Source organism: Ruminococcus flavefaciens AE3010, from assembly GCF_000526795.1.
Lineage (GTDB): Bacteria > Bacillota > Clostridia > Oscillospirales > Ruminococcaceae > Ruminococcus > Ruminococcus flavefaciens_D.
Genome location: NZ_JAGT01000001.1, coordinates 741,030 through 856,372, shown reverse-complemented (window position 1 = coordinate 856,372; position 115,343 = coordinate 741,030). Strand labels below are relative to the sequence as shown.

Here is a 115,343-nt window from a genome sequence, read left to right as displayed (position 1 = left end):
CGGAGAGATACACGACTATCCCTCGTATAACGGCTCATACGCAAGAAGCCGCGATACTATCACGCCTATACTGGAGAAGTATCCAAGCATCAAGGTCGTACTTGATATACACAGGGACGCCATAGGCGCTGACGGGACGGCTTATCAGCCTTTTATTGATGTGGACGGCAGGGAAGCGGCTCAGATAATGATAATATCGGGCTGTGACGACGGTACTCTCGGTATGCCAAATTATATGGAGAACTTTCACTTTGCCTGCGCTCTGCAAAGCAAGCTGGAGTCCGACCATGAGGGGCTGACGCGTCCCATACTCTTTGACTACAGGCACTATAATCAGGATCTGACCAATGGAAGTCTGCTCATAGAGATAGGCTCTCACGGAAGTACTCTCGGACAGGTACAGTTCTCGGGACAGCTTTTTGGCAGGTCACTGGGTCAGCTTCTGAATTCCATGAAAAGGAGATAAATATGCTGAGGAAAAATAAAAAAAACCGCCCTCAAAGCAGTTTTTTTGTATCTGCTTCTGAGCGGCGGCTCATGGATGTTTATAAATTCTTATGCCAATTCCTATAACAGACTCAGCAGTGATGATATTCGTCCTGCGGGAGTTGTAATAAGCGGCGGACGAGCTTCTGTGGAGCTCCTCGACCATAGCGCTCAGTTCAGCATATCGGGTATAGCTCCCGAAAGCAAGGCTTACTGCGGAGCGTATCTTTTCTCGCCTGATGAGCTGAGAGCGGCGGCATATATTATATATTATGTATATAGCTGAGACTGCCTTGTGTAGTAGAAGGTATTGAGCTCACCAGTATAGATGAGATCTGCACCAGGGAAGCTTCTGAAATCATCGGGCTTGTAGAGACTGAAAGCCTTTTCCAGAGGTATGCCTATTTTATCCATAGTATAAGCTACGAACTGAGAACAGACGAAGCTTCGTTCACGTTTCCATTCGATGTTGAAATAAACTGCAAGGAGCCCCAGCAGATTATATGAGTATACCTTGCGGTATTCGGAAAAATGGCGGATCAGCTTGTCATATGCTTCCTTTTGTTCATCTGTGACGCTGATGCGATATATTTCGCACGGTATATTGTGGTACTGTCCCAGTGTGCCCTGTCCGACTATTTCCTTGTTGAAGGTAGCGGGAAGGGGGAAAGGTCGGTAAGTACGGCAGAAGCTGTACATTTCGGAAAGGTCTATATCGCCTGAAAGAGAAACGTGATTATAAGGCTTTTTAGTGAAAAACTTGAAGAACCTTGCCGGTCTGGTACCGGTTTGCGCAACTATCAAATAAATATAGTTCCCCAAAACGTTCCCTCCTAATATATTTTTTTATAATTATATCACAAACGCTTGCAAATTTCAAGAGTTTTTGATATAATAATATAGTATTATTCTATTTGCGCCTGTAGCTCAGTGGATAGAGCATCGGCCTCCGACGCCGTGTGCGCTGGTTCGACTCCAGTCAGGCGTATACCGCAAATGGCTGTATACAGCCGAAAAGTTAAAAGAGCGATCACCCGATATGTACTTGTACTTATGGGATGATCGCTCTTTTTTTATATTTATTTTTTATATTTATTTTTGCAGTGTTTTAGCAGCATTATTCCTTTTATATACTCAAATCAAACAATGATTTTGTGACAGTTCAATGCAACAAATTTTAAAATTTTTCCCTTCACCATTATGGTCTAAAATAACAAAATAATAAAAAAATATTGACAGCGCAGATTTTTTGTGGTAAAATTAATACCATAGAGCGACGATATCACATAGATGCAGTAACGTTAAACTAAGTTTCAGAAATATGAAAAGCTGTTCCGGAAAGCTTGTTTCTGATCCATTCACAAAAGGACCCAATGTGTATATCAGTTGCTTATTGTACTATTAGTCACTCTATTATTTTCACTTTAAAAGATATAACAGGAGATTTTTACTATGAAAAGAACAATTAAAGCAATCATTGCAGCTACAGGCGCAGCAATCATGTGTGCAGCACCTGTATTGACATCCGTATCTTCAACACCCATCGTTAACAACATCACAGCTTCAGCTTCTTATGTTGTAAATGCTTTTGACAGCTTTGACAACAACTGGGTTCCAAGCATCACAGGTGTGAGCAATGGTGTGACTAAAGTTAATCTTGGTCACGTAGATTATGAGTTTGACAGAAATGCAAAAACTGCTAAGATCGTAGGAATGGACAAGGCAGATTCCCGTATCAAATTCCCTAAGGGCATCAATGTAAACGGTACTTTCTATGCAACAACAGCTATTGCTAACAGCGCATTCCAGGGTAAGGACGGTCAGAAGTTAGCTAACGGTGCAGCTGCACCCAAGGGCGCTGCTCTCACAATGGTTGACCTCAATGCGGCGGTAAATCTTAAAACTATCGGCAATGATGCATTTAACGGCTGCACTAAGCTTACAGGATCTATCAGACTGCCTGAGTCTTTAACTTCTATCGGTGATCGCGCATTCCGTAATACTGCTGTAACAGAGATCGCTTATACTGTAAAAGATCGTAAGCCTGTCAGCAAACTCAACACAGTCGGTGATGAGGCTTTCTACAACTGCACGAGCCTTACCAAGATATATTTACCTGCAACAATGATGACTGTCGGAAACAGAGCTTTCGCTTATTCAGGTATCACACTTGCAAATTTTGCAGGTCCTAACTCAAAGGGTATCACTATCAAGAGTGAAGCTTTCGCTAACTGCTCAAAGCTTACTTCTATCGGCACAGACCGTACAGTGAATAGTTCAAGCTCCAAGGATGCTTTCAGAAACATTCCTAAGGCTAACGTACACAGATACTCATCAAGCACATCTGACGAACTCGTTGGAAGATTCAAGATCTATTTTGGTCTTTGATAAGGCTGCTCTATGCTGAAAGCATAAAATAATATCAAAAAAAACACGCTCTCCATAGATATGTGGGGAGCGTGTTTTATATGGTTATGAACTGTATTATATCATCGACGTCACTGTGTGAGAGTCCTTCAATGAGCAGAAGCTCATATTCGTTTCTGAATCCGCCTGTGCTTTCTCTGAACTCGATCATCCTGTCTGCGGTATCTTCGTCCACATGAGGAAGCATAAGGAGAATGTCCCTGTCTGCTGTATTGATATTTATTGGAGCCAGTTCTTCAAGAGTCGGTGTGTGTTCTTCCTCGTTGGGCTCCTCTTCCGCAGGTTCTTTGCTGACGGGAGTTTCGTCGCGGGTGTCGTAAACGGGATCAGCTACATATATGTGATCGCGTATATCAGCAAAAATACTCTCACCGATACCCTTAACGTTCATTATCTCTTCGATATTCCTGAAGCCGCCGCTGCTTTCGCGGTAGCTTATTATCTCCTGTGCAAGCACGTCGCCAATGCCCTTCAGCTTTTTAAGCTCGTCAGCGGAAGCGGTATTGATATCAAGGCTGACGATCCCGCAGGCAGTTGTGGCAGCTGCTGAGACAGATGTATGGATTGTTGTTTTTGAGGCGGTAGTTCTTGAACTTGCTGATGTTTTTACAGATGATACATTGGTATATTCTGTCGGAGTATCATCATAAGGTGTTATTGTAATGCTTGTTGGTTTTTGAGTGTTTTCTGTGATGTGAAAGAAGAATATGGCAGCGCAGATCACTGCGATGATAAAAAGCACAAAGAGCAGATATTTTATGAAAGCTCTTCCGCCTTTCAAATATATCACTCCTTTAAAATACAAAGCTCGATGATATGCGACAAAAATCGACAAATCATAGTCAAGGATACAGGCTGACTTTCCGTGGAAGGTCAGCCTGATCTGTCACATATCGTATCGTTTAATGTATTTCTTTTCACCTATTCTGAACCTGAGAGAAAGGATGTCATTGTCAAGGTCTGCCGAAATAATCTTTGCGTCTCTTATTTTCAGTATTTTTGCCAGCTCTTTTGTCTCGGCTTCGGTATAGTCATAGAAGTTATCTGAGGTAAAGAGAACGCTTCCCATAAGTGCGTTTACCTCTGCAAGGCATTTTTTCTGCTCGGGGGAGAGTGAATTGTTGCAGGGCCTCAGCAGAAAAACGTCGGGGTCATTGAGAAAAGCACGTCCGTTGAGCTGTCTGCGGAACACTGTGTTGAGGATAGTATTCTTAGTGCTGATGCGCTCTCGGTGCATAAGTCTCATGTGGAGCTTGTCATTCCAGTCCAGACTTACATCGCAGCCGATACGGCAGTATTCCACCTTTCCGAATGCGGAAGCAAGGGGGACTCCGCAGGCAAGTATCATTGCATTGCCTGCACATTCACGGAGGAAGTCCATAGCCTCTGCCATTATCTGACCGCGTGTCTTGTCGCGGCGGGGAACTATGCATGCGGCATAGAGAAAGTCCAGCTTCAGAAGCTTATAGCCCCATTCGTTTACAATGGTTTCAATTACGAATTTTATGTATTCCCGAACCTCGGGATTGTAGATATCCAGCGCATAGAATCCGCTCCAGTTTGAGCCGCCCCTTACGTATTCCAGACTGTCATCAAGGAGGAGCCATTCCTTATTGTAGCGGAATATGGCGGAGTTTTCCTCACACACGAATGGCGCCAGCCATATGCCTGGAATGAGGCCTGCGTCTTTTATATCATTGGCTGTCTTTTTCATGCCATCGGGGAATTTTACGATATCAACTGCCAGCCAGTCGCCCACAGCGGTCTGCCAGCCGTCGTCGATCTGAAAGACGTCTGCTTTTACGGTGAGGGCGTTCAGACCGTTAAGGTCATCTTTTATGGTATTCCGGTCGATATCCTGATAGTGATTGTACCAGCTTGTGTAGCCGAATATAGGCTCTGCTGCACGCGGCTTCACTCCAAGCTCTGAGAAATACCTGTCAAATACCTCGTTCTCTCCGCCCTCTGTGAGCAGCGCCTTCAATGCGCACCACTCGCCGCTGACAGCAATACCTTCGCAGTCTTTTTTGAGGCTGATCAGTCCCTTGTCCACCTGTGTGATAAGCTGTGTGAAGCCTGTATCTTCTGCAAGGGAGCCGATAAATATGTATTTATCATCATTGCGGATATAGCCGTATGACCAGCCGTGCATATTATCGCCGTAATCGGCAAAATTATAATCGCCGTACTGCGAAAAGGCGTACTTTTCACGGATAGCACAGGGAATATGGCTGATGCCCCGCATTTTGCCGTCAACAGTATGCTCAACGGAGTCCGTCCACGACTGATAGCCGTTTAGGAGTATTTTGTCATTGTCCTTGAATTCGTACTCAAATTCGGCGCACAGCTTCTGAATGGTTATCTCGGAATTAGCGGTCAGCTTTACTGAAAACACATCGCCCTCGGTATTTACCTCAAGCTTCATGCGCTCGTTGCACACAGAGCTGGAAGTAATAGCCATGAAGTCGTTTTCGCCGTCGTTGTAAAGAAATTGCAGGGATTTGAATTTAAGCATTTTTCTGCCCCTCCTCGATACGTGTGATGACCTTTTTCTCGTTGTATTTCAGGAAAACTATTCCGCCAAGCAGACAGAGAGCTGCTGCTAAAAGAGCTGTAAGTCTGTAGCCGAGACCGTAGCCCGACTGACCCTTTTCAATATCTGAGCCTATAAGGGCTATGCTTGTGAACATGAGCATTGCAAGGGACTGTCCCAGCTTGAATGCAAATGTACGTGCAGCGTAGAACATACCCTGTCTGCTCTCGCCGGTATCAAGCTTGTCAGCCTCGGATATATCCGCAACTACAGCCTGTGGGAGTATGCCAAGTATAGCCATTGGCACAGCTGCCAGAACAGCTATGATGATACCGTATGCTATAGCAGGTATGCCGATAAGGCCTGCCCCTGCGGTAACGAGAAAGGCAAAGGAGAAGAACAGGAACGCGAATGCGATGAGCTTCTTTTTGCCAAGCTTCTTTGAGAAGATATTGACAGCAGGATAAAATGCCAGCGATGCAGCTGTCATTATTGCGAACAGTGGGAAGGTCATTTTTGAATCCAGTCCCAGAAGAACTGTTATATAGAATGAAAGACCTGTCTGGAAAAGTGTAAGACCTACCCAGTAGAGTATATCCGAGCATACGAATATGCGGAAGTCTTTGTTCTTGAATGTAGCAAGGAGAGAGCTGAAAGCGGAGCTCTTGCTGGGAGTAGTGTCCGCGTACTGATTTTCGTCGATAAGAAAAGCAGGAACGAGCATACATATTACAGCAACAGCCGCAAGTATTGCTATAGTTATGCGGTAGCTACCAGCATAGCCCATGCTTTCAAGGAACATGCCTGCAATATTTGGTACGAGGTATGCCACGGCAGTACCGAAGAAATAGGTCACAGATATGAATGTGGAAAGATTTATGCGTGCGTTCTGAGTACTGCCAAGCTCGGGTATAAGAGCGTTATAGGGCGTGCAGTAGCAGGTCATGCAGAAGTAGAACATCATTGCGAAGATGAACAGCGTTACTGCGTTTCCGAAGCTTCCTGCTTCAAATGGAGAGATGAACATGAGAACTGTGACTGCGCCAAAGGGGATAGCCGCAAAGCGCATGAATGGGATACGTCTGCCCCATTTGTGCTTTAGAGAGTCGGACTTTCCTGCAACGAGGGGGTCTGTCACAGCGTCGAAGATACGTCCGAAAGCTGTGATGATACCGATAGCGGTGAGACCTATGAAGGTGCCCTTTGGTATGAACTGTAGCTGTCCCTTGGCGAGCTCCTCCTGACTGGGCTGATAGAAGAATACCAGCCAGTTTGAGATTATGCCCGACAGCAGCGACCAGCCCAGCTGACCGATTGCAAATATCCATAGTATCTTATTTGTCGCAACTTTTTTGTTCTCCATGGAGTTCACTCCTTTCTAAGGAAGAAAACGGCTGCCTCTATGATAGTGCTGAGCTCGTCCACGGCATGAGAAAAATCGTCACCCGGGAGAAGCTCACCCTGAATGAGCTTTTTGCTGAGCTCCATAAGCGTATGTGCGTAGGAAAGATAAAAAAGACGAACATTGGGTATCTCGCGGACAGTGCCGTCAGCGACTCCTGTCATATAGGATTTTTCAAAGACAGGGTAGAAGTTTATTATTGATTTCTCGTAGTTTTTCAGCTCATGCTTGGGGATATTTTCGGATATGAGCATGAGGTCGAATTCCGAGAGAAGCTTCATGAACCCCGGGTGTGCCTCGTAGAGAACGGTGAACATTCTCATCAGGTCGCTGACCTGCTTTATGCCGCTCTGAGCAAGAAATACATCGGACTCAAAAATGCCGCTGAACATCTTGTTGAGCTCATTCCACATATAGGTCATAGCAGCGATGGTTATGCCGTTTTTTGTGCCGAAATAGCGATAAAGAGTAGCTACGCCGATGCCGCTTTCTTCAGCGATATCAGTCATTTTTACAGACTCGATGCCGTTTTTGAGGAAGAGCTGAGCGCTGACTTCAACGGCCTTGTCGAATCGTTGATTTTTCAAATTATCCTGCGAAAATGCGTTTTCCACTTGACAAACCTCCTTTTTTGTGATAGACTATATATCAGATGATAGACTGTCTATCATTGTTAAAATAATTGTATCATATTTTACGCGTTTTGTCAAGACCTTGGAGGTATTTTTATGGACAGATCTAAATTTATCTTTGGCAATGAAATATCCCGAAAAGCCTATAAAAAGGCAGTTAAGACAAAAGCAAAATTCATTGATAAATACGGCGACGATTCCGACGCTGTATACCACCTTGCCGACGTTGAAGCACCTGCGGTGGGAAAGTCCCTCGGAGTACGTCAGATCGTAATAGGTAAGGAAAGCACCTGCAAATTTGATGACAAGAGCCTTGTCATAGGCAATATACGTATGGGCTTCGGACATTACAGGATATCCATGGCAATAGCCTCGGCAGCTCATGCCATGGGCTATACGCCCTATTGGTTCGACCTGCACTCCTTCAAGGAAGCTACCTGCGGCAAGGTCATTGCAGAGCAGAATGAGCTGTATTCACTGGGCTCCAGACTATCACAGCGCTTTGCGCTTTTCAACAAGCTTGTGTGGGAGCCTCTTAACAGCGAGGGCTTCCGCAAGCTTACCTATAACAGCTCCGACCAGAAGACTGCGGAACTTATGACGGCAGTATTCAGTGAACTGCCAAAGGATATACCCTATGTGGCAACTCATGTATGGCCCTCACAGGCTGCGGTACACGCAGGACTTACCCATGTGGTGAACGCGATCCCCGACAACTGGCCAATGGGACTTCATCTGTCCGAGGGAGCTGTCCATACAGTACAGACTCCGTCCTCATATCTCGGCTACAGAGCTCTTCGCGGCATGGACAGGAAGCGTCAGCTGAAGCCTATGCCCAAGGACGTCATTGTCTATACAGGACATTACATCGACCATGAGCTTGTAAGCAATATCGAAGCAGACTGTCAGAAGCGCATAGACAGAGTCAATGACAAAAAGCCTGTTCGCTGGCTCATGTCCGTAGGCGGAGCAGGTGCCCAGAAGGAGATATTCATCGCTGTTATACGCAAGCTTATGCCTGCTATCAGGGCGAAAAAGGCTGTGCTTTTCATAAATGTGGGAGACCATGCAAAGGTGTGGCATGAGCTTGTAAAAGCAGTGCCACAGATAAAGCCTTTGATGCATGAGCATTTCGACGATTTTGATGAGACAACAAGCTTCTGCGAAAAAGCCTGCGGCGGCGAGGTCAGCGGCATACACGCATTCTGCCATTCGGATATTTTTGCAGCAGTTTACTCCACGAATCTGCTTATGAGGTGCAGCGACGTGCTCATAACAAAGCCCAGCGAACTGGCGTTTTACCCCATACCCAAGCTTATGATAAAACGTGTGGGCGGCCATGAAGCGTGGGGCGCTATCCGCTCTGCGGAGGTAGGCGACGGTACCTATGAGTGCTCGACAGCTGCCGAGACCGCTGCCATGATAGATATGATACAGCACGGCAGGGATATCATCGTGAAGATGTGCGGACACATCGTCACAGCCAAGAAAGCAGGCGTTTATGACGGCGCATACCGTGCTGTTGAGCTTGCTGTGGGCAAGAAATAAAAGATTGCAAAACGCGCTCCTGTACTTTTTAGTATGGGGCGCGGTTTTTATTTTGATATCATTGTATTATGTGCACAAAATGGTATGATCAACAATGTTTAAAACGCTGAATTTTACTCTTGACCTGCGGAATGTCCACCTGATATGTAAATAGTAGGTTGTCTTATTACATTGGGTAAAGTATAATATGATTGGGAAAATTTGAAATTTTCAAAGGAGTGATACTAATGAAACATTCAAATGTTTTCGGGAAAGTGCTTTCTGCTGTTACAGCGTCAGCAATGCTGTTAGTAGGCAATACAGCATTCCCCGAAATAGGCATGTTATCGGCTAAGGCAGCCGATGCACAGGACAGAGGCAACATAGGCGGCTACGATTATGAGATGTGGAACCAGAACGGTCAGGGACAGGTCTCTATGAAACCAAGCGCAGGTTCCTTTACCTGTTCATGGAGCAACATCGAGAATTTCCTTGCGCGCATGGGTAAGAACTACGACAGCAAGAAGCTCAACTACAAGGACATAGGCAGCAACATCGTCCTTACCTACGATGTTGAGTATTCGCCGAGAGGAAATTCCTATATGTGCGTTTACGGTTGGACAAGAAAGCCTCTCATGGAGTACTACATCGTTGAGGGCTGGGGCAGCTGGCGTCCCGGCGCTGACGGCGAGAAAAAGGGCACGGTCACTCTCGACGGCAATACCTATGATATTGCCAAGACAATGCGCTACAATCAGCCTTCACTTGACGGTACGCAGACATTCCCTCAGTACTGGAGCGTCCGTCAGACAAGCGGTTCAAGGGACAATGTTCAGAACAACATGAAGGGTACTATACATGTTGGCAAGCACTTCGACGCATGGTCAAAGGCTGGTCTTGACATGTCGGGTACTCTCTATGAGGTATCCCTTAATATTGAGGGCTACAGGTCAAACGGCTCTGCAAATGTCAAGAGCGTAAGAGTTTACGAAAACTACGAGGACGACGGAACAAATCCCGATCCCGGTACAGATCAGCCAAATACGGTCACAGAGCCCGACGAGAACGGCTACTACTTCAATGATACCTTTGACAGTACTGTGGGCGACTGGACAGGCAGAGGCGCTGCTTCTGTTGACGTTTCAACATCTGAGAAGTTTGCAGGCGCAGGCTCACTGAGCGTTTCTGGCAGAACTGCCAACTGGAACGGCGCTGTAAAGACACTTAGCACATCTACATTCAAGCCGGGCGAGACCTACAGCTTTGCTGTAAACGCTATGTACAAGAGCGGTGGTTCTGAGGAGAAGTTCAAGCTGACTCTCCAGTATAACGACGGTTCGGGCGCACAGTACGACGAGATAGCTTCTGCAACCACAACAGCAGGCGACTGGGTACAGCTCGCTAATCCAAGCTATACTATCCCCGCAGGCGCAACCGATCTCCAGATGTACGTTGAGACAGTTGACACCGACATCGACTTCTATATCGATGAGGCTATCGGAGCTAAGTCGGGTACAGAGATCAAGGGCGCAGACGGTCCCAAGACAGTTATTCTCGGCGATGCAAACTTCGACGGCGCTATCGATTCATTCGACCTTGTAACAGTCAGAAATGAGCTCATTGCAGGCACCGCAGCAGGCTCAGACTTAAAGGCTGCCGATGTTGATCAGAACGGCAAGCTTGAAACAGCAGATCTGGTTCTTATCCAGTCATTTGTTATCGGCAAGATAAGTGAATGGCCCGAGCCGCCAGAGCCCGAGAAGCCCGATTACGACACCTCCAAGTGGGATAACTACAAGGAGACAGCTTCGGCTCAGTACATCGACTTCTACAAGAGCTCCATAAAGCATATGGGCAACACTTACAGACTCACACAGAAGCTGGCAGCAGCTGAAAGCGGTCAGCCTCTCACAATAGCATACCTCGGCGGTTCTATCACCGAGGGCAAGAACTATACAACACCTTTCTCCAACTACCTCAAGACCACATTTGCAAAGGGCAGCTTCAAGGAAGTTAACGCAGGTCTTTCGGGTACATCTTCCGTTGTGGGACTTGTCCGCAGCGAAAAGGACATCGTATCCCAGAATCCTGACATCATATTCCTCGAATTCTCCGTAAACGACCATGAGGATATCATGTACAAGAAGTGCTTCGAGAGCTGTATCAAGAAGTTCCTTGATATGCCTAACGAGCCTGCCGTTGGTATCGTTATCACACGTTCAAAGGGCGGCTTCTCAAGTCAGGCACAGATGTATCCTATCGGTAAGAACTTCGATATCCCTGTAATCAGCATGGACGACGCTCTTACAAAGGCGTTCAACAGCAAATTCCTCCAGGCAAGCGACTACTACACAGACGAGTACCACCCACATCAGAAGGGCGGACAGCTTGTAGCAGACTGTATGGCTTACTATGTTCGTCAGGCATTAAAGAGCGAGAACCAGTCCGCAGGCTACACACAGCCTACAAAGTACGTTTACGGGGCAGAGTACGCTTCATGCGTAAATGTTGATCCGAAGACACTCACAAACTTCAATGCGGGTTCATGGAAGGCAGGAACAGGCTATAACTCACTGCCTTACTCATACACTCTCAACGGCGGCAGCCCGATGAAGTTCAAGACAGAGGGTAAGGGTCTTATCATTGTATTCAAGGCTAACAGCTCAGGCATGGGCAGCATCAATGTTACTGTAAACGGCAAGACCACAAAGGTAAACGGTAACAAGCAGTACACATGGGGCGGTCCCGATGCAGAGCTGGGCTACTATCAGGAGACCTCGGGCGAGCTTGATGTTTCCATAAGCGGAAGCGGAAGCTTCACTATCTGGGGCATCGGTCTCGTAAAGTAAAACTTAGCATTAAAAGCTCCGTCGTTATGGCGGAGCTTTTTTGTGCCATAAGATATGAAAAAGCACAAAAAAACTATTGATTTTTAGGAGAAAATAGTATAAAATTAGAGTGATTAGAAGGGACTGGCGTCCTCGACAGCCCGTCTTTTGATATGATATTATAAAAGGAGTACCGCAAATGGCTTCATCAAAGGATTATCTTGAATTTGTACTGGAACAGCTCTCGGCGCTCAGCGACATAACCTACAGAGCAATGATGGGAGAGTACATCATCTACTATCAGGGCAGAGTAATAGGCGGAATTTATGATGACAGGTTCCTTGTAAAAAATACAGCGAATGCAAGGAAGCTCATGCCCGATGTATCGTTTGAAATACCATATGAAGGCGCAAAGGAGATGCTCCTTGTTGAGGACATCGAGAACAAGGAGTTTTTACGGGAATTATTTGAGGCTATGGTGGTTGAACTGCCATTGCCTAAGAAAAAGCATAAATAGAGGAGGTTTTGGGAATGAAGGTACTGAAAAGGCTGCTTGCCGCCGCAGGAGCGGCTGCACTGGCTATGACGGCTTGTCCCGTTACTGCGCAGGCGGCAGTGACGGCTGACTTCGCCGACGAGTACGGCGAGGTCATAAGCGGAGCTGATTATACTATCATGGTTCGTCTCAGCGGCAAGTACATAACCGCAGCAAGTGACGGAAACGTCCACCAGTGGGAAAAGCTTGGGGACAGCTCGCAGGTATGGCGTATCGAGAGTGCAGGGGAAGGAAAATGCTGTATACTTTCGGGCAAAGACAGAAGCCTTGCTCTGACTGTTGAGAACGGCGACTCCACCGACGGCAATAATATCTATCTCTCGGAATACAAGGACACGGCGGCTCAGCATTTCATACTTCACCGTACTGACGACGCATATTATATCACGGCTGAGTGCTCGGGCAATGCGGCTCTTGACGTGTACGACATAAGCTACGAAAACGGCGCCAATATCGACCAGTGGGACTACTGGAAGGGCGAGGGTCAGAAGTTCTATATCCGCCCCGTAGACGGCGACTTCAAATTCGTCCGCGGCGACCTTAACTTTGACGGTACCGTTGACAGCTTCGACCGAATCATCATGCAGCGCGGAGTTATCAGCAGCTTTGACGATACCATGGCTTCGATCGCTGATATGAACGGCGACGGAGCTGTAAATACTGCGGACTTGGTTCTGCTCACAAGCTATATCCTCGGCAGAGATGCTGATATACAGACCTACAGCACTATTTCCACCGAGAAGCCTGATGTGGCTTATCTCTTCGCATACTTCCTCGGCAATTCGCCTGAGCAGGAGCGACTTTCCTATGCAGTCAGCACCGACGGCTACAACTTCAAAGCGCTCAACGGCGGCGGAGCTGTGTGGAAGTCAAGTGTGGGAACTGAGTGCCTCCGCGACCCCTATATCTTCAAGGGCGAGGACGGATTCTACTATATGCTTGCTACGGATATGAAGTCTTCACTGGGCTGGAACAGCAACCGCAATCTCCTCAGCGCAAAGTCCACCGACCTTGTGCACTGGTTCGACGAGACAAGTATTGAGATAGCCAACAAGTACCCCCTCATGCAGGGAGCTGACCGTGCGTGGGCTCCTCAGGCTATATACGATCCCGAAAAGGCTTCCTACATGATATACTTTGCGGCGAGAGTTCCCGGGCGTGACGACAGGACTATCATGTATTACGCCTACAGCAAGGACATGAAGAAACTGGATACCCAGCCTCAGCTTCTTTTTGCCCCCAAGAACGGTGACGACGCTATCGACTCCGATATAATCAACGTGGGCGGCAAGTACTATATGTACTACAAGAACGAGACCAACAAGCGTATCTACCTTGCAATAGCTGACCACGCAAGCGGTCCTTATACCGAGATAAAGCAGGTCTCCGAGGGTGATATCGGTGTTGAGGGACCCAATATCTACAATCTTATCGGAACTGACAAGTGGCTGATGATGTCTGACGCATACGGCAACGGCTACTACGTAATGCAGGAGACCACAGACCTGACCAACTTCAAGACTGTCAGCAGAAACAGCTACAGCTTCAACTTCACTCCACGTCACGGATATGTTATCCCTATCAACGGCGACCAGTACAACGCTCTCATAAGCGCATATCCTTCGGCAGGGCTTACTCCAATAAATACACGAGTGAAAGCTCCCGTTGTGAATGTGGCTTTAGGCGGCACCGCTGATATGCCGAGGACGGTCACTGCCGAGTATACAGGCGGCGGAGTATGCGAAATGAGCGTTGACTGGAGCAGCTCCGACCTTGCGAAAATAGATACCTCCAAGGCAGGCATTTACACTGTCAGCGGTACAGTAAAGTCCAGTGCGGAGCTTTATGCCGACCCTTTTATAAAAGAAAGAGCCGACCCCTATGTGGTGGACGGCGGTGACGGATATTACTATTTTACAGCGTCTTATCCTGCCTACGGCAGCGTGGACAAGGGCTATGACCGCATAATCCTGCGCAGGAGCAATACCGTAGGCGGACTTGCTTCCGCTGAGGAAAAGACCATATGGAAGGCTCATACAAGCGGCATACTTGCAAAGCATATCTGGGCTCCCGAAATGCATTATATAGGCGGTTCGTGGTATATTTTCTTTGCTGCGGGAGCAAGCAGCGATATCTGGGCGATACGTCCCTACGTTCTGAAATGCGACGGCGACCCGTATACGGGAAACTGGACGGAGTGCGGACAGATGCAGGCAAGTGCAGGGGACAGCTCGTCATTTGCAAACTTTTCCCTTGATATGACCTATTTCGAGAACAACGGCAAGCACTATGTCATATGGGCGGAGATAAAGGGCGATTCCTCACTGTTCATGGCGGAGATAAACCCGTCGCAGCCGTGGAAGCTGACCTCAAAGCCCATACTTCTTACCAAGCCCGAATACAAGTGGGAGCTTGTGAACAACCGCGTCAACGAGGGTGCGGCAGTTCTCAAGACCGGCAAAAAGGTCTATGTATTTTTCTCGGCTTCGGGAACAGGCTCGGAGTATTGTGTGGGCAGACTTGAAGCTGATATAAACTCTGACCTTATGGATACAAAGAGCTGGAAAAAGCTGACAGAGCCTGTGCTTTCAACAGCTGATGTAAAGGGTAAATCAGGACCCGGACATAACAGCTTTGTTAGGGACGAAATGGGAAATCTTCTAATAGTGTATCATGCCCGTCCCGACAGCCATGCGTCACAGGAATGCGGCACATATAACAAAGACCCGCTTTACGACCCGTGCAGACATGCCCGTATAAAGCGAGTAGTATTTGACGGAAACGGTGATCCTGTCATCAATCTCAGTGACGAAGCAGAGCTTTCTGCGGCAAATAAACAAGTAACAGCTACAGTTGTGGTGAACTGAATCGCTGTAGGGGCGGATATTATCCGCTCGAAATATAGGGGACGTCGTCCACGACGTCCCGCAAATAACCTAAAAACAAAAAGCCCTTTCGATATTTTATCGAAAGGGCGAAATTTTTTTATTCAGCCAGAAGCTTTTCAGCAGCTGCTATCTTTACGCAGATAACGAAGAGGTCCATAGCCTTGCTGAGATCCTCGATCGGAGGATATGTAGGAGCAAGTCTGATGTTCTTGTCCTCGGGGTCAACGCCGTAAGGGAATGTAGCACCTGCGCCCGTGAGAGTTACGCCTGCCTCGCTGCAAAGTGAAACTATTCTCTTTGCACAGCCCTGCGGAGCGTTGAACGAGATAAAGTAGCCGCCCTGAGGATCAGTCCACTGACCGATACCGAGAGGAGCAAGCTCCTTTGCAAGCTTATCACATACAAGTCTGAACTTCGGAGCGATAATAGCCTTGTGCTTTTTCATGTGCTCCAGCATATTCTCAAAAGTGCCGAAGAACTTTACGTGGCGGAGCTGGTTCATCTTATCGTAGCTGATAATGCTTATGCCCAGGTACTTCTTGAGCTCGTCGATGTTTGCTTTGCTTGCACCCATAACGGCAATGCCTGCACCCGGGAATGTTACCTTGGAAGTAGAACCGAATATGTAAACGATGTCCTCGTTGCCGACTTTCTTGGCTTCGTCGAGGATATTGAGAATGCATTTTGGTGAGTCGGTGAGATGATGTATGCAGTATGCGTTGTCCCAGAAAATACGGAAGTCCTTTGCGGCAGGCTTTAAAGCTGCGAAGCGCTTTACAGTCTCATCGCTGTAAACGATACCGTCGGGGTTGGAGTACTGTGGAACGCACCATATACCCTTGATGGACTCGTCGTTCTTTACCAGCTCCTCTATCATATCCATATCAGGACCTGTAGGAGTCATGGGGATATTTATCATTTCAACACCGAAGAATTCAGTTACCTTGAAGTGTCTGTCGTAGCCGGGGACAGGGCAGAGGAACTTGATCCTGCCGCATTCCGACCATGGCTTGCTTCCGAGAATGCCCTTGTTGAAAGCGCACTGAACAGAGAAGAACATAGCGTTGAGGCTTGAATTACCGAAGATGATGATCTCGTCGGTGTTTACACCGATCATATCGGAAAAGAGTTTTTTTGCTTCCGGGATACCATCGGGCACTCCGTAATTGCGGACATCATTTCCGCATTCGCTCATAAAGTTACCATCGTCGAAAGCCTTGAGCATATCAAGACTGAGTTCGAGCTGTTCGCTGCAGGGGTTTCCTCTTGCCATATTGAGGCAGAGTCCCTGACCCTTGAAGTCGTTGTACAGCTTTTCATTTTCGCTTTTGAACGAAGCAAGCTCTTCTTTAGTCATCTGGGATAAAATCATTATCGGTATCTCACCTTTCAAATATTAATATGCGCAGTAAAATGCACAAAATCTCCACATAACAGTATATCACAGCGTCCCTGCATTTGCAAGTGTCAATATAACAAATTATACTGAGAGAAAGCTGTTTTTTTTTGGCACTTTCGGCATTATTCGCCTATATATAGCGGTATTCTCTTTTGGAATAGCATTTTGCACTAAAAATGTGATGTGAATTTTAAATGAAAATATAATGAAAACTATTGACTTTTATAGGCAGTTTATATATAATATAAGTATACAGATAATTAACAGGGGATGGGCATTAATTGTTTCAATAGGAGGTATCTGTATGAAAAGATTAATCTCATCGACAATTTCATTTCTGACAGCTATAGCATTGACCATGTGTGCAGGAACAGCAGGTGTGGTATATGCCGTTGATGATTCGGGCGACAGTCTTGGCATGGAGATCACTTTAGGAGACGTGGATTTCGGTTCTCTTGATCTCCCTGCTTCTCCAAAGGCTCAGTCCAACTTCGGCAGCGGCTCTTATAACTACGGCGACCAGCTTGACGCCAATAATCTGGCAGTATATAACGAGTTCATAAAGCTTGCTTCACCTTCTGTCACGCCAATAACCATAAAGCTTCCCGAGACTGTTACCATTAAGGTATCCGCGCTTCCAACATCTCCGAAGTTCACTGACGATGATCAGGAGACGTATCAGCTTGCTATATTCGGTGCCTGCAAGCCCGGAATCGACGCAGCCCTTTTTGACTGTCCCGAGATATACTGGATAGAACCGTCAGGCATAAATATCGCCCTTGGCGATGATACGGGAGTGACCTCCAATATCTTTGCGGGAGGCTATACTCTGAAAATAAGATCGCTGATAATTACTCCTGCTTATCTTGAGGGCTTCAGTTCGCTTAATGAGGCGAAAAGCTACGGTGAGCTGCTGGAGGAGGGACTGGATAAGGTCTCCACCAAGGGCAGCAGCAGGTACGAGCAGTTAAAGAGCATACATGATTATATAGCTAAATTTACATATTACGACCTTGATGCAAGGTTCAGCAGCTCGGCACTTGGAGCAGTTGTAGAGCCGGGAGTAGTCTGTGAGGGCTATGCCGAGGCGTTCAAGCTCATGTGCGACAGACTTGATATCCCATGCGTATGTGTTTTCGGAAATCTTATCGAGGAAGAAAATACAGGTCATATGTGGAACTACGTTCAGATGGAGGACGGCATATGGTACGCAATGGACGTAACATGGGACGACCTTGACGGCAGCAGCGGCAAGGAGGTAAAGTACCAGTATTTCCTGAAAGGCTCAGACAGCTTCTCGGAAAATCATACTCCCGTGGAAGATTATAATATCACACATTTTGATTACCCCGAGATATCAAAGAGCGATTATGTCCTGACTACAGGACCGAAGCAGACGACCACCACAACTACCACTACCACGACTACGACAACTACAACTAAGAAACCAACAACAACAACAACAACTACTACCACAACAACAACTACCACCACCAAAAAGCCTGCTACTACAACGACTACCAAGATGACCACAACTACCAATAAGCCGACTACAACTACGACCAAAGCAATTACTACTGTTACCACTACGACTTCTAAACCTAAAACAACAACAACAACAACGACTAAGCCTGTTACCACAACTACAACGTCCGTAACAACTACGACCAAGCCTGTTACGACAACAACGGCAACAACGACGACCACAGCACCGCCAAAGCCTCTTGTGGGCGACCTTAACCATGACGGTGAGGTGAATATTGCGGATCTTGTTTACTGTCAGGCAACAGTCCTCGGAAAGATACGTCCCGAGTATTCATGCGACGCAAACGGCGACGGTCATACCGATGCCTTTGACATCGTATTTATGCGAAAACTACTGGTATAGCGCAGTAAAGCATTATATCGTTCATCTCCTTTCAGTTCAAATCGGAAAAAGGCTCTATAGATCATTATCAGAGCCTTTTTCCCTGTGTATACTAAAGGGCTTTACAGAAACGGAGCAAGGCTATTATGAAAAATGATTTCCGGAAACCAAAGGATAATCTTATAATACTGAGAGCCCTTGCGGCTTGGTGGATGCTGAGTTTTTCCATTATTTTCTCTGCCACAACGGTGATCGATCTCATATCATCATCATGGAAGGGTACAGGCATCGGAAAGGCAATGATGTTCCGCGCGATATTCTCGGCGCTGTCAGCAGTACCGCTGGCGTTTATCCTGTACTTCCTTGTGATACCCCGCGTCAATAAGCAGTTCCGAATATTCAGGAGAATAGTGTCGAAAATATCCGACGAGGGCTACTCAGATGCGGTCATAAAGGAAATGGAAGCCCAGCTGCAGTTCTGTATGACTATGCCTGCGAGCTACGCCACATACAGGAATCAGTACGCTATGTTTCTTACCGAGGCTTATATGTCTCTCCACGATTATGATATGGCTGAGGAAAAGCTTGGCTGTGTGGATTATGAGTTCATGAAGAGCGAGCTCCGCGGCACAAATACCATATCTCTGCAAAGGAATATCCTGCTTATCCATGTGCTGAGAGTTCAGCTTGCCGCCGAAAGAGGCGATATAAAGCTGACCGAGGAGCGTGTAGCCAGCGGCGAAAAGGTGTTCGCACTGTACCGTGATAAGAGCGAGATGATGAATTATCTTATAGATACGGCTTATTTTGAGTCACTTCTCGTCCACGAGCAGTACGAAAACGCTGATAAGCTCCTTGAAAAATACAAGGATAACGAGGAGATAAGATTCGGCTATCTGCTGGACAAAGGACGCTGCCTTATGAGAATGGGCAGAACGGAGCAGGCTGAGGAATACTTCAACGAAGCCTATTCAATGGCTACAAATGACTGGCGCAGACGCACCATCGACCTTGAAAGAAACAATCCCATATCTTCAAAATCAAGAAAAAGCACTCACCGATAATGAGAGGAGTTCTCATATCAGTGGGTGCTTTTTGAAATCACGGCTGGTCTCGAATGAATCGTACTCAGCCTTTGATATTTCTGTACATTCTGCCGCAAGCCTGTCTGCTTCGGCAGATTTTTTATATATTACGGGAAATTTCGCCACTTCGCCCGACTGGAAATTCAGTGTGGGATTGAGCTGTCCGAAGATATAGGCGAACACCTTTGAGTTGAGCAGTGCGCATATGAAGTGCTTTTTATCTCCCAGATCGAATATGCAGCAGCCGCCGTTGTCAAAGATATAGCCGTTCCCGAACTGTCTTATGCTGAATTTGCCGCTTGTAAGTGTAGACCATGTAAGACCTGCCTTCGTGAAATATCGGTAGTTCGCCACAACAGCGGTTGGGATAGCTCTTATTTCTGCGCCGTCGTCGAACCAGTCGATGACATAGTCATTGAATCCGTACCATTTTCTGTAGCCGCCGCCTTTGTTATATGGAAACCAGCGCCTTTGTAGGGTATCCTCTCTGTCAATGCAGGTGCTGTCAAGGTTGAGCTTATTCCTGTCAACCTCAAACCAGAGCCGCAGGAATCTGTCGTTATCTGAGGTGGAATTGCCCTTTCTCGGAGCAGCTATGCTTCCAAGGGGCGGATAAGCCGAGAAGAGCTTCCGCACATTGTCACTGAGCCAGTAGGCAGCAGGTGCATTCGGCAGCTTGCTGAAATCATCTGCATCAGCCCTGAATACATAGCTGCAATCAGGAGATGCAATGGCTTCAAGGAGCTTTTCTCTCTGGACTTCCAGTCCGCCGCGGAATTCTGTAAGGCGGAAATAGACGCCCTTACTGCTTGTTTTTCGATTGAGCATGGTAAAGGCGCAGACAGGCACAGTGGCTTCTTCAAAAGCGGAGTACTCAAACTGAACAAGGCTTTCGATGGTACGCTCTGTAAACATCATTCGGCGGAGCTTTTCATAGCTCTGAATGAACATCCAGACATAAGGCGTGAGAAAGCCGAGGAAGCCATCAGGCTCAGCAAGCTCCGTGCAGCGCTGTATAAATGCTGAGAACAGGTCAGCGCGGCTGTCGGGGTAGTTCTCCTTTATGAAGCGGAGCAGCTGTGAGCTCATGTTTCCGCAGCTGAGATACGGCGGATTAGTCACTACAACGCTGTATTTTCTTGTGAGAAGCTCATAGACCTTTGCGGCTCTTGAATTTTCAGACATGGGCGGTACAGTCGGTCTTAAAAGGCTGCCGAAAAGCGCCGAGCCTGCGAATTGACGAGAGAAGTCATTATCACCGCCGAGATCTTCCGTATCATATAGATTAAGCGTGATACCACAGTTCAGTATCTCTGGAGCATAGTGAGCAGCTCTCATTATAAGCGCAAAATGGGACATTCTGCGCATACGGCTGTCGATATCGAGTCCGAATATGTTTCGTGAAAGGCAGAGCTTGACAGCTTCAAGGCGGTCATAGCCCATTGAAGTATACAGTTCCATGAACAGGTCAAGGGCTGCTGTAAGGATATTTCCGCTGCCCATGCAGGGGTCGAGAAATGTGATATCCTCGGGAGAGCAGGGACTATGCGTATACTCATGCGCTATATGATATGTGAGCTGCGACGTATCAAAACTGCAGCGTTCTGCAAAAGCATTACCAAGGGTATTTTCCGTCATATAGCGAACTATCCAGTCAGGAGTGAATATCTGGGTGGCGGCTGAGATATTTTCAGCGCCTACCTTTACGCTGCGCTTCAGACCGCTGAGAGCAGCTTCCTTTGCGTCGCTGTTGAAGTACTGATACAGCTGACCGATGAGCTGGACGTTGTTTTCCCATGCACTGTCGGGGATATCGCTGAGTATATTGCAGACCTTTTCCGCAGCAGATATTAGGGGACTATCTTTTGGGAGCCTGCTGAACGGCCCGGGGAGAGTATCGACCTCTGCGGGCAGCCTGTTGGCGGAGATATACCGCATTGCAGCTCCGCGGAAAAAGGCTTCAAATCGAAGTTCATCTGTATCTGTTCTGTTTTTGCCGCAGGATAATTCTTCCTTTACAGCTTCGATAATGCTTTTAAGCGATGATCTTTTCACGGTATCCCTCCCTTTAACAAATAACATTATAACACATAGCAGCTTTTCTTTCAAGGGAAAAGAGCAGTAATGCAGAGCAGCTGCCTTGTGAATTTGGCTATATTTTTTGTAAACCATTGACAATTTACTTGCGCTGTGTTATAATATTTTTGTATTCAATAACTCTGATTTAAAATAATTGCGTAAAAAAGACATGTTTCAAGCAAGAAATCGGTTTTTATTTATATATTTTCAGAGCAGCTTAATGATATTACTATTTCAATTTTTTCACAACAGGGGGACTATATATGAAAAAGGTAATGAAATGGTTGTCCAGCGGTCTCGGATTTGAGAAGCAAAGCAAATACGTAAATGAGTATTTTTTCAGAGCCAATATGCGTGCCAGCATATATATGTCCGTTGTTGTAATAGTCCTTGAGATATGGATGATAATCCGACTTACCAATACTATCATCACCAATCATCTTCAAGACAACTTCATGCACTATTTCGAGAAGTATTACATAAATTACATAATCCTGCTTGTTTCGGGTATCATGATGCTGGTGTTCTCCCTGCGGTATATCAGGGGAAAGACCAATAATCACGGCGTCGGGCAGTGCATAAAATGGATATTCACCTTTGTATGTATCTATTTCGGAATCAAGATATCCATGAACGACTACGCAAAGGGCGAGCAGATACTTACATTCCTGACCATGGAGCTCTTCTCAATGTGTCTCCTTACGTGGAAGCCCTTGGCTGCGTTCATAATCTCAGGCGGCTCGTACCTGTATTTCTTCATTCGCATAAACGATATGGTAGCAGTTAATACAGGAGAAGTAGGTACTACTCTTGCAACGCAGATAAACTTTTTTACCATGTGGATCTCGACCATGATGGTATGTGTTGCAAACTATAACAACACACGTCTGCAAGCCCTGAAGGACGAGAATCTTGAACAGATAAACGCATATCTTTCTAAAATCTCCGTTGAGGACGAGCTGACAGGTATCCACAACATGGTATATTTCCGCTCTGAGGCCGAAAAGGTACTGCACTATGTAATAACCGACAAGGAAAATATCCTTTTCCTGTTCTTTGATATTGAAAACTTCAAGTCCTATAACGAAAAGTACGGCTTTCAGGCGGGAAATGAGCTTCTTATCAAGATAGCCCATATGATAGAGGAAGCTTTTACGGGTTCGCTTGTATCCCGTTTTTCAGATGACCACTTCGTAGTCCTCACCAGTGTTGAGGGCGCCCAGAACAAGGTGGGACAGCTTTCGGGGGAGATAAAGAAGCTCCAGAAAGAGGTACACCTTGAACTCAAATGCGGTGCATACAAGCCTGCCGACGATAAGGCTGACATCAGTCAGGCGTGCGACAGAGCAAGATTTGCCTGCAACAGCATAAAGAAGCATTATGACCGTACTCTGCGCTATTATGACAAGTCCCTTGAAGACAAGTTCCAGCTGAAGCAGTACATCGTCAATAATATTGATACAGCTATCGAAAACGGCTATATCAAGGTATTCTACCAGCCTGTTGTAAATACTGAGGACAGCTCTATATGCGGTCTTGAAGCCCTTGCAAGGTGGCAGGATCCCAATTACGGACTGCTTCCTCCCGGAGCATTCATCGAGATACTTGAAGAGTACCGCCAGATATACAAGCTTGATCTTTGCATGGTGGAATCCGTTTGCAGAGATTATCGGGAGTCCGTTGAGAGCGGAGAGCCTTTCGTACCTGTTTCACTTAACTTCTCACGGCTGGATTTCGAGCTTTGCGATATTGTGGGAAGCCTTTGCGAGATAGTTGAGAAGTATAATGTTCCCAAGGAGTTTATCGACATTGAGATAACCGAGAGCGCTCTTACCGATCAGCAGGATTTCCTGCCCAATGCCATCAAGAGCCTCCGCAGCTTCGGCTACAAGGTGTGGCTGGACGACTTCGGAAGCGGCTATTCTTCGCTGAATGTATTGAAGGATTACCACTTTGATGTTCTCAAGATAGATATGAAGTTCCTCACAGGCTTTGACAGCAACGAGAAGACCAGACCTATCCTTGAAAACATCGTTGATCTTACAAAGCAGCTTAAAATGGTCTCACTTACAGAGGGCGTAGAGACCAAGGAGCAGTTCGATTTCCTTTCGCATATCGGCTGCAACCGTGCACAGGGCTATCTGTTCAGCAAGCCTGTGCCCATTGAAAAGCTCAGGGAGAAAATAGCAGCAGGAGAGCTGCGTGTTTCAAAGGAATATATGCATTAATATCAGCGGCGCTTTCGTTCAACGGGAGCGCCCTATCTGTAAGGGGGAATAATATGCTGAAAAGAATCATATCACCGATATTGACAGCAGCTCTGCTCGTAACGGCTGTTCCCTTTGCGGAGCCTGTACGTGCTGAGGAGGAGCTGAAAGACAGCGGTATAAACTACACAGAGGCCGTTGAGACAATTCAGAATCCCGGAGCAGGTTATACCAACACGGTATGGGCTGTCTGCAAGCCGAATGATACAAAGGTATACAGTCCCACAGGCAGCCTTGTGCTGTTTTTCATCGATATCGGAGCCTTTTCATCGGGGGCAAACGGTACAACTGATGCGGAGGGCAATTATACAGAGGGCGTCGATTACGACCTTGACGAGACTTTTTTCAACGCATGGAGACAGACTCTTGACAACTGCCGCAAAAACGGCTGTATGGTGGGACTTCGTTTCAGATATGACGCAAATGGTAAGGAGAACCCCGAGCCTGCCACATTTGACAAGGTACTGGAGCACATACAGCAGATCAAGGCCAGCAAAATAATAACCGATAACAAAGACATTATCGCATTTGTGGAAACAGGCTTCGTTGGCAAATGGGGCGAACAGCACGGCGGCAAATATACCACAGTGGACTACAAGGCGAAGCTTCTGGAAGCAATGTATCAGGCAATCCCCGAATCCATACCCATAACAGTGCGTACTCCCGATACCTTTGCCAAGTTTGTCGGCATTGACCGCTCCGAGCTTGACAAGCCCGAGTACTATTACAGGATAGTGACCTCTGAGCCGACAGAAGAGGACATCAATGAGGGACCATATCTTCCAAAGTTCAGCCGTGTCGGTCTGTACAACGACGGCTATATGGGAAGCGATTCCGACCTCGGCACATATGAGGACAGAGAGATCGAGACCAACTGGCTGAATCACTTTACGGAGAATACTTACTTCGGCGGAGAGTTCTCAGGGGACATCAAATACGCCAAGCAATTTGACACCTACCTTCCCGAGAACGCCATTCCCGAGATGTACAAGACTCGTCTCAGCTACATAAACGGCAATATCTTCCAGATGTACAAGGAATACACCTATGGCGAGGATTACGATGTCAATGGCGCAGACAATTCCGCTTACTACGGTCAGAGCGTATTTCAGTTCATTCGCGACCATATCGGCTACCGTTTTGTACTGCGAAAGGCTGAAAACAGCGAAAAGGTAAAGCAGGGCGGCCAGCTTGTTACAAGCTTTGATGTGGAGAATACGGGCTTTGCAAATCCTGTTTTCTCGCCGTGGTCATATCTTATCCTTGAAAAAGACGGCAAATTCTACGAAAAAAGCATACCAATGGACGTACATGGATGGAAGTCCTGCAAAACGTCAAAAAACAGCTTTACATGGCAGCTTCCCGACGGTATTGAGACGGGAAAGTGGAATATCTATCTGAGGATATCGGCTATTGCGGACAGGTGTGAGAATTACGATTATCAGAAAGATATAGGACTTCCTAATTACGGCATAAGACTTGCCAACGAGGGCGTCTGGGACAGTAAGCTTGGAGCAAACTATCTGGGAAGCTTCGAGGTCACAGCAAGCGAGGAACACGGCACGAATAATATGCTTTACTGCTCCAGCGTTCCGACCTTGTCAAAATTTGACACTTTTCTGATGACCCTTGATGACTTTACTTTTGTTGATGGTGAGAAGTCGTCTCCCCGTGAGTGGCAGGAAAAAGACCTTATTGCGAAGAAAGACAACTGTTCACTGTCTGTAAGGGCAGACAGCGAAGCTGCTTATTTCATGGCGGAAATGCCCGATGATGCAAAAGAGCCCGTGTACAATATCGAGGTCAGAAACGGCGACGAGCGGTACTGGCTGTATTATTCCTCGGATGGCTTTGTATACTTCAGCCACGATTCCTATGCAGGCTGTCAGTGCAAGTGGAACGGAAATGTGGTGGAGTTCAGGATACCATTTGAGATAATGGGACTTAAAGCAGGGGAAGAGGTAAGCTCGGTGCGAGTATTCCTGCAGGACAGCGCAAATGACTGGAAGCTCATGGGAGACATCACGGCAGCAAATGTGAAGATACCCGATGATTTCCCGATATATACAGCAGAGACGCCTATCTACCTGAGAAAGAACACCTCTATCATACTGCGTTCCAAGTGTGCTGTGCCTGATATCACATATCAGTGGTATCACAACGGAGAGCCCATAGACGGTGCAACTGCCATGATGTACAGGACAAACGAGGATACCAAGGGCAATTATTCCGTAAAGATAACAGCTCCCAACGGTGCAGCGAAAATGGTATCGGTGGTGAATGTGCTCGACCCGGATGAGGAAAATCAGAAGAACGGCGTCAAAGGTGACGCAAACTGCGACGGTATGGTGGATATGTCTGATGTGGTGCTGATAATGCAGTCTCTTTCAAATCCCGATAAATACGGTGAAAGCGGAACTGAAAAGAGCCGCATCACCACAAAGGGCATTGATAACGGTGATGTATCAGGGGACAATGACGGACTAACAGTGGGCGATGCTCTTGAGGTGCAAAAATACCTTCTCGGACTTATAAAAGCATTCAATTAATCAACCTACGGTGCAGATTCTTCTGCACCGTTTTTTGCACTTTAAGTGTATAAAACGCCTTTAAAAATGTCTAAATAGTAATATTGATACCAAAAATATTTAAAAATGTCAAAATACTGTTGTAAGATGCTGCATAATGTGCTATAATTAATACATAATATGGAATCTGTTCATGGGTTATTAAAATTCAGGAGGAATCATTATGAAAAAACAGATCATCAGCACGGCTCTTGCGCTTATGGTGCTTACTGCAACTGCACAGCCATTCGGTCAGAGCGAAAAAAAGGCATATGCCGCAGATACGACCATGCGCGATATCACCACTATGGAGCTTGTGCGTGATATGGGCATCGGTATCAACCTTGGCAACACTATGGAAGCCTGCGGCGACTGGATCAAGGAAGTTGACGACCAGTGGGGCGACGGAGTTCTCACTGTTGAGGAGTACGAAACAGCTTGGGGCAGTCCTGTTATCACGCAGAAGATGATACAGGGTATGGCTGACGAGGGCTTCGGAGTAGTCCGCGTTCCTGTGGCATGGTCAAACCTTATGGGCGATAATTATCAGATCAGCCCCGACCTCGACGCTCGTGTCCACGAGATAGTTGACTGGGTCATCGAAGCTGATATGTACTGTATCATCAATATTCACTGGGATAACGGCTGGGTAAATACTTTCCCTGATAATAAGGACGAGTGCATGAAGCGTTATCAGACTATGTGGGAGCAGATCTCCGACAGCTTCAAGGACTACGGCGACCACCTCATGTTCGAGTCACAGAATGAGGAGCTTGGCTGGGAGAGTGTGTGGAACCCATGGGGCAGCACAGACGGCAAGGCTGAGTCCTATGCCCTTGTAAATGAGATAAACCAGAAGTTCGTTGACGTTGTGCGTAAATCAGGCGGAAACAATCCGAAGCGTCATCTGCTGATATCGGGATATAACACGGGATTTGACCGTACCTGCGATCCTCTCTTCAAGATGCCAAACGACCCTGCGAACCGCATGGCAGTATCAGTACATTACTATACTCCCGCAGGCTTTGCCATACTTGAAGACAAGGACGAATCATGGGCTAAGGCTCGTTCCACATGGGGGACTGACGAGGATTACAAGGAGCTCAATGCCAATATGGACATGATGAAGAAGGGCTTCATCGACAAGGGGATACCTGTTATCGTAGGCGAGTACGGCTGTCCTACAAAAGGCAAGGACGCTGATTCTGTAAGACTTTTCCTCAGCTCGGTATGCAAGGCTGCTTATGAGCGTCAGCTCTGTCCTGTACTGTGGTCTACTCCCGATTCAAAGCAGGACGACGGAACTATTATCAAGGGACACTATGACCGTTCCACCTGCAAAATGGTTGATCAGGAGCTGAAAAAGCTCTTCAACGAGATATCGGGCTTCAATCCAAAGACTCCTGCGGAGACAACGACTACTACCTCAACTACAACTTCAACAGCGACCACAACTGTAACAACTACTGAAACTACAACAACTACAGCTGCACCTGCACCTACAACTACTGCAACCAATGTTTCTGAGACAACAACTTCTGTAACAACAACAGAGCATGTGACTTCAACAACTACTACAGCTCCCTCAGCAGGCAAAAAGGGTGACGCAAACGGCGACGGCACCGTTGACATGTCGGACGTCGTACTTATCATGCAGTCACTTGCAAATCCAAACAAATTCGGTGAGAACGGTACAGATGAACATCACATCACTCATGAAGGCGTTATCAACGGAGATGTAGCAGGCGGCAATGATGGTCTCACAAGCGGAGACGCTCTTGAGATACAGCTGTTCCTCCTTGGCATAAGAACTTCACTTTAAAAGTGTTGCCGTTATATATCAAAAAGCCCGAAAGCTTCATGCTTTCGGGCTTTTGCTTAATCCTTTGCGAATACCTCTTCGTCTATGACCTTTCTGTTTTCACCGAAGTCCACCTGTAAAACGTTTCCTACGTCAACATCGGCAGCAGTATATGAACCTTCTACTGGTATCTGTATCTGCTTTGTCTTATATTTCAGAGCAAAAGGCAGTCTCAGTGAGTAGAGATATGCTTTCGGTGTGGACATATTCGTGGATACATCGGGAATGACATCGGAAGCAAGATTCTTGAAGATAGATGGCTTGAACTTTTTGAGCTTGGCGATGATAAGCGACATGACTCTGCGCTGACGCTCTGTACGCTCGAAGTCGCTGTTGCCTACCTTTCGTATACGTGAATAGGACAGAGCCTGCTTGCCGTTGAGGTGGAGCTTTCCTCCGCCGCTGAGCAGGTCTGACATTCTGTCGTCGCCCATGAGTTCATTTACCTCGGATATGAGGATAACGTTTATCTCCTCGGCTTCTTCGTTGCTCACGTCGATATCTATTCCGCCTACCGCATCAACGACCGATACGAATGAAGCGAAGTCAACTGCTACATAGTCATCGATACGAACATCGAAGTTGTACTCGATAGTGTCCATGAGCAGGTCTGCGCCGCCGTAGGCATAAGCTGCATTGAGCTTGTCCCAGCTGCCTGTATTCGGCAGCTCCACATAGCAGTCGCGCATGAATGAGGTCATGATTATCTCATTGGTCTTGCTGTTGAGGGACACCAGTATCATTGAGTCGGAGCGTCCCTTGTCGTCGGCAGTTCTACCGTCAGTACCGATAACAAGAATACTGCGGACGTGACCTCTGCCGAGGGTATCCGCGTAATGGGTACGGCTCTCGGAGGGCAGATAGTCCATTTTCTTTATAAGGGCTACAGAGGTACATGAATACATACAGAAAAGTATCATGAACAGTGCAAGTACTGTCTTGAATACTCTGCCCACTATCCTGCGCAGCAGCGACTTGTGATGTCGCTTTTTCTTCTTCGGACGTTCCTCTGCCTCGGGCTGAGGAGCGGAAGTCTTTTTGCGTTTCTGAGGCTGCTTTGGCGGTGGGGGAGGAGCAGGCTCGTCCATGGGAGGCGCATAATAACCGCCGCCGCTGTATTCCTGCGGGGACTGCTGATTATAGTCGTAATACTGCGGATCATTATAGTTTGGCTGTTGTGGTGGAGCAGAGTGTGGGAACTGAGGCGGCTGCTGTGAATGAGGAAACTGCGGAGGCTGTCCCGACTGTGGAAAGTGTGGCGGCTGCTGAGAAGCTCCGCTGCTGCCCTGCTGTGAGGAAGTGCTTCTGCGATTCACTCTTCTCAGTGGGGGAAGCTCCTGCTTAGGCGGAGCATTGTAGGGGTTAACGCCGCCCGGGAGCAGCATGGTGTCTTCGTTGTCAGTGTTTGGAATGTTGTCTTCATCTCTGCCGTTATATCTGTTTGGCATAATGAGCTCCTTTCTATGCTGTAAGAACCTGTATCAGAGCTGACACAGGTTCTTTTACGTCATGTTTTTTTGAGACTTACGGCAATATATGTAAGTGCGGTCCATGCTGCGTTGTAGACTACGAGCGCAGTGGCTGACATATACACGTAATTCAGTCGGAATGCCTTTGACAATATGAGCATCATACAAAGACCGAAGCCGAGAAGTATGGAAGCTGTCTGCAAAATAAGTCCGATAATTGCCGATGCATGTACTACCTTTGTGCCGATAAGCAGCTCGGCAAGGGAAGAAAACTTTCCTGTGGTAGCCATTGATGAGCTGAGACGTACTGCCTTTTTTGTCTCCTCGTAGAAGTCCTCGTGGAGCTTCTTTGGCAGTATCCTTATCATTTCTTCGGGGATACCGAAGAGCTTGTTGAGCTTTTTCAGTGTGATGCATGGGTCAATGCTCTTTATGAACATGCAGATCTTGTTTTTGCAGATCTTCTTTGCCCATTTTTTCACATATCTGTCAGCGACTATGTCCACAACGAACATTGCAGCAAGATTTCCCGAAATTGACAGGTAAAGAGCGTCCTTGCCCTCGTCAACGAACTCAGCCTCCTGAGTTTTTGTGGGAACACCTTCGATATTATGGCTGGTCATGAGCTCGCGGTTTCCGAAGAGTACGCGCTTGTTGTTTATCCAGCCGCACATTCCCATTCCCTCCTCATAGGAGTAGTTCTCAATGGGATAGAGAGCACCGTTTCTGCCTGCTATAACATCGGTAAAGAGCTGGGACATTATGCTTCCCGAGGTAGCCGTAAGGCTTGCAGCCTCAAGAAAAGCCTCGTCCAGCTTTGTATTGGAGAAAACCTTGATACCGTCAAGTCTGACTGTACCTTCGGGGAAAAGAGTTCCTGCATCTATGAGTATGGAGTTTGTGTCGTAGAAATCGTCAACGCTCTGATAGCCAAGCATTATGCCCTTGTTGCGGATAGCGCTCTTGGAAACATTTTCAAGGGGGATATTGACTACAAAAGGCATTGCGATACAGGACGTAGCGCATATGAGCATGCTGTAGATAGAGAAGCTGAAAGCAATTGAGTCAAGGCTTGCAATGGTTCCTTTGTAGAAGATAGTCAGGAACAGAGCAACGACTATTGAAGCAAGCAGGCATAAAGGAGAAGCCTTTTTGCAGAAGTCGTCGGTCATATCCGAGGAGTAGGTATAGCGCAGGAAATCCGTAAGGAAGTCAGTTTTGCGCATTGAAGCAAGGATAGGGAAGTCTCCCAGTGTGCCGCGGGTAATGCGCTCTGCGCGGTCCTCGTCAGTGACGTAGGTAACGCCGTGACGGTCGAAGTTCTTGGATACGAACTTGAAGTTACGGGCAGCTCGCCTTATGATAAGGTGCTTGCCCAGTGCATTTATAAGAAGTGCAAGTATGCCTACAGGCATATAGATGTGTATATTTTCCGAGCTTACAAGGTCCGGGCTCATAAAAGCGGGGATAATGGCGATAAGGCACGACAGAGCAGTTATAGCCGTCATGGAGTCGCCGTCCGCCTTGAAGCTGAGCAGCTTGCGCAGTCCCTTGGTAATTACTGCCATTGAAGAAAGAATGGAGACAGCTCCGAGAATAAGGTGGACTGTCAGATACGCCTTGATATTTGACATGCTGAAAATATCAAGTGTGGGCAGGTCGAACTGATTGGCAAGTGTCATGAAAAGGCTCAGGAAAGCGGTCATTGCCAGTATTACCACACGGACCGAGATAGTGCTTTTCAGCTCGTAGATATCACGTCCCACGTCCTCAACATCGCCGTAATAGTTGAAATCGACTATACGTTTGGTTCTCTTGTTCTTGGAATGTACCGACATATATTCGTCGGCACCCTGAGTGATATGAACGTCAAGCTGATGTGCATCGATATCCACTTTTTCGCTGAGATTGATACTTGTGAGCTCAGCACGTGGAGCTGGTTCAACGGGCTTTGCAGCTTCAACTGCGGCAGGTGAGGGAACTATATCCGTTATCTGCTTTCTGCCCTCTGGACTTTCAGCCTCATTGATTATCTGTATACGGCTGCGCTTTTTCTTCTTGAACTCAGGGGGAGTATACATGTACTCGCCCTCGGGAGTTTCACGGGCGTATGTATAATCGTTGTCCTTTTTGCCGCGGCGCTTTTTCGTATTCTTTTTGCTTTCGATCTCCTTGGCACGGGTGGACTCGCTCATACGCCTTATCTTCGGCGCTTCGTCGGGAGTCATCTGCACGGGAGTGATAGTGCCCGAGGGTATCACCTTTCGCTGAGGATTGGTGCGTATCTCGCTCATGGCGTCGGAGCTTACCACAGCCACCTTATGTCTTGAAAGGTCGGCAGGCTTTACCTCGTCCGCAGGTGAATCATTACGGTGAGCATTATCGAAAAGAGCAGACTTTTCATGTGAGATAGGCGGTCTCGGCTTGGGGCTGCCTACGAATTCGGGAGCATCTATTGTAGAATTTATGATCTTATTGGCATCAACTCTGCCAACCTTAGTCTTAGGTTCAAGAGTATCGGGAGAGTACTCGTCAAGAATAGCCTCCAGCGATGGTTTCTGTTCTGACATATTTATCTCCTTATTCAGAGCCTCTGCGCTGACGCAGTACCTCGTACATAAAGATACCTGCCGCAACCGAAGCGTTGAGTGAGTTTATCTTTCCGCACATGGGAAGCTTTATCATAAAGTCGCATTTTTTCTGTATGAGCTGACTCATTCCGAAGCCTTCTGAGCCGATAACGAGGGCAACTCCGCCTGTAAAGTCGGTCTCGGAGTAGTCCGTGCCCGAAGCGTCAGTACCGTATATCCACACACCGTTGTCCTTGAGGGTATCGATGCAGGCTGCAAGGTTTGAGACTCTTGCAACGGGGACATAGCTTGCCGCACCTGCCGAGGTCTTAAAGACCGTAGCATTAAGGGAAGCGCTTCTGCGCTTGGGGATAATAACTCCGTCAGCACCCGATGTCTCGGCAGTACGGATTATAGCTCCCAGATTATGTGGGTCTTCTATCTCATCGCAGATGATGATGAATGGCTTAGTGCCTTTTTTCTGTGAAACGGCAAGGATATCCTCCACCGTAACGTACTCTCCGCAGGCGCCCTCGGCAACTACTCCCTGATGTGAAGCACCGCCCGAAAGGCGTGAGAGCTTTTTATCGTCAGCGTCCTTGACAACGACGCCTTTTTCCCTTGCAAGGCGGCGGATAACGCCGAGGCTTCCGCTGTTTCCGTCGATATAGACCGTATCGAGATTAGCGCCCGATTTTAGAGCCTCTATGACGGGATTTCGTCCGCAGATTATATTCTGGGGCATGTCTTTGATATTTTTCTCTTTTTCCATATTTTAACAGCGAGCGCGAAACGCTCATGCTCCTTTTGTTCTGTTTAGTGCTTTCACAAATGAAAACACCATATCAATTATATCATCATTGAATTGAAATTACAAGTACCTTTTCGCATAAAATTGCTATATATCCGCATTGTCAGTTGTTTATATCAATTACGGAGAGCTCTGGACGGTTGAAAATACGCGGTATGAATATCATACGCATAGGTCTTGCCAGTCCGCGGCTGATTATATGAGTAGTATCGCAGTATTGATACATACCCGTGGTGTACTTTGGGAAGATGCCCTGCTCGGGAGCATAAAGTCCCTGATCGAGTATCTTTGGAATTCTCCACTGACCGCCGTGAGCGTGACCCGAAAGGATAAGATCGAAGTCCTTGGCGTTGTCGCAGTACTTTCCGAGGTAATAGTCTATATCCTCGGGCTGATGAGCGACCAGAATATTGTAGTGCTTATCGTCCATATTATCGAAGCATTCCTCAATCTGAGTGGAATAGCTGTAGCAGACAGTGCCGTTTATAGCACCGAAAAGGCGGATATCCTGTTCCTTTACAGTGATGTCGGCGTAGTCCTTGCCCATGAGCAGGGGACATATCTTGCGGGCTTCATCGTAGAATTCGTCAATATCGCTTCTCATCTCCTCGTGATTTCCCGGGGAATAGAAGCAGGGGTACTCCTTGCTGAGTGCGGACATGAGGTCAAGAGCGTGTTCTGTTCCGCCCCACATGTCTATGACGTCACCGCCGAATACGACCATATCGGGCTCAGCCTCTTTGACTGCCTTAATGAGCTTGGAATTGTCGGTATTTCCGTAAAAGCAGTTGTGCAGGTCTGATATAAAGACTATCCTTACATTCTGGTCGAAGCCCTCTGCTTTCACATTGTAGTACACGTTCTTCATAGCGAAGCCCCATGCGCTCAGTGCGCATAGTACTGCACATATTGCAGCAAGGGTTATACGTTTTTTTGCTTTCTTTGACATTATTTACCTCTTTCGGCAATAATAGCGAGCATCTCTCCCACATTCTTCATGCCCGATACCTCGCGCATCTTAAAGCGAAGTCCGAACTCGTTTTCAACTGCGGCAATGAGATTGATGTGCTCAAGACTGTCCCAGTCCTCAATATCGGCAGATGTGGTGTTCTCATTCACATTAAGCGAAGAGTCACCGAAAACATCTCTGAATACCTCATTGAGACGGGGCAGTATTTCATTATTATTCATTCTGAATTCTCCTTATCACGAATTTTTATTACCTTGTTCTTGTTTTTATAGCCTTCGATGTCGAGATACCATACGGAATCCCCGTTATCAAGCTTTTCGGCGAGAGTGAAGCCGAATGAGCCGTAAAGCTCGGCTACCATGTTATTTTTGTGTGTCTTATAGTAGTAGCCGTTTATGCGTGTGATGCCTTTTTCTCTTGCACGGCGCACAAGCTCGTCCAGCATTGCAAGCTCCATGTCTCTTTTCAGCACTCGGCAGCTCATGAGCCACAGCTCGATATCCAGCTCCTTGTCCCTGCACCTGCCTATGACAACGGATACTATGCCGTTATCGCCGAATTTATCAAGAAGTCTGCCGCAGATGCAGATATGGTCGGGACTTGTGCTGACGTTCTGTATCTCGTCCTCGTTATAGCGGCGTGTGGTGAGATTGAACTGGTTGCTCTTGTTGGCGAGCTGAGTTATACGCTGTATATAAACGGGATCAAAGCCGCAGATAACAGCGTGCATATCAAGGCTCAGCAGATAGTCCTCATAGCTCTCGAAGCTTCTGAGCTGAGCGGCTCTCTGAGCATTTGCGGCATACATTTCCGAGCGGTGCATATCGTCGTCGGAGACAGCTGTCACCTCGAAGAAGCCGCTGCGTGTGAGCCTGTACATAGCCTCATGGACAGTGCTCAGGTTTATGGTCTGTACCATAGGGAGCTGTCCCTCTATCATAGCGCACTCCGCAGGATTGTCGTCGATGAATACAAAACTGTCCAGTCCGAGACTGAGATCAGCGGCAGTTTCTGCGATATTACGGTCCTTGGACTCCCAGTTTGCCTTTATGGAGACGAAATCCGAGGCTTTGAGCACACCGCAGGGGTGATCGAGACCAAGAAGCGCATTTTCTTCGTCGTTCTTGGAGCATACCGCAAGAAGCACGCCGTAGTCCTTGTAGCCCTTGATAAAGCTTTGGAACTCGCTGAAAGCCTGTCCCACAGCGGTCTCCTGACCGATCTCTATGCCTTCCTGACCGTCGTCGCCGATAACTCCGCCCCACAGCGTATTATCAAGATCAAGGTCAATGACCTTGTGGTTCTTGCCGTAGATAGATTTGATTATGCAGGCAAGGCTGTATGCAAGATCGGGGATAACATTAGTGCTCATGGCATACTTGTAGAGATACCAAGCCTCGGCGTCGTGCCAGTTTGCCAGACCGCAGACTGCGGAGAGATAGTTTATATCGTGGATGTAGATACCTCTGGTATTGCGGGCGTAGTCCGACAGCATAACGTTCATGCGCTGAATGAAGGCAGCCTGACCTGCGGTGCTCCAGCCGTCGTAGCTTCCTGTGCGTCTGAACAGGGGAAGCTCGAAATTGTTCTGTATAACAGGGCATGAGAAGTGCTGCTTGAGGCTGTCCCACACCTGCTTGAAGTAGGCGAACTGATCGTTAAGGCGCTGCTCCACTCTCTCGGGAGTCTCAGCAGGGCTCTCAGGGAGCATGGTAAGATTTCGTGAGGTGGTATGGACATAGATTATATCGGGATCGAAGCTGTCAAGCTCGGGATTGCCGAAAACGGCGTCCTCGTAGAACTTGTTGTACTCCGATAGATAGAATTCGGGCTCAATGCCGAAATTCAGCAGAAAAAGCTCAAGTGCGGATACAATATGATTGACCGTTGAGCCCCCCAGCACAGCGATCCTCTTCTTTACGCGGACGCAGCCGTCAGCAAGCAGCTGCTTGCGGAGCGCAAGTCGTCTGCGGATTATATCCTTGCCGTCGAATGGAAAGTTGAGTTCTCTCATAATATCACCTTATTTTGTCAGATTGTTGTATATACAGGTCCTGTTGCCGCCCACTGCGGAGAATGAACACATGGCAAAAAGGAGATCCGTTCCGCCGACTCTGTTGATGAAGTCAATGGCGTTCAGGTCGAAATAACGTATATCGCAGAGATATATGTTCTCAAAGGAGCTTGTCAGCATAGGCAGCAGGGCGTTTCCGTAGCTGTCCTTGAAGATGACAAGATTTCTTCCGTTTTTGCATTCTGTGTTTACATGGACTATCCTCTCGTCTGATCCGAAAACCATATAATAGCCTGAATTAGCCATAAATGACGGGTCAAAGAGAAGATTTGCAGCAACGGGATTTTCAAAACGTGTGTTGTACTGTGTTACTGTTACGGGTGTCTGAGGCTTGTAATAAACAAAGTCCTCTGGATTATTCATGAGCGTCGCGCTCTGTGTGTACATATAAAGGGTGCCGACATAGCCGGGCAGGGTGACTGTCTCATACTCCGAGAGCTCGGGATAGGGAACACCCGCTGTAAGAGCGAACTGCTGGACGGCGTAATAAGCGCCGAGAGGCTGCCAGTGGTGGTCGGTACGGGAGTATATAGCCTCGTCCTTATGGGCATTGAGTATACCGTAGGCATCAACTGAGATAACATTGTTGAGTGCAGCGTCTATCTTGTCGAAGTCCTCTTTTTCGCTGTATGCAAGGTTCTGATACTTTTCGGGCAGATAGAATGAGCTGGACGTGGGCAGTACCATTGAGTAAACATTTACGTTGGGCAGCTTCTCCTTGTAGAGATTTACATAGGAAGCGTACTCCTGCTCAGTGCCCCATGCACCGCCGTAAAGTGTGACTCCTCGTTTATTGACGATGAGGATATTGTTTGTGAGCTCGCCGTCGGCAGGAGCTTCCTCAGCGGGAGCTGTAGTTTCCTCCTGAACAGCAGTTGTGACTGTAGTCGATACAGAAGTTGCTGTGCTCACAGGTGTGGTGGTAGTCAGGTTAGCTTTCTTCTCAAATCCGCTGCCGAAGAGCTCGGCTTCCTCGCCGTCATTGCCGTATTTTCTGCCTTTCAGCTGGATTATATAGTCGGAGATGAACTCCTTGATATGAGCTCTGTCGTGAACGGTATCGTCAAAGTAATCGGCAACGCCCTCTGTAAATTCACCGCTTGCATAGCTCTTTGCGGAGAATTCGGGGAATTCGGTGAGATAGCGGTTCTCGTCGTCGGCTTTTGTCTCATGGGGCAGAAGCGCCACATAAATGAATCCGCCCACAAATACAGCGCTTATGGCTATCACATTTGCAAGGGAAATAATGTTGAGAGCCTTTTTGCGCTGCTGTTTTTTCAGCTTTTTAGCCTTGATAGGTACATCTATTGAAGTTCCTGCGCGGTCTGACGCCTCGATTGAGATGACAGGCTCGGGCAGCTTGTCTTTGTTTTTGTAATCGGTCATGGATTTGCCTCGTTAGAATCTGAAATAAAGGAAAGGATTTGCTGTAGAAGCTACCAGCATTATGCTCGTAACTATGAGCAGTAGAGCAGCCGCAACAGCTGCTGCGGAGGAAACGGCTGCCTTTGTAACGAAGTGCTTGTCCGCAGTCTGTTTGACGAGCTTGATGATAGGGAAGCAGCATATTACAGCCACAGTCAGCAGGTACATATTATTGATAACGGATATCTTGTCCTGAACGGCAAGGAAGCCGTTTTCGCCGAAGCCGAATGCAGTCTTGAAGAATGTGCCCAGCTTGTCAAGCTTCTCGAAATAGAATATGCCGAATCCGATGATTATGACAAGCTTGCTGTAAAAATGTCTTATCACTACAGGAACTTTTTTCATGCGCTTCTTGCCGATAAGCATTTCAATGAATACGAAAATGCCGTAGTAAAGTCCCCAGATGATGAAGTTCCAGCTTGCGCCGTGCCATATTCCCGTGCAGAGCCATACGAGGAAAAGCCCGCCGTACTTTCTTCGCTTTCCGAATATGGGGATATAGAGCACGTAATCACGGAAAAACGTGCTGAGGGAGATATGCCAGCGCTGCCAGAATTCGGTGATGTCCTTGCATATGAAAGGGTGGTCGAAGTTCTCATCGAAGTGGAAGCCGAATATGCGTCCCAGACCTATGGCTATATCGGAATATCCCGAGAAGTCAAAGTATATCTGCAAGCCGTAGGCTATAGCGCCGTACCATGCTCCGAACATTGTGGAGCTGCCTATATTTCCGAGGAAGCTGTCAGCGATGATGCTTAGCTGGTTTGCAAGGAGCACCTTTTTGCCGAGACCTAGAGCCACGCGGTTGAGTCCGTAAGAAACATCGCTGAGCACGATCTTTCGGTCGTTTATCTCTTTTTCTATAGTGCTGTAGCGGACGATTGGTCCTGCCACGAGCTGTGGGAACAGCGTCAGGTAAAGCAGGAATTTGCCGAATTTCTTCTGGGGCTCCACCTTTTCCCAGTGACAGTCGATGATATAGGAAACTGTCTGGAAGGTATAAAAGCTTATACCGATAGGCAGCCTTATATCGGGAACAGGTATTGAAGATGAAAAAAGGGCGTTGATATTTTCCACAATAAAGCCGCTGTATTTGAAAACGCCAAGCATGAGAAGGTCATAGACCACCGCTGCAGCAGTAGCAGCCGTATCCCCCTTTTGTCCCTGATATTTCCCGATGATAAGTCCCGCGGTGTAGTTCACCACAGCAGTTGTCAGCATCAGGAAGATATATACGGGCTCGCCCCAAGCGTAAAAAATAAGCGAGAAAACTATCAACACCAGATTTTTTGCTTTCGTCCCTCTTGCCAGTGCATAGCACAAAAGGCAGACTGGGAGAAAGATATATATAAAGAATAGTCTCGAGAAAACCATTGTTCTACCGCCTTGTTGTATTTGTTCTGTATCTTTATCTGTATTTTACCGCAATAAAAGCAGGCGGAGAAAATAAATAAAAAAGTAAATGACATGAAAATCTATATAAAACATTATACTACAAAACAGTACTGATTGCAAGTGGAAACGAGTTTGTTTTTGCTTTTTCGGAAGCAAATTGCAAAAATCGTATCAAAACACAAAAAAACCGCATATTTTTGCGGCTTTTTTGGAAAATATATTTTTTGTTATTGTTATCAGGGAACGCCTTCACTTGCAAGGCGTTCCCTCTTGAAAAACAGTCCACCGGACTGTTTTTCAATTCACCCATTGCAAGGCGCCTTTGTATAGTTTCGCTGTTCTCTGAAAACTGTGAACAGCGACCAGAGGTGACTCCCCATAAAATGGGGAGATGTCAGCGAAGCTGACAGAGGGGACGGGCTGGTTAAGCCTGCCTCTGGACTCCGCCAAAGGAACACAGTCCCTTTGGAATCCCTTTAATATGTTCATGAAAATGAATTGATACATGAAAAAATCCCCTTTCCATAAAGGAAAGGGGATAATGCTTGTTTACTGAGCAGGTGTATCGTCCTTTTCAACAAGTGCCTTGAGACCTGTTGCAAGACCTGCCAGACCCTGTATCTCACTTGGGATAATGATCTTTGTAGCCTTGCCGTCAGCAGCCTTTGCAAAGGACTCCAGTGACTTGAGCTGGATAACTCTCTCGTTTGGATTAGCGTTATTGAGCTTTACGATGCTCTCAGCCAGTGCTTCCTGTACCATTTCGATAGCTCTTGCTTCACCGGTAGCTTCCAGTATCTTCTGCTCTCTTACGGCGTCAGCTCTGAGGACCATAGCCTGCTTCTGAGCCTCAGCCTCGAGGATCTGAGCTTCCTTCTTAGCCTGTGCACGGAGTATCTGTGACTCCTTTTCACCTTCTGCAACGAGGATCTGAGACTTCTTGTCACCCTCTGCCTGAAGTATCTTCTCACGGCGCTCACGCTCAGCCTTCATCTGCTTCTCCATAGCGTCCTGGATCTCACGAGGCGGGAGAATGTTCTTCAGCTCAACGCGGTTAACCTTGATACCCCAGCGGTCTGTAGCCTGATCGAGGATAGAAGTGATCTTTGTATTGATAACGTCTCTTGAAGTGAGCGTAGCATCAAGCTCCATCTCGCCTATGATGTTACGAAGTGTTGTTGCTGACAGGTTCTCGATAGCTGCCAGAGGTCTTTCAACGCCGTAGATGTACTGCTTTGCGTCAGTTACCTGATAGAATACAACAGTATCTATCTGCATTGTAACGTTATCCTTAGTGATAACGGGCTGCGGCTTGAAGTCTACTACCTTTTCCTTTAATGAAACCTTGCCTGCGATCCTGTCGATGAAAGGAACGAGGATATGAAGTCCTGTTTCCCATTCAGCGTGGAATGAACCAAGGCGCTCGATAACGAATACATGTGCCTGAGGAACTATCCTGAAGCATCTGATGAAAAGGAAAAGAAGAATGATAATAACAATTAAAACAATGATTCCAAGTGTGTCCATTTTGATTTACCTCCGATATTGGTATGATATGATGTTGTAATTTTAGCTTTCGGGTGCGACTATAAGCTTAGCGCCCAATACTTTCTTAACGATAACGACAGTACCCTCGGGTATTATTTCGTTTTCGTTCTCGGGAACGGCACTCCAGTTAACCCCATTCAAAGTGACTCGCCCCGTACCTTTGTCTGCATCGATGGCTTCGATGACAGTGGCATGCTTGCCAACGTCAAGCTCGGCATTCGTTGCGACCTTGACCTGCTGTTTTCGTCTTTTGATGAACGGAAGACTTACTATCAGGAACAGGACTGACGAGATTATGAACAGTCCCAGCTGCTCCATGGTAGACAGGTCCTTGAAATAGCAGGTTATCATCGTTATAAAAGCTCCTGCCGCGAACCAGATAGATACCAGCTGCACGGTGGCGATCTCGGCTACAACGAAAGCGATAACGGCTATTGCCCAGAACAGTACATTCAAAACGAGCTCCCCCTTTCAAAAATATTTGTAGTAATCCCTACAGCAAATATTATAACATTAAAGTGTGAACTTTTCAAGTATAAACTGCTGTATTTCGACAAATATTTTTGTCCGCAGAGTATAATCATGAGAGCCTTTTCAGTTCTGTATATGCCATGATATAGGGAGCTATGCCCTTTGCGTCGTTTTCGACTATCTTTTCGCTGAGATAGTATTCCGCGGAGCCGTCACGGTTATTTTCGCCGCCGAGACCGCCCATAAGGCAGATGTTTTTAAGAACGGGGATATCACCGCTGTCATCGATGTACTTTTCGGTAACAGTCTCAAAGGTGAGCTGTCCCGCTTTTCGCATATCATCGCCGCATATCCCAAGTCGTACAGCTTTGAGAGCAGCGTATGCAAAGAGCAGAGAGCCGCTTGTTTCGGGATAGTTGTTTTTGAGCTTTGGACGTGTGGGGAGCTGGAGCAGCATACCGTCCTTCATGCAGTATTTCGACATATCATCGATAAGGTCGGAAAGCTCTGTTTTCAGCAGCTCGCTCTCGGGCAGCAATTCACAGCAGTCAGCAAGGGCGGCGCACATCCAGCCGTTTGAGCGCAGCCAGAATTCGGGAGAAAGTCCCGTTATCCTGTCAGCCCAGCACATTGTATTGGTATCGTCGTAGCCGTGATGGAACAGTCCCGTATGAGGATCGCGGAGTATCCTGCGCATATCCCAGAGCTGGCGAATGGCATCATCGACTATGCCGCGGGATTTATGGAGAGTTCCGTATTGTATGAGGAACGGCAGAGCCATGTAAGAGCCGTCCAGCCATATCTGATCGGGATATATGCCCTTATGCCAGAAGCTTCCGCAGTCAAGACGGGGGTGACGGACCAGCTGCTCTGTCCAGAAGCGCTCAAAGCCGAGCCTGTAGCGCTCCTCATCGGTAATGAGCCAAAGCTTGAAAAGGTTTTTCGCACCGTTGATATTATCCAGATTGTAGTCGGCGTAGTTAAGCGACGGAATGCTGCCGTCCTCGGCAACATAGGTGTTTATGAACTTTTTTGAATAGTCCAGGAGCTTCTGGTCGCCTGTAAGTTCATACAGCATTAAAATGGCGGTTATCATGCAGTTGTCGATGTAGTTCCATTTGGGATTTTTTTCAAACACTTCGTTCTCCTTGTTCCACATAGGGGCAAGAGGATCGGAGGGGAGTATAAGTTTATCCACATATTTTGAAACGATGCTTTCGGTTTTTGTCATCCTGTAAGTCCTCCTGCGGTGATACCGCTGACAAATTTTTTCTGAGCAAGTGCGAACACTGCTACAGAGGGTATGAGACCTATGACTGACATTGCTATGACCTTGCGCTGCTCATAGCCCTGACCCGTACTGTCCACGGAAAGCCGCAGAGCCAGTGAGAGAGGGTATTTTTCCACTGACTGTATCATTATCAGCGGTCCAAGGAAATCATTCATGGTCCATAAGAATGTAAATACCGCTATGGAAATGACGGCAGGTCTTATACACGGCATAAGAACGTAAAACAGCGTTTTCAGCGTGCCGCAGCCGTCTATCCTTGCCGCCTCGTCGAATTCACGGGGGACTCCCTTGAAGAACCTGACCAGTATGAATACGAACATTCCCTCCTCGGCAAACAGGGACGGCAGGGTAAGCGGTATATATGTATCGAGAAGTCCCAGCTTGCTCCACATGAGATACCGCGGCATTATGGTCACGATAGAGGGCATGAGCATGCCGCATATGAGCAGAGCGAAGAAGAACTTCTTCAACGGAAAGTCAAATCTTGCAAAGCCGTATGCCACAAGAACAGAAGAAGTGACGGCAAAAACGGTCTTTGGAATGATTATGGCAAAGGTATTGAGGAAATAGTGCCCCATAGTGTAGGGAGTAACGGTCTGCCAAGCATTTTTGTATGAGTCAGTGTCGAAGTTTTGGGGCATGAACCATATTGAGGAAAATATCTCCTCGTTGGACTTGAAGGAAGCTCCGACCAGCCATAGCAGTGGATAAAGCATAACAGCTCCCACAGCAGCCAGAATGAGATAGAGAAAAAGCTTTTTCAATCTTCGTCCCTCCTTACCCTGCCTGTGAGCTTATACAAAAGCGTCACAACAGCTGCAATAAGCACGAAAAGCACCCACGATACGGCGTTTGCCGTGCCCTCGCTGCCGTAGGTGAACATCTCCTCGTAAATGAGCATGCCTACAGTCCTCGTGCTGCCGAGAGGTCCGCCGCCTGTGAGCATATAGGGGGCGCTGAACTCCTGCATAGCCGCAATTGTCTGCAATATGAGGTTGACGAAAATGACATTTTTAATCTGTGGCAGAGTGACGGTGAAAAAGGCTCTGATACTGCCGCAGCCGTCCACTCTTGCAGCTTCATACAGCTCACGGGGAATGTCCCGCAGAGCCGCAAGGAATATGACCATAGTGGAGCCAAACTCCCAAAGCCTCAGCAGCACGATGATAAAAAGAGCTGCATTGGTATTTCCGTACCAGCTTACGGGAGAAAGGCCCATCGCGGAAAGGAGCTGATTCACCAGCCCGTCCGAGGTGAAAAGATACTGCCACATGATAATGACGGCAAGATTGGCGCCCAGTATAGACGGTATGTAGAACGCAGTGCGGAATATGCCGATGTGCTTCAGCTCCATATTGAGAAGCAGAGCCACCAGCAGGGACACTATGAGCTTCAGCGGAACAAGTATCAGGGCATATTTGAAAGTAACGCCTGCTGCCTGTGGGAAGTCTCTGCCGCTGAGCATATCGCGGAAATTGTCAAGTCCCACGAAGCTTCCTCTGTTGGTAAGTCCCACGGCAAATGAGCAAACGAAAGGATAGATGATGAACAGTACAGCGCCTATAATGAAAGGCGATATCAGCGCGAGACCTGTGTATTTGCTGACGCCTACGGGATTAAGGTATTTTCGGGTATTCATTTTCTTATTTTCTCCAGATGATCGGTGATTGAGTCGTACATCTGACGGGCAGCAGTATCCGTATCAGCAGTTCCGTAGGATACAGATTCTATGGCTGTGTTATAGAACTCCTTCATGCGCGGAAGCTCCATATAAGGGCTTATGGTAACTGTATCAGCAGCTGCCAGCAGATCGCTGCACTCCTTTGCAAGTCCCGACAGCTTACCGCTCTTTTCAAGGGCAGACGCAGCTTTTTCGGAAGCAGGTATGCCCCTTGTAGTGCCGAGAAGCTGAGCACATTTCTCATCATTGACGAGAAAATTTATAAACGCCGCGGCTTCGTCGGGGTATTTTGTATTTGCCGAAACAGCGTAGAGCAGGGTAGGCTTTATCATCCAGCCCCTTGTGTTGCCGCTGTCGTCTCCGAGAAGCGGGCCTGCTTCAAGAACGCCCTCAGGCAGAACAGATTCGTATTTGCCCACAGCGCTGCCCCATTCAAGAACCCCTGCCACTCTGCCGTCGATGAACTCGGAAGACTGATACAGAGCGGCATTTCCGTCCTCGTCCGTCCTTGTCCTGACAGTTCTGATGACATGGTTCTCCTCAAGGCTTTTGTAAAAATCAAGTGCGTCACTGATGTCATCGACGGTAAAGCCCAGCCTGCCGTCGTGGGTTATGAACTCTTTGCCTGTTTTCTGCTGAACGTATACCACCGCAAGATACCACGCAGTTCCTCCCGACTGTATATCAAGGTCGATAGGGTAGAGCCCCTCATCGCCGAAACTCTTCCCCAGAGCAGTGAGCTCCGCCCACGTTTTCGGGTATTTCGCACCGAGAGAGCCGAATACATCGGAATTGTAGAACAGACTCCTGCCGCTGACCGAGACCGTAAGAGCGCTGAGCCTGCCGTTCACACGTCCGAAAGACAGTATCTCATCGTCATATCCCGATGTGTCAAGGAAATTATCAAGGCTGTCCAGATCGTAGAATCTGCTGCCGTCCTCGGACACAGAAATGAGCCAGTCGTAGTTTATTTGCATGATGTCGGGCTCTGTGCCGCTTTTTATCTGTGCGGAGACCTTTTCCGTCCACCCGTCCCACCCGCCGTATTCGGGGGTTATGGAGATATCAGGGTGCTTTTGGTTCCAAAGGTCGATAGCGTCCAGAGTTGCTTTGTGTCTGTCGTCGCCGCCCCACCATGAAAAGCGCAGACTGCACTTATCCAGCTTGCCGTCGGGAGCTGTGACAGTATTATTCTTTTTGCTTGAACAGGCGGAGAGTGTGATTGCACAGCATAATGCCGCGGCTTTGAATATTTTTTTCATACTCTCAGACCTCTGATATAATGACTTTTTTGATCCTTCTCTATAAACTTACATATAATTAATTATACATCATTATCAGCTAAAAATCAATAGAAAAATGTCAAATTTTAACAAAAAGCTCTCCCGAAGGAGAGCAAGGTTCATACACTGTTTTTGATGCGTTCAATTGCACTTTTTTCAAGTCGGGACACCTGAGCCTGAGATATTCCTATCTCGCCTGCGACTTCGACCTGCGTTTTGCCGCGGAAGAAGCGAAGATACAGGATATTCCGCTCACGCTCTCCAAGACCGCTGATAGCGTCACGTATGGTCAGCTCGTCCATGCGGCTTTCAACGTCGTTCATGTCGCTTATCTGATCCATGATATAGAGGTTGTCCTCGGAGTCGGAGTAGACAGGCTCGTAAAGTGAAACAGGGTCGCTTATACTTTCAAGTGCTATTACCACTTCAGAACGCTTTACGCCTATTTCCGCGGCTATCTCGTCCATATTGGGCTCACGCTGGAGCTTTACCGTGAGCTGTTCCTTTGCCTGTATCGCCTTGTAGGCAAGGTCCCGCAGAGAGCGGCTCACCTTGACATGACTGTTGTCACGGAGATACCGCCGCAGCTCTCCGCTTATCATTGGCACGCAGTAGGTGGAGAAGCGGACTTCCTTTGACAGGTCGAAGTTGTTTATTGCCTTGATAAGACCTATGACGCCTATCTGGAAGAGGTCGTCTATGTCCTCGCCGCGACCCGTAAAGCGTTGTATCACGCTGAGAACCAGTCGCAAATTGCCGTTTATGAGCTTGTCCCGAGCAGTCTTGCTGCCTGTAGCTCTTATTTCCTTGAGCAGAGCTATCTTTTCCTCTTCCCTGAGCACTGTAAGCTCAGAGGTGTTTATTCCTGCGATAACGACTTTGTTATATGCCATGAGAGATATCCTCCGTAAGTGATTACGAGGATATTATTGCCGATTATGCTTTCGGTAATCATAGGTAATAACTGGAATAAAAAAGAGCAGCCGCAGCTGCTCCGAAAAATCATTTTTTATTCACGTAGTCTATCAGCTTCCCGAGGCACAGCTCAAAGCAGCTTCCGTACCATGTTTCTTCCATGTTTGGCACAGTCGCTTCAATGCAGTCGAGAGTGAACTTCACCGCAATATCAAGGCACTGCTGAATATTCATGCCGAGAGCGCAGGCTCCCGAGAAAACGCTGCTGAAAATATCTCCCGTACCGTGGAAGCGCATATTCACATTCTTGTCAAAGGAGAAATAGAACTTGTCATTTACTGAGTCATATGCGGCAGCGCCCTGCTTCTCGTCATCAAAGTGAACTCCCGTTATAACAGGAACCTTGCAGCCGAGAGCAGCAAGTCTGCGGAGAGCGTCCTTTATGTATGCTTCGTCGTAATCCTCAGTGTAGGGGATACCGAGCAGGAATGACACCTCTGTCATATTCGGCATGATATAATCAGCCTTTGCGCAGAGCTTTTTCATCTCAGTAACGAACTCCTGAGTAAAGCCTGCATAGAGCTTTCCTGCGTCACCGAGAACGGGGTCGACTATGATATAGTTATCCCTGCTGCCGAAGTCATCAAAGAAGTCCGACACTATCTGCACCTGCTCCATAGAGCCCAGATAGCCCGTGTACAGCGCGTCAAACTTTAAGTCCATGCTCTTCCAGTGCTTTGCAATGGCAGGGATATCACTGGTTAGGTCACGGAAGGTATAGTCCTTGAAGCCCTCACCCGTATGAGTTGACAGCACAGCCGTGGGAATTACAGCTGTTTCGATACCCATTGCCGAAATAATGGGCAGAGCCACTGTCAGGGAGCACTTTCCGAAGCAGGAGATGTCCTGTATAGAAACGATCTTTTTCATATTCATCATTCTTTCAATATGTATTCATCAATTCTTGATTATACCCCAAACAGTCGGCTTTGTCAATATGCGGAAAAGAAAAAGCTGCCGTTTTCACAGCAGCTTTTATGCTTATATCATTGATTATCCAAGAACCATGTTCCTGTTTTGGTGTTTTCCAGTTCGCCGTCGATAGAGTTGTTGAAAGTACCGTAGTATTCAGATGTATTAATGAGCAGCGAATTGTATATGAAATTCTGATCGTGAAGAGAAGCACTTATCAGCGGTCTGCCGTTGCCCAACAGCAATGTCAGATAGACCTCATTCACCTTTGATACCTTGTATTTATCGCCGTCTACAACACGATACTTGACAATATGGCTGCCATTCAGTCTGAAATCCTCATAGGTAAATCCCGCAAAGTCCGACGGGTCAAGGTCTTCGCCTTTTTCGTTATGAATGCGTATAATGTCGTCAATGCTTATTTTACCTGCTACGGGAGATATTGTAACTGCGTCCTTGTACGTCCAGCCGTTTATGTTATCGACTATATCATCATATGGTGTTGAACGGATATCCATACGGTAATTGCAGATATTGTCCCAAATGCCGCATATGACGCCGCTTCCGCCTTTATTTGCTCTTACAACAAGATACCATTTCTCGCGGTCGGAAATTATGAACGTCATGTCTGAATCATCATAATGATCGGCAGAATAGCAGTATTTCCTGAAATCGCTGTATTGCATATTCTGGCTGCTTTTCGCAAGCTTCAATACCTCATCGAGAGTTATCTCGCCTGCATATTCGTACTTGTTTGTAACAGGCGGAGTGGTTACGCGCGGCTCAGTATACAGGACCTCGGTTATCTTTCTGCCGGCTCTGTCCATAAGCTCGATGCCCTTTCCGTCGGGGCTGAGCAGAACATAATTGTCGCTGTTTCCATATACCCAGTATTCTATGAGGGTAAAGCCGCTCCCGCCCTCAACATCGGGATAAGGCTGGATCTTCTGTATCTTCCTGTATATTTCGTCAATATTGGAGCTCTCAGCTATAAACTGCTTTATCTGTTCAAGAGTTACACGGGGCGAATCAGCGCTTATCTCGCCGTTCAGTATAGCTCTTTCACGTACAAGTGTAGACGGAGCGTTCTTGCGCTCCCATTCCTCTATCTCGGCTAAGGTCATGCGCTTTTCGCCTGTTTTAACTGTGGTGACAGTTTTTGTTGTCGCCTTTGCAGTGGTAGTTTTGGAGCTGTTTTTAGTAGTTTTTGCCGTAGTTTTGCTGTTCTTTGCGGTGGTATTGGTTGTAGCAAAGCCTCCCGAAGCAGTTACAGTGGTCTTTGTTTTGTCGCTTGCAGGCTTGAATGTAGTTACAGGCTCTTTCAAAGTATCAGCGCCTTTTGTGCCGTCCTCCGAGATACTTATTGCCCTTGTTTCGGTAGTATCCGTGACTCTGTACTCGTCACCTGTGGAGCTCCCTGTAGTTCCCGTAGCAGCGATTACAGGCGAAACGTCAACTGGCTCGGGCGTTGGAGCTTTGAATTTCAGCGCCAGACCTACAGCTCCCAGTACAATGAACACGCTTGCAGCTGCTATGAGAGCAGGAGCAAATCGCGGAGCTCTGCGGACGGGCTCGACAGTGAAGAACTCGGTATGCTCTGAGTCCTTATCCATGCGGGCAAGGCACTTGTCGTATATGCGGCTTGCAGTCTCGCTATCGGCAGCCTTGCCGCGGTCTGCGATGCGTTCAACGGTACTGCTGTCCGCGCTGTGGAGTATATCCTTGATATTCCTTTTCATATTTATCCTCCTTTACAGAGTTATGTCCATATCGGTGAGAACGTCTCTGAGCTTTTTCAGCGCCCTCCGCAGGCGGCTTCGCACCGTTATGGGGTTCATGCCGAGTATACGCGCGGTCTCGGCGGAGCTTCTGTCGTAGAAGTACCTCTGTATGATTATAGTTGAGTCGGGCTCGCCCAGCTCCTCGATCCTGTTGAGAAGTATTGCCGATATGTGGGAGCTTTCGGTGGCAGATTCTATGTTTTCGTCAGAGGTCAGCAGCAGGTTTTCGTCCTCATCTATAGAGACGCTTTTGCGAGAGCTTAGTGCCCGCCGCATATCTATGGCACGGCGTTTTGCCGAGGTACCCAGGTAAGCTTTCAGAGAGCCCTCATGTTCGGTATCGTAATTCATCATCACGTCGCTGAGCACATCGGCTGTACAGTCCTCAATGTCGCTTTTGCTGCCGCAGTCACGGAGAGTATTGTAAACTATGGTATAGACATAGCTCCAGTACTCGTCAAAAAGCGCCCTGAAGCCCTTGTCAGGAGAGCTTTTCATAAGCTCCTTGATATCCTTGTCGGTCATGGTCCCACACCCCCTCTGCTGCGAAGCATTTTCGTATACGTTCTGCTTTCATTATACACATACGGAGCGTATATGTAAAGTGTTGCATAAATTAAAAAAATTTTTTCGGCGAATAGTGCAAATAGCAGTTCTTTAGTGAAAACAGGTTGCAATTTACAAAAAAGTATGTTATACTATAAAAAATACCGCTAATTTTACCTGTATTTTTTAGAGGAGTGAGATCAATGAAAGAAATACTTAACGAGCATTTTTCGGGGGAAAGAGCTCTGTTTCAGCGCAACGGACTAAAGATCAGCGGCACTGTTTTCGGCGAGGGAGAATCTCCCCTCAAGCACAATGCCTACATCGAACTGTCCGACTGCACTTTTGACGCCAAGTATCCTGTGTGGTACAGCGAAAAGGTCAAGCTGAACAACTGTATCATCCGAGAGAGTGCAAAAGAGGGCTTCTGGTATTCATCAGAGGTGACTGTTTCGGATTCGGTCATCGAATCCGAGAAGTGCTTCCGTCACTGCAATGGCATAAGCTTAAAGAACGTCAGCCTTGCAAACGGAGTAGAGACCATGTGGAAATGTGCCAATGTGCGCATGGACGGCGTAAAGGTCAACGGCGAATACTTCGCAATGGACTGCGACGGTATGGAGATCACCGGACTTGAACTCAACGGCGGATATGCTTTTGACGGCGTAAAGAACATCACGGTGCGCAAGTCTGTCATCAACGGAAACGACTGTTTCTGGAACTGTCAGAACGTAATGATCTATGATTCTGTCATTACGGGAAAGTGCTTCGGCTGGAATTCACGGAATATCACACTTGTGGACTGTACTGTGGAGAGCCTGCAGGGGATGTGCTTTGTTGCTAATCTTGTGCTCAGGAACTGCAAGCTCCCGAATACCACACTTGCGTTTGAGTATTCCGAGAATATCAGCGCCGACATCAGGGGCGGCATAGACAGTGTCAAGAACCCGGCGGGCGGCCTTATAAGAGCCGAATCCATTGGCGAGATAATCATGGAAAAGGAAAATATCGATGCTTCGCGCACAAAGATAATCTGCGGCTGATGTCAGCCTTTAGCCTATAGCCATTAGCCGTTAGTAGGGAACGTCGTCCTCGGCGTTCCGCATAAGCGTTAAAAAACAAAAACTCGATGCAGATCAATGCATCGAGTTTTTGTTGCTTTATAAAAATATTTATGTTATAATTACTTAGAAATGAGAGCAAGTGTATCTCTTGCGATAAGAAGCTCCTCATTTGTAGGAACGATCCATACCTCGATCTTTGAATCGGGAGTAGAGATCTTTGTGAGCTTGCCTCTGATAGTGCGGTTGAGAGCCTCGTCGATCTTGATTCCGAAGTAATCCATATTCTGACATACAGCTTCTCTTACTTCCCATGAGTTCTCGCCGATACCGCCTGTGAAGAGAACAGCGTCGATGCCGTTCATAGCAGCAGCGTAAGCGCCGATGTACTTCTGGATCTCGTATGTGAGCATATCAGAAACCAGCTGAGCCTTCTGGTTGCCGTTGTTAGCAGCCTCCTGAATGTCGCGGTTATCGGAACCAACGCCTGATACTCCAAGGAAGCCTGACTTCTTGTTCATGTATTCGCTCATCTGTGAAGGAGTAAAGCCGTGCTTGTCAGCAACGAATGTTACGGCAGAAGGATCAACGGAACCTGTTCTTGTACCCATAACTACACCGTCAAGAGGTGTGAAGCCCATTGATGTATCAACTGACTTTCCGCCGTCAACAGCTGTGATGGAGGAACCGTTGCCAAGGTGGCATGAAACGATCTTGAGATCCTTTACGTCTTTGCCCATAGCCTCAGCGAGAGCCTTTGATACGAAGCGGTGTGATGTGCCGTGGAAGCCGTACTTTCTTACATGGAGCTTCTCATAATCATCATAGGGAAGACCGAACATATAAGCCTTTGGAGGCATTGTCTGGTGGAAAGCTGTATCGAATACAACTACCTGAGGAACGTTTGCAGGGATAACGCTCTTGCATGCTCTGAGAGCCAGTGCATGTGCGTGGTTGTGAACAGGAGCAAGCTCGCGGAGCTCATCGATCTTGTCGATTACCTCGTCAGTTACGAGAACAGACTTGTCGAAAACGTCAGCACCCTGTACTATTCTGTGACCTACAGCGGAGATCTCCTCCATGCTGTCGATTACCTTTGCAGGACCTGTTGTGAGAGCCTCTACCAGCTTCATGAAAGCTTCTGTGTGAGTAGGGAATGCACAGTCCTGATCGAGAACTCTGCCGTCAGCAGTTTTGTGGTTGATATGTCCGTCGATACCGATACGGTCGCAGTTTCCCTTTGCGATCATGCTCTCATCGCTCATGTCGATGAGCTGATACTTGAGGGAAGAGCTTCCCGCATTAACAACTAAGATGATCATATATGTAATTCCTTTCAAAAATATATTTTGCATATATTATTATATACTATTTTTTGAAAAATGCAAGTCCTTTTTTCAAATAAAAGCTGTTAAGAGGTCAGTAATGTGAGTTTTTTGACCTTTATGGCGGTAAAAAACACGCAAATCCTTTTGCAAATCGCCCAAAACGCAGCAGTAATACTTTAATAATCTGTAGAGTAGATAAAAATTTACGAAAAATCATTGAAATTTAAGAAGAGAGGTAGTAAAATGAAAGTCAGCGGTATAATCTGCGAGTATAATCCCTTCCATAACGGACATCTTTATCACATAAGAAAGACCCGTGAAAACGGTGCGACGCATATAGCTGCTGTGATGAGCGGCAACTTCGTACAGCGGGGGGATACAGCCGTAATGGACAAGCTTGAACGTGCCCGCCTTGCGGTACGCTCGGGAGCAGACCTTGTTATCGAGCTCCCTGTGCAGTACTGTCTTTCCTCAGCGGAGAATTTTGCGGCAGGAGCGGTATATCTCCTTGACGCTCTCGGAGCTGTGGACGAGATATCCTTCGGCAGCGAGTGCGGGGATGCGGAGAAGCTTCTGAAGGCTATGGAGACCGTTGATCTTGCGGCGGTGACTCACGCCGACGAGATAAAAAGCATCATGGAAAAGGGCTACACTTATCCGAGGGCGCTGAATTCAGTGGTCAACGGATTCGACCCTGAGGCGGCTTCCATAATCTCGGAGCCCAATAATCTTCTCGCAATAGAGTATCTGAGGGCGCTGAAAAAGAGCGGCAGCGCAATGAATGCTTTCACGGTCAAGCGGAAAAATGCCGCACATGACGGCAAAGAGAGCAGTGACGGCTTTGCCAGTGCTTCTCTCATACGTGAAATGATAGACAACAAATCCGATATCGGAGAGTTTACTACTCCACAGTGGGCTGACGCAATAGCTGATGCGGCTGAAAAAGGCGAAACGGCATCGATCAGCCGTCTGGAGCGGGTAATGCTTTATAAGCTCAGAACAAGCTCTGCGGAGGAAATATCCCGGATATACGATGTAGGGCAGGGGCTTGAGCACAGGATATACGGAGCAAGAATGGCAGGCTCTCTTGACGAGCTGCTGTTCACGGTCAAGACCAAGAGATACACTATGGCGAGGATAAGGCGCATAATGCTGTCCCTACTTATAGGCATCACGAAAGAGGATATGAAGCAGCTCCCGCCGTATGGCAGGATACTGGCATTCAACGAGCGGGGCAGAGAGATACTTGCCCGTGCAAAGGAATCTGCGAAGATACCATTTGCTTCCTCTATAGCCAAGCTTTCACAGCTCAGCGACACCGCAGAGCGCTTTGCGGAGCTTGAGATAAGAGCCTCCGACATATACGGACTTGCTCTGGATACCGTTACTTCGGCACAAAAGGACTACAGAGCCAAAATAATGATAGATATGGAATAAAACTCGGGAGAACAGATGATAAAGGGAATAATTTTCGATCTTGACGGAACTTTGCTGGACTCTATGACAGTTTGGAGCAGCATAGACCGCGAATTCTTAATAGAAAACGGCATAGCCGATCCGCCTGCGGAGGTCTCGGACGTAGTAAAGAAGATGACCGTTGATGAGTCGTCGCAGTACTTCATTGACCGCTTCGGTCTGAGCTGCACCAAGGAATACGTCATAAAGCGCATCGAGGACATGGTGCGTCAGCGCTATGAGGAGCAGATACCATTGAAGCCCCATGTTTCGGAGCTTCTTGACTTCCTTGACAGCCGTGATATACCATACGGTGTAGCAACAGCTACCTACAAAGGACTTGCGGAAGCTGCCCTGAAACGCTGCGGTGTTTATGACAGAATGAGATTTCTGCTTACTGACAGGGAATATCCCACAGGCAAGAATTTTCCCGATATTTTTCTCGGCGGAGCGGAGCGTCTCGGCATTTTGCCGCAGGAAACGCTTGTCATAGAGGATTCCCTCCACTGTATCGAGACCGCAAAAGCCGCGGGCTTTCCCGTATGCGGAGTATACGACAGCGTGGCAGAAGCCGATATGCCGCGAATCATTGAGATTTCGGACTATTACGTCAGGTCGCTTGACGAGATAATAAATATACTTTAGGGCGAACTATGTTCGCCCGTGCTGTTTTCAAAAGGAGCGATAAAATGAAAAAGGTTATGGTCGGAATGAGCGGCGGCGTTGACAGCTCAGTTGCGGCAATGCTGCTGCGCGATAAGGGCTACGAGGTAATGGGAGTAACGCTGAAGCTCTTTTCCGATGAGGATATATCCGAGGCGAAAAAAGAGGGCAAGACCTGCTGTGCCCTGTCTGACGTCGAGGACGCAAGGAGCGTGGCTTACCGACTTGGCTTTGAGCATCTTGTTTTCAACTTCAAGGACAACTTCCGAGAGTACGTCATGAAGCAGTTTGCGGACAGCTATCTCTGCGGACGGACGCCCAATCCCTGTATCGAGTGCAACCGCCATGTTAAGTTCGACAAGATGCTGCGGAGAGCTCATGAGCTGGGCTACGACTACATAGCTACGGGACATTACGCTGTCAATGAGTACGACGAGGAGCGGGGACGCTATCTGCTGAAACGTCCCGCAGACCGCAGCAAGGATCAGACCTATGTGCTGTACGCACTCACTCAGGAGCAGCTCTCCCATACCCTTTTCCCTCTGGGTGAGCTTGAAAAAACACAGGTACGCGAGCTTGCGGAGAGGGCAGGACTGGTGAACTCCAACAAGCCCGACAGTCAGGACATATGCTTTGTGCCTGACGGGGACTATGCAGCCTTTATACGCAGATTTACGGGCTGTGATATGCCCTGCGGAAGCTTCATCGACATGGACGGCAAAGTCCTCGGAGAGCACAAGGGCATAATCAACTACACTATCGGACAGCGCAAAGGACTGGGTATCGCCCTCGGTCACCCTGCCTACGTAGTAAAAAAGGACATTGCCGCAAATACTGTCACCCTCGGACTGGAGTCCGACCTTTACACAAAGAGCCTTATCGCCGATGATTTTAACCTTATATCCATTGAAAAGCTGGAAGCTCCCATGCGCGTGACTGCGAAAACGCGCTACAGCCAGAAAGAGCAGCCTGCCACGGTCACATATCTCGGAAACGGCGAGTATATGGTGGAGTTCGACCAGCCCCAGAGGGCTGTGACAAGCGGTCAGGCGGTAGTTCTCTACGATGGGGATATAGTAGTGGGCGGAGGTACCATAAAATGATGAAAACGGCACTTCTTGTTATAGACGCGCAGGAGCTCATTACAAACGACAGGCTCTATGCCTTTGACTTATTTACGGAAAATGTCCGCACTTTAATAGCCGAAGCCCGTAAAAACGGCGTTGAAGTAATATATGTCCGTCATGACGACGGTGAGGGTAAGCCGCTTTCAAAGGGGAATGATGGCTTTGACATTTACAGCGGCTTTGCTCCCGAATCAGGGGAGCACATATTCGACAAGTATGTGAACAGTCCCTTTCGTGACAGCGGACTGCTTGGATACTTGCAGAAAAAAACCGTGAAAAGGCTCATAGTCACAGGCTTGCAGACGGATTACTGCATGGACGCAACGGTGAAGTGCGGCTTTGAGCATGGCTTCGAGATGATAGTTCCCGAGTACTGCAACTCCACCTTTGACAACGACTTTATGACAGGGGCGCAGACCTACCGCTACTACAACGAGTTCATGTGGAAAAAAAGGTATGCAAAATGCGTAAAAATGGCAGAAGCTCTTGAACTGATACATAGCAACAATGAAATGCCCGAATTTAGCAGAGCTAATGAGAACCATATCAGAAGAGCTTCGGAAGAAGACGCTTCGAGAATTGCGGAGATACTTGTGTTTGCAAAACGGATGAAGTATCGTTCTATATTTAATGACGACGCATACTCATTCGGAGAATTACAGGTGCTTCCTGTTGCAAAAAAGTACATTGAAAACGGCTTTCTGAACAATATGTTCCTGTATGATGACGGGATCATAAAAGGGCTTATCCGCATAGAGAAAGAAGAGATCATTGAATTATATGTTGATCATTTCTTTCAGGGGCAGGGAGTCGGCTCGGAATTGATCGAATATGCCAAAGAAAACTTTTCAGTCAATTATCTCTGGACAATAGAAAAGAACATTGATGCTGTCCGCTTCTATGAAGCGCATGGTTTTCATCTTACAGATACAAGGAAATTGGAAGAGGGAACTACAGAATACATTGTAATGATGAAAAGATAAAAAGGAAAAATATGGAATACAAATACGAAAAACTCACCGATAAAATTTACGTCTGCGCCAGCAGCGACCACCGCTTCGGTACGGACGCCTTTCTGCTTGCGGACTTCTCTCAGTACCGCGCAAAGGACAAGGCATGCGACCTGGGTACGGGCTGCGGTATAATACCGCTTATAATGCAGAAGAAAATGCCCCCTAAGGTAACCTACGCGGTGGATATACAGGAGGGCGCCATAGAGCAGCTCCGTCTTGGACTTGAAAAGAGCGAAACTACTGGCGTCGTCCCCATATGCGCCGACCTGAAAGAGCTGTGGGAGGACGCTCCTCTGGGACAGCTGGACCTTGTGACCTGCAATCCGCCATACAAGGTGAACAATGCAGGCTTTCAGAGTGTCATTACAGCTCAGAAAATAGCCCGCCATGAGATACTCTGCACCATTGATGACGTGTGTGCTGCAGCTCAGAAGCTCTTGAAATTCGGCGGCAGGCTATGCGTCTGCAACCGTCCCGAGCGCCTAAGCGACGTCATTTATGCCATGAAATGCCATGATATCGAGCCAAAAAGGCTTCGCTTCGTATCGAAAAACGCCGATGAAGCGCCGTGGCTGTTTCTTATTGAGGGCAAAAAGGGCTCCAAGCCCTTTATGAAAGTTGAACCCCAGCTCTATATACGCAGTGAGAACGGCTTCACTGATGAATTGCAGAGAATATACGACACAGGAAAGGAGCAGCCATGAGCGGTACATTTTACGTTATAGGAACTCCTATAGGCAATCTTGATGACATTACGCTGAGACAGCTGGATACCCTCGGCTCGGTGGACTTCATTTGTGCTGAGGATACCCGTGTTACATTGAAGCTTCTCAATCGTTTTGAGATAAAGAAGCCCCTTGTGAGCTTCCACGAGCACAGCTCCAAGACTGACGCGCAGCGCATAATCGACAGGCTCCTTGCAGGGGAGAGCTGCGGTATCGTCACTGACGCAGGTATGCCCTGCATTTCCGATCCCGGAGAGGTGCTCGTCAAGATGTGTGCCGAGAGTGGCATCGACATCAAGGTAGTTCCCGGACCCAGCGCTGTTGTCTCGGCAGTTGCCATTTCGGGACTCAGCACACGCCGCTTCACATTTGAGGGCTTCCTGCCCGTACCAAAGAAAGAACGTACAGAAAGACTTGAAAAGCTCCGCGGAGAGACTGCTGTCATGGTGTTCTATGAAGCTCCACACAAGCTGAAAACCACTCTTGCCGATCTTGCGGAAGCCTTTGGGGGAGAGCGCAGGATATCCCTGTGCCGCGAGCTCACAAAGATACATGAGGAAGTCCTGAGACTCACTTTGTCTGAGGCTGTGGAGTACTACAAGATAAACGAGCCCCGCGGAGAGTACGTCCTTGTACTTGAAGGAGCTCAGGAGAGCTTAGGCGGCGAGATAACCATTGAGCAGGCTATGGAGCAGGTGAACAAACTGATCGGAATGGGCGAGAAGCCTACGGACGCCTGCAAGGCTGTTGCAAAGGAGACGGGCTTCCGAAAAAGCGAGCTTTATTCCATGCTACAATAAGCTGATGCTTTACCCTGATATCACTTAAAAGTGATAGAAAGGTGAAAAATGAAATAAAATACTTGAACTTTCCGTGGATTTGTGATATAATTATAGGCGTTATTTATATTGTTACGGTAAAATTTGCGATTATGTTCTAAAAAAAGCGCCATATAAATACAATATTATTTAATTCAGCCGCGTTTTTTTTCAGCGGTGAAAGAAGGTTATGTATGATTTGCGATCTGCACTGTCACACTACACTTTCCGACGGTTCGCTTGGCATTGAAGATGTAATTGCACAGGCGAAGCGCATGAATATCGATTGGCTCTCCATTACGGACCACGATACAATGGCTTCTTTTTCAAGAGCTGATGTTCTTGGTGAACGCGCAGGAGTAAAAATGCTCCACGGCGTAGAGCTATCGGCATGGGATAAGGAAAGAAACAGCAAGGTACACATACTTTGCTATGCGCCCTCAAAGCCAAACAGACTTGAGGGACTATGCTTGAAATCCTGCGAGATCAGAAAGGAATGCTCCAAGGAAATGATCGAAAAGGTCATGGCTAAGTTCCCGATCACTCAGGAAAGCATACTCAAACGTACCACAGCTTCAAAGAGCATATTCAAGCAGCACATAATGCGAGCTCTCATAGATTATGGCTATGCGCTTGAATTCTACGGTGATCTGGACAGGGAGCTGTTCAATCCAAAGGACGGTTCATGCTACATGGAGCGTGAGTACCCCGACGTAAATTTTGTTATTGACCTGATACATACAGCAAGAGGTGTAGCAGTTATGGCTCACCCTGCACAGTACAACAATATGGAGCTTCTTGAGGAGCTTGCAAAGAACGGCAAGATAGACGGCGTTGAGGTAGGACATTTCTCCGCCGATGAGAACTGCCGCAGCGAGCTTAGAGCAATAGCCGATAAGTATGAGCTTATACAGACAGGGGGCTCCGACTTCCACGGACTGTACAACAAGGTACCTACTCACCTGGGAAGTGAGACAACTTCCAAGGAGAATCTTGACAGGATACTGAAGCTTGCTGCTGCAAGAAGCAAAGAGGCTTAAATGGACGCAAAGCTTATTCCCGCAGGGCTGTGCTTAGTACTTTTTCTGCTGTTTGCTGTTCCTGTGACGAAGGGCATAATCAATCTCGGCAACGGAGCAGGAATGGCAGTTACGGCTCTGCTTACAGCGATATTTCTACTGTGGGGCAGATTTACGGCTTTTCTCGGAAAGTCGTGGGCAAGACCTCTTGGCAGGATATTCCTTTCTGCATTGGGAGTCGTTACTGCGGTATCATTGGTGCTTGCAGTTGTTATAAGCGTGTTTATGCTCCGTGCGGTCAGCGATCCGCCCAAGGACGAGAATACTACTGTAGTAGTCCTCGGCTGCAAGGTCAAGGACGGCAGACCGAGCCTTATGCTGGGACGCAGACTTGAAGCCGCTTATACCTATCTTTCGGAGCATGAGAGCGTTTGCGCTGTAGTTTCGGGAGGACAGGGAAAAGACGAATCCATAAGTGAGGCTCAGTGCATGAGGGACTGGCTTGTGGGGCAGGGTATCGCTCCCGAGAGGATATTCATGGAGGACAAGTCCGTGAATACCGAGGAGAATCTGCGCTTTTCCAAAAAGATCATAGCAGAGAATGGTCTGCCGGAAAGAGTTACTCTCATTACCGACGGCTTTCATCAGCTCCGCGCAGATATGATAGCCGAAAAGCAGGGCATGAGTACCTATAATGTCTCGGGAAAGACCCCATGGTATCTTCTCCCCACATACTGGGTGAGAGAATGGTTCGGCGTATTACACTATAAGCTTTGCGGATAGGAGCGATAGAACTTGCAGTGGGTGATAAAGCGTCTTTCTGACGGCATGTATGCGGTCTCTCATCGCTTTTTCGTGTATGAAATTAAGTTTGCACGCCGCTTCAAAACAAAGAAGCAGGCTTATGCATATATGACATCATCGGGCTTTTCAAAAAGCAGCCATGCTGTTGAGGAGCTCGTGGGTGAGACAGAATCTGTAGCAAAAATTAGCAATTATTATGAAAAGGAATGATCAAAGTGAAAATTAGTTTTTCAACACTTGCTTGTCCTGATTGGTCATGGACAGACATCTATTCAATGGCAAAGGATTTCAAATTCGACGGAATTGAGATCAGAGGTCTCGGAAACGAGATATTCTCCGTCAAGGCACAGCCTTTTACAGAAGCACAGCTTCCTAATACAATTGCTAAGCTACAGTCACTAGGTCTCGAAATACCCTGCCTATCATCAGGTGCATGTCTTAAATTCAAGGATAAATATCAGGAAGCCGAGGACGAGATAAAGGCATATGCTCAGCTTGCAAGCAAGCTCGGCGCTTCTTATATAAGAATACTTGGCGATCTTGATCCTGCACCTGTTGGTGATGTTGATGATGACTATATCGCAGAAGCTCTGAAAAAGCTTGTACCTATCGCAGAGGAGTACAATGTAACTCTCCTCGTTGAGACGAACGGCGTATATTCCGATACTGCAAGACTTGCAAAGGTGCTCGACAGCGTAAAGAGCCGCAAGGTGGCTGCACTCTGGGATATGCACCACCCATACCGCTATAACAACGAAGCTCCCGAGACTACAGTTGCAAATCTCGGTGAGTACATCAAATACATACAGGTCAAGGACAGCGTTATGCGCGAGGACGGTACAGTTGAGTACAGGATCATGGGCACAGGAGATATTCCTGTAAAGGCTATGATAGAAGCCCTTGACACTATCAACTATAACGGCTATATCTCACTTGAATGGGTAAAGCGCTGGGCGCGTGACCTCAGCGATGCAGGTATCGTTATACCTCAGTTCGCAGAGTACATGGCTCCCTACAAGAAGGCTCACAAGCATCCTCTCCAGACAAGCATGAGAGGTGACGGTCAGTATCCGTGGCCGAAGGAACGTATCCTCAACTACACATTCCCCGATATACTCGACCGTATCTGCGAGCAGTTCCCGAATCAGTATGCATTCCGTTATACTGAGCTTGACTATACAAGAACATATCCCGAGTTCCGTGACGATGTTGACACCTTCGCACGTTCGCTCCTTGCAATGGGCGTAAAGAAGGGCGACCACGTTGCTATCTGGGCGACTAATGTTCCCCAGTGGTATATCACATTCTGGGCTACCACAAAGATAGGTGCGGTACTTGTTACAATGAATACAGAATACCGTATCCACGAGGCTGAGTATCTGCTGAGACAGTCCGATACAAATACTCTCGTTATGATAGACGGTATCAAAAATATCAACTATGTAGATATCATCAAGGAGCTCTGCCCCGAGCTTGATACCTGCGAGCCGGGCAAGCTGAATTCCGCAAAGCTTCCTTACCTCAAGAACGTCATCACAGTCGATTCAGAGAACAAGGGCTGCTTTACATGGGAGCAGGCTCTGGAGCTCTCCAAGAACGTTCCGTACAGCGAAGTTGAGCGCGTAAGAAAGACCATAGATATCCACGATGTCTGCAATATGCAGTACACTTCGGGAACAACAGGTTTCCCGAAGGGCGTTATGCTCACTCACTATAACGTAGTCAACAACGGTAAGGCTATCGGAGACTGCATGGACCTCTCAACAGCTGACCGCATGATGATACAGGTGCCTATGTTCCACTGCTTCGGCATGGTTCTGGCTATGACCGCTTCCATGACTCATGGTACAACTATGTCTCCTATTACCCGTTTCTCACCGAGAAAGGGACTGGCCTGCATAAACAAGGAGAAGATAACCTGCTTCCACGGCGTACCAACTATGTTCATTGCTATGCTCGGACATGAGGACTTTGAAAAGACTGATTTCTCACACATGAGAACAGGTATCATGGCAGGTTCACCCTGTCCTATCAAGACAATGGAGGAAGTTGTCGAGAAGATGCACATGAGCGAGATATGCATCACTTACGGACAGACCGAGGCTTCTCCCGCAACAACTATGAGCAAGACTACCGACTCACTGGAACAGCGCGTAAATACAGTCGGCGGACCTATCTTCGGCGTTGAGTGCCGTATAGTTGATCCCGAGACAAATCAGGAGGTTCCTGATGACGTTGACGGCGAGTTCGTAGCAAGAGGATATAACATCATGAAGGGCTACTATAAGATGCCCGAAGCAACTGCAGCCGCTATCGACAGCGAGGGCTGGCTCCACACAGGCGACCTTGCAAGACGCCGTTCTTCTGACGGATATTTCAAGATAACAGGCAGAATCAAGGATATGATAATCCGCGGCGGCGAGAATATCTACCCCAAGGAGATAGAGGACTTCCTCTACACCTATCCAAAGGTAAAGGACGTACAGGTAATAGGTGTTCCCGATGAGGACTACGGTGAGGAGATAATGGCTTGTATCGTTCTTCATGACGGCGAGACAGCTACCGAGCAGGAGATAAAGGACTTCTGCCTTGCAAGAATGGCAAAGCACAAGTGCCCGAGATACGTTGATTTTGTAGACGGCTTCCCCATGAATGCCGCAGGAAAGATACTCAAATACAAGATGAGAGAGCAGGCAGTTGAAAAGCTGAAGCTCCACAAGGCTGACAGTATAGTTACAGCATAGTTTTCAGAGTCCACACTCGCAGGAGTGTGGACTTTTTCTTGCTATTTTGCCCATCATGTGTTATAATAATTTAATATAAATAGGGGGTGATATAATGAAGATCAAGAGAATATGCAGAAGTTTAGGGGCTGTTCTTGCAGCTGCGGCTGTAACGTGTTTTTCCGTACCCGAGGCTGTCCGGGCAGAAACAAGGTTCATATGGGAGCAGCATAACAAAGAAGCTGTCGTGTCAGCTCACAGCGGCACATTATCCATGCCCGTGCTGCGTTCCGTCGCGTCACAGGACGGCGTGAGATTTGAGACCGCAGCGCCCTGCAAGCCCATAGGCAAAGCTGTTGTCTCGGCAGGTGATACGGCTGAATTGCCGTCAGAGTTTGATATGCGCAAGGTCTATGGCTCCACATCTGTGAAGAATCAGGGCTCTTACGGTACCTGCTGGGTACACGCTGCTGTTGCCAGTGCTGAGTCAAGTATGCTTCAGTCTGTACCCTATATCGACCTTTCAGAGCTCCATTCCGCTTATTATAACTATTACGGCTATAATCAGCTCGTTCCTCAGTCGAGCGATACTGTGGATATATTGGGTGAGGGCGGCAATGCGCGTATGATAACCAATCTGTGGTCTCAGTGGATAGGTCCCGTCAATGAGGATAAGCTTCCCTATGAGAACACAAGCTTTTTTGACAATAATACTGATAAAGACCTGATGAACTTTCAGTCGGATTATCATCTGAAAAAACGCCTATAATTTCGATTATGACAGCGAAAGAAGCAACTTTGACGAAATAAATGCCATGGTAAAGGATTTCCTTTACAGAGGGCAGGCAGTGGACGTTTCGTATATGTCAGACAAGGGAAAGAACTGGTCAGGGACTTATAACAGCTCATACTGTGAGCGCAAGCCAAGATTTGCCAACCATGCCGTTACTATAGTCGGCTGGGACGACAGCTTCCCTGCGGAGCATTTCAAAAAGAAGCCAAAGGGCGACGGTGCATGGCTTTGTCAGAACAGCTGGGGAACACATGACGGCGACGACGGCTATCTCTGGCTGTCATATTATGACGGCACACTCAGCGATTTTGCTGTATATCAGCTTGAAAACGCCGATGAGCACGATATCATATATCAGTATGACAGCTTCATACCAATACAGACCATGTCAGCTTATGATGATGCCGACGAAAACGGACCTTCCTACATGGCGGACATTTTTACATCGGTGGGAGATATTCAGCTGAGTACTGTCGGTACCTACATATATAATGCGGGGACTGAATATGAGGTGACGGTATATTCGGGACTAAAGGACAGGAACGACCCGTCCTCTGGAACTCCCTCGGCAGTCACCAAGGGCAGGATAGATGCCACGGGCTTTTTCACTATCGACCTTGAAGACCCTGTGATACTGACGGGCAATGAACAGTTCAGCGTTGTGGTAAAGCTTTACTGCGAGGATACGCCATTTGTTCTGCCTCTGGAAAGCAGCCTTTACGTTGAGGGCGATGACAACGAAATAATTGACATCAGCACCTTTGCCGATGACAGTACGATAAAAAGTCTTACAGGCAGAGGGGAGAGCTTTTTCAGCTCTGACGGTGTCACATGGAAGGACGTCTGCGACGAGAGCGTGACATACACCGAAGAGGAGAAGCAGTTTCTTCTTGAATCGTTTATCGAGCAGCTCTATGACGGCATAGACGAAAATGACACAGACCTCTGGCGAAATGCTCAGCAGGGCGAAAAAAACTATAAACAGCTGTTTGAGATCGGCGACATAAAGTCGAATTTCGGCAATATGACGCTGAAAGCCTATGCGGAGCCTGTGGGCAAGGTGAAGTTCACTCAGCCCGAGGGAGCTGTAGCTCCCGATGAAAGGGTAGAGCTTTTCTCGGACAGGGAGCATGGAGAAATATATTATTCCACAGGCGATGAGAACGAGTCGATCAGGTACGAAGCTCCTATTGCTGTAAACGACGATGTCAAGATAACCGCATATGTCATGGACAGCGGCGTTAAGGGCAATGTTATCTCGAAGAGAAGCTTTACTCCCAAATATGCCGCTTTCAACTGGATAGGATATAAGACGTCTTCCGAGAGCTACAGCCGCGACCTTAAATACGCTAAGAGGATATCCGACAATGAATATACTATCAATATCCCTGCGGAGTTTGATTCCGTCTCGCTGTATCTCGGAACTGTCAATAATGTTGAGTACAACGGGATGAGCTACGGTGCTTACGGTAAGATAGAATCCGTAAAGGCTGATTACGGAGTGACAGATATCGAGCTGAAGCTGACAGGTGAGAACTGTACCGACAACACGGTGACGCTTCATATCAACCGTTCGCTGGTAAGCTTTGATGCTCCGAATGGTGCTATCCTTGCATCGCGTGCCGACAGGATCTATGCTGCCGACGGAAAAGAGCTTTTTGCGGGCTCAAGTGTTATGGAATACGCAGGTCAGACTCTGACGGCTGTCAAGGACGGAAAAGAGATACCTGTAAGCGTTCCCGAAAGAGCTGATATCTCGGAAATGAAGATAAACTATCGCTCGGAAGCTCTCGGTCCTTTCAGCAGAGAGATCAGCGAAAGGCTTGAGATAGCGGTGGGAAGCTCAGATTACAGCAGATTTACTTCCGCAAAGGGCAGGATAATAAGCGGTGCAGATATAGCTCCCGAGGATTACGGCTTGTACTATATAAGTATCATTCCCGGGGAGACTTTCAGGCTGAGAGCAGCAGGCGGAAACGGCTTGTTCCCCAGCACTACTGTAAGATATGATATTCCCGACGCTCCGAAACAGCTGCCCGATATTGCTTCGCTGAAGCAGTACGACGCCGACAGCTGCGTATTCGAGGACGATATATATGAGATAGCCTATGAGGGCTATTTCTCAGAAATAATGATGGAGGAGCTTGCAGGCGGATACGGCTATACATATGAGGCGTTCGGCAAGCTCATGGAAAAGCGTACAGGTCTTGAAAGTGAGAAGCTCAATAAGATAATCGGCAGTGAGTATAAGCCTGGAAACAAGATAAAATATGATGTGCCGTGTTATGTAAGGTATTCTGCTACCGATCAATCCTTTGCGTCGGAAACGCTGTATGTATATAAGCGTAAGGGAGCTGCCGCAGGCGATGTTAACGGCGACGGAGCTGTAAATGCGGTGGACGCGTCAATAGTCCTTAGCCATTATGCTTCTGTTTCTGTCGGCGAAAAGGGAGAACTTACCGAAGAACAGGTGAAAACAGGTGATATGAACGGCGACGGTACGCTGAATGCAGTGGATGCTTCCATGATACTTGAGATATATGCATTCAATTCTATTGGTTGATTTCAACAAAGATGAATATATGTTCGGCAAAAACGCTCAAAAACTGCACAAGCAAAGAAGGAAAAATTTTATATGTTGGTCAATAGATATAAAAGAATAAGCTTCCCATTGTGTAATAAGCGGCAATGTGTTTTTACCGAATTGTAATCTTTAGAACAAACGTTCTCATAACAAAAGAGCTGTTGTTGTGCTTTTGCACAATCAGGGGAAGTGTGATTTGTATTCTATAACCAAAAAGGGGTTAAAGAACATTACAAAATGATTCAAAGTATTGACTTCCATCGCAAAATACGGTATATTTGTAAATGCAAAAGCAATTGTTGCATAATGTATGTGATATGCAAGGGAAAGATGTGACTTTCGGAACCGAGCATGCACAGCAGTATGATACGGAATGTATGAGAAATGCAAAGGCTCTTATGACGACAGATGTGAAGTACGTTCACAGCTGACCGCCGCTCGAGCAGGATCATTCGGGAAGTATAAAATTCGATGGCTGAGCAAAAGAAAAATATGTGGAGCAGAAATGACTTCACGGGAACAGAAGCAAAGGCTGACAGAACGGTTGCAGGACGTCAGCGGTGAGCACAATCATCGGACAGTAATAATACCGCGATGTTACCCGCAAATCATAATTAACCACGTAAATATTATACGCAAGTATAATATAGATATTTAAGGAGGAAAAATCTCATGAACACACTTAAGAGAACTTTAGCTTTAGTAGCTACACTCGCAATGTCTGCAACAGCTTTCGCAAGCTGCGGCAGCAAGGATTCATCTTCATCTGATAACGGCACAGAGGCAACAACTGCTGCTAACGATGAGGCAACAACAGCTGCTGATACAACTGCAGAGGTAGTTGACGGTGACACAGTTGACGCTTCAGTTGGACAGGGCGGCGACACATTCACAGTTGCAGCTTGGAACCACGATGACGTTCCTGCTCTTATCGCTTCTTGGAAGGGCCTCGACGCAGATACAATCGTTGATCAGCTCGCTGACAACAAGGTTGAAGGCATCAAGTTCATTGACTTCGGTGTAGGCGGCGGCCAGGCATCTGAGAACTATGACCAGCTCTTTAACGACGGTTCAGATCTCGACGTTTACTTCGTAGAGGCTGACTGGGCACTCAAGTACATCAATGATGACGCAAGAACACTTCCTCTCAGCAAGCTCGGTCTTGGTGACAAGGATTTCCCAAATATCTACAGCTACACAGACGAAATCGGTAAGGATTCCAACGGCGTTCGTAAGGGTATCTCATGGCAGGCAGCTGCTGGTGGATTCGCTTACAGAGCTGACCTCGCTAAGGAGTACCTCGGCGTTGAGTCACCTGCTGACATGCAGAAGCAGATCGGCAACTGGGATGATTTCGTAAAGGCTGCTCAGACAGTATCTGAGAAGTCAAGCAAGAGCGTTGCACTCGCTGACTCACTCGGCGGTATGTGGCAGGCATTTGCTTGCGGACGTACAACTCCTTGGGTTGTAGACAACAAGCTCCAGATCGATGATTCTTGCAAGAAGTTTGCTGATACAGCAAAGGCTCTCTGGGATTGCGGCGGTGTTACAAAGAACAGCCAGTGGACAGATGAGTGGACAGCTGCAGGCGTTTCAGGCAACGTTATGGGTTACTTTGTATCAACTTGGGGCTTCGGCGGATTCTTCCTCGATGCTGCTGGCGGATATGACAAGGAAGCAAACAAGGGCGGCGAGCAGTACGGCAAGTGGGCTGTATGTGAAGGACCTCAGGCATTCTACTGGGGCGGTACTTGGATGGTTGTAAATCCAAAGACTGATAACGGTAACGAGGCTCGTGAGTTCATCATTGCTGCTACATCAGATGAGGCTAAGATGTCTGCATACGCTAAGAGCAAGCCTGAGTATGTAAACAACTCTAAGGTTATGGACGACCTCATTTCTGCTAACACAGAATTCAACCCAATCATTTCCGGTAACTTCGTTGACAAGCAGAACTACTTCGCAGAGCTCGCTAACAACGCTAAGAACATCGACTTCAAGGGTCTTATCACACCTTTCGATTCAACAATCAAGGGCAACTTCGCTGACGCTGTTAAGGAGAACTACCTTGAGGGCGGCAAGTCTTGGGATGATACAGTAAATGCATTCAAGGACAAGGTTGCTGAGTCAGTACCTGATCTCGAGTGGGAAGACTAATTTTAGTAAAATAGTCTAACTGTACAATGTAATAAATATGCCTACGGAATACTTATGTATTCCGTAGGTGTATATTTATTTATATTATATTCTACCGAGAGGGTGTGTGTTATGGCATCAGGTGCGCAGAGACGCATAAAGTCAATTAGCTATGCTAAGTATGGCTATATCTTTATTTTGCCGTTTTTTCTTGTTTATTTCTTTTTCCAATTATGGCCGCTGATCAACACCTTTATCGTAAGTTTCCATGGCAACGGTAAGTCCGTTGAAGCATGGGTGGGACTACAGAATTATAAGGACATTCTTTTTGGCGGTACCAGAAAAGTTCGAGTTATCCACGAGAGCTTTTTCGAGTGCTTGAGAAATACAGTTATCCTTTGGGTCGGTAACTTCATTCCTCAGCTGGCACTTTCACTTTCACTTGCGGTATGGTTTACAGAAGCACAGTTAAAGATCCCTGGAAAGGGCTTCTTTAAGGTTGTTATGTACCTGCCCAATATCATCACTGCTGCTTCAGTAGCTGTTCTTTTCCTTCAGCTCTGCGGTCAGTCAGAAACTAACCCCGGTGCGGTAAACCTTATTCTGCACAAGCTTGGCATTGTTGCAAGAGATGAAGCATCAGGAATTTATAAGACTATACCTCTTGTAGAGGGTGTATGGCCTTCACGTATTGTAATCATGTTTATCCAGACATGGATGTGGTTCGGTAATACCATGATCATGCTCATGTCAGGTATCCAGGGTATCAACCCTTCACTGTTCGAGGCTGCAAGCATCGACGGCGCAAGCTCAGGACAGGTCTTCAGAAAGATCACTCTTCCTCTTCTGACTCCAATCATGGCATATACTCTTATCACTTCCATGATCGGTGGTCTCCAGATGTTCGATATTCCTTTCCTTTACACTAAGACAGGTAACGTTAAGGATCACATCAAGACACTGGCGGTAATGATCTTCCAGTACTTCCACGCTCAGGCTGATGAGAATAAGATGGGTTACGCAGGTGCTACATCTGTACTCCTCTTCTTCATCACTCTTACTCTTGGACTTATCGCGTTCTATATCACACGTGACAAGGATGAGATCGCTAAGAAGAAGCAGCGTAAAAAGATCGCTCAGCAGGCTAAGAAAGAAAGCAAGCAGTTTGGAGGGATCAGTTTATGAGTGGTAATATGAAAGACGTTTACGGAAAGGCAAAGGATAACTATACAGCTAAGATCAAGTTAAAGTCAGGTATCCTGTTTGTATGGTTCCTTCTCCTTACAATTATATGTCTGCTTCCTATCTATATCCTTGTTATTAACGCTACACGTTCACATTCGGATATAGCAAACGGACTCAGCTTCGTTCCGAGCCATTATCTGAAATCAAACTGGAACAAGGTATTTACAGACCCCGGATTCAAGCTCTGCTACAGCGCTTTCCACGGTTATAAGAACAGCTTGATCATCACAGTATGTTCAACTTTCCTTACAGTTTTCTTTTCAGCTCTTACTGCTTACGGAATCCATGTATATGATTTCAAGCTTAAGGAGATCTCATATTCAGTTATCCTCCTTGTTATGATGGTACCTATGCAGGTAACATCTGCCGGATTCATTGCATTTATGTCAGATCTTAAGCTGACAAATACTTACTGGCCTCTTATCCTTCCATCAATTGCAGCTCCTGCGGTCGTTTACTTCATGAGATCATACATGAAGTCATCATTCCCGCTGGATATCGTTGAAGCTGCTCGTATCGACGGATGCGGAGAGTTCAGAACATTCCTGTCAATTGCAATTCCTATGATGAAGCCAGCTATAGCTGTACAGGCTATCTTCGCTTTCATCGCAAGCTGGAACAACTTCTATACACCTAACATGATCCTCATCAGTGTTGATCTGAAGAAGAAGACCCTTCCTATGATGGTATCTGCTCTTCAGTCATCTGATAAGTTCAATGATTACGGTGCTATCTATCTTGCAATTGCACTTTCAATTATTCCTATCATAATCGCATATGTACTCCTTTCAAGATTCATCATCGCTGGTGTTGCTCTTGGTGGTGTAAAGGAATAATCACAAAAATCACAGCACACTTCGGTGTGCTGTTTTTTTATGGAAAGTTGACATTTCACCGCCAATGCCTTATAATAAGCATATATTATTTAATGAGGTAAGGCTATGTATGATGTAATAGTTGTCGGCGCAGGTCCGACAGGTGCGACTGCGGCAAAGATATTATCAGATAATGATATGAAAGTTCTTCTTGTTGAACGTATGAAGCTGCCGCGGTATAAATCCTGCTCGGGTGTTCTTATAAAGAAGTCGATGGATCTGGTCATGGAATATTTCGGGAAAGATGTTCCGCATTCTGCAATGTGTACTCCCACAGATAATCATGGTATGATATTTACTAACGACAAAGGGAAAGAATATGCTTTCAATCAGGAGGGGCTCAACGTCTGGCGAAGCTCATTTGATAACTGGCTTACTGAAAATGCAGTAAATGCAGGGGCGGAGCTGCGCGACATGACGTCAGTTATTGCGTGTGATAATAAAGATGACAATATTGAGGTGAAGCTCTTTTCCGACAGGCTTTACAGCGAGAAGGCAAGGTATGTAATTGACTGCGGTGGTGTTACATCGGTTATAAAGAGGAAAGAGCTGAATATCGCTCCTGAGTTTATAACAACATTTCAGACGTTCAATCAAGGAAAAATAGAGCTTGACCCACACTATTTCTACGCATATCTTCAGCCTGAGCTTTCCGAATATGACGCTTGGTTCAACGTTAAGGATGATATGCTTGTTCTGGGCGTTGCCGTTAAGGATACTAATAAGATATCAGACTATTATGACAGCTTCATTCATTACATGAAAGATAAACACGGGCTTGTTATTGACAAAACTGTAAAGGCAGAAAAATGGCTAATGCCTCATATTAGGTCTGGGTGTAAAATCGACTACGGTAAGGGACGACTCTTATTCGCAGGGGAAGCGGCGGGCTTTCTTAATCCAATGGGCGAGGGTATTTCTGCGGGCATGGAAAGCGGTAATGCAGCTGCTCATGCAATAACAGAACATTTTGACGAGCCTGTATGTGTGTTGGACGATTATCAGCAGCGTACAAAGATGCTTAAAACATATATGGAGAGACAGTGGAATTTCGTTGCAGGTTTGGCTGACACGTTCAGCGAAATGAAGTTATCATTATAATAATATAGGCACTGACTTATGTCAGTGCCTTTTTTATGGACGCTTCGGCGTCCTTTTTTGTTCTAAACATTTGTACAGCTGAATAGTATTAAGTGTAAGGAGTGATGAAAATGAAAGGCAGTACAAGCTTTGAAACGATCATGGATTATCTTCCCGAGAATATCCGCAGGCAGCTGCTTGATATCCCGAGGGATAAGCTTGATGGTGCAATGGAAGTAAGGCTTCGTGCAGGCGGACCTGTTTATCTTGTGTATTCGGACAAGATATATTTTCTTCGCAGGGACGGCGGACTGGCTTCCCTATATAATAAGGAAGCATATGAAATAAAGGCGTCTGAGATCAGAGAGACAGTCGAAAGGCTGTGTCATTATTCCGTGCACAGCTGTGGAAAACAGCTTTCTCAGGGCTTTTTCGTTATCGAAAACGGAGTTCGTGTAGGTGTTTCTGGAGCTTATTCATCGATCCAGCCTCCTCAGCTTACAGAGTTTACATCTCTTAACTTCCGTGTATCAAGGTGTGTAGAGGGCTGCGCAGATGAGATATTTGCTTCAAATTATGATAAAAACATTATGATATGCGGCGGAGTCAATTCGGGAAAGACCACTATGCTCCGAGATATGTGCCGTCTTACAGGGAATTTCAGAAAAACTGTCCTTATTGACGAGCGAAACGAGATATCCTGTCTGCACGACGGGATACCGCAGAATGACGTTGGAGCGCTGACAGATGTTATCAGTAATTGCAGCCGTGCTGACGGGATAATTTCAGCGGTGCGAACTTTGTCTCCCGAGGTCATTGTCTGTGACGAGATAGCTTCAATGTCTGACTCAGAAGCTATAATAAACGGGATCGGCTGCGGCGTGAAATTTATCGTTACGGCTCACGGCAGCAGCTTTGAGGAGCTCAGCAAGCGTAAGGAGATATTATACCTTACAGAAAGCGGACTTTTTGACAATATCATATTCCTGAAAGGCTCTGCAGCTCCCGGAAAAGTCAGTGAAGTCAAGAGGCTCAGAAATGGGAATTAGGATAATTGCGGCTTTGCTTGCCACACTTTGCGGAGCATTTTACGGAATGAACCGTTCCGAAAAGCTGAAAAAAAGAATGCTGCTTTGCACCGAAGCTGACAAGGTTTTCAGACTTTGTGAGACCATGATAAGAAGCAGCGGTACGGACATTTACAGAATAATTACGGTACTAAAACGGGAAAATTATACAGCTTTACGCTTTATATACAGGCTTTCGGAGAAATACAGCGCTGACAGCGATTTCCACAGTGAGTGGCGTGAGCTTCTGCTTGCCGAGACCTATATCCCACAGGAAGAAAGGGGGATACTTCTGGATTTCGGTGAGGTGCTGGGTACCAGTGACATTGCAGGTCAGCTGAGCAGCATAGCCTCGCAGAGATCGCTTATGCAGGAGTGCTATGAGCGCAGTGCCATGGAGTATCACGGCAAGGCTCGGTTTTACAGGAGCGTTGGAGTCCTTGCAGGTGTAATGGCAGGAATAATGGTGATCTGAGGAAGAAAATGGAAATTGATCTTATATTTAAAATCGCAGGTACAGGGATAATAGTCGCCGTTCTGAATCTGGTCCTGAAACGTGCGGAGCGAGAGGAACAGGCTATGATGACCACACTTGCAGGTCTTATAGTTGTTCTTGTGGTGATAATCGACGAGATAGGAGACCTTTTTGACAAGGTCAAAAGCGTGTTCGGACTATGGTAGACAGCTGTTTTTCTGTTGGAGCTTTCTGCCTTGCAGGAACTCTTATATCTATAATTTTAAAACAATATTGCGCTGAATATTCCACAGCAGTTACCGCAGCGGTATGTGCAGGCGTTATGGCTCTTTTTGTACTTGTGTCGGGATCAGCCATTGCCGAGATAAGGGATATTTTTGAAATGGCAGGTATTGCTGAAAGCTATATCTCCATAGTGTTCAAGACATTGGCAATATGTGTTATCACGCATATTACAGCTGAATTGTGCCGCGACAGCGGTGAGGGAGCTATAGCTTCGGCAGCTGAGCTGTGGGGCAGAGGGGCTGTTGCTGTTCTTGGACTTCCTGTATTCAGAGCATTTTTACAGCTAATAGAAAAGCTGATTTAGGAGCATTATGAAAAGGACAGGACTATCAATAATTATAATTATATTGCTGATGATGCTCAGTGTTCCTTTGAGGGCATATGCTGTTGATGAACAGGAGTCATCGAGCGTGTTCAGTGAGCAGCTGGACGACATACTTTCGGACTATGACATCGGGACAAGTTCTGACGAGATAACTGCCCTTTCATTCGGAAGCTTTTCAAAGGCTATCACAGCAAAAGTAAAGGAAAGCGAGGGCTCTCCTTTCAGACTTCTGGGGACTATTCTGCTTGTGACACTGCTTTCGGCTCTGCTGAAAAACGCAGGCAGCGCAGCGTTTAAATGCTCCGCAGACATCTATGGTATGGTGTGTGTCCTTACAGCGGTGACAGTGGTCTCACCACAGCTTTTTGCTGCTTTTTCTCAGTCCGTTGAGGCTGTGACCGTCAGCGGCGGCTTCATATCCGTGTTTATTCCTGTGTTTTCGGGAGCAACTGCCGCATCGGGACATATAACATCAGCGGCGGCTTATGACGTTGCTGTCCTTGCTGCTTCGGAGCTTATAGTTCAGCTTGTTTCGGGCTTTCTCATGCCTGTTCTCAGCGCAGCCGTTATGCTTTCCGTAACGGGAAGCGTTTTCTCACGGAATGATATGAGCGGAGTAGTTCAGCTCCTGAAAAAGCTCATAACATGGGCGATGACTATAACAATGACGGTGTTTACTGGCTTTGTTACGCTGAAATGCAGCCTTGCAGGCAAAACTGACGGTGCAGCTACAAAAGCGGCGCGTTTTGTGATATCGGGGAGCGTTCCCGTAGTCGGCGGAGCTGTATCCGACGCCTATGCCGCAGTCCGCAGCAGCTTTGACCTTATCCGCGGAACAGTAGGAACTGCAGGCTGTATCGCTGTGCTTCTGATAATTCTTCCGCCTGTGATACAGCTTATGCTTTTTCGCTTTGTAATGTGGATAGGCTCGGCGGCGGCGGAGCTCTTCGACGCAGAGCATATTAAAAAGCTTCTCAGCTCATTTGACAGCTCCCTTGCCATAGCACAGAGCGTCCTTGTTTGTTATGGCGTCATGTTCGTGCTGTGTACGGGAATACTTATTCAGACGGCAGGTGGGTAAATGGAAAACTTTGTTGCGGCGGTCAGGGTGGTCTGCTTTGTATCCGTGGGGGTATGTATAATTCAGAGCATTACTGACGGAACACGGCTTCGCGGAGCTGCCGATATTGTTCTGAAGCTGATATTTGCTGTGGCGGTAACAGCTCCCATAGTCAGCGGAGCTTTTGATATTGAGCTGCCGGATCTCAGTGCTTTTGACAGTACAGACTACAGCTATTCCACAGAGATATATGAAAACGAGCTCTGTACACAGGTATCTGAAAATATTTCTGCGGTTCTTCGTGATCAGCTCAAAGCGGCAGGGATAAATGCAGAAAAAATAGATACCGAGGTTAATATTTCACAGGACGGAAGCATAAGTATTAATAGAGTCATTATCAGCACGTCGGCCTTCGAGGCATCAGCTAAGATAATCCGCGGCAGTATCGGACAAGAAACGGAGGTCATAAATGGAAGTTATTAAAGAAGCAAAGGAGCTGCTAAAGAACAGGAAATGGGCTGTACTTATGACCGTATGCGGAATAGCAGGTCTGCTGCTGATAATGATATCTTCGCTTTTGCCCGACAAAAAGCCTGCTGCTGTATGTACTGAGCAGCAGAGCGTATATGACAGCAGCGACTACTGTAAGGACACAGAGAAAAGGCTTGCCGATCTGCTCCGCGAAATAGAGGGGGCAGGAGAGGTGAAGGTCTATCTAACTGTAGGCAGCGAGCAGCGCTACGTATATGCTACAGAGGGACGGCACAGCCGTTCGGACAATAAAACGGAGGAGGAAGAGAAATATGTGATAGTGGGCGGCGGAAGCGAAAAAAACGCACTTGTGGAAACAATTGAAGCTCCCGAGATAACGGGAGCGGTAATAGTCTGCGGCGGAGGAGGCGATGCTGCTGTACGAGAACAGATATACAAAGCGGCTTCGGCTGCTCTTGGGATACCTACAGCAAAGATATATGTTGCTAAGATCAGATAAAGGAGTATAATTATGAAAAAGCCATCAATAATAATCGGAAAGAAACAGATAATCATGACCTGCCTGACCCTTATGCTTGCAGTTGCGGTGTACATAAACTATGCTACATCACCGAAGCTTGCTCCCGACAGCAGCTCCATGTCGTTCAGGAAAGACAATGACACTGTAAAATACGGCGAGACCGAGTTTGTAAATGCTTCAGCCGAACCTGCTGCCGAGGACTATTTTGCACAGGCTCGTCTCGATAAGATGAAGGACAGGGACGAAGCTGTACAGACGCTCCAGACCATGATAGGCGGCGGAGATGTTACCGAGGACGAAATGGTAGTGAATGCCCTTGACGCAGTACAGGTGTCAAAGCTTATCGAGAGCGAGGGGACTATCGAGTCTCTGGTAAAAGCTCAGGGCTTTCAGGACTGTGTGGCGTACCTTGACGGCGAGAACGCAAAGGTTGTAGTCAAGACAGAGGGGCTCGACAAGGCTCAGGCAGCTTCCATAAAGGAGATAATCCTCGGGGAAACGGAAGTCCCCGCAGAGAATATCAGGATCTTCGAGGTAAAGTAGGCTGATTTATCCTGTGTGAATATTTATGAATATTTTTCACCGCGAATATTGCTGTTTCTGAAATATTATGTTATAAGCGCAGAGCCTGCGCCGCCTATTTCGCGACATAAATAAGAAAACGACAGTTTTTTTTCTCTGCGAATGTTGCTATTTCTGAAATATTATGTTATAATACAATGGATAGGGTGTAAGCAAGATATTGATTAAAAAATACACCTAAATAAGAGCCTACGGAGGTCCACTATGGAAGTTGAAGATATGAAGCCGGAAGTTTCAAGCAGACTTAAAATATCAGATGACGTAATTATCGCCATTGCAAGGCTTGCAGCTCTTGATGTCAAGGGAGTCGCAAGTCTTGGCGGCGAGGTTGGAAAAATGAGCAAGCTCAGAAGAAACGGACCTATCAAGGTAAGTATGATGGGCGATGTGGCTGCCATAGATATGAAGATAGTCATAAAGAGCGGAGAAAAAGCCGTGAACGTTGCTCAGGAAGTTCAGACCGTGGTAAAGGAGAACGTCCAGAACATGACTGGCGTACCTGTTGCAAGAGTAAACGTTACCGTCAGCGGAGTTGTATTTGAATGATAAGGCGATACAGACCGTCTGATCTGAAAAAATCTGCGGAGGTGTTCCGTGGAGCCTTTGCCGCCGAGCCGTGGAACGAGGAATGGTCATATGAGCTTGCCGAAACGAGGATAAACGAGCTTATGTCCTCACCGCAGTCCATAGGCTATGTGGCTGAGGCTAACGGTGTTATACAGGCTGTCCTCTGCGGCAGAAGGCTTACATATCTCTACGGCGTCGAGTATATGATAGATGAGTTCTGCGTGTCTCCGAATATGCAGCGGAGCGGTATCGGTACGGCTGTTCTGGACTATGCCCGCAAAGAGCTTACAGCTGAGGGCGTTGCTGCTATGGTGCTCCTGACAACACGGGGCTACCCAAGTGAGAGATTTTACATAAAAAACGGATTTGAAAGTAAAGATGCAATGGTTTTCATGTATCGTACCATAGGAAAAAATAAGGAGTGTACAAATGACAAGACGTGAAATAAGAGACAGCGCATTCAAGCTGGTTTTCGAGCAGCTTCTGCGTGATGACGATATAAATGAGCTATACGAGATAGCTGAGGAGATCGACGAGATCACCGTAAACGACGAGGTCAAGAAAATAGTCGAGGGTACTCTCGAGCACGCTGAGGAGCTTGACAACATAATCTCAAAGTACAGCAAGTCAAGAAGCATTGCAAGGATATCAAAGCTGAATCTTGCCATACTCCGCATTGCTATGTTTGAGTCCCTCTACGATGACAATACTCCCATGAATGCGGCTATCAGCGAGGCTATAAAGCTTTCCATGATGTATACATATCAGGAGGATACAGCCTTTATCAACGGCGTTCTCGGAGCATTCTCCCGCGATACACAGAAGTCGGAGAGCGAAAATGCCTGAGTATCTGGGAGTTGATACAAGCAACTATACCACCTCGGCTGCGGTATACGTCAGCGAGGAGAATAAGATATACCAGACTAAGAAGCTTCTTCCCGTAAAGGAGGGTGAGCTTGGACTGCGCCAGAGCGACGCGGTTTTCCACCACACAAAGCAGCTTCCCGATATGATAGAGCAGCTTTTCAGCGAGAACAGTCTCGGTATGCCGAAAACGGTTACAGCTTCCGCAAGACCGCGCAACATAGAGGGCTCATATATGCCATGCTTTCTCTGCGGAGAGGGCTTTGCCCGTTCATATGCGGCGGTTTCGGGAGCAAAGCTTTATACCACCTCTCATCAGATCGGTCATATCCTTGCGGCGCTTTATTCCGCGGACAGGCTGGACTTAGTGAATGAGCGCTTCATTGCCTTTCACGTCAGCGGCGGAACTACCGACTGCCTGCTGTGCGAGCCCGATAATGAGTGTGTTCTCAAAATAACCGAGATAGGTACTTCACTTGACCTTAAAGCGGGACAGGCTGTTGACCGAACTGGCGTTATGCTGGGACTTCATTTCCCATGCGGCGCAGAGCTTGAAAAGCTTGCAGTGAACGCCAATAAACACTTCAAGGCAAAGCCTGTGCTGAAAGACGGCAACTGCTGCCTTTCGGGCTTGGAGAACAAGTGCGGCAATATGCTTGACAGCGGCGAAAGTCCCGAGAATATCGCCAAGTATTGCCTTGATTTTATTGCCGAGACCATACTCGCCATGACCGACCATGCTATCGGCAGATACGGCGAGCTTCCGCTGGTATTTGCAGGCGGAGTCATGTCGGACGTTATTATCCGCGACAGGATAATTTCCCGATACCCGTCGGCAAGCTTCGCACAGCCCCGGTTCTCCTGCGACAATGCGGCGGGAGTGGCTATATACGGCTATTTGAAAAGCACAGGAGATAAATGATGCCTGTAATTACAGTTTCACAGATAAATAAATATATAGGCTCCATACTGAAAAACGACAGGAACCTGCAGGGCATAATGGTTCGGGGCGAGATATCGAATTACGTGAAGCATTTCCGCAGCGGACACGTCTACTTCACGCTGAAAGACAGCGAAAGCGCGGTCAAGGCTGTAATGTTTGCAAGTGCTGCCGACCGCCTTAAATTTGAGCCCGAGGACGGTATGTCCGTGATAGTATCGGGAAGTATAGGCGTATTCGAGCGTGACGGCGCATATCAGCTCTACGTCAACGATATCATACCCGAGGGCGCAGGCAAGGCAAATGTAGCACTGGAGCAGCTGAAAAAGAAGCTGCAAAAGGAGGGCATATTCGCCGAGGAGCACAAGCGTCCCATCCCCTCAATGCCCAAGAAAATAGGTGCGGTAACGTCCCTCAGCGGCGCGGCTGTACGGGATATAATAAATGTACTTTCAAGGCGTTATCCGCTGTGCGAGATATATGCGGTCAATGCGCAGGTACAGGGCGAGGGAGCTCCCGAGTCCATATGCGCAGGTATACTCAAAGCGGAGGCGGCAGGCTGCGACGTTATCATAGTCGGGCGCGGCGGCGGTTCAAGCGAGGACCTCAGCGCATTCAACACCGAAAAGGTGGCATATGCCATATATAACTGCAAGGTGCCTGTGATATCGGCTGTTGGACACGAGACCGACTTTACCATAGCCGATCTTGCCGCAGATCTGCGTGCACCTACTCCATCGGCAGCAGCGGAGCTTGCAGCTCCCGATATAGCGCTGCTTTACGAAAGGATATCCCTGTTACAGCGAAGAGCTGAGCGCTCTGCACTGGCAGTTCTGGATAAATATACGGACAGATTTATAGTGCTGAACGCGCGTCTGGCTGCACAGTCTCCCGAGAACCGTCTGAAGCTGACTGCCGAGAGGCTCAGCTCACTTGACAAGCGCCGTGATACAGCCTTTCTGCGTTATATGGACAGGCTGGAGAGACAGCTTGAAGAAAAGGCGGCAAGACTTGACAGTCTCAGTCCGCTGAAGGTCCTTTCCCGCGGCTATTCGCTGGTGTACAAGGGTGAGAAGCTGCTGAGCAGCTCGGAACCTCTTGAAAAGGGCGACAGGATAAAGATCGGCTTCGGAATCGGCGGCGCGGAAGCCGAGATAATCGATAAATGGTGATATAATGGAAAAAAAGCTTACATTTGAAGATAATATGACACGTCTCGGGAAGATAGTTTCCGAGCTTGAAAAGGGCGATATCCCCCTCGAAAAGGCTGTGGAGCTCTACGGCGAGGGAGTAAAGCTGTCGGCGGCTTGCAGAAAGCAGCTTGACGAAGCTCAGATAAAAATTACCGAGGACGGCGGAGGAACAGAAAAATGAGTAATTTCAAGGAAACAATGCAGGAATACATCAGATTTACCGAGGATAATCTCAAAAGGTACAATGCTTTTTCGGAGAGCATGGCGGCTCAGAAGAATCTTATAGATGCCATGAATTATTCTCTTGAAGCAGGCGGCAAACGTATCCGTCCCGTTCTGGTATATTCTTTCTGCAATGCTCTCGGAGCTGATTATAAGATCGCAGCAGCACCTGCTGCGGCTATTGAGATGATACACACATTCTCACTTATCCACGACGATCTCCCTGCAATGGACAATGACGATTTCCGACGCGGAAAACCCTCATGTCACAAGGCTTTCGGCGAGGCAATGGCTATACTTGCAGGTGACGCGCTGTGTATGCTGCCCTTTGAGGTCATTGCCGACGATAAGCAGCTCTCACCCGAGCAGAAGATAAGACTGGTATCATGTCTTGCAAAGGGCTCAGGCAGAGAAGGCATGGGCGGCGGACAGGTCATCGACATGGAAAATGAGGAGCGCACTGACGTTGACGAAGCTAACCTCCGCAATATGTACCACCACAAGACAGGTCAGCTCATAGCTGTATCATGCATGATGGGCTGCATATGTGCAGGAGCTGACGAGGAGAAGATACAGGCTGCTGCCGATTACGGCTTCAAGCTTGGACTGGCTTTCCAGATAATCGATGATATCCTTGATGTAACAAGCACCACTGAGGAGCTTGGCAAGCCCGTAGGCAGTGACGAGGAGGAGAACAAGACCACCTTTGTTACATTGTACGGTGTTGAAAAGGCTCAGGAGATCGCAAATAGTATAACCGAAGAGGCTCTCGGCTGCCTTGAAAAATTCGGAAACGATGCATTTCTCACAGAGCTTACGGAAATGCTTCTGAAAAGAAAGAATTAACGCAAAGGAGCTGCGGAGCTTATCCGCATTTCATGAAAAATGAAGGAAAATATAAGTAATAACGACAAGGTGACTCTTGAGGAGCTTCAGCTGCCCCAGGATCTGAAAAAGCTTACCTTAACACAGTGCAATTCACTGTGCAAGGAAATAAGAAATCTCCTTATATCTACTGTTTCAAAGACAGGCGGACACCTTGCCTCTAATCTGGGTGCTGTTGAGCTTACTATGGCTCTCCACCGCAATTTCAATTCTCCCGAGGATAAGATAGTCTGGGACGTAGGTCATCAGGCATATACCCATAAGATACTTACAGGCAGACTTGACAGCTTCTCCACCCTCAGACAGGAAAACGGCATATCAGGCTTCCCTAAGCCCTCTGAGTCCGAGCATGACACATTCATAAGCGGACACAGCAGCACTTCTGTATCCGTAGCCTGCGGCATAGCCGAGGCAATGAAGCTTCAGGGCAAGGACAATTATGCAGTAGCGGTTATCGGTGACGGCGCTATGTCGGGCGGAATGTTCTACGAGGCTATGAACAACTGCGGCAGAGACCGTCAGCGTAATCTTATCGTAGTTCTCAACGATAACAATATGTCCATTTCAAAGAGCGTAGGCGCCCTTTCCAAATATCTTACCTCACTGAGAAATACCGAAAAGTACTTACATACAAAGAGAGCCGTGGAGCGCGGTCTTGAAATGATACCTCTTGTTGGAAAAAGCGTTACCAAGGGTATCAAGAACGTAAAGGACTCAGTGAAATCCAATATTCTTGAACAGAGCACAATGTTCGAGGACATGGGCTTCATATACCTCGGACCTGTCAACGGACACAATCTTGCGGAGCTTGAAGAGGTCTTCCACATGGCTAAATCCTATCATCAGCCCGTGTTTATCCACGTAAAGACCGTAAAGGGCAAGGGCTACAGTCCTGCCGAGGCAAATCCGGGAGAATACCACGGTATCTCCAAATTTGATATAGCTACGGGAAATCCCGAGGTCGCTGCAGCTGACAGCTATTCCACCGTATTCGGAAAGGAGCTTGTAAAGCTTGCGGACAAGGACGACAAGCTCTGTGCAATAACAGCGGCTATGAAGTACGGTACGGGACTGCAGTTCTTCCACTTCAAGTACCCCGACAGATTCTTTGATGTGGGTATTGCCGAGCAGCACGCAGTCACTTTTGCAGGCGGACTTGCTTCAATGGGCATGACTCCCGTATTTGCCGTATATTCTACATTTTTACAGCGTTCCTACGACCAGCTCGTTCACGATGTAGCCATAGGCGGACTTCATGTAGTTCTCGGCGTAGACCGTGCGGGAATAGTGGGCGAGGACGGCGAAACTCATCAGGGACTTCTTGACGTGCCTATGCTTACTTCTATACCGAATACCACTATTTATTCGCCCTCATGCTACATGGAAATGAAGATGTGCATGAGAAAGGCTATATATGAAGATAAGGGCATTGCCGCAGTCCGCTATCCACGCGGCTCTGAGAAGGTGGAGTTCGACCAGTCCGACATAACAACAGAGTGGCTCTTCAAGCAGCTCAGCGGCAGCGAAACTCTTATCATAACCTACGGCAGACTTTATAACGAAGCCATAAAAGCTCAGAAGGAGCTTGAAAAGAACGGCATAAGCTGCGATATATTAAAGCTTACAAAGATATTCCCACTTGACGGAAAGCTTGGTGAGGAGATAAAGCAGTATCCGAGGATAGTATTCTTCGAGGAGTCCATGGGCGAGGGCAGTATTTCCGAAAAGATCGGAGATATTCTCTCTGAGCTTGGCTACTGCGGAGACTACAGCAGAGTTACCGCAGACGGTTTTGTAAAGCAGGCGTCTGTGCGCTCATGTCTTGACAAGCTGGGACTTACAAGATGCAGAATGGCAGAATATATCCGCAGCAGGAGCAATAATAATGGCAAGGCTTGACAGCGAGCTTGTAGCCCGCGGACTTGCCCGAAGCCGTCAGCGTGCCAAGGAAATGATACTTTCGGGAAATGTCACAGTAAACGGAAAGACCGCTAAAAAGGCTTCCGACGAGGTATCGGCTGAGGACGTTATCGAGTCCTCTGAGAGCGAGAGCTACGTTGGACGCGGCGCATTGAAGCTTGAAAAGGCAGCCGAGGAATTCGGGCTTGACTTTAACGGCAAGGTATGTCTTGACATAGGAGCTTCCACAGGCGGATTTACCGATTTTATGCTGCAAAACGGAGCTGCTAAGGTGTTCGCCGTGGATACGGGACACGGACAGCTTGCACAGCGTCTTATTGACGATGACCGCGTCGTGAATATGGAGGGTACGGATATCCGTGACGTGTCTGCCGACGATTTAGGCGGACAGGCGGATATTATATCCGTAGACGTTTCATTTATATCCCTGACTAAGATACTTGCAAAGGTATATGAGCTCCTTAAAGACGGAGCGGTTGCTGCGGTGCTCATAAAGCCCCAGTTTGAAGCAGGCAGGAGCGACATCGGCAAGAGGGGCATAGTAAAGGATAAGAAGGTCCATATCCGTGTACTGACCGAGATAGACAGCTTCGCGCAGGCAGTGGGCTTTATCACTGAGCAGTACACCTATTCACCTGTCCGCGGAGGAAGCGGCAATATAGAGTACCTTGTGAAGCTGCGGAAAGCCGCAGGCGAGCCAAAGATACATGATTTCAAGGAGCTGACAGACAGTTCATTCACTAAACTATAAGGAGAGCGTTTATGAAGGCAGCGTTGTACCCTAATTTCCAGAAGACCAATGCGCTCAGCTGCGCCCGTGAAGCCTGTGATGTGCTTGCGGACTGCGGCATAGATGTTTCGGTCAGCGAGATATTCAGAAATGATTTTTCAGACAAGCCTCATGTGATATTTGAGGATATAAATGAATCTGCAAAGACAGCGGACGTAGTCCTTGCCATCGGAGGAGACGGAACTATTCTCCGATGTGCAAAGCTGCTTATGGGAAGCGATACAAAGCTTCTGGGAATAAATACGGGAACTCTTGGTTTTATGGCAGGTCTTGAAGCCGACCAGCTGGACAAGCTGAGCCTGCTCACAACAGGCGAGTACGAGATATCCCAGCGAATGACTCTTGATGTGCTGTATCACGGCAAGGACGGCGATGTTATGGCAACTGTTCTCAATGAGGTCTCGGCACGGTCGGGCAGCTTCAGGATATGTGATTTTGAGGTCTATTCCGAGGGCTATCTTGTGGGAAAGCACCGCGCAGACGGCGTACTGTTCAGCACTCCCTCAGGCTCTACAGCCTATGCCCTTTCCGCAGGCGGACCTGTTATCGAGCCCGACCTTGAATGTATAGAAATGACGCTTATATGTCCCCATTCGCTGTTTTCGAGAGCAACGATGTTCTCACCGAGCCGCAGGCTCCGCATGAAGGTAACGACTTCCCGTGAGGACTGCATGGTCATAAACGTAGACGGTGAGCATTTCATCGATCTGGCAAGAGATGAATCTATAGAGATATGCCGCGGAAGAAACAATATCAATTTCATTGATCTTCTGGGCAATTCCTTCCACGAATCCCTTTGCAAGAAAATGTGCAAGCCCATAAAATAAGGAGCACGGTGGTATTATGAAAAACCGCAGACACGAAGCAATTCTTGAAATAATAACCGAACAGCCCGTTGCAACTCAGGAAATGCTCATAGAGCTGCTTGCTCAGCGGGGCATAAAGACTACGCAGGCAACACTTTCCAGAGATATACAGCAGCTCTCACTGGTCAAGCAGCGTGATGACAAAGGCGTGTACCGCTATTCGATGCCGCCTGCAGCAGTTACGGAGAAGTCTCTTTTTGAGGAAGCTGTATTATCGGTGGATTACGCAATGAACACGATCGTTCTGAAATGCCGCGCAGGAATGGCTCAGGGCACCTGTGCCGCCATAGACTCCGTGGAGCATCAGGGAGTTGTGGGAACTATCGCAGGCGATGATACTATCTTTATACTTGTGCGGAGCGAAGCAGACGCGAAGAAGCTCTCGAAGAAGTTTCGCAGCGAGCTTTTTCCCAGGAGGTAAACTCTCAGAATGTTAAAAGAGATATATATACAGAATCTTGCTGTCATAAAGGAAGCGGTCATACCCCTTGGCAGCAGGCTGAATATTTTCACAGGTGAAACAGGTGCAGGTAAGTCCATACTCATCAATGGCATAAACGCTGTTCTTGGACAGCGCTGCACAAAGGATATAGTCCGTACAGGCTGCGATAAAGCAGTGATAACGGCGCTGTTTACGGAGCTTTCGGATGAAGTGTGCGAAAAGCTTGACGAGCTGGGTATCGCTCACGATGACAGCGAGATAACCGTTACCAGAGAGATAAGCGCAGACGGCGGAAGCGTTTCCCGTATCAACCACAGGACAGCTTCGGCGGCACTGCTTAAAGAGATAGGCTCAATGCTTATCAATATCCACGGACAGCATGACAATCAGATACTTCTTGACAGCGAGAAGCATTTACAGATACTTGACGGCTTCGGCGGCGATGATACACTGCTGAATGAATACAGAGAGACTTTTCGCGAATTGCAGCAGACAGCCCGCAAGCTGGGTGAGCTGAAAAAGCTTGAGCAGTCCCGTGCAGAGCGCAGCCGTTACCTTGATGATATAATAAGCGATATCGGTGAGCTGGAGCTTCGTGAAAACGAAGACGACGAGCTTGAAAAGGAGTACGAGACAGCGAAAAACTCCGAAAAGACCATAATCGCCATAAAGAATGCAGTGAATGCCATAACAGGCGAGGAGGCTGCAAATGATATGCTGGTATCGGCTGAGACCGAGATAGCCCAGTATACCGACAACAGCGAAAAGCTCAACGTGTTATACGAAAGGCTTTCCGCGGCGGAGATAGAGCTTGCGGACATTGCTTCCGAGCTTGAAGCTCTTGCGGATAAGGTGGAGCTTGACGGTCAGCGCCTTGAATACCTCGGCACACGTCTTGGCAGCATCAATAAGCTGAAGCGTAAGTACGCCACTGACTGCGAGGGACTTGTAAAGCTTTACGATGATGCCTGCCGTGAGTCTATGCAGCTTGAAAGCTCCGACACCGAGATAAAGGCTCTTGCCGAAAAGCGCGACGAGCTTCTTCACCGTGTAACGGAGCAGGCTAAGAAGCTCTACGACTACCGCGAGAGCGTGGCGAAGCGCTTTACTGAGCGCGTGACCTCCGAGCTTGAATTTCTCAACATGGAGGGCGTTATCATAGCAGTCCGCCACGAAAAAGGCAAGCTGACTGTAAACGGTATGGACAGCGTGGAGTTTCTTATCTCCGCAAACAAGGGTGAAGAACCAAAGCCTATATCGAAGATTGCTTCGGGCGGTGAGCTTTCGCGAATCATGCTTGCACTGAAAAGTGTCATTGCCGACAAGGACTCTATCCCCACAATGATATTCGACGAGATAGACACAGGCGTAAGCGGCAAGGCAGCACAGAAAATAGGAATAAAGCTCCGCGAGATAGGAAAGGTACGGCAGGTCATCTGCGTAACTCATCTTTCCCAGATAGCTGTAATGGCTGATTCACATCTTCTTATTGAGAAGCAGATAGTGGGCGACCGCACCGAGACCCATGTGATGCAGCTCGATATGGATGGCAGAGTTGCCGAGATAGCCCGTATCATGGGCGGAGACAGTCCGAGCGGGCTCATGCTTGATAATGCCCGTGCAGAGATAAACAAAGCTATGGAGCTTTAACGGAGGCGTATTTATTGAAGATATACTCAACGAGGCACGGACAGACCTCGTACAACAAGCAGGAAACAATACTTGGAACTACTGACATAGAGCTTGACGAAACAGGCGAAAAGCAGGCACTTGCACTGGCTGAGAAAATAGCTGAGATGAACTGCATAGATATCATCATAGCTTCTCCCATGAAGCGGGCAATGCGTACAGCCCGTGCAGTTGCTGAGCGCTGCGGACTTGAAATAATCACGGAGGAGCGGCTTCGTGAATGGGACTACGGCTATTATGAGGGCAGGAGCAGATTTACTGACGGCTTTGCCGAAAACAAAACGGAGTTCGGTGTGCGTATGGGAAAAAGCGGAGAGTCTCTTTTGCAGCTTTCCCACAGAGTTTACTCTGCTCTTGACGATCTCATAAAGGCACACAGCGGCAAGAATGTACTTATCGTAAGTCATGGCGGTGTCTGCCGTGTTATAGAGACATATTTTCACGACATGACTACCGAGCAGTTTTCAAACTGGTTCATGGATAACTGCGGACTTATAGAGTATTCCATAGACTGACAGGAGAGATATTATGAAAATAGGAGTTGACTATTATCCCGAGCAGTGGGACAGGGCATTATGGAAGTCTGATGCTGAGCTTATGGCAAAAACAGGCGTAAAACTGGTTCGTATCGGAGAGTTTGCATGGTCAAAGCTCGAACCGCAGGACGGACAGTTCAACTTTCAGTGGCTCGATGAAGCCATAGGCACTTTTTCACGTCATGCAATAGGAATAGTACTGTGTACTCCTACAAGCTGTCCGCCGCTGTGGATGTACGAGACCTATCCAGATATCGTACAGGTGGGCGCTGACGGAAAAAGGATACAGACAGGTATCAGAGGTCACAGATGTCTCAATGCACCGATGTTCCTGTACTATGCAAAGCGTATCACCGAGCAGCTTGCAAGGCGTTATGCCAATAATCCTGCTATCGCAGCGTGGCAGATTGACAACGAGATAGAGGCTTACCCCTGCACCTGCGAGACCTGCCGCGGACTCTTCCGTGACTGGCTCATAGACAAGTACGATACCCTTGAAAATATCAATGTGGCTTTCGGCAACAGCGTATGGAGCGGAGAATACAGCAGCATATCACAGATAAAGCCGCCCACATCTTACCCGAGAGCATGGCAGAATCCTGCTCTGTGTCTTGATTTCAGCCGCTTTGCATCTGATACTGCTGTTAAGTTCGTAAGCGATATGTCTCAGATCATCAAGCGTGAGAATCCCAGAGCCAAGGTCACGACAAACACCTTTTTCTGCGAGAATACTCCCGATTATTACAAGCTTTTCAGTATGCTTGATTTTACGTCATACGACAATTATCCGCCTGTCCGTATTTCCGATGACACGGACAGCGTCACGTCACATGCCTTTGAGCTGGACTTTATGCGCGGACTGAAACAGCGTAATTTCTGGGTAATGGAGCAGCTCAGCGGTGCTACGGGAAGCTGGGCTCCCATGGGACCGACGCCCCGTCCCGGACAGATAAAGGGCTATGCTATGCAGGCGATGGCTCACGGAGCTGATACTGTCATGCATTTCCGCTGGAGAACTGCCAACAAGGGCGCGGAAATGTTCTGGCACGGTCTTATTGACCACAGTAATGTGCCGTCCCGCAGATTCAAGGAGTTTGCAGAGCTGTGCATTACGGCTTCAAAGCTCAGCGTGATCGAGACTACGGAGCTTGTATCCGATGTGGCTATACTTTATTCTCCCGATAATGACTGGGCATTCAAGATACAGCCACAGACAGAGGGCTTCTATTATCTTGAGCAGCTCAGATACTTCCATGCTGCCTTTACGCGCTACGGAACAAACGTGGATATTATTTCTCCTACAGCCGACCTGTCAAAGTACAAGGCTGTAGTTGCGCCTGCCATGTATGTTTATGACAAGGCGTCTGCCGAGAACATTTACCGCTATGTAATAAAGGGCGGTACGCTGATAATGACCAACCGCAGCGGAGTAAAGGATTCCTGCAACAACTGCATAATGGAAGCGCTCCCCACAGTGTACAGGGAAATGATAGGCGCTGAGGTCAAGGAGTACGATCCTATCGGGAATACCGAGCAGACCATAGCAGATTTTGCGGGCAATAAGTTCACATGCCGTCAGTGGTGCGATATACTGGAGCTTACCACAGCCCGTGCATATGCTGAGTACAAGGACACTTTCTATGCAGGCAGTCCTGCGGTCACTATGAACCGTTACTGCAGCGGCGTTACATATTATGTGGGTACGGTCTGCAATATGGACTTCTATGAGAGCTTTGCAGGCAATATTATGAAACAGACAGGCATACCACGTCTGAAAGACCTGCCCAAGGGCGTTGAGGTCACCACAAGGACAAACGGACTTGACGATTATATATTCTTCTTCAACAATTCGGAGCAGGAAGCGGATATCACTCTTCCGAAGGCAATGTACAGCATTATCGACGGCAATGAAAAGGACCAGCTCACATTGAAGCCCTTCGATATGGATATTGTCAGAAAGTAGGCATGAATGAGGATAGTTTTACAGCGTGTCACCTCGGCAAGCGTAAGGGTGGACGGTAATATCACAGGAAAAATAGATACGGGATTTCTTCTGCTTTTCGGAGTAGGTCATGAGGATACCGAGGAGGACTGCCGCCGACTTGCGGACAAGATATCGGGACTTCGTATCTTCTCCGACGAGAACGACAAGATAAATCTTGACCTTTCCAGTGTGGGCGGACAGCTTCTTGTAGTGCCCCAGTTCACACTGTATGCGGACTGCCGAAAGGGAAACAGACCAAACTTCATACAGGCAGCGAAGCCCGAGAAAGCAAATGCGCTGTATGAATACTTTGTGGAATATCTCCGCAGCAAAGGCAATCATGTTGAGACAGGCATTTTCGGAGCTGACATGAAAGTGGAGCTCCTGAATGACGGTCCGTTTACGGTAATACTTGAATAAGCAAACAGCCATAGGGCAGGCGCTCTATGGCTGTTTCTGCATATTTTTGCATTTACTGACAATACTCACATTGAGGTGATGATATGGTCAGAAAACGCGGCGAACATGGAGTGCTCATACTTACGGCAGTCTTTTTTGTAACATTCACTCTGCTTGCCTGTGATTATTACAGGCTTGCCATTTACTCAAATGATGTGCCCGCAGGTGAGTTCAGCAGCAGGTTGACTTTAGAAGTAGGGGAGTGTCAGGGGACGATATACGACAAAAATATGAAGCCTCTTACCAATGAAGAAACGAGAAAAATGGCAGCTGTGGTGCCGTCGGCTCTCAATCGTGAAGATACTGCACGGTATGCACTGAACAAGGAGCAGTTCTACAGCGACTTTGAAAAGGGCGAGCCCTTTGTATTCTCATGTACGGACAATGCACTTGAAAGTGACGGACTGACGGTATTTGAAGTACCTGTGCGATATTCCGATAAGCAGCTTGCACGTCATGTGATAGGCTATCTGTCCGATAATAAAGGTGCTGACGGCATAGAGTACGCCTATGACTCCATACTGCGAAACAGTTTTTCCGACAACAGCGTTACCTATACTGTGGACGGCTTCGGCAATATCATGATAGGCGACGGAAAGCAGGTTTTCAGGACAACGGCTTATAAAAGCGGAGTGGTGCTGACTCTCGATAAGGACATACAGGAGATATGTGAGAAGTGCGGCAGTAAGATCGAAAAGGGAGCAATAGTATGCGCTGACATAAAAACAGGCGATATACTGGCTATGGCGAGCTTCCCGAGTTACGAGCCCGACAAGCTTGCCGAAGCCATAAACGACGATAGATGCCCTCTCATTGACCGTGCACTGTATTCGTACAGTGTGGGCTCGGTATTCAAGCTTGTCACGGCAGCGTCTGCACTGGAGCAGGGCTTCGGCGGTTATATGTACGAATGCAGCGGCAATATCGACGTTGACGGAAAGCTGTTCAACTGCCATAAGCTTGACGGTCACGGCCTGCAGAATATGTCAGAAGCCATGACAAATTCCTGCAATACGTATTTCATAGACCTCAGCCGCTGCCTTGATGTGGGGAAGTACAGACAAATGGCGAACTACCTCGGATTCGGCAAGGAGAACTATCTCTGCGCAGGCATAACAGGCTCAGGCGGCGTGGTGCCCACAGAAAAGGAGCTTAGCGTGCCTGCGGAGCTGGCAAATTTTGCATTCGGACAGGGAAAGCTTACGGCAACTCCACTACAGATAACTCAGCTTACCTGTGCTATAGCAAATAATGGCAGAATGCCTATACTAAGGCTCATAAAAGGTCTTACTGCCGACGGCGATGAAGTCAGCCGGGAAAAGGCTCCCCAGCTGTCAGCTGTAATGAGCGAAGAGACTGCAAAATCGCTCAGAAAGATGATGATACTGGCAGTCAACGAAAATGAGAAATCAAAGGCAAAAAGCCGAAAAATTAGCGTCGGAGCAAAGACTTCCACGGCACAGACGGGCAAATTCGATGAAAAGGGCGAGGAGCTCTGCCATGCGTGGATAACAGGATTTTTCCCTGCAAGGCAGCCTAAATACGCTGTAACAGTCCTTATTGAGGACGGAGGCTACGGAAACGATGCGGCAGCGCCTGTATTTCGCAGTATAGCCGAGCAGATTAGTGAACTGAACAGTAAAAACAGCACTTAAAGCCGCTTTTTTTCAGAAATATTTGCAAAACCATTGACTTTTGAGTGGAACAGCGTTATAATAATTATATGTATAGCGTTGACGGGATTGACTGTCGCTGTACGTCTTTCAGAGAGAAAGCGGCTGGTGTGAGCTTTCAGACGTATGACAGGTGCTCCCCCTGAGCTACTCCGAGAAATCAGAGCGTATTTCTGCGTTAAAGATGTATGAGGAAGGAGCAGTGCTCCTTCAAATTTGGGTGGTACCACGAGAGCCTTCGTCCCATTTGGCGGCGGGGCTTTTTTTGTATTGCTAAGTTTTATATTTTTATTAAAGGAGATATATTTATGCAGTGGACAGGTCTTAACGATCTACGTGAAAAGTATCTTTCGTTCTTCGAGAGCAAGAACCATACGAGAATGGCAAGCGCCTCTCTCGTTCCTCAGGGTGACAAGAGCCTTCTTCTTATCAATTCGGGTATGGCTCCTCTAAAGAAGTTCTTCCTCGGACAGGCTACTCCTCCCAACAAGAGAGTAACTACATGTCAGAAGTGTATCCGTACTCCCGATATCGAAAGCGTTGGCAAGACAGCACGTCACGGTACTTATTTTGAGATGCTGGGCAACTTCTCATTCGGTGATTACTTCAAGACCGAGGCTATCGAATGGGCTTGGGAGTTCCTTACAAAGACACTTGCTATCCCTGCTGAAAAGCTCTGGATAACTATATTTGAGAGCGACGACGAGGCAGAGCAGATATGGGAGAACCATATCGGTATCCCTCATGACAGGATAATCCGTCTCGGCAAAAAGGATAACTTCTGGGAGCACGGCTCAGGTCCATGCGGTCCATGTTCCGAGATACATTTTGACCGCGGCGAGGCATACGGACCTTTTGAGAGCTTCGAGCAGGCAAGCGACTGCGACAGAGTCATCGAGATCTGGAACCTTGTATTCAGCCAGTTCGACAGCGACGGCGAGGGTCACTACGCTGAGATGAAGAACAAGAACATCGATACAGGTATGGGACTTGAGAGACTTGCATGTGTTATGCAGGGCGTTGACAATATCTTCGAGGTAGATACTGTTCAGAACATCATGAAGCATATCTCCTCAATTGCAGGCGTTGAGTACAAGAAGGACGCAAAGAAGGACGTATCTCTCCGTGTTATCACCGATCATATCAGAAGCACTACCTTCATGGTAGGCGATGGTATCCTTCCTTCAAACGAGGGACGCGGATATGTTCTCCGCCGTCTGCTGAGAAGAGCTGCACGTCACGGCAGACTCTTAGGTGTTACAAGACCATTCCTTACAGAGGTTTGCGATACAGTTATCAACGAGAATGCAAACGCTTATCCAGAGCTTGTCGAGAAGCGCGACTACATCAAGAAGATAATCGGCGTTGAGGAAGAAGCCTTTGCAAAGACGATCGACAAGGGCACAGAGCTCCTTAACCAGTTCACTGAGAAGCTTGCTGCTGAGGGCGGAAAGGTACTCTCAGGCGATGACGCATTCAAGCTCTCCGACACATACGGTTTCCCAATAGACCTGACAGAGGAGATATGTGAGGAAAAGGGATACACTGTAGACCGTGACCGCTTCACAGAGCTTGCAAAGGAGCAGAGAGCAAGAGCCAAGGCTGACCACGCTGCAAAGGCAGGTTCATCATGGGCTGACAACAGCATCAAGGTAGATGCTCCCGCAACTGTATTCACAGGCTATTCTGCATTTGAAGCTGAGGATGCAGAAGTCCTTGCTATATACAAGAACGGCAACGAGATAGAGACTGCTGTTGAGGGTGACGACGTTGTTATCGTTCTCGATGTTACTCCTTTCTACGCTGAGAGCGGCGGACAGGTAGGCGATACAGGTATGATTCTCAACGGAGCTAATATCGCTTCTGTTGATGATACTATAAAGTCTGAGGGACACTTCCTCCACGTTGCAACTGTTGAACAGGGAAGCATTTCCAAGGGTGACAAGGTGCTTGCACAGATCGAAAAGGACAGAAGAATGTCCATCATGCGCAACCACACAACAGCACATCTGCTCCAGAATGCGCTGAGACAGGTTCTTGGCGACCACGTTCATCAGGCGGGTCAGCTTGTTAACGAAAAGGCTTGCCGTTTTGACTTCAACCACTTCAGTGCTATGACCGACGAGGAGATAGCAAGAGTAGAGGACATCGTTAACGGCTATATCTTCAGCAATCTTCCTGTTACAATGCAGGAAATGCCTATCGAGGAAGCAAGAAAGCTTGGTGCTATGGCTCTCTTCGGTGAGAAGTACGGCAATACAGTAAGAGTTGTTACCGCAGGTCCTTCCGTTGAGTTCTGCGGCGGTACACATCTTTCAAATACATCACAGATAGGTCTGTTCAAGATAGTTTCCGAGAGCTCCGTAGCAGCAGGCGTAAGACGTATCGAAGCTGTAACAGGTAAAGGTGTTCTTGAGCTTATGAACGGCTTCAAGGATACTATCCTCCGTTCTGCAAAGGCTCTCAAGCTTGCAAACGTAAGCGAGCTTCCCGAGAAGTGCGCAGCTATTGCAGCTGAGTCAAAGGACAAGGACAAGAAGATCGAAAGCCTTACTCAGCAGATCGCAAACTCCAAGACAGCAGCTCTCTTTGACAATGCAAAGGAAGTTGGCGGTATCAAGATCGTTTCCGCTCGTATGGACGGCTCTGCTCCCGACGCACTCAGAAAGCTGGGTGACAGCGTCAAGGACAAGGAAGAAGCTATAATCGCTCTCTTTGCAGGCACACTTGGCGAAAAGGGTACATTCTACTGCGTATGTACAAAGGACGCTGTTGCAAAGGGTGCTAATGCAGGCAAGATAGTCCGCGAGATAGCTGCCGTAACAGGCGGTAAGGGCGGCGGAAAGCCCGACGGCGCTATGGCAGGTGCAGGCGACATTGCCAAGATAGACGAGGCAATGGCTAAGTTTGCAGACGTAGTTGCCGATACTGTAAAGTAAATCTTATGGGCGGCTTTGTCCGCCCTGATAATAAAATTATAAAGGAGAATCAATATGGACTGTTTATTCTGTAAGATCATCGACGGCGAGATACCAAGCACTAAGGTATACGAGGACGAATTTGTATTCGCATTCAAGGACATAGCTCCTATAGCACCTGTTCACTATCTCATCATTCCAAAGGTACATATCTCCTGTGCAAACGATATAACTGAGGAGAATTCTTCTGCGGTAGCAAAGGTATTTGAGGCTGCTGCCAAGATAGCAAAGGCTGAGGGCATCGAGAGCTATCGTATCATCAATAACTGCGGCGATGATGCAGGCCAGACTGTAAAGCATATGCACTTCCATATGCTTGCAGGCGTAAAAATGGGCTGGGGACCTGAGTCTCTCGGCAAGACCGAATAAGGAGGGCATTATGGCTGATACATATAAAATGACTATTGCAGGGCTGGAGAGAGAGCTCCCTATATGTCCTCTCAATGACAAGATAGATATTGCGGCATTCGTTATGTTCTCTGATGTTGAGCTTACTGTAAAAGCGGCAGGTGCGCTTCTTTCAAAGTCACCGTACTTTGACATTATCCTTACAGCTGAGTCAAAGGGCATTCCGCTTGCTTACGAAATGGCTCGTCAGAGCAGCAAGAAATATGTAGTTGCAAGAAAGTCCGTAAAGCTCTACATGACCGACCCTATCTCGGTAAGTGTTAAGTCCATAACCACTGCTGCCGAGCAGACTCTTTACCTCTCAAAGGAAAAGGCCGCAATGCTCAAGGGGAAGAAAGTGCTCATCGTTGATGATGTTATCAGCACAGGTGAGTCTCTGCGTGCTCTTGAGGAGCTCGTTCATGAGGCAGGCGGCATAATATCAGGCAGATCTGCGGTTCTTGCAGAGGGCGACGCTGCGGACAGAAAAGACATCTGCTTCCTTGAGAAGCTGCCCCTTTTCTTTAAATAAGGAATAGTTTATGAAGCGAAAAATGATTGGAGCTGCGGCAGCGTATATGGCGGGATTGTTTTTCGCTTCATTTTTTACCGATCCTGTTAAACTGATAATCTTTTCGGGTGTTATTGCTGCTGCATGTATAGTCGGACTGCGCTGCGGCTTCAAATTGAAGGATATAGTGTTTATGGCTGTATTCTTTGCCGCTTCCGTGGGCGCTTTTCAAACGTATACCGCCGTGAGATATACACCGGTTGCGGCTCTGAACGGCAGCAGCGGCAGCTTCTGCGGCAAGGTCACAGATGTGCAGTATTACAGCGGCGATTATTATTCATATACTCTCAGTGGCAGGATAAACGGCAATATCAGAGCCAATGTCACCTTTTATGTGAAGTCCTTTTATGCTCAAAAGGGCGATACAGTCCATATCGGGGACTGCGTTTTTCAGGTACCCGAATCGGACTACCTCTTTGACAGCGAGAGGTATTATAAGTCGGACGGTATATTTCTGACGCTGAGAAATGCAAAGGATATCAGCGCTGAACATACTGATTCGAGAAAACTCGCAAATGCCATTGAAAGATACAGAGAGGATATGATATCAGCCTTTTGCAGTAACATCGGAACAGACTGCGGCAATTTACTGGCGGGAATGGTATTTGGTGAAAAGCATGGTATTGACGACAACGTCAGGACGGCTGTTTACCGAAGCGGCATCGGTCATATTCTTGCAGTCTCGGGACTTCATGTATCGGTGGCGATATTTATTCTTATGTGGGTGCTCAAACGCTTTCACATCAATAAATATATTTCTTTTGCACTGATGGAATGTCTGCTGATATTTATTGTTTCCATGGCGAATTATCCCATTTCAGCCATAAGAGCAGCCATTATGATGAACTTTTTCTATGCCGCAGGGCTGTTCGGACGGCAGAACGATACTTTTAATTCTCTCGCGGGAGCTGTCCTGCTCATATGTCTGTTCCAGCCATACTCTGTATATGATGAGGGCTTTATACTTTCAGTCGCAGGTACATTCGGTATCGGAGTATTTGCTCCTTACATGACAAAGGAATTGCCAAGTGAAAGAGGTTATCAAAGGTTTATAAAGGAGTTTGCGGTAATGCTCTGCACTACTCTGTGCGTATTCCCGTTTTCACTGCTCTTCTTTGACGAGACCTCCCTCATTTCGCCTGTAACTAACGTTCTGATCATTCCTCTGTGTTCGTTATCAATGATAGTCGGACTTATGTATGTCCTTACAGGCGGAGTCGTAAATTTTCTTTTTGTATCAAAGTATATCAACGAATTTGTGCTGAGGGCTTCTGATTCTGCTGCAAGGATAAGATACACTCATTTTTCCTGCGACAGCAGTGAGCTTGTGCTGGGACTTCTGCTTTGTATGGCAGCGACAGCTATTGCAGCTGCTATTTTCAGAAACAGAAGATATATCTGCGGTATCATAGCCGCTTCTCTTGTGTTTATGTTTGTCGGTGCAGGTGTTATTCGTATGCAGCGTGACAAGCAGACTGTCATTGCAGTTCTCGGAAGCGGCAGTAATGCCTCAATTGTTGTGTGCGGAGGCGGCAGTGCCGATATCATCGACCTCAGCGGACATTATAAGTCTGCCCGCTATGTACGTAAATACCTTACAAGGAACTGCATCAGCTCTGTACAGACCACAGTGCTTACAAATAAGGTCCAGTCCTCATATTCAAGCTATCTGAACGACCTTGAATATATTGATAATGGCAAATGGCTCATAGCTGGCGATGTGCCTGTATCTGACAGATCAGACATAACGTACTTCGGTGAAAACGGCTTTATAATTGATGAAGAGAGCTATTCTGTGGAGTATTCCGACGGCACTGTGACAGTCAGCAGCAGTAACGGCAAGGCTGTATTGACGCCTGCGAAAAGCGGCAGGGCCTCCGAGGACAGTGTTACCGTAATGTACGGGAATGTTCCGAAAGGCACTGACAGAAGCAATGAGTCTGTTATATATCTTGACGACGGAAATAATTTTGAGATCGTGCTGTCAGGTTCGGACAGCTGTAATATAAGGAGATTGTAATGCCACAGACTGATCTAAAGACTATAAAGTCCGACCTGAAAAAGGGCGAACTGAAAAATCTGTATTATATCTTCGGAAAGAATATTCCAGAGGTGGAAAAGTTGACGAAGCAGATAATAAAGGCAGCTGTCGGAGACAATGAGGACTTCGCGCTCAATAAGCTTGACGGTCGTTACCTTGATACCTCGGAGCTATACGACATGATACAGATGATGCCCATGATGAGTGAGTACAACTGTATCCTTATTAATGACTATAACTGCGAGAAGCCCCGCGAGAATATGGCTGGGCTCCGTGCTGAGGACCTTAATAAAAAGCTCATTGAGGTTCTGAAGGATATACCTTCCCAGACTGTGGTCATATTCAATGTCACAGGCTTTGAGATAGCTGTAAAGACTGACTACAAGACGGGAAAAAGCACTATCAAGGATAAGAACAAAAAGCTTGCAGACCTTGCTGCAAAAGACGGTGCACTTGTGGAGTGTCCTATCAAGACCGAAAACGAGCTTGCAAAGGACATAGCTGCCAGCGTTTCAGCAAGGGGAGCGCTTATTTCTCTTGACAGAGCCCGCGAGCTTGCGGAAATGTGTCAGTCAGACACCCTTACCATACGCAATGAGATAGACAAGCTCTGCTCATATGTTGGCAGCGGTGAGATAACCTCAGATGTGCTGCAAAATCTCGTTCACAGACAGAGCGATGTGACCTTTTTCAAGCTTGCTGACGCTGTGGCTGCATTCAATAAAAGATCGGCATTTGAGGCTCTTGATGAGCTCATGCAGGATAAGGACAACAGGGGAGCGGTACTCGCCAATATCACAGGCGCCTTTATAGATATGTACCGTGCTGCCTGCGCAAGAAAAAGCGGTAAGCAGGTCATGGATGTAAAAGAAGACTTCGCCTATGTCTGGGAGTTCAAAGTTAAAAACGCATTCCGCGACAGCTCCCGTATGAGCATACGCAGGCTGAGGGAGTGCATAAAGATACTCCGCGATACCAATATCACTCTGAATTCCGGCGGCGGAGATGAAAAGACCATACTTGAGCAGACCGTTACAAAAATGCTTATGACTAAGAATTAACGGGTGAGGTAATGATAAAGATAGATGAAGCAATAATCGTTGAAGGCAAATATGACAAGATAAAGCTGTCCTCTATAGTTGACGCTGTTATTATAATCACCAACGGCTTCGGCATTTTCAAGGATACTGAAAAGCTGGAGCTTATACGCTATTACGCTAAAAAGACAGGTATAATCATACTTACGGATTCCGATGCGGCAGGACGCAGGATACGTGGCTATATAAAGGGTGCTGTGGGCAGCGGAAAGATAACCAATGTCTATATCCCCGATGTTTTCGGCAAGGAAAAGCGCAAGGTCAAGCCCTCAGCCGAGGGAAAGCTCGGTGTTGAGGGTATAGACGTACAGACGCTTCTTGCAGCCTTTGAAAAATCAGGCATCACTGCTTCTCACAGCGGCAAACGCTCCGATATAACAAAGCTCACTCTATATGAACTGGGGCTGAGCGGCGGTGCAAACAGCCGCGAGCTGCGTGAGAGATTACAGCTCCGCCTCGGACTTCCGAGACAGCTCTCCGCAGGTGCGCTGATAGAGGTGCTTTGCACCATGATGGACAGCGCTGAGATTACGGAGATAATGAGTGAATTGAAGGGAGAAAATAATGGTATATAGCAGCTTGCTGTTCATATACGGGTTTCTGCCCGTTTCTATACTGCTTTTTTATATAACGCCCAAGAAATTCCGCGAGCTTACACTGCTTTTCCTGAGCATGGTATTCTGCGGAATGATAAGTCTTTTCTTCCTCATATTTATTCTTGCTTATACTGCAATGAATTATGGCTTTGTACACCTTATCAGCCGTCTGAGAAAGAATAAAAAGCTGGCGGCTGTTCCTCTTGCATCGGGTATAATTATTGACCTTGCTGCACTGATAGTATTCCGCACTGAACACTTTTCACAGCTTTATGATATATTAAAGGTCCCCGATGGCTTTTTCCCTGTGGGAATATCGTTTTTCAGCCTTGCAGCTGTGGGTACTCTGATAGATGTATACAAGAGAAGGCTTAGTGCCGAGCACAGTATTGTAAGGTTCTCGCTCTACTTTATGTTCTTTCCGAGACTTATCATGGGCCCCCTGCTGCGTTACGGAGTTTTCAGGAGAATACTCTGCAATCGCAGGGAAACTCCCGAGAATATCGGCATAGGCATGACTTTATTTGTAAAGGGTCTTGCTAAGAAAGTAATTGTTGCCGATGATCTGTATATGCTGTATACGGCAGTACATAGCCAGAACGTAAGTGAGCTTTCTGCTGTTACGGCATGGCTTGGCATTACGGCATTCGTACTGTGTCTGTATTTTACTCTTTCAGGATTTGCCGATATGGGAACAGGCGTGGCATACTGCTTTGGATATCGTATGCCTCAGAGCTTCAACTATCCGCTCATTAGTACAAGGATCAGATATTTTGCGGCAAGGTGGCAGTCTCAGGTCATACAGTGGCTCAGAAGATATGTCACAAAGCCGTTATACAGCGTTTGCACCTACAGATGGGTAAAGGAACTTATTTTCATATTCGGCTGGACGCTGTTCGGCATATGGTATAGGTTCAATACCAACGGTGCATTATGGGGCTTGCTCATAGGAGCGGCTGTTGTTATCGAGAGCCGTATCGCCAAGAAAAAGATAATGGATATCACAGGTATAGTATACACATTGTTTGTTATAATTATCTGTTCGGTCTTCCTTGCAGGCAACAGTCCTGCATATTCGGGAAGATACCTTATTGCAATGCTTGGCGGCAATAATGTTATAGCTGATTCACAGTCGTTTTATCTGCTCAAATCATATATCGTTCTGCTGCTTGCGGCGGTATACGCGGCGTCTGACCTTTTCAGGAATATGATGACCCGTGCTGGCAAAAAGAAAGTAAAGACAGTTATCAATGCCGCTTCGACGCTTATCGTGCTTGCTGCTCTTATCATATGCACAGCGCTCCTGTCATACAGCGGCAGCTCTGAAATGCTTATAATGAAATTGTAGGAGGGGAGCGTATGACTAAAAGTGCGAATAAGGTAACAGCTGCCGTTACACTTGCTTTTATTGCAGGTTTTGGAGCAGTTACGCTTTTCGGTAATAAGTCCGGGTTCTCCGATACAGAAAACAGGAGACTTGCGGAGCTCCCGAAGATAACCGCCGAGAAGCTTTACAGCGGCGGATTCGCAGATGAGCTCGGCACATATATGACAGATCATTTTGCAGGCCGCAGCATGTGGATGTCTGCAAAAACAGCTGTGCAGACCGAGCTATCCGAAAGCATTGTAAACGGAGTATATGTGGGACAGGACAGGCTGCTTAATGTTGAAAGCACGCCAAAAGCTCCAATATCTGTCAGCGCTGATATTTTCGGAAGATATGATGCATATTATAACGGAACAGTGTATTTTGCTGCTATTCCCACATCGTCGGGCGTTTATGGAGATATCCTTCCTGCGTATATAGACAACCGCTCGGACAGCCAGAAGATATCTGAGTTTTATGATTTCCTTTCAAACGATATAAGAAAGATCGACGCTTATAATATTTTAAAAATGCTCAAGGATAACTATATTTATTATTACAATGATACTAAATGGACAAGTTACGGGGCATACTGTGTATATAAGTCGGTTGTCAAGAAGCTTGGATTTCTGCCTATATCATATGATAAATACACAATAGAGCATGTTTCCAACAGCTTCAGGGGCAATCTTTATAACAGAACACTGTCAAAAAAGACAAAGGCAGACATAATCGATATCTATGATTACCCCGAGGGTGCAAAGGTACTCTCCTGCATTTGTACAGGAAATGACGGAACTACCTTTGAGGGAAGCATCTATGACAGAAGCAGGCTCGATTCAAGTGATATGTACTCAATGTACCTTGGAGAGGCAGTACCTTTTATGAAGATAACTACCTCTGCCAATACCGAAAAAAAGCTTCTTGTCATAAAGGACAGCTACGGGGACTGCTTTATACCGTTCCTTACTCAGCATTACAAGGAGATAGCGGTCATTTCTCCAGAAGATATGGAGGGGTGTCTTTCCGATTATATCAACATCAACGACTATGGACAGACCTTGTTTTTATTCGGCATAGAAAATCTGGGTGACAAAGAAACTCTTGAAAAGATCATCGAAAGGAATTGAGGTTTATGAAAGCATTGATAACAGGCGCTACATCAGGTATAGGTCAGAGCTTTGCCGCTAAGCTGGCGAAGAGAGGCTGGTCGCTTATCCTTACGGGAAGAAACGAAGAAAAGCTGAGAGAGATGCAGAAGTCTCTTGGCGGCAATATTGAGATAATCGCCGCCGACCTTGCCAAAAAGGAAGATGTGTTCAGGGTATATGAGTTTTGCAGAGGGAAAGACGTGGATATGCTCATAAACAATGCAGGCTACGGACTTTTCGGCAAGTTTGAGGATACAGACCTTGAAGACGAGATCAACATGATAAACGTGAATATAACGGCGCTTCATATTCTCACTAAGCTCTTTCTGCGTGATTTTAAGAAGCGCGACCACGGTACTATACTTAATGTTGCCTCTGCTGCGGGTTTTATGTCAGGACCTCTTATGGCAGCTTATTACGGCTCAAAGAACTACGTTCTCAAGCTTTCTCTTGCTATATGGGAGGAGCTCCGCAGAGACCGTTCAAATGTTAAGATAACTGTGCTTTGCCCCGGACCTGTAGATACCAACTTCAATAACCGTGCAGGCGTAAGCTTTTCCGTAAAGCCTATAACTGCTGATCAGGCAGCGGAGTACGCACTTAAAAAAGCCCTGAACGGCAAGTTCTTTGCGATTCCCGGGCTTACTGTAAAGCTTGGAACGATAGCTCCGAGATTCGTTCCGCAGAAAATGCTTGCCGCTGTCGTATACAATATCCAGAAGGCAAAAAAGACATCTGACGGAAAGGAAAAGGCTCTTAAATAATGAGAGATATCAGCTACAGAGTGGCGCTTGGAGGCATAGTTTCCGCACTTTGTCTTGTGACCATGTTCCTTGCGGGAGTTCTCCCTGCGCTTTATCTGCTGCTTCCCGGCATTGCAGGCATACTGCTTATGATAATTGCTGTGGAAGTAAACACGGCATGGGCTTTTCTGACGTATATCGCGGTGAGCCTGCTGTCACTTTTCATCACCTTTGACAAGGAAGCAGCGTTAATATTCATTATGCTGTTCGGTCATTATCCTATACTTCGCTTTTATATACATAAGGTGCCGCTGCGGCTGGTAAGACTGCTAATAAAGCTTCTTATCTTCAATGTCTGCATAATCGGGTATTTTTATGTGACAGTGTATATACTTGGGCTCGACGATCTTCTTGACGAATTCGACGGTCTCGGAAAATACGGAGCATATATACTTCTCGGCATAACAAATGTTATTTTTCTTGTGTATGATATTGACCTTGATTTCATGCATAATATCTACAAAAAGCGGATAATGCCCAAATTTCGCAAAAAAAGATAAACCATGCCATTTATTGCAAACATTGGCATGGTTTTTATTTATACTTGATTTATTAATAAATGTATGTTATAATGAAAACGTAATATTTTTAATGGAGTGATATAATGAACACTATAGCTATAATCGGAGCAATGCCTTCGGAACTGGCAGACATAAGAGCAATTCTCGGCAAAGGTGAGATAAAGCGTATCTCCGGCTTTGATTTTTACATTAATGATAAAAACGGCAAAACTGTTATCAATGCCTGCTGTGGTATCGCAAAGGTAAATGCAGCGCTTTGTGCACAGGTAATGATCGATAATTTCCACCCTGATTGTATTATTAATACAGGTATTGCAGGCGGAATGAACAGTGCAGTCAAGGTCTGCGATATCGTTATATCAACAGAGGTGCTCCCTCACGATCTTGATCTTCATTTCTTGAAGGACTATCCGCCGTACTGCGGAATATTCAAGGCTGACGGCGGGCTTATGGATATTGCAGAAAAGGTTTGCGGAGAGTTCTCTGTTAAGTCCTTCAGAGGACGTATTGTATCAGGTGAGGCTTTCATTTCAAGCAATGAAGTTAAGAATATCATTCAGGAAAAGTTTGATCCCTATGCCGTTGATATGGAGAGTGCTGCAGTTGGCCACTGCTGTTATCTCAATGAGCTTCCTTTTGTAAGTGTTCGCTGTATTTCCGATAATGCGGACGACGAGGGAGCAATGTCATTTGACGAATTTGAAAAAATAGCTGCAAAGCGCGTAGCGGAAATAGTTCTGCGTATGGCTGAGCTGCTGTGAAAGGAGTATTTTATATGAAAAAGTTTGTATCAATCATCTCATCATTAGCACTTACTGTAGGCATGGCTGCTTCATTAAGCGCAAACGCTGCCGACGCAGCTCCTGAGGTCTACTTCAAGGCGAGTGAGACAAAGGGCGTTGAGTTACTCAAGAGCGGCAATGTTTACGTAAATAAGAATGCTGCCGACGCTAACGGCGCTGTTATCCCTGCTGAGATATATCTGAAGGATCCCAATGCTGCTGCAGGCTGGACTGTTGTCAGATGGGCTTCCGAAAAGGCAGGTCTTACTCTCCAGAACCTTAAAGATCCTGAGAAGAAGCCATACGCTAAGTACACAAACGATAAGATCACTTCCGAAAAGGAAAACAGTGACGGTGTTAAGGTATTCACAGCAATGTACTGTGATGATTCTATTCCAACAGGCGGCAAATTATTGCCTATGACTCTAAGCGGTGAAAAGAGCGACACATACCCTCTTGCTACATTTGAGGCTGCTGTTGACAAGTCTGCTGCAGGAAGCTATGATGTGACTATCTATAATAAGAATCAGAGCTTTACATTTGTAACATACCGCACCGATAACAGCCCTGAGTATACTCCGAGCAGTGAGAAATACAAGCTCATCTGCAACGAGCTCCGCGTAAATGTTTCCGACAGACTTCTCGGTGATGTTAACAAAGACGGCAAGATAAATGCTGTTGATGCTTCAACTATTCTTTCAGCTTATGCTAACGTTTCAACAAACAAGCCATCAGGTCTTTCCGAAGAGGCAATGGCTTCGGCAGACGTAGACGGCGACCGTAAGATAAACGCAGTTGACGCATCGAATGTTCTTAGCTTCTATGCTTATCAGAGCACAGCAACTGCTGATAAGAACAAGACACTCAACAACTATATCCAGAATAAGTAATGAAAAAAAGCAGCTGATTTTTCAGCTGCTTTTTTTGTGCATTAAAAAGGAGCGCTTTTGCGCTCCTTTTGGTTTACTTTGTTTCGAGACTGCTGAATGCGTTATCTACAACTTTCTTCTCGGGAGCCTTAGTAAATGAACTTACTATAGGAACTATGAGAAGTGATACTATCATTGAGAATGCGCCTGCATTGATAGGTGAGAGAAGTGAAAGCGGGCAGTTGAGATCGATAACAGCCTGCTTGATGCCGCTGAATGCCTCAATATTAAAGCTGAATAAAAGCATATGGATAACGCTTATGCCTACGCCTGTTATCATACTTGCAGCTACAGCTGCCTTTGAAGCCTTCTTCATGAACAGACCATAGAGGAATGGTCCCAGGAATGCGCCTGAAAGTGCGCCCCATGAGTAAGACATGAGAGTTGAGATTGAAGCGTTCTTATGGCTGGCAATAATTACGGAAATAACAAGGAATACAGCGATGAGTATTCGCATGAAAAGTACCTGATGCTTATCATCGAAATTCTTGATACGTGGCTTGATAAGATCGTTTGTAAGTGTTGAGCTTGATGTGAGAACAAGTGATGACAGTGTAGAAAGTGAAGCTGAAAGTACAAGTACAACTACAAGACCGATAAGAATGTTCGGAAGAGCCTGATGAATGAGTGCAGGGACCATTGTGTCGTAAACAGGCTTGCCGTTTACTGTTTCGATGAAGGCTCTGCCTGAGCCGTCAGAAGCATCAAGTGTGCAGTAGAGTCTTACAAAACCGCCCATGAAGTAGGAGCCGCCTGCCACTACGATAGCGAAGAATGTGGAAATGATAGCACCCTTCTTGATAGCCTGCTCGTCCTTGATAGCGTAGAACTTCTGTACCATCTGCGGAAGTCCCCATGTACCAAGTGATGTAAGGATTACAACGCCGAGGAGGTTTATTGGATCAGGTCCGAAGATTGAACCGAGAGTACCTGCCTCAGTCTTGCTGTCGGAAATAGTGTTGAGTGCATCGAGAGCAGCTGAGAGCCCGTCCTTTCTCTGAACAGTAAGAGCTACGACGGTTCCGATACCGATGAGCATGATTATTCCCTGGAAGAAGTCATTGAGCGCTGTAGCCTTGTATCCGCCGAGAGTTACGTATATAGCAGAAAGAACAGCCATTGCAATGATTATGATAGTACCGCCATTTTCGCCAAGGTCAAAAACCATGCCGAAAAGACGTGAAAGTCCGTTGTATACAGAAGCTGTATAGGGGATAAGGAAGATGAATACAATAAGAGCTGCTGCTGTTTTAAGTCCCTTTGAGTCAAATCTGTGCTCAAAGAATTCAGGCATTGTCTTGGCGCCAAGATGATTGGACATAAGACGGGTCCTTTTACCTATGAGGAAGAACGGTATAAGGCTTCCGATAATAGCGTTTCCTATACCTACCCATGTTGCGGAAGCACCGTACATCCAGCCGAACTGACCTGCATATCCGATGAATACGACCGCTGAAAAATATGTTGTACCGTATGAAAAAGCAGTCAGCCATGAACCGACGCTTCTTCCGCCAAGCATGAAGTCCTCGGAGGACTTAGTACGTTTTGACATGTAGATTCCGATACTTACCATTATTGTTATGTAAATGGCAAGAATGACGAATGTTGCGGCTTGTGAGCCCATTGATATCGCGACCTTTCTTAACTTTACAGTTTTTTAGTTATAAACTTGTAAAGCTTTAAATGAATAAAGTAATTGACTGAGTTTAATTATACTATATTATAATTATATTGTCAATAGGAAAATCGGAAAAAAAGGGGGGATTTATATATATATAAATGTTATGTACAAGTAGTATGATTTTTAATAAATTTTATGAACTGTATTTATATAATATAAACATCTGTATAACTGTTGACATATATTACGATGTGTGATATAATTATTTTTTAGAGCGTAATATAATTTGTATATATTATGGGAAGTGTTTTAAGGGGGAATTCTATAATGAAATTATTCTGTATTCCATATTCAGGAGGAAATGCAAACGTATACAGAGACTGGGAGCAGAGACTCTCAGGTCTTGCAAAGATAACTGCGATCGAATACCGCGGTCACGGCAGCTTGTTCGGACAGGATCTGTACAACAGCATATCAGAGGTTTGTGATGATCTTATCGAAAGATACTTCAGGAATAATCATGAAAAGTATATTATATACGGTCACAGCCTCGGAAGTCTTGTTACATATGAATTGACTCGTGAACTCAGAAAAAGAGGCTGTCTCATGCCTGAGCATATTGTACTTGCATCACTTCGTCCACCCCATCTTCTTTATCGCAGACAGAAATATACAACAATGTCAAAAGATGCATTTATGGAGAGGATAATAAATCTCGGAAACACACCTCGTGAGGTGCTTGAAAATGAAGAACTTAGAGAGATAGTATTTGAGCTTCTTTACGCGGATATGAAGCTTGTAGATGATTATGCTATAGATGATATTGATGTGCTTGACACACCCATTTCTGTTTTTGCAGGAATTGAAGACCATGAAGCTCCCGAAGACGAAATGAAGGAGTGGAACAAATACACAAGTAAAAAATTTGAACTGAAAATGTTGGGCGGCAACCACTTTTTTGCATTTCAGGAAAGCGGACATGACCTGCTTATGGGCTCTCTGGAAGCTCTGCTCAGAAAGTATGCATGGTGACTGCATAAAAAATATGAGATTCAGAAGGAGTTAACAGATGAGTAAGGTAAAGGTATTCTGTCTGCCCTATGCAGGCGGTTCAAAGTCTATTTTCAATGATTGGATAGATGAATATAAGGATAATGCAGAGATCATCCCTGTTGAATACAGCGGCCACAGCAGTCGTTTCGGTGAGGAGCTTTTCACAGATGCAAATGATATGGCAGAGGACGTTTTCAGTACAATTATTGCTGAAAACCCTGTGAATTATATTATTTACGGGCATAGTATGGGATGCCTCATATCTCTCCTGACCGCCCTCAAGCTTGAGGAAAGATATGCTTATCCACCGAAAAAGGTCATTATCGGCGGCACAAGACCTCCGCATCTCAGCGGAAAAGACGAGAAAATATCAGGTCTGCCAAAAAAGGAGTTTATGGATAAGTTCTTTGAAATGGATATGATGGATCCTGAGATAATGGATGAACCGGAACTGCTTGATCTTTTGTATGAGGTCTTTTATGCCGACACACTTGTAGGAGAAAGCTATAAAGGATATACAGGACTTCCAAAGCTTAAAGCGCCTATGATAGTGATGACAGGCTCACAGGACGATGAAGCCTGCGAGGCTGATATGAGAGAGTGGGAAAAATATACATACGGCCACTTTGAATTCAAGGAATTTGATGCCGGCCACTTCTTTCCGTTCAACTGTTCGGAATTTCAGGATTATTTTGCAGGTTTGATCGCTGATTGATCTGTATTATTTAGGGTAATTCTTTTATTATTTTTTGTATTCATTTTATAAGGAGATTAAGGATCAATATGAATTTTGACTTATCATTAGCCCAGATGGAGATATACAAAAGGGAGGTCTTTTATCCGGGATTGAGTATAAATAACATTGGTACAGACTGTCGTTTCAAAACTAAGCTTTCTTATGAAGAGATCAACGAATGTATCAATAGCGTTATCGCAAACTCATCAATACTGAGACTTCAGATCACTCTGACAAATGACGGTGTTAAGCAATATACATGTGAGTTTCGGGAAAGAGAATTTCCGTATGTTCAGGTGGATAATATTGCTGAGTATCAGAACTGGATAAATGACAGACTTAAAGAGTGTATTTTCGGATATGATTCACCGCTTATAAAGTCTTATATCGTATATGTAAAAGATGAAGAAAAATGGTGTGTTTACTCAAACATACACCATCTTATTTCCGATGCAATTGGTACATATACTGTTCAGAAAATGCTTTCTGCCGAGGTCGAAAAGAGATGCGGCAAACCATATATTGAGTACAGCGACTATGATTACAGCGGTTTTGTTGCAAAGGAAAAGGAGTATTTTCACAGCAAGGCGTTTATTCGTGACAAGGAATACTGGACTGATGCGTTAAATGAATACGAGGGCAGTGCACTCCCTCACAGTGACGATTCAGATGATCTTTCAAGCCGCCGCTATGAATTTAATATCTCTAAAGAACTCGGCAGCAGGATAAAGGCTTACTGTGCGGAAAATGAGATCAGCCTCCCATGCTTTTTCAATTCGGTCTTTGCACTTTATAAAAGCAAGACCACTGCTTCGGGAAGTGCTTCTATAGGACTTACTCTCCATAACCGAGGTGTACATGAAAAAGAAACAGTGGGTATGTTCGTAACAATGATACCGTTTTTACTGGAGATAGATAATAACAGTACTGTTAATGAATATATCAGATATGTTAAGAGCAGTGAAATGAAGCTGCTCAAGCACCGAAGATTTACCTATGGCTTGATGCAGGAGAACTGCGCTCATAAAGAAGGACTCATTGACCTGTGTGTTAATTTTCAGACATTCTCCACAGTTGAGAATAAGGCAATGGGCTATGAGATGAACTGGCTCGGCTGCGGACACAGTGATACTTTATCTGTAACGGTGAGTGAGCGAAATGATTCGGATATTTTTATGGTCGAATATGACTATCCGTATATGAGGTACTCTGACAGCTTTATTCACACCATGAATGAGAGTATTATCAGGATGATCGAGCAGGTACTTGATGCTCCCGAACAGAAAGTCATCGATGTTGAAGCTGCTACTCAGACTGAAAAAGCTGTGATACTCGGAGAATTCAATGCAACAGAAGCTGAGTATCCAAAAAACAAGACAATAGCTGAGCTTTTTGAGGAACAGGTCATCAGGACTCCTGACAGTATCGCTGTAATGACAGACGATAAATGTCTGACCTATTCCGAACTGAATGAAAAAGCTAACGCACTTGCTTATAAATTACGTGATCTTGGTGTTGGACCTGATGATTTTGTAGCTATTATTTCCGAGAGAAGCATGGAAATGATATGCGGGATCTATGGAATCGTCAAGGCAGGCGGAGCATATGTGCCGATCGATCCTATGTATCCTGATGAAAGGATCAACTTTATGCTCAGTGACTGCCAGCCGAAAGCCATACTTAAATATACAGCAGAGCATATAAATATCGATTCCGAAATACCTGTGATAGACCTCGGAAACGAAGAGGTCTGGAAAGGTGTATCCGAAAATCCCGAAAGAGTCAATAGACCCGATGACCTTATCTATTGTATATATACTTCAGGTACGACCGGAAAGCCCAAGGGCGTTATGAACCGCAATCAGGGCCTTGTAAACAGAATATTCTGGATGGATTCAAGATACCCGATAGATGAAAAAGACGTTATTCTACAGAAAACAACATTTACGTTTGATGTATCCGTATGGGAAATATTCTGGTGGGCAATAAAGGGCGCGAGAGTTGCGCTTCTTGTTAAGGACGGAGAAAAAGAGCCGAATAAGATATGTGATGCTATACTGAATCACAAGGTCACTACCATGCATTTTGTTCCGTCCATGCTGGCTATGTTTGAAGAATATGTCATGGATACTCAGGGAGCTGCCCTCAAGCTGAAAAGCCTGAGAAATGTTTTTGCCAGCGGTGAAGCTCTTAAACCTGTCCATGTCGATAATTTCTACAGTATAACCAAATCGGCAGGCCTGTCCGCTAAGCTTGCCAATTTCTACGGACCTACAGAAGCAAGTATCGATGTTACTTACTATGACTGTACCCCTGAGGATAATAGCATTATCCCCATCGGCAGACCTATTTCAAATACTCAGATATATATTCTGAACGGTTTAAGACTCTGCGGCATCGGTGTTGCAGGTGAACTGTGCATCGGCGGTGACGGAGTTGCAAGAGGTTATCTTAACCGCCCTGAGCTTAACGAAGAGAAGTTCATACAGAATCCATTCGGTGATGGAAGAATGTACCGTACAGGAGATCTGGCAAAGTGGCTTCCTGACGGAAATATAGCTTATCTCGGACGTATCGATGAACAGGTCAAGATAAGGGGACTCAGGATTGAGCTTGGTGAGATTGAAAGCAGACTGCGTGAGATAGAAGATATCAGGGACTGTGCCGTTATTGCAAGAGCTGACAGTACAGGTGACAAGGCAATATATGCTTATTATACAAGTGACAGGGAAAAGAGCGTTTCGGAAATAAGAGACAGGCTCAGTGAAAATGTCCCGGGATATATGATACCTGCATATATGATGCAGATAGACAGGATACCCGTGACCAAAAACGGAAAGCTTGACAGGAGAGCACTTCCCGAGATAGAAGCACGTACCGAGAGAAAGTATACTGCTCCCAAAAACGACATACAAAAGCTGTTATGTGAAGCTTTTGCAGATGTACTTAATATTGAGCGTGTCGGTATAACCGATAATTTCTATGAGCTTGGCGGCGACTCAATAAAAGCCATAAGAATTATCTCAAAGCTCAGAAATGCAGGATATGATATTTCTGTCAAGGAGATAATGAACAGAAAAACTGTTGAAAAGATCGTCCCTGCCATGAACAGAATGGATACATCTGTATCTTACGATCAGGGTGAAGTATCGGGCACAATAGAGAACACTCCCATAATCAACAAATTCTTTGATTATGATCTGAAAAAGCCTGAGCATTTCAATCAGGCAATGATATTCAATATGAAAGGCACGGAAAATGATGTTATACGCTGTGCTGTAGGTGAAATAGTCAAGCACCATGATATGCTCAGAGCTGTATGCAGAGGACGAGAGATAAGAATCCTGCCTGTTAATGAAAGCAGACTCTTTGATTTCTATGAGTATGATTTTTCTGATAAAGATGATAAGAAAAAAGCTGTAGAAGAGGAATGTACACGCATCAACGGAGGCTTTGTCTTTGAAACAGGTCCGTTGGTAAAGGCGGCAGTATTTGACCTTGGTGACGATAAGATAATGATGATGTGCATACATCATATTGCTGTTGACGGCGTTTCATGGAGAATCATTTCCGAAGATCTGGACACAGCTGTATATCAGATCAAGGAAGAGAAAAATGTAAAGCTACCCGAGAAGACAATGTCATTTACTGACTGGAGCAGACAGCTTAACGAATATGGAAAGAGCTCCGCCATCGACAGGTATTTCTGGAAGAAAAATGATGAATCGATCGCACAAGGAAGTATAGAATATAGCTGTGAAAACGGCAAAACAGGCAGTGTTTACGGTGAATTGAGCGAGGAGATCACTGATAGCCTGCTGCACTGCAGTATGAACATATGCGGTGCTAAGATAGATGAAGTTCTTCTTGCAGGTCTCACAAGAGCTGTATGCAGGATAACAGGTCAGAAGCTTCTTTCGGTAAAGCTCGAGGGACACGGAAGAGAGAGTATACACGGTAATACTGCTGTAGACCGAACAGTAGGCTGGTTTACAAATGTTTATGCAGCTGCCTTTGAGGATATTGATGACAGCTTAAATGCCATAAAAAATGCAAAGGATACGTTAAGGTGCATACCTGATTCGGGACTCGGTTATGGTTTTGTCCCGCATTCCTGTGCTCCTGATATATGCTTCAACTATCTCGGAGATTTCAGCGGAAGTAAGATGAGCTATTCAGGCGATTATTCTTACGGTATGACAGTCGCAAAAGAAAATGTTACCGATGATAAGATAATATTTGACTGTCAGATCAGTGACGGAAAGCTCATGTTTAATATAAGATGTCAGGATCGGACTATAGGTATCGGTTTTGCTGAGAAGCTGAAGGATAATTTTATATCTTGTGCGGCGGAACTTGCAGAATTCTGCAAATGCAATGTATGTGAAGAAAAGACCAGAAGTGATTACGGTCTTAATGATATTAATGAAAATGAATTTGACACTATTATAAAGAGTGTCGGATATAAACCGGAAAAAATCTACGGACTTACTCCGCTTCAGGAGGGTATGCTGTTTCATAGGCTTGAAGACAAGGACTCGACTTCTTATGTTATTCAGGGCGTATATAATATCAGTCATCGTATCGATGCTACAGCTTTTACTGCGGCGCTTGATGTTCTGAGTGAAAGATTTGAGGTCCTCAGGACAAAGTTTGTATATAAGGGTATATCTGCACCAAAGCAGATAATATGTAAGGATAATGTTCCTGAGTTTAATATTGTTGATGCAAATGAAAATGAGATAAGTGATCTTTTAAAGACAGATGTAAAGCGGGGATTTGATCTCGAAAATGATCCGCTTATCCGTGTTACCCTGATAAAAACAGGCGATGAAAACGGAAAGCTTGTAATAACTATCGATCACATCATAATAGACGGCTGGGGAGTATCAAATATATCCGAGCATCTGTTCAGGTATTACTCCGAACTCATACACGGAAAGAGCATTGATGAGATAAGAAATGAAATAGTTGCACAGAAAAGATCAGAGAAAGAGTTTAACGATTATATTGAATGGCTGGATAATCAGGACAAAATAAAAGCCGAAGAGTACTGGAGAAACCTGATCGACGGATATGAAAGCGAGTGCAGGATAATTCCTGCCGGAATCCATGAGGAGACTGATGAACAGGTAAGAGTAATACGCCGAGAGATTCCAACTGATACAACTTCTGCGCTCAGAGCAGTGTCTTCACAAAATGAGTGCACCATTAATTCTGCTGTTGAAGCTGCTTTAGGTATAATGCTTCAGAAATACAGCAGAAGCAGCGATGTGTTATTCGGCAAGGTAGTTTCGGGGAGAAACGCTCATATGTCAGGTATCGAGAATATAGTAGGACTCTTTATCAATACTATACCGGTAAGAATTAAAACCGAACAAGGCTGTACTGTTGAACAGCTTATGCGTGAGCAGCAGAAACAAAATGTTGACAGCACTAATTATGAGTACTATTCTCTTGCTGATATTCAGAAGCTTACACCACAGGGCTCTGATCTTATAAAGATACTCTATGTTTTTGAGAACTATTCATCGGGAAAGAAAGAGGAAGAAAACATTGCCGAAAAAGAGGGCATAGTCTTTGAAAGTTCCAGAGAACAGACAAATTATGATCTCACCGTAAGTGCTTTTGATACAAATGACACTTTGAGATTGGAATTAATGTATGACCCTCGCAAATACAGTGAAAAAGAAGCCGAGCTTATTATTGAACGGCTTGTGTATATATGCGATCAAATAGCGGCATCTCCTTTGAGCAGGATATGTGATCTCGATACTGTTCTGAATGAGGAGAAAAAGCTTATTCATGAAGATTTCAACAATACCGCTGCAGCTTATCCAAGAGACAAGACGGTAGCAGAACTCTTTGAGGAGCAGGTAAAGAAAACTCCGAACAATACAGCACTTGTATTTGAAAATAACAGCCTTACATATTCAGAACTGAATGCAAAAGCCAACAGCCTTGCCCATAAACTGCGTGAAATTGGGGTAAAGCCTGATGATTTTGTAGCTATCATAGCAGACAAGAGCATAGAAATGATATGCGGAATCTATGGTATCATCAAGGCAGGCGGAGCTTATGTTCCGATTGATCCTACATATCCTGATGACAGAATAGAGTTCATGCTGGAGGACTGCAAGCCTAAAGCAATACTTGAATTAACAACGGAGAGTATAACTTTTAAAACTTTAATACCTGTAATAGACCTTGCAGACAGTAAGGTCTGGACAGGTGCGTCCGATGATCCTGAAATCGTCAATAAACCAACAGATGGGATCTATTGTATTTATACATCTGGTACAACAGGAAAGCCAAAGGGTGTGATCGTAGAAAACAGAAATGTTGTTAAGCTTGTAAAGAACTGTGATTACACGGATTTAAATGAAAAAACAGTAGTACTTCAGACAGGACAGCTTATGTTTGATGCATCGACGTTTGAAATGTGGGGCACATCCTTGAACGGCGGAACACTGCACCTTGTAGAAAAAGAAACGATGCTGAATGCAGAGACATTCAAGAAATATATGACTGAAAACGGAGTTAATACCCTGTTTATCACGACAGCATTATTCAACCAGTTTATTTATGAGGATAATACTATATTCAATGGCTTGAAGCACTTGATGTTCGGCGGAGAGGCAACCTCAGAAAGACATGTTGAAATACTTCGCAGTCAGAATACAGGTGTCGATTTCAGAAATGTATATGGTCCTACCGAAACAACTACTTTTGCGGCACATTATATAATAGATAAAAAGGTTGATAAGACACCGATCGGAAAGCCTATTTCAAACACGCAGATGTATATTCTGAATGAAAATGCCCTCTGCGGAATAGGAGTCCCGGGCGAGCTTTGCATAGCAGGTGACGGAGTAGCAAGAGGATACCTGAACCGTCCCGAACTTACAGCCGAGAAGTTTGTAAAGAACCCATTCGGTGAAGGAAGAATGTACAGATCGGGAGATCTTGCAAGATGGCTGCCTGACGGAAATATCGAGTTCTTAGGAAGAATAGACGAACAGGTAAAGATAAGAGGCTTCCGAATCGAGCTTGGAGAAATAGAAAGCAGAATAAGAGGTATTGACGGCATAAAGGACTGTGCAGTAATAGCAAGAGCAGACAGCACAGGAGATAAGGCAATATATGCGTACTATACAAGCGATGAAGAAAAGAGCGTGTCAGAGATAAGGGACAGGCTCAGCGAAAGCATGCCCGAATACATGATACCTGCATATATGATGCAGATAGAAGCAATACCCGTAACAAGAAACGGAAAGCTTGACAAGAGAGCATTGCCCGATATTGAAGCCAAGGCAACAAAGGAGTATATCGCACCAAGAAACGAGATCGAAGAGAAGATCTGCAATATATTCAGTGAAATACTTAATGTGGAACAGGTGGGAATCAAGGACAGTTTCTTTGAGCTTGGCGGACACTCACTGAGAGCGACAAGACTTGTCAATCGTATCGAAGCGGAAACAGGAACAAGAATAGCATTAAAGGAAGTATTTGCACATCCGACAGCAGAGCAGCTTGCAGTACTTGCAGGAGCTGAGAGCGAAGAATATGTACCTATCCCAAAGGCAGAGGAGAAGGAATATTATCCCATGTCTTCTGCTCAGAAAAGAACCTACCTGATACAGCAAATGGATCCCGAGTCGACAGCATACAATATGCCCCAGAATCTGAAACTAACTGGAGAAGTGCGCCCTGCTGATCTCAGAAAAGCATTACAGGAAATGACCGACCGCCATGAGATACTGAGAACACAGTTCCTGATGATAGACGGAGAGCCTGTGCAGAAGATACTCGACCATACA

The 115,343-nt window shown here is 46.6% G+C and carries 95 protein-coding genes, 1 tRNA gene and 1 other annotated feature (2 of these 97 cut by a window edge); of the genes, 69 read left to right on the top strand and 27 right to left on the bottom strand.

From position 1 onward, the window contains the following. Both spoIIP and N774_RS0103625 read left to right on the top strand, forming a co-directional pair. On the top strand, positions 1 to 466 hold the end of the coding sequence (spoIIP, locus tag N774_RS16745; RefSeq protein ID WP_024859937.1) for a stage II sporulation protein P. Its footprint begins 698 nt before the window's first position; 466 of the gene's 1,164 nt are visible here — the last part of the coding sequence; its start codon lies off the left edge, out of view; the stop codon is at positions 464 to 466. 45 nt (positions 467 to 511) lie between these two features. Next, positions 512 to 772 carry a hypothetical protein gene (locus N774_RS0103625; protein WP_024859936.1) on the top strand — a complete coding sequence of 87 codons (261 nt, stop codon included), beginning with the start codon at positions 512 to 514 and terminating at the stop codon, positions 770 to 772. On the opposite strand, the gene N774_RS0103620 is transcribed toward N774_RS0103625, so the two are convergent. Continuing rightward, positions 757 to 1,308: a hypothetical protein gene (locus N774_RS0103620; protein WP_024859935.1), complete on the bottom strand. Its 552-nt coding sequence runs from the start codon at positions 1,306 to 1,308 to the stop codon at positions 757 to 759. The two genes, N774_RS0103625 and N774_RS0103620, sit on opposite strands and share 16 nt — an antisense overlap. A gap of 94 nt (positions 1,309 to 1,402) precedes the next feature. Between N774_RS0103620 and N774_RS0103615 the strand changes: the two genes are divergently transcribed. Both N774_RS0103615 and N774_RS17965 read left to right on the top strand, forming a co-directional pair. Beyond that, positions 1,403 to 1,474 (top strand) — tRNA-Arg (locus N774_RS0103615). Between the two features lie 464 nt (positions 1,475 to 1,938). Further along, positions 1,939 to 2,874: a leucine-rich repeat domain-containing protein gene (locus N774_RS17965; RefSeq protein WP_024859934.1), complete on the top strand. Its 936-nt coding sequence runs from the start codon at positions 1,939 to 1,941 to the stop codon at positions 2,872 to 2,874. A 76-nt stretch (positions 2,875 to 2,950) separates the two neighbouring features. On the opposite strand, the gene N774_RS19710 is transcribed toward N774_RS17965, so the two are convergent. From N774_RS19710 to N774_RS0103590, 4 genes are all read right to left on the bottom strand, one after another. After that, positions 2,951 to 3,694: a ComEA family DNA-binding protein gene (locus N774_RS19710; RefSeq protein ID WP_024859933.1), complete on the bottom strand. Its 744-nt coding sequence runs from the start codon at positions 3,692 to 3,694 to the stop codon at positions 2,951 to 2,953. Between the two features lie 105 nt (positions 3,695 to 3,799). Next, positions 3,800 to 5,428, bottom strand: coding sequence for a glycoside hydrolase family 36 protein (locus tag N774_RS0103600; protein WP_024859932.1), 1,629 nt, complete (start codon positions 5,426 to 5,428; stop codon positions 3,800 to 3,802). After that, a complete protein-coding gene (locus N774_RS0103595; protein ID WP_024859931.1) occupies positions 5,421 to 6,809 on the bottom strand; it encodes an MFS transporter in 1,389 nt (462 codons plus the stop codon). The genes N774_RS0103600 and N774_RS0103595 overlap by 8 nt, the downstream gene beginning before the upstream one ends. A gap of 5 nt (positions 6,810 to 6,814) precedes the next feature. Next, on the bottom strand, positions 6,815 to 7,462 hold the full coding sequence (locus tag N774_RS0103590) for a TetR/AcrR family transcriptional regulator (protein WP_024859930.1): 648 nt from the start codon (positions 7,460 to 7,462) through the stop codon (positions 6,815 to 6,817). Positions 7,463 to 7,576: 114 nt separating this feature from the next. Between N774_RS0103590 and N774_RS0103585 the strand changes: the two genes are divergently transcribed. From N774_RS0103585 to N774_RS0103570, 4 genes are all read left to right on the top strand, one after another. Further along, positions 7,577 to 9,028, top strand: coding sequence for a DUF6937 domain-containing protein (locus N774_RS0103585; RefSeq protein WP_024859929.1), 1,452 nt, complete (start codon positions 7,577 to 7,579; stop codon positions 9,026 to 9,028). A gap of 227 nt (positions 9,029 to 9,255) precedes the next feature. After that, positions 9,256 to 11,856 carry a glycoside hydrolase family 11 protein gene (locus tag N774_RS16725; RefSeq protein WP_024859928.1) on the top strand — a complete coding sequence of 867 codons (2,601 nt, stop codon included), beginning with the start codon at positions 9,256 to 9,258 and terminating at the stop codon, positions 11,854 to 11,856. 178 nt (positions 11,857 to 12,034) lie between these two features. After that, on the top strand, positions 12,035 to 12,352 hold the full coding sequence (locus tag N774_RS0103575) for a TfoX/Sxy family protein (RefSeq protein WP_024859927.1): 318 nt from the start codon (positions 12,035 to 12,037) through the stop codon (positions 12,350 to 12,352). 14 nt (positions 12,353 to 12,366) lie between these two features. Beyond that, on the top strand, positions 12,367 to 15,258 hold the full coding sequence (locus N774_RS0103570; protein WP_024859926.1) for a family 43 glycosylhydrolase: 2,892 nt from the start codon (positions 12,367 to 12,369) through the stop codon (positions 15,256 to 15,258). 118 nt (positions 15,259 to 15,376) lie between these two features. Here the strand turns inward: N774_RS0103570 and N774_RS0103565 are convergent, their stop codons facing one another. After that, positions 15,377 to 16,651, bottom strand: a complete 1,275-nt coding sequence (locus N774_RS0103565) for an aminotransferase class I/II-fold pyridoxal phosphate-dependent enzyme (protein WP_024859925.1) — start codon at positions 16,649 to 16,651, stop codon at positions 15,377 to 15,379. Positions 16,652 to 16,982: 331 nt separating this feature from the next. On the opposite strand from N774_RS0103565, the gene N774_RS0103560 reads away from it, so the two are divergent. Further along, positions 16,983 to 18,566, top strand: a complete 1,584-nt coding sequence (locus N774_RS0103560; protein WP_024859924.1) for a dockerin type I repeat-containing protein — start codon at positions 16,983 to 16,985, stop codon at positions 18,564 to 18,566. Positions 18,567 to 18,691: 125 nt separating this feature from the next. After that, a complete protein-coding gene (locus tag N774_RS0103555; protein ID WP_024859923.1) occupies positions 18,692 to 19,609 on the top strand; it encodes a tetratricopeptide repeat protein in 918 nt (305 codons plus the stop codon). Positions 19,610 to 19,621: 12 nt separating this feature from the next. Here the strand turns inward: N774_RS0103555 and N774_RS0103550 are convergent, their stop codons facing one another. Continuing rightward, a complete protein-coding gene (locus tag N774_RS0103550) occupies positions 19,622 to 21,685 on the bottom strand; it encodes an SAM-dependent methyltransferase (protein ID WP_024859922.1) in 2,064 nt (687 codons plus the stop codon). Between the two features lie 287 nt (positions 21,686 to 21,972). Between N774_RS0103550 and N774_RS0103545 the strand changes: the two genes are divergently transcribed. From N774_RS0103545 to N774_RS0103535, 3 genes are all read left to right on the top strand, one after another. Next, positions 21,973 to 23,937, top strand: coding sequence for a putative bifunctional diguanylate cyclase/phosphodiesterase (locus N774_RS0103545; protein WP_024859921.1), 1,965 nt, complete (start codon positions 21,973 to 21,975; stop codon positions 23,935 to 23,937). Positions 23,938 to 23,990: 53 nt separating this feature from the next. Continuing rightward, entirely contained in the window at positions 23,991 to 26,525 is a 2,535-nt protein-coding gene (locus N774_RS0103540; RefSeq protein WP_024859920.1) for a DUF4832 domain-containing protein, read from the top strand. A gap of 202 nt (positions 26,526 to 26,727) precedes the next feature. Then, positions 26,728 to 28,365 carry a cellulase family glycosylhydrolase gene (locus N774_RS0103535; RefSeq protein ID WP_024859919.1) on the top strand — a complete coding sequence of 546 codons (1,638 nt, stop codon included), beginning with the start codon at positions 26,728 to 26,730 and terminating at the stop codon, positions 28,363 to 28,365. 56 nt (positions 28,366 to 28,421) lie between these two features. Here N774_RS0103535 and N774_RS16720 read toward each other — a convergent pair whose 3' ends face one another. The 18 genes from N774_RS16720 to N774_RS0103440 form a co-directional block, all read right to left on the bottom strand. Further along, entirely contained in the window at positions 28,422 to 29,852 is a 1,431-nt protein-coding gene (locus tag N774_RS16720; RefSeq protein ID WP_024859918.1) for an LCP family protein, read from the bottom strand. A gap of 59 nt (positions 29,853 to 29,911) precedes the next feature. Further along, positions 29,912 to 32,443 carry a hypothetical protein gene (locus N774_RS0103525; RefSeq protein ID WP_024859917.1) on the bottom strand — a complete coding sequence of 844 codons (2,532 nt, stop codon included), beginning with the start codon at positions 32,441 to 32,443 and terminating at the stop codon, positions 29,912 to 29,914. Positions 32,444 to 32,453: 10 nt separating this feature from the next. Then, positions 32,454 to 33,215, bottom strand: coding sequence for a 23S rRNA (guanosine(2251)-2'-O)-methyltransferase RlmB (gene rlmB / locus N774_RS0103520; RefSeq protein WP_024859916.1), 762 nt, complete (start codon positions 33,213 to 33,215; stop codon positions 32,454 to 32,456). Between the two features lie 142 nt (positions 33,216 to 33,357). Further along, complete coding sequence (locus N774_RS0103515) at positions 33,358 to 34,203, bottom strand: metallophosphoesterase (protein ID WP_024859915.1); 846 nt, start codon at positions 34,201 to 34,203, stop codon at positions 33,358 to 33,360. Continuing rightward, the gene (locus N774_RS0103510; RefSeq protein ID WP_024859914.1) at positions 34,203 to 34,445 is read right to left on the bottom strand and encodes an acyl carrier protein; all 243 of its coding nucleotides are present in this window, start codon (positions 34,443 to 34,445) and stop codon (positions 34,203 to 34,205) included. Before N774_RS0103510 ends, N774_RS0103515 begins: the two co-directional genes overlap by 1 nt. Beyond that, entirely contained in the window at positions 34,442 to 36,238 is a 1,797-nt protein-coding gene (locus N774_RS0103505; RefSeq protein ID WP_024859913.1) for an HAD-IIIC family phosphatase, read from the bottom strand. The genes N774_RS0103510 and N774_RS0103505 overlap by 4 nt, the downstream gene beginning before the upstream one ends. 9 nt (positions 36,239 to 36,247) lie before the next feature. Further along, a complete protein-coding gene (locus N774_RS16715) occupies positions 36,248 to 37,684 on the bottom strand; it encodes a DHHW family protein (protein WP_051463366.1) in 1,437 nt (478 codons plus the stop codon). 12 nt (positions 37,685 to 37,696) lie between these two features. Continuing rightward, positions 37,697 to 39,004 carry an MBOAT family O-acyltransferase gene (locus tag N774_RS0103495; protein WP_278245149.1) on the bottom strand — a complete coding sequence of 436 codons (1,308 nt, stop codon included), beginning with the start codon at positions 39,002 to 39,004 and terminating at the stop codon, positions 37,697 to 37,699. Between the two features lie 663 nt (positions 39,005 to 39,667). Then, complete coding sequence (locus N774_RS0103485; protein WP_024859910.1) at positions 39,668 to 40,645, bottom strand: SPFH domain-containing protein; 978 nt, start codon at positions 40,643 to 40,645, stop codon at positions 39,668 to 39,670. Positions 40,646 to 40,687: 42 nt separating this feature from the next. After that, positions 40,688 to 41,122, bottom strand: a complete 435-nt coding sequence (locus tag N774_RS0103480; protein WP_024859909.1) for an NfeD family protein — start codon at positions 41,120 to 41,122, stop codon at positions 40,688 to 40,690. A gap of 124 nt (positions 41,123 to 41,246) precedes the next feature. Then, positions 41,247 to 42,368, bottom strand: coding sequence for a glycoside hydrolase family 88/105 protein (locus N774_RS0103475; protein WP_024859908.1), 1,122 nt, complete (start codon positions 42,366 to 42,368; stop codon positions 41,247 to 41,249). Beyond that, positions 42,365 to 43,192: a carbohydrate ABC transporter permease gene (locus tag N774_RS0103470; protein WP_024859907.1), complete on the bottom strand. Its 828-nt coding sequence runs from the start codon at positions 43,190 to 43,192 to the stop codon at positions 42,365 to 42,367. The genes N774_RS0103475 and N774_RS0103470 overlap by 4 nt, the downstream gene beginning before the upstream one ends. After that, the gene (locus N774_RS0103465; protein ID WP_024859906.1) at positions 43,189 to 44,067 is read right to left on the bottom strand and encodes a carbohydrate ABC transporter permease; all 879 of its coding nucleotides are present in this window, start codon (positions 44,065 to 44,067) and stop codon (positions 43,189 to 43,191) included. The genes N774_RS0103470 and N774_RS0103465 overlap by 4 nt, the downstream gene beginning before the upstream one ends. After that, positions 44,064 to 45,371, bottom strand: coding sequence for an extracellular solute-binding protein (locus N774_RS0103460; protein WP_024859905.1), 1,308 nt, complete (start codon positions 45,369 to 45,371; stop codon positions 44,064 to 44,066). Before N774_RS0103460 ends, N774_RS0103465 begins: the two co-directional genes overlap by 4 nt. A 140-nt stretch (positions 45,372 to 45,511) precedes the next feature. After that, complete coding sequence (gene sigG / locus N774_RS0103455; protein WP_024859904.1) at positions 45,512 to 46,285, bottom strand: RNA polymerase sporulation sigma factor SigG; 774 nt, start codon at positions 46,283 to 46,285, stop codon at positions 45,512 to 45,514. A 109-nt stretch (positions 46,286 to 46,394) separates the two neighbouring features. Continuing rightward, positions 46,395 to 47,237 carry a pyridoxamine kinase gene (locus N774_RS0103450; protein ID WP_024859903.1) on the bottom strand — a complete coding sequence of 281 codons (843 nt, stop codon included), beginning with the start codon at positions 47,235 to 47,237 and terminating at the stop codon, positions 46,395 to 46,397. Between the two features lie 116 nt (positions 47,238 to 47,353). Further along, on the bottom strand, positions 47,354 to 49,018 hold the full coding sequence (locus N774_RS0103445) for a hypothetical protein (RefSeq protein WP_024859902.1): 1,665 nt from the start codon (positions 49,016 to 49,018) through the stop codon (positions 47,354 to 47,356). A gap of 12 nt (positions 49,019 to 49,030) precedes the next feature. Next, a complete protein-coding gene (locus tag N774_RS0103440) occupies positions 49,031 to 49,585 on the bottom strand; it encodes an RNA polymerase sigma factor (RefSeq protein ID WP_024859901.1) in 555 nt (184 codons plus the stop codon). Positions 49,586 to 49,809: 224 nt separating this feature from the next. Between N774_RS0103440 and N774_RS0103435 the strand changes: the two genes are divergently transcribed. Then, positions 49,810 to 50,649, top strand: coding sequence for a DUF3737 family protein (locus N774_RS0103435; protein ID WP_024859900.1), 840 nt, complete (start codon positions 49,810 to 49,812; stop codon positions 50,647 to 50,649). A gap of 140 nt (positions 50,650 to 50,789) precedes the next feature. On the opposite strand, the gene N774_RS0103430 is transcribed toward N774_RS0103435, so the two are convergent. Continuing rightward, positions 50,790 to 51,989: an acetate/propionate family kinase gene (locus N774_RS0103430; protein ID WP_024859899.1), complete on the bottom strand. Its 1,200-nt coding sequence runs from the start codon at positions 51,987 to 51,989 to the stop codon at positions 50,790 to 50,792. Between the two features lie 249 nt (positions 51,990 to 52,238). Between N774_RS0103430 and N774_RS0103425 the strand changes: the two genes are divergently transcribed. From N774_RS0103425 to N774_RS17955, 52 genes are all read left to right on the top strand, one after another. After that, on the top strand, positions 52,239 to 53,432 hold the full coding sequence (locus N774_RS0103425) for a nucleotidyltransferase (RefSeq protein ID WP_024859898.1): 1,194 nt from the start codon (positions 52,239 to 52,241) through the stop codon (positions 53,430 to 53,432). Positions 53,433 to 53,447: 15 nt separating this feature from the next. After that, positions 53,448 to 54,095, top strand: a complete 648-nt coding sequence (locus tag N774_RS0103420) for an HAD family hydrolase (protein ID WP_024859897.1) — start codon at positions 53,448 to 53,450, stop codon at positions 54,093 to 54,095. A gap of 44 nt (positions 54,096 to 54,139) precedes the next feature. Continuing rightward, positions 54,140 to 55,216: a tRNA 2-thiouridine(34) synthase MnmA gene (gene mnmA, locus N774_RS0103415; RefSeq protein WP_024859896.1), complete on the top strand. Its 1,077-nt coding sequence runs from the start codon at positions 54,140 to 54,142 to the stop codon at positions 55,214 to 55,216. Continuing rightward, positions 55,213 to 56,223: an isochorismatase family protein gene (locus tag N774_RS20055; RefSeq protein ID WP_024859895.1), complete on the top strand. Its 1,011-nt coding sequence runs from the start codon at positions 55,213 to 55,215 to the stop codon at positions 56,221 to 56,223. The genes mnmA and N774_RS20055 overlap by 4 nt, the downstream gene beginning before the upstream one ends. An 11-nt stretch (positions 56,224 to 56,234) precedes the next feature. Then, the gene (locus N774_RS0103405; protein ID WP_024859894.1) at positions 56,235 to 56,957 is read left to right on the top strand and encodes a tRNA1(Val) (adenine(37)-N6)-methyltransferase; all 723 of its coding nucleotides are present in this window, start codon (positions 56,235 to 56,237) and stop codon (positions 56,955 to 56,957) included. After that, entirely contained in the window at positions 56,954 to 57,778 is an 825-nt protein-coding gene (gene rsmI, locus N774_RS0103400) for a 16S rRNA (cytidine(1402)-2'-O)-methyltransferase (RefSeq protein WP_024859893.1), read from the top strand. Before N774_RS0103405 ends, rsmI begins: the two co-directional genes overlap by 4 nt. Before the next feature lie 212 nt (positions 57,779 to 57,990). Next, the gene (locus N774_RS0103395) at positions 57,991 to 58,836 is read left to right on the top strand and encodes a PHP domain-containing protein (RefSeq protein WP_024859892.1); all 846 of its coding nucleotides are present in this window, start codon (positions 57,991 to 57,993) and stop codon (positions 58,834 to 58,836) included. Next, a complete protein-coding gene (locus N774_RS0103390) occupies positions 58,837 to 59,598 on the top strand; it encodes a YdcF family protein (protein ID WP_024859891.1) in 762 nt (253 codons plus the stop codon). A gap of 12 nt (positions 59,599 to 59,610) precedes the next feature. Then, positions 59,611 to 59,829, top strand: coding sequence for a hypothetical protein (locus tag N774_RS0103385; protein ID WP_024859890.1), 219 nt, complete (start codon positions 59,611 to 59,613; stop codon positions 59,827 to 59,829). A 5-nt stretch (positions 59,830 to 59,834) separates the two neighbouring features. Next, positions 59,835 to 62,363 (top strand): AMP-binding protein, encoded by a 2,529-nt coding sequence (locus N774_RS0103380; RefSeq protein WP_024859889.1) that lies wholly within the window; start codon positions 59,835 to 59,837, stop codon positions 62,361 to 62,363. A gap of 94 nt (positions 62,364 to 62,457) precedes the next feature. After that, positions 62,458 to 63,111, top strand: coding sequence for a C1 family peptidase (locus tag N774_RS0103375; RefSeq protein WP_024859888.1), 654 nt, complete (start codon positions 62,458 to 62,460; stop codon positions 63,109 to 63,111). Between the two features lie 46 nt (positions 63,112 to 63,157). Beyond that, positions 63,158 to 65,698: a lectin like domain-containing protein gene (locus N774_RS0103370; RefSeq protein ID WP_024859887.1), complete on the top strand. Its 2,541-nt coding sequence runs from the start codon at positions 63,158 to 63,160 to the stop codon at positions 65,696 to 65,698. A gap of 693 nt (positions 65,699 to 66,391) precedes the next feature. Continuing rightward, positions 66,392 to 67,876: an ABC transporter substrate-binding protein gene (locus N774_RS0103360; RefSeq protein ID WP_024859886.1), complete on the top strand. Its 1,485-nt coding sequence runs from the start codon at positions 66,392 to 66,394 to the stop codon at positions 67,874 to 67,876. A 111-nt stretch (positions 67,877 to 67,987) separates the two neighbouring features. Beyond that, the gene (locus N774_RS0103355) at positions 67,988 to 69,040 is read left to right on the top strand and encodes a carbohydrate ABC transporter permease (RefSeq protein ID WP_024859885.1); all 1,053 of its coding nucleotides are present in this window, start codon (positions 67,988 to 67,990) and stop codon (positions 69,038 to 69,040) included. Beyond that, positions 69,037 to 69,936 (top strand): carbohydrate ABC transporter permease, encoded by a 900-nt coding sequence (locus tag N774_RS0103350; protein ID WP_024859884.1) that lies wholly within the window; start codon positions 69,037 to 69,039, stop codon positions 69,934 to 69,936. The genes N774_RS0103355 and N774_RS0103350 overlap by 4 nt, the downstream gene beginning before the upstream one ends. A 105-nt stretch (positions 69,937 to 70,041) precedes the next feature. Next, on the top strand, positions 70,042 to 71,076 hold the full coding sequence (locus tag N774_RS0103345; protein WP_024859883.1) for an NAD(P)/FAD-dependent oxidoreductase: 1,035 nt from the start codon (positions 70,042 to 70,044) through the stop codon (positions 71,074 to 71,076). Between the two features lie 110 nt (positions 71,077 to 71,186). Beyond that, positions 71,187 to 72,104, top strand: coding sequence for a hypothetical protein (locus tag N774_RS0103340; protein WP_024859882.1), 918 nt, complete (start codon positions 71,187 to 71,189; stop codon positions 72,102 to 72,104). Further along, on the top strand, positions 72,094 to 72,597 hold the full coding sequence (locus N774_RS0103335; RefSeq protein ID WP_024859881.1) for a stage III sporulation protein AB: 504 nt from the start codon (positions 72,094 to 72,096) through the stop codon (positions 72,595 to 72,597). Before N774_RS0103340 ends, N774_RS0103335 begins: the two co-directional genes overlap by 11 nt. Before the next feature lie 8 nt (positions 72,598 to 72,605). Further along, positions 72,606 to 72,803, top strand: a complete 198-nt coding sequence (gene spoIIIAC / locus N774_RS0103330) for a stage III sporulation protein AC (protein WP_024859880.1) — start codon at positions 72,606 to 72,608, stop codon at positions 72,801 to 72,803. After that, entirely contained in the window at positions 72,797 to 73,186 is a 390-nt protein-coding gene (locus N774_RS0103325) for a stage III sporulation AC/AD family protein (protein ID WP_024859879.1), read from the top strand. Before spoIIIAC ends, N774_RS0103325 begins: the two co-directional genes overlap by 7 nt. A 49-nt stretch (positions 73,187 to 73,235) precedes the next feature. Next, positions 73,236 to 74,288, top strand: a complete 1,053-nt coding sequence (locus tag N774_RS0103320) for a stage III sporulation protein AE (protein ID WP_196231520.1) — start codon at positions 73,236 to 73,238, stop codon at positions 74,286 to 74,288. Then, on the top strand, positions 74,289 to 74,750 hold the full coding sequence (locus N774_RS0103315; RefSeq protein ID WP_024859877.1) for a hypothetical protein: 462 nt from the start codon (positions 74,289 to 74,291) through the stop codon (positions 74,748 to 74,750). It abuts the gene before it with no gap. Continuing rightward, the gene (locus N774_RS0103310) at positions 74,737 to 75,258 is read left to right on the top strand and encodes a hypothetical protein (RefSeq protein ID WP_024859876.1); all 522 of its coding nucleotides are present in this window, start codon (positions 74,737 to 74,739) and stop codon (positions 75,256 to 75,258) included. Before N774_RS0103315 ends, N774_RS0103310 begins: the two co-directional genes overlap by 14 nt. Positions 75,259 to 75,270: 12 nt before the next feature. After that, positions 75,271 to 75,822 (top strand): SpoIIIAH-like family protein, encoded by a 552-nt coding sequence (locus tag N774_RS0103305; RefSeq protein ID WP_024859875.1) that lies wholly within the window; start codon positions 75,271 to 75,273, stop codon positions 75,820 to 75,822. Between the two features lie 243 nt (positions 75,823 to 76,065). Then, entirely contained in the window at positions 76,066 to 76,407 is a 342-nt protein-coding gene (locus N774_RS0103300; protein ID WP_024859874.1) for an Asp23/Gls24 family envelope stress response protein, read from the top strand. Then, complete coding sequence (locus N774_RS0103295; RefSeq protein ID WP_024859873.1) at positions 76,404 to 76,871, top strand: GNAT family N-acetyltransferase; 468 nt, start codon at positions 76,404 to 76,406, stop codon at positions 76,869 to 76,871. The genes N774_RS0103300 and N774_RS0103295 overlap by 4 nt, the downstream gene beginning before the upstream one ends. Next, positions 76,858 to 77,274: a transcription antitermination factor NusB gene (nusB, locus tag N774_RS0103290; protein WP_024859872.1), complete on the top strand. Its 417-nt coding sequence runs from the start codon at positions 76,858 to 76,860 to the stop codon at positions 77,272 to 77,274. Before N774_RS0103295 ends, nusB begins: the two co-directional genes overlap by 14 nt. Continuing rightward, entirely contained in the window at positions 77,267 to 78,214 is a 948-nt protein-coding gene (locus tag N774_RS0103285; protein ID WP_024859871.1) for a peptidase M22, read from the top strand. The genes nusB and N774_RS0103285 overlap by 8 nt, the downstream gene beginning before the upstream one ends. Continuing rightward, positions 78,214 to 79,404, top strand: a complete 1,191-nt coding sequence (xseA, locus tag N774_RS0103280; protein ID WP_024859870.1) for an exodeoxyribonuclease VII large subunit — start codon at positions 78,214 to 78,216, stop codon at positions 79,402 to 79,404. Before N774_RS0103285 ends, xseA begins: the two co-directional genes overlap by 1 nt. Positions 79,405 to 79,408: 4 nt before the next feature. Further along, entirely contained in the window at positions 79,409 to 79,606 is a 198-nt protein-coding gene (xseB, locus tag N774_RS0103275; protein ID WP_024859869.1) for an exodeoxyribonuclease VII small subunit, read from the top strand. Next, entirely contained in the window at positions 79,603 to 80,493 is an 891-nt protein-coding gene (locus tag N774_RS0103270; RefSeq protein ID WP_024859868.1) for a polyprenyl synthetase family protein, read from the top strand. The genes xseB and N774_RS0103270 overlap by 4 nt, the downstream gene beginning before the upstream one ends. 39 nt (positions 80,494 to 80,532) lie before the next feature. Further along, positions 80,533 to 82,431, top strand: a complete 1,899-nt coding sequence (gene dxs, locus N774_RS0103265; RefSeq protein ID WP_024859867.1) for a 1-deoxy-D-xylulose-5-phosphate synthase — start codon at positions 80,533 to 80,535, stop codon at positions 82,429 to 82,431. Then, entirely contained in the window at positions 82,418 to 83,203 is a 786-nt protein-coding gene (locus N774_RS0103260) for a TlyA family RNA methyltransferase (RefSeq protein ID WP_024859866.1), read from the top strand. The genes dxs and N774_RS0103260 overlap by 14 nt, the downstream gene beginning before the upstream one ends. Before the next feature lie 11 nt (positions 83,204 to 83,214). Next, the gene (locus tag N774_RS0103255; protein WP_024859865.1) at positions 83,215 to 84,069 is read left to right on the top strand and encodes an NAD(+)/NADH kinase; all 855 of its coding nucleotides are present in this window, start codon (positions 83,215 to 83,217) and stop codon (positions 84,067 to 84,069) included. 16 nt (positions 84,070 to 84,085) lie between these two features. Beyond that, positions 84,086 to 84,529 (top strand): arginine repressor, encoded by a 444-nt coding sequence (argR, locus tag N774_RS0103250; RefSeq protein WP_024859864.1) that lies wholly within the window; start codon positions 84,086 to 84,088, stop codon positions 84,527 to 84,529. Positions 84,530 to 84,538: 9 nt separating this feature from the next. Then, positions 84,539 to 86,200: a DNA repair protein RecN gene (gene recN, locus N774_RS0103245; protein WP_024859863.1), complete on the top strand. Its 1,662-nt coding sequence runs from the start codon at positions 84,539 to 84,541 to the stop codon at positions 86,198 to 86,200. A gap of 14 nt (positions 86,201 to 86,214) precedes the next feature. Then, positions 86,215 to 86,754 carry a histidine phosphatase family protein gene (locus tag N774_RS0103240; protein WP_024859862.1) on the top strand — a complete coding sequence of 180 codons (540 nt, stop codon included), beginning with the start codon at positions 86,215 to 86,217 and terminating at the stop codon, positions 86,752 to 86,754. Positions 86,755 to 86,767: 13 nt separating this feature from the next. Beyond that, positions 86,768 to 88,738, top strand: a complete 1,971-nt coding sequence (locus N774_RS0103235) for a beta-galactosidase (protein WP_024859861.1) — start codon at positions 86,768 to 86,770, stop codon at positions 88,736 to 88,738. A 6-nt stretch (positions 88,739 to 88,744) separates the two neighbouring features. Then, positions 88,745 to 89,179, top strand: a complete 435-nt coding sequence (gene dtd, locus N774_RS0103230) for a D-aminoacyl-tRNA deacylase (RefSeq protein WP_024859860.1) — start codon at positions 88,745 to 88,747, stop codon at positions 89,177 to 89,179. Positions 89,180 to 89,262: 83 nt separating this feature from the next. Continuing rightward, positions 89,263 to 90,873 carry a peptidoglycan D,D-transpeptidase FtsI family protein gene (locus tag N774_RS0103225; RefSeq protein ID WP_024859859.1) on the top strand — a complete coding sequence of 537 codons (1,611 nt, stop codon included), beginning with the start codon at positions 89,263 to 89,265 and terminating at the stop codon, positions 90,871 to 90,873. A 69-nt stretch (positions 90,874 to 90,942) separates the two neighbouring features. Next, positions 90,943 to 91,140 (top strand) — a binding site (T-box leader). Positions 91,141 to 91,199: 59 nt separating this feature from the next. Then, positions 91,200 to 93,830: an alanine--tRNA ligase gene (alaS, locus tag N774_RS0103220; RefSeq protein ID WP_024859858.1), complete on the top strand. Its 2,631-nt coding sequence runs from the start codon at positions 91,200 to 91,202 to the stop codon at positions 93,828 to 93,830. Between the two features lie 54 nt (positions 93,831 to 93,884). Beyond that, positions 93,885 to 94,238, top strand: a complete 354-nt coding sequence (locus N774_RS0103215) for a histidine triad nucleotide-binding protein (RefSeq protein WP_024859857.1) — start codon at positions 93,885 to 93,887, stop codon at positions 94,236 to 94,238. A 10-nt stretch (positions 94,239 to 94,248) separates the two neighbouring features. Further along, the gene (locus N774_RS0103210; protein WP_024859856.1) at positions 94,249 to 94,788 is read left to right on the top strand and encodes a phosphoribosyltransferase family protein; all 540 of its coding nucleotides are present in this window, start codon (positions 94,249 to 94,251) and stop codon (positions 94,786 to 94,788) included. Positions 94,789 to 94,798: 10 nt separating this feature from the next. Beyond that, positions 94,799 to 96,847 (top strand): ComEC/Rec2 family competence protein, encoded by a 2,049-nt coding sequence (locus N774_RS0103205; RefSeq protein ID WP_024859855.1) that lies wholly within the window; start codon positions 94,799 to 94,801, stop codon positions 96,845 to 96,847. After that, positions 96,847 to 97,929 (top strand): DNA polymerase III subunit delta, encoded by a 1,083-nt coding sequence (holA, locus tag N774_RS0103200; protein ID WP_024859854.1) that lies wholly within the window; start codon positions 96,847 to 96,849, stop codon positions 97,927 to 97,929. The genes N774_RS0103205 and holA overlap by 1 nt, the downstream gene beginning before the upstream one ends. An 11-nt stretch (positions 97,930 to 97,940) precedes the next feature. Then, the gene (locus N774_RS0103195; protein ID WP_024859853.1) at positions 97,941 to 98,540 is read left to right on the top strand and encodes a toprim domain-containing protein; all 600 of its coding nucleotides are present in this window, start codon (positions 97,941 to 97,943) and stop codon (positions 98,538 to 98,540) included. After that, a complete protein-coding gene (locus N774_RS0103190; RefSeq protein WP_024859852.1) occupies positions 98,530 to 99,909 on the top strand; it encodes a hypothetical protein in 1,380 nt (459 codons plus the stop codon). Before N774_RS0103195 ends, N774_RS0103190 begins: the two co-directional genes overlap by 11 nt. Positions 99,910 to 99,920: 11 nt before the next feature. After that, complete coding sequence (locus tag N774_RS0103185; RefSeq protein WP_024859851.1) at positions 99,921 to 101,057, top strand: DHHW family protein; 1,137 nt, start codon at positions 99,921 to 99,923, stop codon at positions 101,055 to 101,057. Positions 101,058 to 101,062: 5 nt separating this feature from the next. After that, positions 101,063 to 101,842: an SDR family NAD(P)-dependent oxidoreductase gene (locus N774_RS0103180; RefSeq protein ID WP_024859850.1), complete on the top strand. Its 780-nt coding sequence runs from the start codon at positions 101,063 to 101,065 to the stop codon at positions 101,840 to 101,842. Beyond that, positions 101,842 to 102,381, top strand: a complete 540-nt coding sequence (locus tag N774_RS0103175; protein WP_024859849.1) for a hypothetical protein — start codon at positions 101,842 to 101,844, stop codon at positions 102,379 to 102,381. Before N774_RS0103180 ends, N774_RS0103175 begins: the two co-directional genes overlap by 1 nt. A 104-nt stretch (positions 102,382 to 102,485) precedes the next feature. Further along, complete coding sequence (locus tag N774_RS0103170) at positions 102,486 to 103,163, top strand: 5'-methylthioadenosine/adenosylhomocysteine nucleosidase (RefSeq protein ID WP_024859848.1); 678 nt, start codon at positions 102,486 to 102,488, stop codon at positions 103,161 to 103,163. Positions 103,164 to 103,177: 14 nt separating this feature from the next. Next, a complete protein-coding gene (locus tag N774_RS17955) occupies positions 103,178 to 104,074 on the top strand; it encodes a dockerin type I domain-containing protein (protein ID WP_024859847.1) in 897 nt (298 codons plus the stop codon). A 73-nt stretch (positions 104,075 to 104,147) separates the two neighbouring features. Here the strand turns inward: N774_RS17955 and N774_RS0103160 are convergent, their stop codons facing one another. Continuing rightward, the gene (locus tag N774_RS0103160; protein ID WP_024859846.1) at positions 104,148 to 105,737 is read right to left on the bottom strand and encodes a sodium:solute symporter family transporter; all 1,590 of its coding nucleotides are present in this window, start codon (positions 105,735 to 105,737) and stop codon (positions 104,148 to 104,150) included. Positions 105,738 to 106,061: 324 nt separating this feature from the next. On the opposite strand from N774_RS0103160, the gene N774_RS0103155 reads away from it, so the two are divergent. The 3 genes from N774_RS0103155 to N774_RS17950 all read left to right on the top strand — a co-directional run. Beyond that, positions 106,062 to 106,766 (top strand): thioesterase II family protein, encoded by a 705-nt coding sequence (locus tag N774_RS0103155; protein ID WP_024859845.1) that lies wholly within the window; start codon positions 106,062 to 106,064, stop codon positions 106,764 to 106,766. A gap of 37 nt (positions 106,767 to 106,803) precedes the next feature. Next, on the top strand, positions 106,804 to 107,502 hold the full coding sequence (locus N774_RS0103150) for a thioesterase II family protein (protein ID WP_024859844.1): 699 nt from the start codon (positions 106,804 to 106,806) through the stop codon (positions 107,500 to 107,502). Between the two features lie 68 nt (positions 107,503 to 107,570). Then, positions 107,571 to 115,343 carry the 5' portion of a non-ribosomal peptide synthetase gene (locus tag N774_RS17950; RefSeq protein ID WP_024859843.1) on the top strand. 7,197 nt of this gene lie beyond the right edge of the window, so 7,773 of the gene's 14,970 nt are visible here — the first part of the coding sequence; the start codon lies at positions 107,571 to 107,573; its stop codon lies off the right edge, out of view.

What these genes read in the sequence shown, in the direction of transcription:
- N774_RS17965 (WP_024859934.1), top strand. Translation starts at nt 1,939, where the DNA reads ATGAAAAGAACAATTAAAGCAATCATTGCAGCTACAGGCGCAGCAATC.
- N774_RS0103600 (WP_024859932.1), bottom strand. Translation starts at nt 5,428, where the DNA reads ATGCTTAAATTCAAATCCCTGCAATTTCTTTACAACGACGGCGAAAAC.
- N774_RS0103595 (WP_024859931.1), bottom strand. Translation starts at nt 6,809, where the DNA reads ATGGAGAACAAAAAAGTTGCGACAAATAAGATACTATGGATATTTGCA.
- N774_RS0103585 (WP_024859929.1), top strand. Translation starts at nt 7,577, where the DNA reads ATGGACAGATCTAAATTTATCTTTGGCAATGAAATATCCCGAAAAGCC.
- N774_RS16725 (WP_024859928.1), top strand. Translation starts at nt 9,256, where the DNA reads ATGAAACATTCAAATGTTTTCGGGAAAGTGCTTTCTGCTGTTACAGCG.
- N774_RS0103575 (WP_024859927.1), top strand. Translation starts at nt 12,035, where the DNA reads ATGGCTTCATCAAAGGATTATCTTGAATTTGTACTGGAACAGCTCTCG.
- N774_RS0103570 (WP_024859926.1), top strand. Translation starts at nt 12,367, where the DNA reads ATGAAGGTACTGAAAAGGCTGCTTGCCGCCGCAGGAGCGGCTGCACTG.
- N774_RS0103565 (WP_024859925.1), bottom strand. Translation starts at nt 16,651, where the DNA reads ATGATTTTATCCCAGATGACTAAAGAAGAGCTTGCTTCGTTCAAAAGC.
- N774_RS0103560 (WP_024859924.1), top strand. Translation starts at nt 16,983, where the DNA reads ATGAAAAGATTAATCTCATCGACAATTTCATTTCTGACAGCTATAGCA.
- N774_RS0103555 (WP_024859923.1), top strand. Translation starts at nt 18,692, where the DNA reads ATGAAAAATGATTTCCGGAAACCAAAGGATAATCTTATAATACTGAGA.
- N774_RS0103545 (WP_024859921.1), top strand. Translation starts at nt 21,973, where the DNA reads ATGAAAAAGGTAATGAAATGGTTGTCCAGCGGTCTCGGATTTGAGAAG.
- N774_RS0103540 (WP_024859920.1), top strand. Translation starts at nt 23,991, where the DNA reads ATGCTGAAAAGAATCATATCACCGATATTGACAGCAGCTCTGCTCGTA.
- N774_RS0103535 (WP_024859919.1), top strand. Translation starts at nt 26,728, where the DNA reads ATGAAAAAACAGATCATCAGCACGGCTCTTGCGCTTATGGTGCTTACT.
- N774_RS16720 (WP_024859918.1), bottom strand. Translation starts at nt 29,852, where the DNA reads ATGCCAAACAGATATAACGGCAGAGATGAAGACAACATTCCAAACACT.
- N774_RS0103525 (WP_024859917.1), bottom strand. Translation starts at nt 32,443, where the DNA reads ATGTCAGAACAGAAACCATCGCTGGAGGCTATTCTTGACGAGTACTCT.
- rlmB (WP_024859916.1), bottom strand. Translation starts at nt 33,215, where the DNA reads ATGGAAAAAGAGAAAAATATCAAAGACATGCCCCAGAATATAATCTGC.
- N774_RS0103515 (WP_024859915.1), bottom strand. Translation starts at nt 34,203, where the DNA reads ATGTCAAAGAAAGCAAAAAAACGTATAACCCTTGCTGCAATATGTGCA.
- N774_RS0103510 (WP_024859914.1), bottom strand. Translation starts at nt 34,445, where the DNA reads ATGAATAATAATGAAATACTGCCCCGTCTCAATGAGGTATTCAGAGAT.
- N774_RS0103505 (WP_024859913.1), bottom strand. Translation starts at nt 36,238, where the DNA reads ATGAGAGAACTCAACTTTCCATTCGACGGCAAGGATATAATCCGCAGA.
- N774_RS16715 (WP_051463366.1), bottom strand. Translation starts at nt 37,684, where the DNA reads ATGACCGATTACAAAAACAAAGACAAGCTGCCCGAGCCTGTCATCTCA.
- N774_RS0103485 (WP_024859910.1), bottom strand. Translation starts at nt 40,645, where the DNA reads ATGGACACACTTGGAATCATTGTTTTAATTGTTATTATCATTCTTCTT.
- N774_RS0103475 (WP_024859908.1), bottom strand. Translation starts at nt 42,368, where the DNA reads ATGACAAAAACCGAAAGCATCGTTTCAAAATATGTGGATAAACTTATA.
- N774_RS0103465 (WP_024859906.1), bottom strand. Translation starts at nt 44,067, where the DNA reads ATGAATACCCGAAAATACCTTAATCCCGTAGGCGTCAGCAAATACACA.
- N774_RS0103460 (WP_024859905.1), bottom strand. Translation starts at nt 45,371, where the DNA reads ATGAAAAAAATATTCAAAGCCGCGGCATTATGCTGTGCAATCACACTC.
- sigG (WP_024859904.1), bottom strand. Translation starts at nt 46,285, where the DNA reads ATGGCATATAACAAAGTCGTTATCGCAGGAATAAACACCTCTGAGCTT.
- N774_RS0103450 (WP_024859903.1), bottom strand. Translation starts at nt 47,237, where the DNA reads ATGAAAAAGATCGTTTCTATACAGGACATCTCCTGCTTCGGAAAGTGC.
- N774_RS0103445 (WP_024859902.1), bottom strand. Translation starts at nt 49,018, where the DNA reads ATGAAAAGGAATATCAAGGATATACTCCACAGCGCGGACAGCAGTACC.
- N774_RS0103440 (WP_024859901.1), bottom strand. Translation starts at nt 49,585, where the DNA reads ATGACCGACAAGGATATCAAGGAGCTTATGAAAAGCTCTCCTGACAAG.
- N774_RS0103435 (WP_024859900.1), top strand. Translation starts at nt 49,810, where the DNA reads ATGAAAGAAATACTTAACGAGCATTTTTCGGGGGAAAGAGCTCTGTTT.
- N774_RS0103430 (WP_024859899.1), bottom strand. Translation starts at nt 51,989, where the DNA reads ATGATCATCTTAGTTGTTAATGCGGGAAGCTCTTCCCTCAAGTATCAG.
- N774_RS0103425 (WP_024859898.1), top strand. Translation starts at nt 52,239, where the DNA reads ATGAAAGTCAGCGGTATAATCTGCGAGTATAATCCCTTCCATAACGGA.
- N774_RS0103420 (WP_024859897.1), top strand. Translation starts at nt 53,448, where the DNA reads ATGATAAAGGGAATAATTTTCGATCTTGACGGAACTTTGCTGGACTCT.
- mnmA (WP_024859896.1), top strand. Translation starts at nt 54,140, where the DNA reads ATGAAAAAGGTTATGGTCGGAATGAGCGGCGGCGTTGACAGCTCAGTT.
- N774_RS20055 (WP_024859895.1), top strand. Translation starts at nt 55,213, where the DNA reads ATGATGAAAACGGCACTTCTTGTTATAGACGCGCAGGAGCTCATTACA.
- N774_RS0103405 (WP_024859894.1), top strand. Translation starts at nt 56,235, where the DNA reads ATGGAATACAAATACGAAAAACTCACCGATAAAATTTACGTCTGCGCC.
- rsmI (WP_024859893.1), top strand. Translation starts at nt 56,954, where the DNA reads ATGAGCGGTACATTTTACGTTATAGGAACTCCTATAGGCAATCTTGAT.
- N774_RS0103395 (WP_024859892.1), top strand. Translation starts at nt 57,991, where the DNA reads ATGATTTGCGATCTGCACTGTCACACTACACTTTCCGACGGTTCGCTT.
- N774_RS0103390 (WP_024859891.1), top strand. Translation starts at nt 58,837, where the DNA reads ATGGACGCAAAGCTTATTCCCGCAGGGCTGTGCTTAGTACTTTTTCTG.
- N774_RS0103375 (WP_024859888.1), top strand. Translation starts at nt 62,458, where the DNA reads ATGAAGATCAAGAGAATATGCAGAAGTTTAGGGGCTGTTCTTGCAGCT.
- N774_RS0103370 (WP_024859887.1), top strand. Translation starts at nt 63,158, where the DNA reads ATGGTAAAGGATTTCCTTTACAGAGGGCAGGCAGTGGACGTTTCGTAT.
- N774_RS0103360 (WP_024859886.1), top strand. Translation starts at nt 66,392, where the DNA reads ATGAACACACTTAAGAGAACTTTAGCTTTAGTAGCTACACTCGCAATG.
- N774_RS0103355 (WP_024859885.1), top strand. Translation starts at nt 67,988, where the DNA reads ATGGCATCAGGTGCGCAGAGACGCATAAAGTCAATTAGCTATGCTAAG.
- N774_RS0103350 (WP_024859884.1), top strand. Translation starts at nt 69,037, where the DNA reads ATGAGTGGTAATATGAAAGACGTTTACGGAAAGGCAAAGGATAACTAT.
- N774_RS0103345 (WP_024859883.1), top strand. Translation starts at nt 70,042, where the DNA reads ATGTATGATGTAATAGTTGTCGGCGCAGGTCCGACAGGTGCGACTGCG.
- N774_RS0103340 (WP_024859882.1), top strand. Translation starts at nt 71,187, where the DNA reads ATGAAAGGCAGTACAAGCTTTGAAACGATCATGGATTATCTTCCCGAG.
- N774_RS0103335 (WP_024859881.1), top strand. Translation starts at nt 72,094, where the DNA reads ATGGGAATTAGGATAATTGCGGCTTTGCTTGCCACACTTTGCGGAGCA.
- spoIIIAC (WP_024859880.1), top strand. Translation starts at nt 72,606, where the DNA reads ATGGAAATTGATCTTATATTTAAAATCGCAGGTACAGGGATAATAGTC.
- N774_RS0103325 (WP_024859879.1), top strand. Translation starts at nt 72,797, where the DNA reads ATGGTAGACAGCTGTTTTTCTGTTGGAGCTTTCTGCCTTGCAGGAACT.
- N774_RS0103320 (WP_196231520.1), top strand. Translation starts at nt 73,236, where the DNA reads ATGATGCTCAGTGTTCCTTTGAGGGCATATGCTGTTGATGAACAGGAG.
- N774_RS0103315 (WP_024859877.1), top strand. Translation starts at nt 74,289, where the DNA reads ATGGAAAACTTTGTTGCGGCGGTCAGGGTGGTCTGCTTTGTATCCGTG.
- N774_RS0103310 (WP_024859876.1), top strand. Translation starts at nt 74,737, where the DNA reads ATGGAAGTTATTAAAGAAGCAAAGGAGCTGCTAAAGAACAGGAAATGG.
- N774_RS0103305 (WP_024859875.1), top strand. Translation starts at nt 75,271, where the DNA reads ATGAAAAAGCCATCAATAATAATCGGAAAGAAACAGATAATCATGACC.
- N774_RS0103300 (WP_024859874.1), top strand. Translation starts at nt 76,066, where the DNA reads ATGGAAGTTGAAGATATGAAGCCGGAAGTTTCAAGCAGACTTAAAATA.
- N774_RS0103295 (WP_024859873.1), top strand. Translation starts at nt 76,404, where the DNA reads ATGATAAGGCGATACAGACCGTCTGATCTGAAAAAATCTGCGGAGGTG.
- nusB (WP_024859872.1), top strand. Translation starts at nt 76,858, where the DNA reads ATGACAAGACGTGAAATAAGAGACAGCGCATTCAAGCTGGTTTTCGAG.
- N774_RS0103285 (WP_024859871.1), top strand. Translation starts at nt 77,267, where the DNA reads ATGCCTGAGTATCTGGGAGTTGATACAAGCAACTATACCACCTCGGCT.
- xseA (WP_024859870.1), top strand. Translation starts at nt 78,214, where the DNA reads ATGCCTGTAATTACAGTTTCACAGATAAATAAATATATAGGCTCCATA.
- xseB (WP_024859869.1), top strand. Translation starts at nt 79,409, where the DNA reads ATGGAAAAAAAGCTTACATTTGAAGATAATATGACACGTCTCGGGAAG.
- N774_RS0103270 (WP_024859868.1), top strand. Translation starts at nt 79,603, where the DNA reads ATGAGTAATTTCAAGGAAACAATGCAGGAATACATCAGATTTACCGAG.
- dxs (WP_024859867.1), top strand. Translation starts at nt 80,533, where the DNA reads ATGAAGGAAAATATAAGTAATAACGACAAGGTGACTCTTGAGGAGCTT.
- N774_RS0103260 (WP_024859866.1), top strand. Translation starts at nt 82,418, where the DNA reads ATGGCAAGGCTTGACAGCGAGCTTGTAGCCCGCGGACTTGCCCGAAGC.
- N774_RS0103255 (WP_024859865.1), top strand. Translation starts at nt 83,215, where the DNA reads ATGAAGGCAGCGTTGTACCCTAATTTCCAGAAGACCAATGCGCTCAGC.
- argR (WP_024859864.1), top strand. Translation starts at nt 84,086, where the DNA reads ATGAAAAACCGCAGACACGAAGCAATTCTTGAAATAATAACCGAACAG.
- recN (WP_024859863.1), top strand. Translation starts at nt 84,539, where the DNA reads ATGTTAAAAGAGATATATATACAGAATCTTGCTGTCATAAAGGAAGCG.
- N774_RS0103235 (WP_024859861.1), top strand. Translation starts at nt 86,768, where the DNA reads ATGAAAATAGGAGTTGACTATTATCCCGAGCAGTGGGACAGGGCATTA.
- dtd (WP_024859860.1), top strand. Translation starts at nt 88,745, where the DNA reads ATGAGGATAGTTTTACAGCGTGTCACCTCGGCAAGCGTAAGGGTGGAC.
- N774_RS0103225 (WP_024859859.1), top strand. Translation starts at nt 89,263, where the DNA reads ATGGTCAGAAAACGCGGCGAACATGGAGTGCTCATACTTACGGCAGTC.
- alaS (WP_024859858.1), top strand. Translation starts at nt 91,200, where the DNA reads ATGCAGTGGACAGGTCTTAACGATCTACGTGAAAAGTATCTTTCGTTC.
- N774_RS0103215 (WP_024859857.1), top strand. Translation starts at nt 93,885, where the DNA reads ATGGACTGTTTATTCTGTAAGATCATCGACGGCGAGATACCAAGCACT.
- N774_RS0103210 (WP_024859856.1), top strand. Translation starts at nt 94,249, where the DNA reads ATGGCTGATACATATAAAATGACTATTGCAGGGCTGGAGAGAGAGCTC.
- N774_RS0103205 (WP_024859855.1), top strand. Translation starts at nt 94,799, where the DNA reads ATGAAGCGAAAAATGATTGGAGCTGCGGCAGCGTATATGGCGGGATTG.
- holA (WP_024859854.1), top strand. Translation starts at nt 96,847, where the DNA reads ATGCCACAGACTGATCTAAAGACTATAAAGTCCGACCTGAAAAAGGGC.
- N774_RS0103195 (WP_024859853.1), top strand. Translation starts at nt 97,941, where the DNA reads ATGATAAAGATAGATGAAGCAATAATCGTTGAAGGCAAATATGACAAG.
- N774_RS0103190 (WP_024859852.1), top strand. Translation starts at nt 98,530, where the DNA reads ATGGTATATAGCAGCTTGCTGTTCATATACGGGTTTCTGCCCGTTTCT.
- N774_RS0103185 (WP_024859851.1), top strand. Translation starts at nt 99,921, where the DNA reads ATGACTAAAAGTGCGAATAAGGTAACAGCTGCCGTTACACTTGCTTTT.
- N774_RS0103180 (WP_024859850.1), top strand. Translation starts at nt 101,063, where the DNA reads ATGAAAGCATTGATAACAGGCGCTACATCAGGTATAGGTCAGAGCTTT.
- N774_RS0103175 (WP_024859849.1), top strand. Translation starts at nt 101,842, where the DNA reads ATGAGAGATATCAGCTACAGAGTGGCGCTTGGAGGCATAGTTTCCGCA.
- N774_RS0103170 (WP_024859848.1), top strand. Translation starts at nt 102,486, where the DNA reads ATGAACACTATAGCTATAATCGGAGCAATGCCTTCGGAACTGGCAGAC.
- N774_RS17955 (WP_024859847.1), top strand. Translation starts at nt 103,178, where the DNA reads ATGAAAAAGTTTGTATCAATCATCTCATCATTAGCACTTACTGTAGGC.
- N774_RS0103160 (WP_024859846.1), bottom strand. Translation starts at nt 105,737, where the DNA reads ATGGGCTCACAAGCCGCAACATTCGTCATTCTTGCCATTTACATAACA.
- N774_RS0103155 (WP_024859845.1), top strand. Translation starts at nt 106,062, where the DNA reads ATGAAATTATTCTGTATTCCATATTCAGGAGGAAATGCAAACGTATAC.
- N774_RS0103150 (WP_024859844.1), top strand. Translation starts at nt 106,804, where the DNA reads ATGAGTAAGGTAAAGGTATTCTGTCTGCCCTATGCAGGCGGTTCAAAG.